Source organism: Arthrobacter gengyunqii (genome assembly GCF_023022985.1).
GTDB lineage: Bacteria > Actinomycetota > Actinomycetes > Actinomycetales > Micrococcaceae > Arthrobacter_B > Arthrobacter_B gengyunqii.
The window spans coordinates 1,253,451-1,368,451 of the sequence record NZ_CP095461.1; the positions used below are offsets into that span (position 1 = coordinate 1,253,451).

Sequence of the window (115,001 nt, forward strand, 5' to 3'; positions counted from 1 at the left end):
CTGCCGTGCCCGGGGAGCGCGGTGCTTGGCGGGAGCGTCCGGAGGAGATCTCCTCGGACAATCGGCGCGCCTGCCCGGCCAGTTCAACGGCGGCCGCACGTGCGTCGGTCTGTGCGATCTCGGAAAAACTGGCGGGACGGTCCTCTGCGGATCCGTTGCCGGCAACCAAGTTGAAACTGAGGACCACGCCTGCGAGCACCAGCAGCGAAGTGGTACGCCTCACGCCGCCCAGGACCGCCGTCGCCCGTCCGGCGCGGCCGGCCGCGGGCGCTGTGCGGGACGGGGGCTTCTTCACTACCTTCGATAATGCCATGAAACGGTCCCCCGTCTGCAGCGATGCCGTAGCGACTCAGGAAAGTCGGTACGCTAGTAGGTACAACATCATCTAGTGGGAGGCACCTATGGCGGTTCGGCCCAGCCCCAAAAAAGACACGTCATCGGATTACCGCAAGAAGGCCATGCACGCAGAAATTACCGCTGAAACCCAGCGACTCAAGAACTTCCTTGCCCCCACGGTTGAACAGCAGCAGCTTTTCCTCGAGGACATTGAGATTAAGATGGCCGGTGCCAGCCGCACCGTGCACGTCATCGTGGATCTTCCCGAAGGGGAAGCCGGTGGCGTCAGCCTCGACCGGATTTCCGACGTCGCGCACGCGGTCTCCGAGGCCATGGACGCGGATCCCAACGACGACGGGCGACCCTACAACCTGGAGGTTTCCTCTCCCGGTGTGTCGCGGCCGCTGACCGAGCCGCGCCACTGGCGCCGCAACGTCGGACGCATGGTCAGCGTCAACATCGTGGAAGGCGACGATGTCATGGGACGCCTGGTTTCCGTTGAAGACACCGGAATCACGCTGATCCCGGAACTGCCGGTCAAAAAAGGCATGAAGCCCAAGCAGGGCGCGCAGACCACTCTGCCGTTCAGCAACATCCGCAAAGGACGCGTAGAAGTTGAATTCGCGCATCTTGACGACGTACCGCTGGACGGCGAAGCCGGCAGCGACGAAGAAACCACAGCTGAGGAGGCCTAGATGGATATTGATATGAGTGCGCTGAGGCTGCTGGAACGCGAACGGGAGATCCCCCTGGATCTGCTGATTCCGACCATCGAGCAGGCGCTTTTGGTGGCTTACCACAAGACCGCCGGAGCCCAGGACACCGCCCGCGCGGAGTTGGACCGCAAGAACGGCCACGTCACCATCTGGGCCACGGAAGTGGACGACGACGGCCAGCCCGTGGGCGAGTTTGACGACACCCCCACCGGTTTCGGCCGCATCGCGGCAAGCACCGCCCGGCAGATCATCCTGCAGCGGCTGCGCGACGTCGAAGACGACGCCATTGTGGGCGAGTTCAAGGGCCGCGAAGGGGAAATTGTCTCCGGGCAGATCCAGCAGGGCAACAACCCGCATATGATTCAGGTCAACCTGGGCGCCGTCGAGGCGCTGCTGCCTCCCACCGAGCAGGTGCCCGGCGAGAAGTACACCCACGGTTCCCGGCTGCGCGCCTTCGTCGTCGATGTGCGCCGCGGTTTCAAAGGCCCGTCCATCACGCTCTCCCGCTCCCATCCGGGTCTGGTGCGCAAGCTCTTTGAGCTGGAGGTGCCCGAGATCGCCGACGGCAGCGTTGAGATTGTGGCGCTGGCCCGCGAAGCCGGCCATCGCACCAAAATCGCCGTCAAGGGACACGTCCCGGGCATCAATGCCAAGGGCGCGTGCATCGGCGAGATGGGTTCGCGCGTCCGCGCGGTCATGACCGAACTGCATGACGAGAAGATCGACATCGTGGACTTCGACGAGGATCCGGCGACGTTCATCGCCAACTCCCTCTCGCCGTCGCGCGTGAACTCCGTCACCATCACCGACGAGGACACCCGTTCGGCCCGCGTTGTGGTTCCCGACTACCAGCTTTCACTGGCGATCGGCAAGGAAGGTCAGAACGCCCGCCTGGCAGCAAAGCTGACCGGCTGGCGAATTGACATCGTTTCCGACGCCAAGAGCGCCTAAGTACGAGGCTGTTGCGCGTGGATGCGGCACCGGGAGAGAAACGCGTTAGAATGGACGAGGCCGGGTCACCGTCCGCTTTCTTTTTGTCCCCTGCAGCCTCAGGCGCTGCAGCGCACGTCCCGATAAGGACATGCATAGGGTGCAGGAAAACGGATGACCAGGCTGTATTGATGCGGCTGGCAGCAGTTGGCACGGACGGCAGGATTGCCATCCGGGTTGACGAACGCCGCCGTATGTCTGGCCGCGGGGCCTGGGTGCACCGCGGGACAGCATGCTTTGCAGCAGCGCTTCGGCGACATGCGTTTCACCGGGCCTTTCGGGGGCCGGTTGAGACCGCAGACGCGGAAGCTTGGTTCAAGGCTCTTGAGGACGCTCCGACCGGGAGCGGACTCGAAACCGTCCAACCTGAAAGCGGGTCAGAAATCTGATGGAAACCCGATGAGTACCCAGCGATGAGTGCTTTGTTGTGCTCTGCTATGGGCTTTGCTGTGACTGCAGTGGAAGCCCGCAGGAAATAGACGGTTCGTACCTGGCTCGGTGCGGACCGAGACAGGAGAAATGTGGCCAAGGTCCGCGTACACGAGCTCGCCAAAGAGCTCGGCATCACCTCGAAGGACGCAGTTGCAAAACTGCAGGAACTGGGCGAATTCGTCCGTTCCGCCTCATCAACGATTGAGGCACCCGTAGTCAAGAAGCTTCGCGGCGCCTTCCCGGCGTCCGCATCAAAGCCCGAATCCAAGCCGGCTGAGAAGGCCGGAACACCCGGCCCCCGCCCGTCGGCAGCACCCGCTGCCCCGGCGCAGGCAGCCCCCAGCCCGGCGTCGCCGGCTTCGGCACCTGCAGCACCCGCACCGGCAGAAGCAGCTGCTCCGGCAGCGCCGACGCCGGAGGCCGCAGCTCCCGCCGCCGCCCCGGAGGCTTCGGCCCCCGCAGCGGAAACCACTGCTGCTCCGTCGTCGGGCGTCAAGCCCGGTGCGCGTCCGGGCCCCAAGGCTCCGGAGGCTGACAAGCCTGCTGCTTCCGCCGAAAGCGGCAGCCGCAGCAGTGCACCCCGTCCGGGTGCTCCGCGTCCGGCGGCACGACCGGGCAACAACCCGTTTGCAACTTCCCAGGGTATGCCGCGCCCCCGTGGCCGCGGCGAGAACGACCGCGGAACGGGCGCACCGCGTCCGGGCAACAACCCGTTCGCTCCTTCACAGGGCATGCCCCGTCCGGGCCGCCGTGACGAGAACACCGAGCGTCCCGCAGCAGCGGGCGCCGGCGGTCCCCGTCCGGCAGCCGGCTCCGGAGGCCCGCGTCCGGGCGCACCGCGTCCGGGTGCACCCCGTCCGGGCGCCCCGCGTCCGGCTTCGGCACGTCCCGTCGGTCCCGGCGGAGCACGTCCGACTCCGGGCATGATGCCTAACCGCACTGAGCGTCCGGCAGCGCCGGCACGCGGCGGTGCCGGTGGCGGCCCCCGCAGGGGTCCGGGCGGCGCTCCGGGTGGAGCTCCCGGTGCAGGCGGCGGCGCACCCGTCGGCGGCGGCTTCGGCAAGGGCGGCCGCGGACGCGGCGGCACTGCCGGTGCTTTCGGCAAGGGCGGCGCAGGACGCGGCAAGCAGCGCAAGTCGAAGCGGGCAAAGCGGCAGGAACTGGAGCAGATGTCAGCTCCGTCGCTGGGTGGCGTTTCAGTACCCCGCGGCGACGGCAACACTGTTGTCCGTCTGCGCCGCGGCGCGTCCATCACGGACTTCGCTGACAAGATTGAGGCCAACCCGGCAGCACTCGTGACCGTTCTGTTCCACCTCGGTGAAATGGCAACGGCCACGCAGTCCCTGGACGAGGAGACCTTCGGTGTCCTGGGTTCGGAACTGGGTTACAAGATCCAGGTTGTCTCGCCGGAAGACGAAGAGCGCGAACTGCTGAGCACGTTCGACATCGACTTCGATGCCGAGCTGGAAGCGGAAGGCGACGACCAGCTGGAGGCACGTCCTCCGGTAGTCACCATCATGGGTCACGTTGACCACGGTAAGACGCGCCTGCTGGATGCCATCCGCAACACCAAGGTGGTTGAAGGCGAAGCCGGCGGCATCACCCAGCACATCGGTGCCTACCAGATCCAGTTCGATCACGAGGGCGCCACGCGTCCGATCACTTTCATTGACACCCCGGGCCACGAGGCGTTCACCGCCATGCGTGCACGTGGTGCCAAGGTGACCGACATCGCCGTCCTGGTTGTCGCAGCCGATGACGGCGTCATGCCGCAGACGATTGAAGCACTCAACCACGCCCAGGCAGCAAATGTGCCGATCGTGGTCGCAGTGAACAAGATCGACAAGGAAGGCGCCAACCCGGAGAAGGTCCGCGGTCAGCTCACCGAATACGGTCTGGTTCCCGAGGAATACGGTGGCGACACCATGTTCGTTGAGGTCTCTGCCCGCCAGAACCTCAACATTGACGCCCTGCTTGAGGCCGTGCTGCTCACCGCAGACGCAGCCTTGGACATGCGCGCCAACCCGAACAAGGACGCCCGCGGTATCGCGATCGAAGCCAACCTGGACAAGGGCCGCGGTGCAGTTGCCACCGTTCTGGTCCAGTCCGGAACGCTGAAGGTCGGCGACACGATCGTTGCCGGAACGGCCCACGGCCGCGTCCGCGCCATGTTCAACGAGAACGGCGAGACCGTCACCGAGGCTGGACCTTCCCGTCCGGTCCAGGTGCTGGGTCTGTCCAACGTTCCCCGCGCCGGCGACACGTTCTTCGTTACTGACGACGAGCGCACCGCCCGCCAGATCGCTGAGAAGCGTGAAGCCGCGGACCGCAACGCGGCCCTGGCCAAGCGCCGCAAGCGCATCAGCCTCGAGGACTTCGACCAGGCTGTCGCTGACGGCAAGGTGGACACCCTTAACCTCATCCTCAAGGGTGACGTTTCCGGTGCCGTGGAAGCCCTGGAAGACTCGCTGCTCAAGATCGACGTTGGCGAAGGCGTGCAGCTGCGCGTCATCCACCGCGGCGTCGGTGCCATCACGCAGAACGACGTCAACCTGGCGACGGTGGACAACGCCGTCATCATCGGCTTCAACGTCAAGCCGGCCGAGCGCGTTGCCGACCTGGCAGAGCGCGAAGGCGTGGACATGCGCTTCTACTCCGTCATCTACGCAGCAATCGATGACATTGAGCTTGCACTCAAGGGCATGCTCAAGCCCGAGTACGAAGAAGTCCAGCTCGGCACCGCCGAGGTCCGCGAAGTCTTCCGTTCCTCCAAGTTCGGAAACATCGCCGGCTCGATCGTCCGCTCCGGTGTTATCCGCCGCAACGCCAAGGCACGGGTCACCCGTGACGGCAAGGTCATCGGTGACAACCTCACCGTTGAGTCGCTCAAGCGGTTCAAGGACGACGCCACCGAGGTCCGCACGGACTTCGAATGTGGTATCGGTCTGGGCTCGTTCAACGACGTCAACGAAGGCGACATCATCGAAACCTTCGAGATGCGCGAGAAGCCGCGCGTCTAGCAGTAACCCGGTGGGGCCGTCGGTATACCGGCGGTCCCATCCCCGGCGGTTGGGCCAGCGCCATGCGGCGGCTGGCCCCCGCCGAGGTCGGCCCGGCTCCCGGATTACTTCGGGCCTGTCCGCGCACGACACCTGACGTACACGACTGCCCGGCCTGCGCCGTCGTCGTCGTACGACCCACAAATCTTAGTTAAGGAGAGGTAATGGCAGATCCAGCACGCGCTGCAAAGCTCGCTGACCGAATCAAGGTTGTAGTTGCCCAGGCGCTGGAACGGCGGATCAAGGATCCCCGGCTGGGGTTTGTGACCCTCACCGACGCCCGCGTCACCAATGACCTGCAGCATGCAACTTTGTACTACACCGTCTTCGGTGACGAAGCGCAGCAGGCAGACACCAAGGCAGCCCTGGAGTCCGCCCGCGGCGTCCTGCGCGCCGAGGTTGGCAAGAACATCACCGTGCGCCTGACGCCCACGCTGGAATTCGTCCCCGACGAGATTCCCGTGAATGCCAGCCACCTGGAAGAACTGATCCGGGCTGCCAAGGCACGCGACGCAGAGCTCGAAGCCCTCAAGAAGGGCGCCACCTACGCCGGTGACGCCGACCCGTACCGCAAGGACGAGGACTTCGATGAGGAAGACGACGACGCCGAAGATGAGGACACTCCTGCGGCAGGTTCCGACGCTAAATAGTTTTTTGCAGTGAAGTGAAGAGGGCGGTTCCCCTGCGGGGGAACCGCCCTCTTCCTTTGTTTCTTCGATACCATCCCAACACGGCATCGGGTGCGGGTTCTGCACCGTTTCTACTGGTCTTCCTGCTCCTCGCCCAGGAAGTCCGAGTCCGACCCATGGTGGCCGTGGTGGCCCCACCGGCCGCCGCTGCAGTCGTCGTCGTTGTCTTCGAACTCAATGCGGATAATGCGCCCGTCCGGCGGAGCCGGCTCAACCGGAGGCTCTGTTACCGGCGGCTCCTCAGCGTCTGGTTCCTGCACTCCGCCGGGAGGGAGCACATCAGTCGAGGCGTACAGCGCGCCGTCGTGAAGCTCCAGGGCGCCGGGCTCGTTCACTGCGTAGAAGAGTTCCGGAGTATCGGATCCGGCGGGCACCACCGAGATCCGGCCGCTGAACAGTTCGGCCACGAAGATATCGCCGTCGTCGTTCACTGCCAGACCTGTCGCTCCGGCGAATCCGGTGGCTACGAGTTCTGTCTCGCCGGTGCGTTCGTTCACCCTGAACACCGATCCGTTGTCCAGCCCGCCACCGCCCGGGAGCGACGTCACGTACAGGTAGCCGTCGGGACCTCGTTCGACGTCGGTCGGTACCGGTTCCAGGTTGTAGGTGAGTCCCACGGTGCACGACGGCAGGCCAAAGCCCCCCGCTATCTCAGCGGTGACTGCAAGGGGAATCGGGGGCAGCACGGCGACAGTGGAGATGCCGCCGTTACGGTCCACACGAATCAGGGCGTTCATTCCGGCGTCGGCAACGATCACTCCGCGGCGCGCCGGGAGAGAAGCGTAGGGGTTGGAATCCTTCAGCCCCGTGTAGGACACCGGCGGACCATCAGCGGGTATTTGGGCGGCGCACGCCGGATCGAGGTTGTCGAATCCGTACTGGTTGACGCTGTCCGGATTCTCCGAGAATTCATAGCCGGCGATGTCTCCGATGGTCCTAATGGTGCCGTTCCGGTCTATCGACTTCAGGACTGACATGTTCTGTGCAGGATCGTTCGTGGCGGCGCCGACGACCATGGTGTAAAACGTTGTGCCGAGCCTCGTTGATGACTTCGATACCGCCCCGACAGAGTAGCCGGAGCCGGGAGCCGCGCTGTCAAGGATTTCGGTGGCGCCGTCAGGCGTGATTCGGGTAAGCAGTCCGGCGAAGTCCTGGGCTACGTCCAGGGTTCCCCTGCGGCCAACGGCGAAGCTCAGGGGTGAGAGCAGTCCTTCGGCGAGGGTCGTGACTTCTCCGGCGACAGGAGTAGCCGAACCGGAATCCGGCGGATCGGGGTGCCATCCGCCGGCGGAAGCCGGCGAGGCGGCGAGTCCAAGGGCCGCTATTGCGGCCAGGGAAGCAAGGGCGGGTGATGATTTCTTCACGGTGAGCTCCTCAGCATTGGTCAGGTGCAATGCGAGACTTTCCCCGAGGCCTCCGCGGTTCCCAGCCACGCCCCCGGCCGAGGCACTCACAGCCTAAATCCGGCTTCCTGACAGGTAAACAATAGGAAGCCGGGATTTTTCCATTCCCTGCGGAGTCGAGTATTTCGTCCGTAACAGCGAAATCCTTCGTGCAGGGGTTGTGCCGGATCAGCGCATCGACTGACGCAATGATGCGGTGTTTTACTCCCGGGGACGGGCCGGAAGACGTTCCAGGCCCGTCACCAATTCCTCGGAGCCGCCGCACAGGGCTATCCGGATCCAGCCCTCGCCGATCGATCCGAAGGCCGTTCCCGGTGCCACGGCCACGCCCTGCTCCGCGAGGAACTTCTGCGTCCAGGCCCGCACATCGCCGTTGGAAGCATGGGAAACGTCCGCCCAGAGATAAAACGCACCCTGGGCCTTGAGATACGGAATGCCCTTGGCATCCAGCACCGCTGCGGCGGCGTCCCGGTTGGCCCGGTAGTGCGCCGCTGCCTCAGCGACATAGTCCTGCGGTCCGGCGAGCGCGGCAAGGGCTGCGTACTGCGACGGCGAAGCAACGCAGGACACGATGGACTCCATGACCGTGCTCATCTGCTTCTCCAACCCGGCGGGCGTGATGAGCGCACCGATCCGCAGCCCCGTCAGGCCATAGGTCTTCGAGAGTGTCACGGAGACGATCACCCGCTCTCCGCCGGCGGTGTCCTCGGAACCCGGCCCCCCGCCGTCGTACTTCAGCGGGCTGACATGCGGCACATCGTAGGTGAAGGCCTCGTAGCACTCATCGGATATGATCCACAGGTCCCGCCGCCGGGCCAGCTCCACCAGTTCTGCCACCAAGTCCTCGCTGAACACGGCGCCCAGCGGGTTGGACGGGGAATTCAGCAGCAGGACCCGGGTCCGCGGGGTAATCAGCGCCTCAATGTCCGCGATCCGCGGCTGGAAGTCATGCTCGGGATACAACGGATACTCCACCGGAACGGCGTGCAGGAGCCCTGCGGTCATGGCGAAGGTCGGATAGCCGGGGTTGGGGATGAGGATCTCGTCCCCGACGTCCAGGAGCATGCTCATGGCAAGGTGCAGTCCCTGCTGGGCTCCGGCTGTCACGAACGCCCGGCCCGGGGCCACCTCCACACCGCTGTGCAGGCCCGCCCGCTCAGCGAAGGCCGCACGCAGCGGCATGATCCCGGCGTTGGGCGTGTACCCGGTCTCATCCCGGCTCAGGGTGGCTGCCGCAGCCTCAAGGATGTGCGGGGGAGTGGGGAAGCCCGGCTCGCCGATGCTGAGCACAATCGAATGCGGCCGGGCCCAGGCCGCCTGCGTGATCTCACGGATCTGGTTGGCAGGAGCGTTGCGGACGTGCGGTGAGAGCTCAGGCATACCCGCATCGTAGTTCCCAACAACCCCGGGCAGCCACTCCCCGGCGCAGCGTCGTCAGGATCTGCGGGCCCGGGCCGCATATACTGAAAGGCGTGAATTCAGGGCAGGTCCGTTCAGGGCTGATTATTGTGGACAAGCCGCAGGGATGGACCAGCCACGATGTGGTTGGCCGCCTGCGGAAACTAGCGGGCACCCGAAAAGTGGGGCACGCGGGGACATTGGACCCGATGGCCACCGGAGTACTGGTGGTGGGCATTAACAAGGCCACCCGGCTCCTGACTTACATCGTTGGCACCTCCAAGACTTATGAAGCCACGATTCGCCTGGGCCAATCCACGGTGACGGACGATGCCGAGGGTGAGATCACCGCCGAGACCATCGCCGCGGCAGTCACCGACGAAGAGATTATGGCAGCCGTCGCAGGCTTGACCGGCGACATTTTGCAGGTGCCCAGCAGCGTCAGCGCCATCAAGGTCAACGGCGAGCGGTCCTACGCCAAGGTGCGTGCGGGCGGGGAAGTGAACCTGCCGGCCCGACCGGTGACCGTTTCCCGATTTGAGGTCCACGACATCCGGCGCGAAAACGGCGGCCGGCTGCGCGACGTCGACGTCACCGTTGACTGCTCCTCCGGCACCTACATACGCGCCCTGGCCCGCGACCTGGGCGGTGCGCTCGGCGTCGGCGGCCATCTGACCGCCCTGCGCCGCACCTGCGTGGGCCCGTACAGCCTGGAGCAGGCCGCCACGCTGGAGCAGCTCGCCTCGGACCTGCAGGTCCTGGAGCTCGACGACGCCGCCCGGGCACTGTTCCCGGTCCGCGAGCTGAGTGCCGCGGAAGCGGTCGATCTCTCCCACGGTCGCCGCATCCCGCCGTCGGAAATCGACGGCATCGGGGATGGCACCCCGGTGGCCGCCTTTGCACCGGGCGGCACGCTTGTGGGCCTGCTGGAAAACAGGGGACCTGCCGGCGCTGAATTCCCTGCCGCCTATGCCAAGGCGCTGCTGGTTTTCGCCCCGGGAAACGAGGCAGTCTAAGTGGTTGTCGATCCGCTCTTCATTGTCGGCACCATCGTGTGCCTGGTGTCCGTGGTGCTGTGCGTCGGAGCGGCCGTGCTCAAGCACGGACCCAATGACCTCACCATTCTTTCCGCAGCCGCCGTGGAGCTTTTCCTGCTCGTTTACGGCGTGGCCGCGATCATCCGCCAGGTGGGCGGGGAGGGGGTGGCCGGAGAGCCCTGGGAATTCTGGGGTTATCTGTTCACCGCGCTCCTCGTTCCCGTAGGCGCCGTCTGGTGGTCCCTCATGGACCGCAGCCGCTGGTCCAACCTGGTCCTGGGTGCCGTGGGCATCACCGTATTTGTCATGCTGTTCCGGATGGAGCAGATTTGGGATGGAGTAATACCCGCATGAATTCGAACAAGTCCCGGTCCGGCAGTATCCCCGAAGGGGCTGCCGCCGGACCCGCTGCCCGCAACACCGGGGCAGGCCGTCTGCTGGTAGCGGTCTACGCCGTCTTTGCGCTGTCCTCGACCGCACGCGCACTGTTCCAGATCGCCACCAAGTTCGACCAGGCTCCGCTGGCATACCTGCTGTCCGCCTTCGCTGCCGTGGTCTACATCGTGGCAACAGTGGGGCTGGCGAAGTCCGGCTCCGGCTCCTACAAGGTGTCAGTGGCTGCCGTGGGCATTGAAATGGTGGGTGTGCTGGCCGTGGGCATTTTCGGGCTCGTGGATCCCGCCGCACTGCCCGACGACACGGTCTGGTCAGGCTTCGGCGCGGGCTACGGCTACGTTCCGCTCATCCTTCCGGTGCTGGGTTTGTGGTGGCTCTACCGCCACCGCTCGGATGCCGCCGCCCGCGCCTGAACCACAGGCCGAAACCCGCAGGCTCGGGTGCCCGCCGCGACGGTGCCATGCGTGAGACGATGGCAGGAGAATGCATCCCTTCGCCTTTTCCATTCCTTCAGGGGGAAAAATGAGCAACTCGGCTTCGACACCAGGTGACCGCCACGACGGGTCCGGTCCCGCTCAACCTGCGCAGCCGCCCACGGCTCAGCCAACGGATCAGCAGGCTCCGCCGCCGTCCGCGGCCTCGGCCGGGAGGAAGCCCCACGTTCCCGCTGCAGGACAGGCAACGCGTCCCACCGAGCAGCTGCAGGTTCCCCCGACAGGCAAGCGGACGGCTGCTTCCCCCGCCAAGGGCGGAAAGGAAGCGGCGAAATCCAAGGGCAAGCCGTACAAGAGCAGCGACGACTGGGGTGTTTTCCGCGCCGTCGTCATCGGGGTGGGCATTCTCGTCGCCGGCGTCGGCGTGTACTACCTTGTCACCGGAACATCGGGCGTTGCGGACACCGGCGGCGGCGAAATCAATGCCTCGCTGGAGTCCCAGTTCCGCTTCTTCTCGGCCATGATGGTGGGTGTCGGCGCAGCCTTCATCGCCATTGCCGTGAAGTTCCAGTGGGCCAACATGCTCTGGCTGGTGTGCCTGATGGTGTTCCTGGGCGGCATTGGGCGCGTGCTGTCCTGGGCGTTCAGCGGCACCCCGCACTTCACCATGATCATCCTGATGATCCTGGAACTCGCTTTCCCGCCGGCGCTGCTCGTGTGGCACCGGTTCATCGCCAAGACCAGCGAACTCAAGCGTGAGTACAGCGAAGGCGGAGCCGCCCGCGGAAGCGGCCCATCCGCCGACGCGGCGCAGGGCTGATTCTTTTTCGGCAATAATGGAGAAGTCCGGTACGGCACCGCGCTGTTCCGGGCTTTTTCCTGCGGCTCCGCCGCACCCCGAACCATCCGTTTGAAGGAGCTTTTGTGTACTACTGGAATGGCCTGGCCGAGGTTCCCGCCGGGATCGGTCCGACAGTAGTGACGATCGGCAACTTCGACGGCGTCCATGTGGGACATCAGCATGTCCTGGACCGGCTGGTGAAGGTGGCCCGCGAGAAAGATGCCGCAGCCGTAGCCATCTCGTTCGATCCGCACCCGGCACAGGTGCACCGTCCCGAGACGGCCCCCGAACTGATCATGGGACCGCTGGACCGCCGTGAGGCGCTGGCAGCCACCGGTCTGGACGGCCTGCTGATGATGCACTACGACCTGCAGTTGGCATCGCTGTCTCCCGAGGAATTCGTCCGGCAGGTCTTCGTGGACGGACTGCACGTGTGTGCCGTCGTCATTGGCCACGACGTACGCTTTGGCCGCGGCAACTCCGGCGACCTTGAGACGATGCGCCGGCTGGGCGCTGAACTGGGCTTTGAAGTCCAGGCAGTGGAGGACTTCGGTGCCCTGCCGGACGGCCCCGCGGCGTCCGGGGGGCGGCGCTGCTCCTCCACCTGGATCCGGGAAGCACTGCGCAGCGGCGACGTCCGCACCGCGGCACGGCTGCTGGGCCGCACCCACCGCATGCGCGGCGAAGTCATCCACGGTGCCGCGCGGGGACGGGAACTTGGTTTTCCCACGGCAAACCTGGCCCCCGAGGCGAGCGGGCTCATTCCCGCGGACGGCATCTACGCCGGCTGGCTGGTTGACGAGGCAGGCACGCGCTGGCCCGCAGCCATCTCAGTGGGTTCCAATCCAACCTTCGACGGCGTCAGCCGGCAGGTGGAGGCCCATGTGATTGACCGGCCCGAGGAAAGAATCAGCGATTTCGATTTGTACGGCCAGCACGTGGTGGTGGAATTCGTGGAGCGGCTGCGCGGAATGGTCGCGTATACAGGCCCCGAGGCACTGATTGAGCAGATGCGCCTTGACGTGGCACGCACGCGGGACGTGCTTTCGACAGATAGCAGCGGGGACAGGTAAACTGTTATCAAATTCGGCTGCGGTCCGTGGCGGCTGAATTTCTTTGTGTCTTTCAGGATTAATCCTGGGCGGCGCCAAGATCCCCGGCAGCGCAGTGCTGACTCGGGCCTCACGGCACAACTCTAGGAGAGTTACATTGGCACTTGATCCCGTAGTCAAGCAGGAAATCATCAAGGAATACGCTCGGGCCGAAGGCGACACCGGTTCGCCCGAGGTTCAGGTTGCAGTGCTGTCGCGCCGCATCCTCGACTTGACTGAACACCTGAAGACGCACAAGCACGACCACCACACCCGCCGCGGCCTGATGGCCATGGTTGGTCGCCGTCGTCGTATGCTTTCGTACCTCAAGGATACGGACATCGCGCGTTACCGTGCGCTCATCGAGCGCCTCGGCCTGCGTAAGTAGTCTTTGGAGAGGGCGGCCCCTGCGTTTCGTGGGAGCCGCCCTTTTTCAGGCAGGCATGGACACCGGTTCGACCGGAAGCGCACCTGCCCTCGAATAATCCTGGCACTACAGCAGCAACAGCACCACAGCAGTAACAGCCACATCAACAGGAGTCAGCCAGCATCGCAGCATTCGCGGTCCTCGGTAGTGGTCTCCGGGAGTTTTCCGCCCGTGGACCTCGATCGAAGACCGGGTGTTGAACCGACCCGCTTCACAGCGGTGCACGCGTTTATTGGGACGATGCTGGATGCCTCCGCCAACGTAGAAACGGAGGTGGCTCTCTATGGAGGGTCCCGAAATTCAGTTCTCAGAAGCCGTCATTGACAACGGCAAATACGGCCAGCGCGTCATTCGCTTCGAAACCGGCCGTCTGGCCCAGCAGGCTGCAGGCGCAGCCACTGTCTACATCGACGATGACACCGTCCTGCTGTCGGCAACGTCCGCCGGCAAATCCCCGCGTGAAGGTTTCGACTTCTTCCCGCTGACCGTGGACGTCGAAGAGCGCATGTACGCCGCCGGCCGCATCCCGGGCTCGTTCTTCCGCCGCGAAGGCCGCCCGTCCACCGAAGCCATCCTGGCCTGCCGCCTGATGGACCGCCCGCTGCGCCCCGCCTTCGTCAAGGGCCTGCGCAACGAGGTCCAGATTGTGGTCACCGTCCTGGCGATCAACCCCGACGTGCTGTACGACGTCGTGGCAATCAACGCTTCCTCCATGTCCACCCAGCTGAGCGGCCTGCCGTTCTCCGGTCCGATCGGCGGCGTCCGCGTTGCCCTGATCGACGACCAGTGGGTTGCCTTCCCGAAGCACTCCGAACTGGAGCGCGCAGTGTTCTCCATGGTGGTTGCCGGCCGCATTGCAGGTGACGACGTCGCCATCATGATGGTGGAAGCCGAAGCCACCGACGCCGCCTGGAACCTCATCAAGGAAGAGGGCGCCACCGCCCCGACCGAAGAAGTTGTTGCAGAAGGCCTCGAAGCGGCCAAGCCGTTCATCAAGGCCCTGTGCGAGGCACAGGCCGACCTGGCGGCACGCGCCGCCAAGCCGACCGTCGAGTTCCCGATCTTCCTGGACTACCAGGACGACGTCTACGAAGCCGTGGAAGCCGCAGCCGCTGACAAGCTGGCCAAGGTCTTCTCGATCGCTGACAAGCAGGAGCGCGACATCGCCGCCGACGAGCTCAAGGACGAAGTTGTTGCTTCGCTCTCCGAGAAGTTCGAAGGCCGCGAGAAGGAAATCTCCGCAGCATTCCGCTCCGTCACCAAGCAGGTTGTGCGCCAGCGCATCCTGAAGGACCAGGTCCGCATCGACGGCCGCGGCCTGACGGACATCCGCCAGCTCACCGCCGAGGTTGAGGTTCTGCCCCGCGTCCACGGTTCGGCCATCTTCGAGCGCGGCGAAACCCAGATCCTGGGCGTCACCACGCTGAACATGCTCAAGATGGAACAGCAGATCGACTCGCTGTCGCCCGTAACGCGCAAGCGCTACATGCACAACTACAACTTCCCGCCGTACTCCACCGGTGAAACCGGCCGCGTGGGTTCGCCCAAGCGCCGCGAAATCGGCCACGGTGCCCTGGCAGAGCGCGCGCTCATGCCGGTGCTGCCGACCCGTGAAGAATTCCCGTACGCCATCCGCCAGGTCTCCGAAGCCCTGAGCTCCAACGGTTCCACCTCCATGGGTTCGGTCTGCGCCTCGACGCTGTCCATGCTCAATGCCGGTGTTCCGCTGCGCGCTCCGGTTGCCGGCATCGCCATGGGCCTGGTCTCCGACCAGGTTGACGGCGAAACCCGCTACGCCGCCCTGACCGATATCCTCGGCGCCGAAGATGCCTTCGGTGACATGGACTTCAAGGTTGCCGGCACCTCCGAGTTCGTCACGGCCATCCAGCTGGACACGAAGCTCGACGGTATCCCCGCTTCCGTGCTGGCAGCAGCACTGAAGCAGGCCCGCGAAGCCCGCCTGCACATTCTCGGCGTCATGGACGCTGCGATCGACACCCCGGACGAGCTCTCCGAGTACGCCCCGCGCATCATCTCGGTGAAGATCCCCGTGGATAAGATCGGCGAGGTCATTGGCCCGAAGGGCAAGATGATCAACCAGATCCAGGAAGACACCGGCGCTGACATCTCCATTGAAGATGACGGCACGGTCCTGATCGGTGCAACCGACGGCACCTCCGCCGAGGCTGCCCGTGCGGCGGTCAACGCGATCGCCAACCCGCAGGTCCCCGAGATCGGCGAGCGTTACCTGGGTACGGTTGTGAAGACCACCACGTTCGGTGCCTTCGTATCCCTGACCCCGGGCAAGGACGGCCTGCTGCACATCTCCGAGCTGCGCAAGCTCGCCGGTGGCAAGCGCGTTGACAACGTTGACGAGGTTGTCTCCGTCGGCCAGAAGATCCAGGTGGAAATCACCAAGATCGACGACCGCGGAAAGCTCTCCCTGTCTCCGGTGGTTGCTGACGACGCCGAAGGCGAAGAAGCAGCGGAAGCCGAGTCCGCAGAGTAAATGTCACACCTTGCTGATGGAAACCGTCCCGATGCCGGACATGCTCCGGCATCCGGGACGGTTGTCCGCCTTCCGCTGACCACCCTTCCCGGCGAACCGTCCCTTGTGATGGGAACTCCGGGAGGCGCCGTCGTGCACCGTTCCGTCCTTCCGGGCGGAGTGCGCGTGCTGACCGAGGCCATGCCCGGTCAGCGGAGCGCGACCATCGGTTTTTGGGTTGGTGTCGGCTCGCGGGATGAAGCCGCGGGCCGACACGGCTCAACCCACTTCCTTGAACACCTGCTGTTCAAGGGAACCACGCGCCGCTCCGCGCTGGACATCGCGCTGGCCTTTGACGAGGTGGGCGGGGAATCCAACGCGGCCACGGCCAAGGAAAGCACCTGCTACTACGCACGGGTGCTGGATACTGATCTGCCGATGGCCATCGACGTCATCACGGACATGATCACCTCCGCGGTCCTGGACCCGGAGGAACTGGAACAGGAACGCGACGTCATCCTGGAAGAAATCGCCATGGATGCCGACGATCCCGCGGACCTGTGCCACGAAAAGTTTGCCGAAGCCGTCCTGGGCGACCACGCCCTGGGCCGCCCCATCGGCGGCACGCCCGAAGCGATCAAGAGCGTTCCGCGCGAAGCTGTGCTGGAACACTACCGGCGCTACTACCGTCCCTCGGAGCTGGTGGTCACCGCTGCCGGCGGCCTGGAGCACGACGACGTTTGCGCCCTGGTGCTCGACGCCCTGAAGAAGGCGGGCTGGGATCTGTCCGAGGACGCCGTTCCGGCGCCCCGCCGGAACACCGAACCGGCGACAATCTCCGGCACCGCCGGAGTCCAGGTCATCAACCGGCCGGTGGAACAGGCCAACGTGGTCATGGGCTGCCCGTCGCTGACCGCCACCGACGACCGCCGCTTTGCCATGAGCGTCCTGAACACCATCCTGGGCGGCGGCATGTCCTCGCGCCTGTTCCAGGAGATCCGCGAAAAGCGGGGTCTGGTGTACTCCACCTACTCCTTCTCCGCGTCCTACGCCGATGCCGGATATTTCGGCATGTATGCGGGCTGCTCACCGGCCAAGACCCGCCAGGTTATCGACCTGATGGGTTCCGAACTGGAGCGGCTGGCAGCGGACGGCGTGGACGAAGCCGAGCTGAAGAAGGCCCGCGGCCAGATCGCCGGCGGCATGGTCATGGCGCTGGAAGATTCCAGCTCCCGCATGTCACGCCTGGGCCGGGCCGAGCTGGTCAGCGGAGAGTTCATCGACATCGACGAGTCCCTCGCCCGCATTGGTGCCGTCACCGCAGAGGAAGTGCAGGCACTGGCCGCCGAACTGGCCGCCGCCCCGCGCACCATCACCGTGGTGGGACCGTTCAGCTCGAAAGAGGAGCTGGGCTTCTAGCCTTTTCTCTTTCCCGGAAACAGCCAAAACAGCAGGAGCACGTCCCCGCCGAGGGGACGTGCTCCTGCTGTTTGCTGTGGGTTCCTCCTGCGGGATGCCCGGCTTATCCGCCCGCGAACGGCGGCAGGATGTCTACGGTGTCTCCGGCGGCCAGAGGCAGGGACCGGTCGCGCGCTGCAAATCCGTTGACCAGGAACGTGCTGCGGGAAATCACGCTCTTCAGCGGGGGAGTGCCCTCGGGTGCCGAGACATGCCGGGCGGAAAGGAAATCCAGCAGCTCGCTCAGCGGCGCGCCCTCGGACACTCCGTCCACTCCCGGTTCCGTCCCGGCCAGGATCTCTTCCTCCACACCGGATGCCGCTTTCGCTGCACCGAAATATCGAATCTGCACTTAGCCGCCTATCGCACTCATGGTCCGGTCCGGCTGCACATAGTCAGCGTCCCCCAGACCGGTATGGTCCATTCCGTGGGCTTTGGGTTTGCCCCACATGGCGTCCTGCCAGCGGGCCGCCACCTCGGCGTCTCCGCTGCCCGGAGTGCGGAGAAGTTCCAGCAGATCGGTTTCCTCGTGGGAAAACAGGCAGCTGCGCACCTTGCCCTCGGCCGTGATCCGGGTCCGCCGGCAGTCCGCACAGAACGGCTCCGTGACCGAGGCGATGATGCCCACGATGCCGGCGACGACGTCGGGGGCGCTGCGGCGCCGGACTTCCCAGCGTTCGGCGGGGGCGCCGTCGCGCTGCCGCGGGTCGGGCGTGAGGATGAAGTCCCGCTCCAGCCAGCCGCGGATCTCCGCCGCGGAGATCATTCCGTCCCGGGTCCAGCCGTGGTCCGCGTCCAGCGGCATCTGCTCAATGAAGCGCAGCTCAAAGCCGTGGCTGACGGCCCATTCGAGCAGATCCGGGGATTCGACGTCGTTGATCCCGCGCATCAGCACGGCGTTGATCTTGATCAGTCCCAGCCCCACCCGGGCGGCTTCCTCGACGCCGGCCAGCACGCGCGGCAGGAAAGGCCGGCGGGTCAGCTGAGCGAAGGTATCCGGATGCAGGGAATCGAGCGAGACGTTGATTCGGGTCAACCCGGCGTCCTTGAGCGCCTGGGCTTTTTTGTCCAGGCCCAGACCGTTGGTGGTCATTGAGATGGGAAGGTCCGGATGGTTGCTGCGGATCCCGGCGACAATGTCGACCAGATCGGCGCGCACCAGCGGTTCGCCTCCGGTCAGGCGCAGTTCCCGAACTCCCAGCTCGTCCACGCCGATCCGCACCAGCCGGACAATCTCCGCGCCGCTGAGAACCTTGTCCTTGGCGAGCCAATCCAAACCCTCGGCGGGCATGCAGTAGGTGCAGCGGAGGTTGCACTTGTCCGTCAGGGACAGCCGCATGTCGGTGGCGCGGCGCCCGTACCGGTCCAGGAGCCCGTCAGCGGCGCGGACACCCGCTGCCGCCGCCGAACCGTTGGCTTCTGAGGCACCGGCATGCGAGCCGGCGGCGTCATCCGCAGTCGAACCGGTGGCACACCCGGAGCCGGCCGCGCTTGGCGGCGAGCCGATGGACGGCATTCCCAGCTGGATACCCATGGGTCGAGGTTACGCCCTTTCACGGTTAGGCTCTATCAATGCGTTTTATCCGACGAAACCTGCCGTCTCTGGCTGCCTCCGCCGCCTTGATGGCGGTTGTCGCGGGCTGTTCCGCGCCGGCCGGCAGTGGCACCGGAACGCCGGGTCCCGACATTACGGTATTCGCCGCAGCTTCACTCACGGATGTGATCGAAGCCATGAATGAAGCCTACGACGGCGGCGGCCGGCTGCGCACCAACCTCGGCTCGAGCGCCCAGCTCGGCAGCCAGCTTTTGTCCGGAGCTGCGGCTGACGTCGTCATCACGGCTGATCTTGAGGCCCTGGACCCTGTCCGGGAGAAGGGGCTGATCGCCGCCGAACAGGTGGTGGCCGGGAATTCGACTGTTTTGGTGCTGGCACCAGGGAACCCGGGGGAGGTGGCGACGCTCGCCGATCTGTCCTCGGAGACAGTGCAGTCGGCGGTCTGCGCCGCGTCGGTGCCGTGCGGCCGGGCTGCCGCACGTGTCCTGGACAGCGCCGGAGTGGTCCTGAGCGGGGAAAGCCGGGAGGACAGCGTCCGGTCGGTCCTGACGAAAGTGGCAACGGGGCAGGCGGATGCCGGCCTGGTGTACCAAACCGATGCGCTCTCGGCTGCGAACCGAGGGGTGACGTATCTTGAACTGAATGATCCCGAACCCAACCAGTACCCCGCGGCCCTGACCGTGGAGGGAGCAGAGCATGAGGCAGCTGTCGGATTCTATGAGTGGCTCGCCGGGAACGACGCGGCCCGGATCTTCCGCGAGGCGGGCTTCCGCATTCCGGGACAGTGACAGAGACAGTGACCGGGAGAGTGGCAGCGACCGTGACCGGGACAGTGAGCCGGCGGGCCGGCAGGCGGACGCCGGCGGAAAGTGGCGTCTGTCCGGGAAACGGCGCCGCGGGCAGGTCTCGCCGGACCGGGGCGGGGCAATGAACCGCGAAGCGCGGGCCACCACGCCAACGTGGCTGTGGATCCCGGCGTCGCTGGCGCTGCTGTTTTGCGCAGGCCCGGTGGCGGCGCTCCTGCTGAACGTCCCGTGGACCTCGCTGGGTTCGCTGCTGACCGCCTCCGAAGCCCGTACCGCTCTGGGACTGTCCCTGGCCACCTCGGTGGGCTCCACCTTGATCTGCGTGGCATTGGGCCTGCCGTTGGCCGTCCTGTTCAGTAAGCTGTCAGGTCCCTGGATGCAGCTGCTGCGCGGCATTCTGCTCATTCCGCTCGTGCTGTCCCCGGTGGTTTCCGGCATTGCGCTGTTGTATTTCTGGGGGCGCCAGGGCATTGCCGGCCGGGTATTGGAATCCGCGGGCCTGGGCGTGGGCTATTCGCCGGCAGCGGTCCTGATAGTGCAGGTGTTTGTCTCGCTGCCGTTCTTTGTGGTGGCGTCGCTGAGCAGCCTGCGGGCGGTTGACCATGACCTGGAAATGGCAGCTGCCACATCCGGAGCCGGGCCCACGGCGATCCTGCGCTACATCACCGTGCCGCTGGCGCTGCCCGGCATCATAGTGGGTGCACTGCTCGCCTTCGCCCGTTCGCTGGGGGAATACGGCGCCACGATCACCTTCGCCGGCAGCATTGAGGGGCGCACCCGCACGCTGCCGCTGCAGATTGAGCTCAGCCTGAACTCCAACCAACCGGAAATCGCGCTGGGAATCTGCCTCATCCTGATCTCGCTCTACCTTGTGCTGCTGGCTCTGGCACGCTTCGGGGTGGCGCTGCTGCTGCCGCGCTGACCGGTGGAGCGCGCGGACAAAACCAGGTTTGGGCAGACTTCTCAGGATCCGCCCAGCCGGCACCGATAGAACAGACCAGAGCAGACCAGCGGGGGAGAACAGACCGGCGGCTGAAACACCCCGTCAGCGGCGGAACATCGACAGAAGCGAGCGGCATGACACGCACGGCCTCAAAATTCCCCCTGTGGGCTGCTGCGTCGGGTGTTGTGGCCGCGGGCCTTGGCGTGGTTGCCGGGGAACTGGCGGCAGCCCTGATGAGTCCGTCGCTCTCTCCGGTGAGCGCGGTGGGTTCCGTAGTCATCGACGGGATGCCCGGACCGGTGAAGGACTGGGCCATTGGCCTGTTCGGAACTGCCGACAAGGCAGCGTTCCTGGTGGCCATGTCCGCGGTCATCGCCCTGTGCGGCGCAGCAGCCGGGGTCCTTCAGCTGCGCCGCCCGCCGGCCGGCGCCGTCGTCATCGGTTTCCTGGGTGCGGCCGGCCTGGCTGCCGTGCTGACCCGGGCGCAAATGAGTGTGCTGTCCCTGGTGCCTCCGCTGCTGGCCGCCGCGGTGGGAATCCTGGTGCTGCGTGCCCTGATCGCCCGACTTGGACGGTGGCGCGATTCGCTTCCCGAAGAAGCCGGTGCCCGGCGGCGCGACGTGCTGATGACCCTGGGCGGGGGAGCAGCGGTGGGCGTGGTGGCGGGCGCGCTGGCCGGCGGATCCCGGGTGGGACAGGTGAACGCGGTGGCCCTGCGCGACGGCGTGGTCCTGCCCTCCGCGGTGACGCCGGCGGCGCAGATTCCCGTGGGCGCGGATTTGGAGATCCCGGGCCTGGCACCGGTGCTGACGCCCGCCGCGGACTTTTACCGCATTGACACCGCACTGAGCGTTCCGTTGGTTGATGCCAACGAGTGGACCCTCAAGGTCACGGGCATGGTGGACCGGGAGATGACCATCAGTTTTGCCGACCTGCTCGCCAAACCGCTGCAGGAAAGCTACGTCACCCTGGCCTGCGTTTCTAATGAGGTGGGCGGCAGCCTGATCGGCAACGCCAAATGGCTGGGCTGGCCGGTCCGCAACCTGCTGGCCGCCGCCGGCGTCCAGAACGGCGCCGATATGGTGCTGTCCACGAGCCGGGACGGCTGGACGGCATCCACCCCGCTCGAGGCCCTGACGGACAACCGCGACGCCCTGCTGGCGGTGGGCATGAACGGAGAATCGCTGCCGCTGGAACACGGCTTTCCGGTGCGCCTGGTGGTCCCGGGTTTGTACGGGTATGTGTCAGCCACCAAATGGGTCACCGAACTCAAGGTCACGCGGTTCAGCGACGAAGTTGCCTACTGGGCCCAGCGCGGCTGGACCGAACGCGGACCCATCAAGCTGTCCTCCCGGATCGACACACCGTCCCGGGGTGCTTCCACGGATGCCGGGAAAACCACTGTGGCCGGCATGGCCTGGGCCCAGCACACCGGCATCCGCGGGGTGCAGGTGCGGGTCGACGACGGCGGCTGGCAGGACGCGGACCTGGCCCCGGCAATCTCGGCTGACACCTGGGTGCAGTGGTCGGCCGGCGTTGACCTCAGCCCGGGCGAGCACACGGTTACCGTGCGCGCCATCGATGCCGACGGCACCGAACAGGATGAAACGCAGCGCCCGGTGGTACCCGACGGCGCCACCGGCCTGCATACAATTCGAGTGAACGCGAAGTAACTTTCGCCGTCCGCCGTTTCGTTCATTCCCTCCGCCACAAGGAGTCCGGTGCCTACACCCAGTACCACGCCAGCCGATGAGCCGCAGGTTCGCCCACCAGGCTTAGGCTCGCCGCGCAGCGTAGCCGAGCACCGGATGGCCGTGCTTGATTTGCTGGCGGCCGGATTCCGCGAGCGCCCGCAGGCAGCGGAAGACGAGTTCCTCATCAGCGCCCGGGGACGGGTGCTGGCGGCTGACGTCGCTGCGCCGGGAAGCCTGCCTCCCTTCGCCAACTCGCAGATGGACGGGTACGCCGTGCACTCCGCAGACCTCGCCACGTCCGGCCAGCCCGGCAAACGCGTCGAACTGGCGGTGGCGGCCACCATCCCCGCAGGTTTCGAGCCACCGGCCCTGGTCCGGGGCACAGCCGCGCCCATCATGACCGGAGCCATGCTCCCACCCGGAGCAGACGCCGTCGTGCCCATCGAGCAGGCGGTGCCGGACTCCTTTCCGTCCGCAGTCGGAAGCCCCGCCGTTGAAGCCCTGCCCCGGGCCACCGTCAGCTTGCCCGCCGGAGTTCCCGCCGGACAATATGTGCGCTCCGCCGGCAGCGACATCCGCGCCGGCGATCCGGCTCTGCCCGCCGGAACCGTCCTGGGGCCGGGGCAGCTGGGCCTGCTGGCCGCTCTGGGAGTGGACGCGGTTCGCGTTCGCGCCCGCCCGCGCGTCCTGCTGCTGACCACCGGCGATGAGGTGGTGGAACCCGGCCTGCCGCTGCAGCCCGGACAAATCCACGACGCCAACACCACCCTGCTGCGGTCCCTGCTGGAGGAGGCCGGAGCAACGGTGCTGCGCACCCGCGTGCTGGCGGACTCTCCGCAGGAATTCCAGCACCGGCTCCACGAGGACCTCGCCGCCGAAGCGCCCGACCTGATCATCACCTCCGGCGGCATCAGCAAGGGTGCCTTCGAGGTGGTCAAGCAGGGGTTGGGCAGGGAAGACGTGGAGTTCTTGTCCGTGGCCATGCAGCCCGGCGGCCCGCAGGGGATCGGCAGAGTTGCCGGCATCCCGTTCCTGGCCTTTCCCGGCAATCCGGTCAGCTGTGTGGTGTCCTTCGAGATGTTCCTGCGGCCGGCGCTGGGTTCGGTGACGGGGCTGCCGCGTCCGCGCCCGGAACTGACCGCACTGCTGACCGCCGACGTTCACAGTCCTGCAGGCAAGCACCAGGTCCGGCGCGGCCGGTACCTGCCGCCTGCCGAGCCCGGCAGCACAGGACAGGTGGAATTGGTGGGCGGACCAAGCTCTCATCTGGTCCATGCCCTGGCCACATCCAACGCACTGGTGCACCTGCCCGCGGGACGGGAGTCCTTCCCGGCCGGCGCCGAGGTGACAGTATGGCTGTTGGACCGGTAGCCCGCTTCGTGCCGCACCGTTTCAGACCGTCACCGCCCCAGACCAACACCTAGCGTGGAGCCAGCTCCACCAACCGAAGGGAAATACTCATGGCCGGCAGCGATGAGCAGCAGTTAGGGCTCACTCATGTCCGTGAAGACGGCTCCGCCCACATGGTGGATGTCTCCGCCAAGACCGAGACCACGCGCGAGGCCACGGCGCAGGCCCGCCTGCGCACCACGGCAGAGGTGGTAAAGCTGGTGTCCGAGGGCGGCCTGCCCAAAGGCGACGCGCTGGCCGTGTCCCGCATCGCCGGAATCATGGGCGCCAAGCAGACCTCCACACTGATTCCGCTCTGCCATCCGCTGCCCCTGACCAAGGTGACCGTGGATTTCGAAGCCGGGGACGCCGACGTCGTCATCCGCGCCACGGTAAAGACGAAAGCTCTCACCGGGGTGGAGATGGAAGCCTTGACCTCCGTGTCGGTGGCGGCGCTGACGCTGTACGACATGATTAAAGCCGTGGACAAGCATGCCTCCATCACCGACATCCAGGTGCTCGCCAAATCCGGCGGCAAGAGCGGAGACTGGACCCTGTGAACACCCTGCCCCAAGCCCCGGAGCAGCAGCCCCGCCGCACGGCGGCTGTCCTCATTGCCTCCACCCGCGCCGCCCGCGGCGTCTACCAGGATGAATGCGGCCCCCTGGCCGCGGACTGGCTTTACGCGCTCGGGTTCGACGTCGTGCTCGCAGAAGTGGTGCCCGACGGCGACGCGGTGGGAGAGGCGCTCGGCCGCATGCTCGAGCTGGAACCGGCCGTGATCCTCACCAGCGGAGGGACCGGCCTGAGCCCCGATGACCGTACGCCCGAACAGACGCTTCCGCTGCTGGACCGGGAGGTGCCCGGAATCATGGAGGCGCTGCGTGCGGACGGACGCACCAAAACCCCGATGGCCGCCATCAGCCGAGGCCACGCCGGCACCGCCGGACGAACGTTCATTGTGAACCTGCCCGGTTCGCCCGGGGCCGTGGCGGACGGGCTGGCCGTGCTGGAACCGGTCATCGGACATATTTGCGGACAGCTGGAAGGACGAAATGAGCACTGAACCCGAGGCTGCACCGGGGGCGGCTGATGCCGCGGCGGCGAAGAACACCTCCGAGGTCATCAATGCCACGGTTTCGGACCTGCCGCTGAATGCTGAACACGCCAACGGCGCGGCCTGGTCACCGGAGTGCGGCGCGGTGGTGGGCTTCAGCGGAATTGTCCGCAACCACGACGGCGGCCGCGGCGTGGCCAGCCTGTCCTACAGTGCGCATCCAAGCGCCGAAGAGGTCATTGCCGGAGTCGCCGCGGACATTGCTGCGAAGTATGACGGCGTCCGGATCTGGGTGGGACACCGCACCGGTCCGCTGGAGATTGGCGACGCCGCCCTGGTGGCCGCCGTCGCTGCCGCTCACCGGGGTGTCGCCTTTGCCGCCTGCTCCGATTTGGTGGACACCGTGAAGGAGCACGTGCCCATCTGGAAGGAACAGGGCTTCCAGGACGGAACCACCGAGTGGGTGGGTGTCAGCGACTGAGCGGGCTGATGACCCGGCCGGTGTCACCGGGTCTCCGCTGCGACCGGTAATCTGGAGCAATGACTGAGCAACTAGCCGTAGCCGTCCTCGGGGCCGCCGGCCGCATGGGATCCGAAGCCGTCAAGGCCGTCGAGGCCGCGCCCGATCTCAAGCTGGTGGCAGCTCTGGGCCGCGGGGACTCGCTGGACACCCTCGTCTCTTCGGGCGCGCAGTATGTCATTGACCTCACCGTCCCGGACAGCACCGAAGCCAATGTCCGCTTCGCCGTCGAGCACGGCATGCACGCCGTCGTCGGCACCACCGGCTGGGACGCGGACCGGCTGGCCCGGCTCTCCGACCTGCTGGAAGGGCATCCCGGCACGGCCGTCCTGATTGCCCCGAACTTTGCCCTGGGCTCCGTGCTGGCCACGGCGTTTGCCGCTCAGGCAGCCCGGTACTTCGAGTCGGTGGAGGTCATCGAGCTGCACCACCCGGACAAGATTGATGCGCCCTCCGGCACGGCCGTCCGCACCGCTTCCCTGATCGCTGCGGCCCGCGCCGACGCCGGCGCAGGACCGTCTCCGGACGCCACGACCAAGGAAGTTCCCGGTGCCCGCGGCGCCGACATTGACGGCGTCCGCGTCCACTCCGTCCGGCTGCGCGGACTGGTGGCGCATCAGGAAGTGCTGTTGGGCGGCGTGGGAGAACAGTTGACCATCCGCCACGATTCCTTCGACCGGGCGTCCTTCATGCCCGGCGTCCTGCTGGGCGTGCGTCAGGCGGCAGCCCACCCCGGCCTGACCGTCGGCCTTGACGGTTACCTTGATCTGAATTCCTCCGCCGCACACTGACCGGCCTCCACCGGTCGTTTTCCACTCATTGCTAAAGGAACACGTGTCTTTCTTCTCCGGGCTTTTCAAGTCCAAAGCCAAGATCGGCGTCCTGCTGATCACCGTCCTGCTGGTGTTTTACATGGTGGTTGTCGTCCAGCGCGGCTGGACCCTGCTGACCGCCGAAGAGTTCAGTGCCAAGGTACTCGGCGCAGCCTACCTGGTGCTCCCGATCGTGGGAGCGTGGGCACTGATCCGCGAACTCCAGTTCGGCGCCAAGACCGAAAAAATGGCACACGTCCTCGCTGACGAGGGTGGGCTGCCGGTGGACAACCTCCCGCGCACCCCCGGCGGCCGGATCATCCGGGAAGCCGCCGACGCCGAATTCCCGATGTACCAGGCTGAAGTGGAAGCTGAGCCCGGCTCCTGGCGCGCCTGGTTCCGGCTTTCCTGCGCGTACGACGCCGCCGGGGACCGCAAGCGCGCCCGCAGCGCCATGCGCCGCGCCGGCAAACTCTACGAATAGCGGCACAACCATACGTCGCCACAACGGCGGCTCCGGGCCGGCCGCCAGTCCGTGCCGGGCTTCAGTTCGCGCCGGGATAAGTCTATTTGCCGGTCAGGGAGCCCTGCCGGACCAGCTGTGAGGCGCCGTGTGTCACCATTTCCAGCGGCCCGCGGGAGCCGAGTTTGGAGAAGGCGATGCCGATGCCGGCAGCGGCGATGGCTGAAAGCCAGAACAGCAGCACCGGATCCGGCGGCGTCGGAGAGGCGTCCGTGACGGACATGACCCACACGTGCAGGGTGTACAGCGTCAGCGTCATGGCTCCGGCGGCGGACAGCGGCAGCAGCAGGTTGGGCCGGGCCCGCGTCAGCAGCAGGCATACGCCGACGACGGCGGCCGAGGTGCCTGCCGTGTGCAGCAGGTCCAGCGGAGTTCCCGAATGGGGTCCGCTGACCGCGAGCCACCACCAGGATCCGGTCTGTTCCACACCGGCCAGGTTGACCTCCATCATCTGCGCCACCGGCCAGATGCGTCCGGAATTGGTTTCCAGGATGGCGTCCATCCCGCCCTGCTCAAGCAATAGGTAATAACTGAGGAATTTTGCCCCTGCGGCGGCAACAATTCCGGCCGCGACCAGGCCCACCTGGACCGTCAGCTCCGCCAGCCTCAACCGGCCGATGAGCATCCCGATCAGCAGGTATGTCAACCACTGGAAAACCGGATAGAAACCCGTGAAGAAAACATCCGCGGCGAGCGTGCCCGGTTCCAGGAACGCCTCCCAACTGATGTTGCTGCCCAGTGTGGCCGGAGAAACCGCGGTGTAGATCCATGGCCGGACGAGGTAGCCCACCGCAGGGGAGAGCAGAAGCCAGCCGCCCGCCCAAAGAGCAAGCCTGGACGCCCTCATGCCCACAAACGGCAGGGCCAGCAGGAACAGGATGCCGTAGTGGAACAGGATAATCGCGATGGTGGTGTCCAGCCCGCCGAGCGTCAATCCGGCCAGGGCGATGATCAGCGCCCGCATGGCAATGCCGCGGCGGTCCGCTGACAAAGCCCGGCCGGAGCGCGGTTGGTTGCCTCCGGTGAGGAGCGCGAGGCCGATCCCGGCCACCACGGCAAACAGTGCCGAGGAACGGCCGGAGAACACCAGCCCGGTCCAGCTCGGCTCGCCGGTCTGCTCGTTGTACAGGGAAAAAATGTGGGTCGCCATCATGCCCAGAAGCGCAATGCCCCGGGCCGCGTCGATGCCCGTAAGTCGCCGTCCGATCATGATCCGATGGTCTCACAACGGCCGTGAACTTCCGCAGCTCCGCCCGGGACGCGTTCCGGGGCTCCGCGGTGTCCAAAGACCGGGCGCATTGTCCCAAGATTGCGTGCACCGGGTAACGTTTTACCCATGGCTGACTCTGACATTCGCGCACTTCCGTTTGGAACCCTCGTCACCGCAATGGTGACACCGTTCACCGAGGACGGAGCCGTGGACTTCGACGCCACTGCCCAGCTCGCCAACAAGTTGGTGGAGGACGGCTGTGACGGGCTCGTGGTTTCCGGCACCACCGGCGAAACCTCCACGTTGGAGGACAGCGAGAAGGAAGATCTGTTCCGGGTCGTTGCGGAAACCGTGGGCGGCCGCGCCGCGGTCATCGCCGGCACCGGCACCAACCACACGTCCCACTCAGTGGAAATGGCCCGACGGGCGCTCCGCGCAGGAGCCGACGGCCAGCTCGTCGTGACGCCGTATTACAACAAGCCCACCCAGGCCGGCGTCGTCGCGCACTTTGAAGCAGTGGCTGCTGCCACCGACCTGCCGATCATGGTCTACGACATTCCCGGCCGCGCCGGGATCGCACTTTCCACCGACACCCTGGTCCGCCTCGCCAACATACCCACGGTCCTGGCCCTGAAGGACGCCAAGGCGGACTTTGCCGCTGTTACCCGTGTCCTGGCCAACACCACCCTTGACGTCTACGCCGGCGACGACGGACTGACCCTGCCGTGGATGGCTGCCGGGGCGGTCGGCGTGGTCAGCGTGAGCGCCCACGTGGCCACGGCACAGTTCCGTGCCCTCGTGAATGCCGCAGCCGCCGGCGATTTCGCCGAGGCGCGGCGGATCCATTTTGAACTGGATCCCGTGGTCCGCGCCGTCATGACCCATATTCCCGGTGCCGTGTCCGCCAAGCAGATCCTGAAGATGCAGGGCGTCATTCCCAACGCGACCGTCCGGCTGCCGCTCGTGGGACCGGACGCCGTCGAAATGGAGACCATCCTGACGGACCTGGCCGAAGCCGGCTGGGACTTCTCCCGCGCCCGCTCCGGCAGCAAGGCGTAAGACACCATGATCGAAACAGCGGATTCCGCACTGAAAACCCCGCCCGTCCTGGAAGAGGACACCCTGCGGATCGTTCCGCTGGGCGGCCTTGGCGAGATCGGCCGCAACATGGCGGTCTTCGAGATCAACGGGAAGCTGCTGATCGTGGACTGCGGCGTGCTCTTTCCGGAGGAGAACCAGCCCGGCGTGGACCTCATCCTGCCGGACTTCTCCTACATCCAGGACCGGCTCGACGACGTCGTGGGCGTGGTGCTGACGCACGGCCACGAGGACCACATCGGCGCCGTCCCGTACCTGCTGCGCCTGAAGCAGGACATTCCCCTCATCGGTTCCCAGCTGACCCTGGCCTTGGTGGAAGCGAAGCTGCAGGAACACCGCATCAAGCCCTTCAGCTTCACCGTCACGGAGGGGCAGGTGGAACAGTTCGGCCCGTTCGAGTGTGAATTCGTGGCCGTGAACCACTCCATTCCGGACGCCCTGGCCGTGTTCATCCGCACCGCGGGCGGCACGGTCCTGCACACCGGAGACTTCAAGATGGACCAGCTGCCGCTGGACGGCCGGATCACCGACCTGCGTGCCTTCGCCCGGCTGGGACAGGAGGGCGTGGACCTGTACATGGCGGACTCCACCAATGCCGACGTTCCCGGCTTCACCACGGCTGAACGGGAAATCGGGCCGGTGCTGGAAGCCCTGTTCGGCAAGGTGAAGAAGCGCATCATCGTGGCGTCCTTCTCCTCGCACATCCACCGGGTGCAGCAGGTCCTCGATGCTGCTGCCGTGCACAACCGCAAGGTCTGCTTTGTGGGCCGGTCCATGGTGCGCAACATGGCCATTGCGGAGAAGCTCGGCTACCTCACGGTGCCCGAGGGCATCCTGGTGGACCTCAAGAATGTTGATGACATGCCGGATGACCAGCTGGTGCTGATGTCCACAGGCTCCCAGGGCGAACCCATGGCGGCGTTGTCCCGCATGGCCAACGGCGACCACCGGATCCGGGTCGGCCGGGGCGATACGGTGATCCTTGCCTCGTCGCTGATTCCCGGCAATGAAAACGCCGTCTTCCGGGTCATCAACGGCCTGATGAAGCTCGGCGCCGACGTGGTGCACAAGGGCAACGCCAAAATCCACGTTTCCGGCCATGCCTCCGCCGGCGAACTGCTGTACACCTACAACATCCTCAAGCCCAAGAACGCCATGCCCGTGCACGGCGAGACCCGGCACCTGATTGCCAACGGCAAGCTGGCCGAGGCCACGGGCGTGCCGGCGCAGAACGTCATCCTGGCCGACGACGGCACCGTGGTGGACCTGCGCAACGGCAAGGCCCTGGTGGTCGGTGCCGTTGAATGCGGCCTGGTCTACGTGGACGGCTCCAGCGTCGGAGAGATCACCGACACCGACATCAAGGACCGCGTCATCCTCGGAGAGGAAGGGTTCATCTCGGTGATCACCGTGGTCAACCGCAGCACCGGCACGATTGTCTCCGGCCCGGAGATCCATGCCCGGGGTTTCGCTGAGGATGACGCCGTCTTCGATGAAATCAAGCCCAAGATCAGCCAGGCGCTGGAGGAAGCGGTCACTTCCAACAAAGACCACACCACCTACCAGCTCCAGCAGGTGGTCCGCCGCGTGGTGGGCACCTGGGTCAACCGCCGTCTGCGCCGGCGCCCGATGATCGTTCCCGTGGTCCTGGAGGCCTAGGCAGGAACGGCCCGGAAGGCCGCCGGGACCCGGAAGGTAACGGGGTCGGGCAGACGCGCAAATCCGCGGTTTGCCCGGCCCCATCGGGTACGGTGGAGCCTATGGCCACTCGTACTTCCCCTGCCGCACGCGGCGGTGCTTCCGGCCGGACCACCAGCCGGAACACCGGGGGCACCTCAGGAAAAAGCTCCGGCAAAACCCAGCCCCGGGGCAAAGCGACCGGCCGTTCCGGTGCCGCCGGCAAGGCACAGGCCGACGTCGAACAGGTGCCGCTGCCGCTGCGCGCCGTCCAGGGCGCGTGGATGGGAATGGCCCGGTTGGCCGGTGCGGGCATCCGCAAACTCGGCGCCGACGTCAGCCCTGACCGCGACATCCGCCGCGACGGCACCGGCTTTTTCCTGATCCTCACCGCACTGGCCGTAGCCACCGTCGAGTGGTGGGCCCTGCGCGGTCCGGTGGCGGACATCATCCACGCAGGCGCGGCCGGCACCTTCGGCTGGATGGCCGTCGTCGTGCCCTTCCTGCTCCTGACCGGCGCCGTCCGGCTCTTCCGCTATCCGGAACGCCACCGCGCCAACAGCCGCATCAGCATTGGCCTGATCCTCGTTCTTTTCGCCGGTTCCGGCATCACCCACATTGTGGGCGGCTCTCCGTCCCTGTCGGACGGCTTTGACCGATTGTGGGTCTCCGGCGGCATCGTCGGTTTCCTGGTGGCCGGACCGCTCTCTGCGGTGCTGACCGTCTGGCCGGTCGCGATCCTGCTGGGTTTCCTGATTTTCGTGGGACTGCTCATCATCACCGCCACCCCGTTCCGGCACATTCCGTTGCGTCTGCGGGGCCTGTACGAGCACCTCATGGGTCAGGACCTCGCTCCGGATGATCCCGAGGCGCACGACCAGAGCTACCTCTACGAACGGGACCGCCGCCCGGCCAAGGCCCCGAAGAAGAAGACACGGATGTTCGGGCGGAGCACCGAAGCGGAAGAGGAAATCCCCGCAGAAGGCTTTGCCGGCGACGAGGCCTTTGAACGCGCCGTCCTGGCCGACGAAGACGAGGAAGCAGCGGCTGCGGCTGCCGCGGCGGGTCCCGCCGTCCCGCCGGGGGTCCGCCGCCCCACCCGGTCAGAGCTGGCAACGCAGAAGATTCGCCGCGCCCAGGGTCTTCCGGTCGACGACGTTTTCGACGGCGCCGAGCCGCCCACCGAAGCCTTCGCCGTGGTTCCGGGAGCCGCCGAGGCCCTGGCAGCTCCTGCCGGGCTTCCCCCGGCGCCCGCCGTGCCGCCGGTTCCGGCACGGACCGTCCGCAACCTCACGCCGGCCACCCCCATCCCGCAGCGCACCGAGCAGCTGCAGCTCTCCGGCGACGTGACCTACACGCTGCCGCCGTCGGAGTTCCTGCCTGCCGGCCCGCCGGCCAAGGAGCGCTCCGAAGCCAATGACCTGGTGGTCGATGCCCTGACCAACACCCTGGACCAGTTCAAGGTGGAGGCGCACGTCACCGGCTTCAGCCGCGGCCCCACGGTGACGCGCTACGAGATCGAGCTGTCTCCGGGCACCAAGGTGGAGCGGGTCACCGCTCTCTCCAAGAACATTTCCTACGCCGTCGCGTCATCGGACGTGCGCATCCTGTCTCCGATCCCAGGCAAATCAGCCATCGGCATCGAAATCCCGAACGCGGACAAGGAAGTGGTGGCCCTCGGCGACGTGCTGCGCTCCAACGCCGCCCGCAAGACCGAACACCCGATGGTGATGGGCGTGGGCAAGGATGTGGAGGGCGGCTTCGTGGTCGCCAACCTCGCGAAGATGCCGCACCTGCTGGTGGCCGGTGCCACCGGTGCCGGTAAGTCTTCCTTCGTGAACTCCATGATCACCTCCATCCTGATGCGCTCCACCCCGGATGAGGTGCGCATGGTGATGGTGGACCCCAAGCGGGTGGAACTGACCGCCTACGAAGGCGTGCCGCACCTGATCACCCCCATCATCACCAACCCCAAGAAGGCCGCCGAGGCCCTGCAGTGGGTGGTCCGGGAAATGGACACCCGGTATGACGACCTCGCCAACTTCGGCTTCAAGCACATTGATGACTTCAACAAGGCCGTCAAGCTCGGGAAGGTCATTCCGCCGGCCGGGTCCAAGCGCGTGGTCAAGGCCTACCCGTACCTGCTGGTGATCGTGGACGAGCTGGCCGACCTGATGATGGTTGCCCCGCGCGACGTCGAAGACTCCATTGTCCGCATCACCCAGCTCGCCCGTGCCGCCGGCATCCACCTGGTGCTCGCCACCCAGCGGCCGTCCGTGGACGTCGTCACCGGCCTGATCAAGGCGAACGTACCTTCACGCATGGCCTTTGCGACGTCGTCGGTTACCGACTCCCGGGTGGTCCTGGACCAGCCCGGCGCCGAAAAGCTGCTGGGGCAGGGTGACGCCCTGTTCCTTCCGATGGGCGCCAACAAGCCCATCCGTGTCCAGGGCGCCTGGGTCACCGAATCGGAAATCCACCGCGTCGTGGAGCACGTCAAGGGCCAGCTCGGTGCCGTCTACCGCGAAGACGTCACCGTCACCGCGCCCAAGAAGCAGATCGAAGACGACATTGGCGACGACATGGATGTGCTGCTCCAGGCCACGGAACTGGTGGTCACCACGCAGTTCGGTTCAACCTCCATGCTTCAGCGCAAGCTGCGGGTCGGTTTCGCCAAGGCCGGGCGCCTGATGGACCTGCTGGAGTCGCGCGGCGTCGTCGGGCCATCCGAGGGCTCCAAGGCCCGCGACGTGCTGGTCAAGCCCGACGACCTGGCAGCCACGCTGGCGGCCATCAGCGGGGGAGAGGCCGCCAACGGTCCCGGTGCCGCTGAAACCGCAGCGCTGGCCGAAAATGCCAACGTCAACCACGGCTTCGAACCCGGTTCTCCGGACGGCCCGGTTGACCTGGTGGCCCAGGATCTGGAGGGCAGGCAGCAGGCCACCGAGTATTACGACGGTGAAGGCGGCGACGAAGACGGCGGATCCGAGGACGCGTGGAGTCTGACCGGGCGCTGAATCCCCGCTAGGCTGGAAGCGTGAGCAACTCTTCTACCGGGAACGCCCCCCTTCTGAACATCGCCAACGTACTGACGGTCGTGCGGATCCTGATGGTTCCGCTTTTCATCTGGCTCCTGCTGGCCGATGACGGCAGCCATGGTCTGTACCGCTGGCTGGCGGTGGCCACATTCGCCGTCGCCATCTACACCGACAAGCTTGACGGCGACCTTGCCCGCAGCCGCGGGCTCATCACCGACTTTGGCAAGATCGCGGATCCAATCGCCGACAAGCTGCTGATCGGATCGGCCCTGGTCATGCTGTCCGCGCTGGGCGAACTCTGGTGGTGGGTGACCATCGTGATCCTGGTCCGTGAGATCGGCATTACGCTGCTCCGTTTTGTCGTCATCCGTTACGGCGTCATGGCGGCGTCGCGCGGAGGCAAGCTGAAAACTGTAATCCAGACTCTCGCGATCTTCCTCTACCTGCTGCCGCTGACAACGTGGCTTGGCAGCTGGGCCTGGTGGATCAGCGCCGTCGTGATGGCCGCCGCTCTGGTGGTCACGGTGGTCACGGGCATCGATTATGTCATCAAGGCAGTCCAGCTGCGCCGGAGTGCGCTGCAGAACCCGGGCGGCCGGTGACGCTGCCCGGCGGCACGGCCGGAACCGCCGATGCTGCAGCGGTGGTGTGCGCCGCCTCGGCGGCAGGCCTGACCCTGGCCACCGCCGAGTCACTGACTGCCGGCATGGTGGCCGCCGAACTCGGCACCGTCCCCGGGGTGTCCGCCGTTCTGGCCGGCGGAGTGGTGGCTTACTCGAACGCCGTGAAGCACAAAGCCCTGGGGGTCGACGCTGAGCTTTTGGCTGCCGCAGGTTCGGTCGACGCCGAGGTTGCCCGCCAAATGGCCGACGGCGTGCGCCGGGCCCTTGAGGCGGACGTGGCAGTGTCCACCACTGGAGTTGCGGGGCCCGAACCGCACGACGGGAAGCCTGTGGGCTGTGTCTTCATCGCCGTCGTCTCCGCTGAACGGACCCTGGTCGAAGAATATTTGTTTTTAGGCGACAGAGCAGCCATCCGACGGCAAACGCGTGACGAAGCACTGGTACTGCTTGCCCGGGTTCTGTCTGACCAGCCATGATGGGGATCTGACACTGGGCAATCGGTGCCGGGAACAAAACCCGGGGGAGCTGAGTTGTTAGTATCAGGAACCGCCAAGGTTTCCCAATTACGATCTTTAGATATCTGCGGCGCAGCCGCAGCCGGACCACACACAGGGAGCAGGACGATACAGATGGTTAAGCAACCCGTATCCGTGAACGGCGTTATTCGCTGGCGGGATGTAGGGTTGGCGGAAGATGCACACCGGGAACCAAAGGAGCGCAAAATGGTTGTTCTTCGTCATGAAATTGGCGACGTACTGCGCGATGTCCGCCAGCGTCAGGGCCGTACCCTGCGCGAGGTGTCACACAGCGCACGCGTTTCACTTGGTTACCTCAGCGAGGTGGAGCGGGGACAGAAGGAAGCATCATCGGAACTTCTGTCTTCAATTTGCACCGCGCTTGATGTGCCATTGTCCCTGATGCTTCGTGAGGTCAGTGACCGGGTGGCGAGTGCAGAAGGCATCGCCATACCTGACACCGTGCCGTCGGAATTCTCGCGCGAGTTTGCCCGTGAATTCCCGGAGGACATGGCTCGGGACCTGGCCCGCACACCGTAGACCTACATCCGCAGCGCTGCCGCCTCACCGGGCAGCCTGCCCAGCGTGATGAAAAGACCCCGCCATCAGCGGGGTCTTTTTTTGTTGATCATCTGTTTTGCGGATCAACGGTCGCGCGCGTACGAGTCGTTGAGCTTGGTCAGCAGCGAACCGAGTTGTTCCAATTCAGCAGCGTCCCAGCCCTCCAGCAGGGTCCGGAACAATTCCTTGCGGGCACACTGGGTCTTGGCCAACGCCTGCGCGCCGGCCGGGGTCAGGGAAATGGTCTGGGCGCGGCCGTCCAGGGGGTCAGCGTGCTTCTGCACCAGGCCCAGATTTTCCAGCATGACAATCTGGCGGCTCACCGACGGCTTGCCGATGCCGATGCTTGCGGCGATGTCGGTCAGGCGCATGTCCTGTTGTTTCTGCAGCAGGACCAACAGTCCGTAGGCCGCCGGTTCCATGTCCGGATGCACCTCACGTGCCACCTTGTAAGAATTGGACCGCGCCCGCCGCCACAGCACCGACAGTGCCTGCTCGAGGGTGTCGATGGCCGCTTCATGCTGCTGCGGTGTTGCGGAGGATGCCTGCTCGGTCATGGAGTCCATTCTAGGCGGTGGACCCCGGTGCAGGAGTTTTACAGCGGTGGCCGCAGGTACGGGAGCGGGTGGCGATCTCAGGGCAGCGCTTCCCGTGCCGCCGGGGAACGGCGCCGACATGAGAAGATTAAGCGATGCGACTCAGTGATTTCTGGCGGCTCATGGACGACGAGTTTGGCCCGGCCTACTCCCGGGTGCTCGCCGCGGACCTCGTGCTAGGCACCCTCGGCGGCCGCACGGCAACGGAGGCCCTCAGTGGGGGCGTCGAGCCCAAAGCCGTTTGGCTGGCCGTCTGTGATGTCCAGGATGTCCCGGCAGAACGGCGCCTGGGACGGGACATCCAGCCCAAAAAATGAGGGGTGTCCGGATTTCCTGAAGGACACGCCGCAGGTCCTATTCGAATACCTGTTCGGATCCGGATATGCTCCTACACAAGGGCGATACGACCGCAGAACTGCCCCTGATATCCCCACGGCAGTCCGCCCCGCTGTTTTGTCAGTGCCGCCGCATATGGTCGTAGGTGAGCAGGACAACCGGCCTCCGGGCCACGTAAAACCACAACAACCGAGGTGAAGAATGGCAGCAGCAGTCGACCGCGCAAAGGCACTTGAAGCAGCGCTGGCCCAAATCGATAAGCAGTACGGCAAGGGCTCGATCATGCGGCTCGGAGATGAGGTCCGCGCTCCGGCAGAGACCATTTCCACCAGTTCGATCGCCCTGGACCTGGCGCTCGGCATAGGCGGGCTTCCCCGCGGCCGCGTCGTGGAGATCTACGGCCCGGAATCTTCCGGTAAGACAACCCTCGCGCTGCACGTTGTTGCCAACGCGCAGAAGAACGGCGGCATCGCCGCGTTCATCGATGCCGAGCACGCGCTGGATCCCATCTATGCCGCCCGCCTCGGCGTGGATACGGACTCCCTTCTGGTGTCGCAGCCGGACACCGGTGAGCAGGCGCTGGAAATCATGGACATGCTGATCGGCTCGGGATCCGTTGACGTGGTGGTCATCGACTCCGTGGCTGCGCTGGTTCCGCGCGCTGAAATTGAGGGCGACATGGGTGACAGCCATGTTGGCCTCCAGGCACGCCTCATGAGCCAGGCGCTCCGGAAGATTGCCGGACGCCTGAGCCACACCAACACCACGGCAATCTTCATCAACCAGCTCCGTGAAAAAATCGGCGTCATGTTCGGCAGCCCGGAAACCACCACGGGCGGCAAGGCCCTGAAGTTCTATGCTTCCGTGCGCATCGATGTGCGCCGCATTGAGACGCTGAAGGAGGGGACGGTTCCCGTGGGTAACCGCACCCGCGCCAAGATTGTCAAGAACAAGATGGCTCCGCCCTTCAAGCAGGCCGAGTTCGACATCATTTACGGCACGGGAATTTCCCGCGAGGGCGGGCTGATCGACATGGGTGTGGAGCACGGCTTCGTCAAGAAGTCCGGTGCCTGGTTCACCTATGACGGCGACCAGCTGGGCCAGGGCAAGGAAAATGCCCGCAAGTTCCTGCGGGACAATCCTGAACTCACGGACGAGCTGGAGCGCCGGCTGCGCGAAAAGCTTGGCATTGACGGCCCCGGGGCCGACGAAGCTCCGGCTGAAGCGAAGCTCAAGGCCGTCCCGGAGAAGTCCTAGGCATCATGAAGCAGCAAGACAGCGGGTTTCCCGGTGCGGAGGGCTCGCCCGGAAAACCCGCTGACGCGCCGGCGGAGCGTGAACGTGATCCCTACAGCGCGGCGCGCAACATTGTGCTGCGGCAGCTCACCAGCTCTCCCAAGAGCCGACGGCAGTTGGCGGTGAAGCTGGCCGAGAAGGACATACCCGAGGATGTCGTAGAGGCGGTGCTGGATCGCTTCGAAGAAGTGCAGCTCGTGGATGATGCCGAGTTTGCCCGCATGTGGGTTGCCAGCCGGTCGCAGTCCAAATCCCTGGCCCGGGGGGCGTTGAAGCGTGAGCTCGCGGAAAAGGGCATCTCGGGGGAACTGGCGGCAGAGGCCCTGGAACAGGTCAGCGACGAGGATGAAATCCAGACGGCCCGGACCCTGGCGCGCCGAAAGCTCCAGCCGTCGGTGGATCTGACGGACCGGGCGGCCCGCGACAAGCAGGCACGGCGGCTGGTCTCCATGCTGGCCCGCAAGGGATATTCCCCGTCGGTGGGTTACCGCGTGGTCAATGAACTCATCGGTGACGTGCTTGAGCAGCAGCCGGACGACTGGCAGGACTGAACTCGGTACCTGGAGCCCGTGACGGCGCGAAGCTTGTGGTCGTCTGGCGCGTCCCGGGCAGCAATACGATCGGCATTCCTGCACCATGCTGCCACGCCATGGATGCCGGGCCGCCGGAACTCTAGGGCGTTTCGGCGGCCGTGCCGTATGCTGGGCCTCGATGTTGACTCTGTTGCTGCCGGGGAAGAAGTCGTCTCGTGTTTCCCTGGGTTCCCTCCTGCTGACCGGTGTGCTTGCCGCCTCGGTCTTTACCGCTGTGCCCGCTTCCGGCTCGGAGTTTCCCTCATGGGAACAGGTGGAGCAGGCCAAACAGGACGTTGAGTCCAAAGCGGCACAGGTTGCTGAAATTGAAGCGCTCCTTGGCAGTCTGTCCGCTCAGGCGGGAAGTCTGGGCACCGAAGCAGTGCAGGCTTCCGCTCTCCAGCAGCGTGCTGTGGAAGAGGCTGAGGCCAACAGTCGAACCGTGGATATCCTCGCAGCCCAGCGGATTGAGGCTTCCGGAACAGCGTCGGAACTGACCGGGCAGCTGGGCGCATTGGCGGCGCAGACGTACAAAACCGGCGGAATGGACTCCGGGCTGTTGATGCTGCTGGACGCCGATGCCGCGGTGGGCACCATGGACAGACTCACCACCCTTCAGGGTCTCAGCAGCCGCACGGACAGCCTCCAGGTCCAAGCTGCCTCGGCGGCCAAGGTCCTGAGCAGCCTCGAAGAACGGGAAGCTGCCGCGTTGGCCGTCCGGGAGGAATCGGCGGCGGAATCCCTGCGGCTTGCCGCCGAAGCCGAGACGGCAGCGGCCGCAGCGGACAGTGCAGTGCGCGAAGCGCAGGAGCGCAGCGGCGTGCTGCTGGAGCAGTTGGCCGAGCTGCGTGACAGCAGCGCGCAGGTGGAAGCGGAGCGGTTGAAGGGGCAACAGGCGGAAGAAACCTACCGCCTGCAGCAGGCAGCTCGGGAGGCTGAGGAAGCCGCCCGCAACGCTGAAGAGCAGCGGGGTGCGGACAACGACGGGGCCGGGAATCTCACCCCGCCGCCCGCAGCGGGCAGGCCGGATCCGGTGATTAATCCCACTCCGGCTCGTCCAAACCCGCCCTCAACTCCTGTCCCAAGTGCACCTCCTGCCCCACCTGCCCCACCGGCTCCCCAGCCCGCTCCGGCTCCCAAACCCGCTCCGGCGCCTTCTCCCGCGCCTGCGCCGGGACCCGTGGATGACCCGGCTGCGGCACAGGCCTATGCTTCAGGACGGTTGGGGGCCCACGGCTGGGGGCAGGACCAATTCCGGTGCCTGGTGAATCTTTGGCAGCGGGAGTCCGGCTGGCGGACCAGCGCAAACAATCCCTACAGCGGTGCCTACGGCATTCCGCAGTCGCTGCCCGGGGACAAGATGGCCAGCGTCGGAGCTGACTGGCGCACCAACTATCGGACCCAGATTGAGTGGGGGCTGGGATACATCGGTTCACGCTACGGCAGCCCCTGCGCAGCGTGGCAGCATTCCGAAGACAAAAACTGGTATTAAAGCCTAGTACCAACACGCCTGTCAATCGGATCGTTATCGGATTGAGATGCTGCTCCAGAGTGGGTCTGTACGGTCTCGGTTCTATGACTTCCCTCCACACAGATGCCCTCGGCAACGAAGACACCCACGGCGACAGCCCGGAATCCGAAGAGATCCCCGGAAGGCGCGAGCTCACCCAGGAACGCCGGCAGTCCCGGCGGACCCGCAAACTCCGCATCGGCGCTGTCGCTGTTGCCGGCGGACTGGCCTTTTTTGGCATTGCCGGAGCATCCGTGCAGAACGAGACGCTGCGCGCCAGCCTCGTCAGCCTGACCTCACCCACGGCTGAAGCGGACACCGCCGGCAGCTCTCCGGCCGACGACGACGACGCCTCGGCGGCCGGCGACGCTTCCGATCAGGAGGCGCAGGAGAAGGACGCCGCCGCCGATGAGGCGAAGAAGGCCGAGGAAGCCAATGCCGCGGAGGAAGCCAAGGCAGCTGAGGAAAAGTCAGCGGCGGATGCGCAAGCCGCAGCCGAAGCCAAGGCAGCTGAGGATGCCAAAGCTGCGGAGGCAGCAGCTGCGGAGGCGGCAGCTGCCGCGGAGCAGGCCCGCCTGGCCGCCGAGCAGGAAGCCGCTGCACAGGCAGCTGCTGCAGCCCAGGCAACCGAGGCCCGTGCCGCCGAAGAAGCTGCCGCCGCGGCAGCAGCGTCGGTTCCCATGGATGATCCCGCAGGGGCGAAGGCCTACGCCGCGTCAGCGCTTGCCGGCCACGGATGGGCCGCCTCGGAAATGACCTGCCTCAACACACTGTGGGAGAAGGAATCCAACTGGATGACCAGTGCCACCAATGCCAGCAGCGGAGCCTACGGCATTGTCCAGTCACTGCCCGCTGAGAAGATGGCATCATCGGGACCTGACTACCTCACCAGCTACAAGACCCAGATCAACTGGGGACTGGGATACATCGAATCCCGGTACGGCAGCCCCTGCTCGGCCCTGAACTTCCACTACGCCAACAACTGGTACTAAACCCGGCTAAGCCCCACCCTGGAATCCCTCCGCTTTGGGAATTCCCTCCGGTTCGCAATGACAGGAATTTCCCAGACCGGATAATTTTTCCCAAAGCGGAGGGATTCGGCAGCCAAACCGAGCGCTCGGCCTTGAACTTCCACTGCGCCAGCAACTGGTACCAAACCCGGCTGACTGCCGGCGCCTCCTTCTGCGGTCTGCGGCAGGTACCCTAGGACTGTGAGTTTGACAGTTTCTTCCCGCACATCTTCCCCGACAACTTCTCCCGCTCCGGCGGAGCATCAGGAGCAGCCCCGCACCTACCAGGTGCGGACCTTCGGCTGCCAGATGAATGTCCACGATTCCGAGCGCATCTCCGGGCTGTTGGAAAACGCCGGCTACGTTCCCGCAGCGGGCGAGGACGCCGACGTCGTCGTCTTTAACACCTGCGCGGTGCGTGAGAACGCGGACAACAAGCTGTACGGAAACCTGGGCATGCTGGCCCATGTGAAGGAAACCCGGCCGGGCATGCAGATTGCCGTGGGCGGGTGCCTGGCGCAGAAGGACCGCGACACCATCCAGCGCAAGGCGCCGTGGGTGGACGCCGTGTTCGGCACCCACAACATCGGCTCGCTCCCGGCCCTGCTGGAACGGGCCCGGCACAATGACGAAGCGCAGCTGGAAATCCTGGAATCCCTGGACGTTTTTCCGTCCACGCTGCCCACCAAACGCGACTCGGTCTACGCAGGCTGGGTCTCGATCTCCGTCGGCTGCAACAACACCTGCACGTTCTGCATTGTCCCCTCCCTGCGCGGCAAGGAGCGGGATCGCCGTCCCGGCGAGATTCTCGCCGAGATCCAGGCCCTGGTGGACGACGGCGCCATTGAGGTGACGCTGCTGGGCCAGAACGTCAATTCGTATGGCGTGGAATTCGGGGACCGCGGGGCGTTCGCCAAGCTGCTCCGGGCCTGCGGCTCCATCGAGGGGCTGGAACGGGTGCGCTTCACCAGCCCGCATCCGGCCGCCTTCACCCAGGACGTCATCGACGCCATGGCGGAAACGCCCAACGTCATGCCGCAGCTGCACATGCCGCTGCAGTCCGGCTCCGACAAGGTCCTCAAGGACATGCGCCGGTCCTACCGGTCCAAGAAGTTCCTCGGGATCCTGGACAGCGTCCGTGAGCGCATGCCGCATGCCGCCATCTCCACCGACATCATTGTGGGCTTCCCGGGCGAGACGGAAGAGGACTTCGCCGCAACGCTCGACGTCGTGGAACAGTCCCGCTTCGCCACGGCCTTTACTTTCCAGTACTCCAAGCGTCCCGGCACTCCTGCCGCAGACCTGCCGGACCAGCTGCCCAAGGCAGTGGTCCAGGAACGCTTTGAACGGCTGACCGCTCTCCAGGACCGCATCGCCGCCGAGGAGAACGCCAAGCAGGTGGGCACCACGGTGGAAGTGATGGTGACTGCCGGGTCCGGCCGCAAGTCCGAAGAAACAGGACGCCTCTCGGGCCGCTCCCGTGACCAGCGCCTGGTGCACTTCTCGGTCCCCGAAGGCTGCGAGGTGCCCCGCCCCGGAGACCTCGTCACCGTCCCGGTCACGTCTGCAGCCGCTTTCCACCTCGTGTCCGATCCCGCCACTGCTGCGGACTATTCCCTGCGCCGCTCGCGTGCCGGAGATGCCTGGGACCGTTCGCAGGCGGAATCCTGCGGTGTTCCCGCTGCGGGCACCGCCGGCGGCAAAGCCGGTGTCTCCCTGGGGATGCCCACGCTGCCCCCGCGCTCCTAACGCAGCGGTGCACCTGTGACAACAGCGCAGACCGCACATCCGCGTCCGGTGATTGCCGTCGTCGGCCCCACCGGATCCGGCAAGTCAGACCTGGGCGTTTCGCTGGCCCTAAAACTGGGCGGGGAAGTGATCAATGCTGACGCGATGCAGTTCTACCGCGGAATGGACATCGGCACCGCGAAGATCAGTGGAGAAGAGCGCCGAGGGGTGCCGCACCACCTCCTGGACATCATGGAGGTCACCGAAGAAGCCAGCGTGTCAGCGTTCCAAGCCTCCGCGCGTGCCCTGATCACGGAAATCCAGGACCGGGGCAGGTACCCGATCCTGGTGGGCGGCTCCGGCCTTTATGTCCGCGCGGCGCTCGATGTGCTGGAATTCCCCGGCACCGATCCGGTGGTGCGCGCCGGCCTGGAACGGGAACTGGAGGAGCTGGGCCTCGAGGCCCTGCGCGCCCGGCTGCGCGAGGTGGACCCGGTCTCCGCTGACCGTCTGGGCGACGGCCGCCGGGTGGTGCGCGCCCTGGAAGTCCAGCAGCTGACCGGCCGGCCGTTCAGTTCCTTCATGCCCTCCCGCGAGTACTTTCAGCCGGCCATCCAGCTGGGCCTGAGCGTCGAGCGCCCCGTCCTGCACAGGCGGCTGGCCGCCCGCGTGGACCGGATGGTGGAACAGGGACTGCTGGAGGAAGTGCAAGCCCTGGCGGCCCGCGGGCTGCGCGAGGGGCGTACCGCCGGAAGAGCCCTGGGCTATTCGCAGTTCCTGCGGGTGCTCGACGGCGAATCAAGCGTTGCCGAAGCCGCCGAACAAACGGTGGTGGCCACCCGTCAGTTTGCCCGCCGCCAGCTGACCTGGTTCCGCGCCGACCCGCGCATCACCTGGCTGGACTGGGATGATCCCGAACTGACCGCCAAGGCTGCCGCCGCTATCCTTGAACAGTGAACACAACACTCTCTGCTGCCCTGTCCGCTTCCGGCTTGCCCGCTTCCCTGGCCGGCCTTCCCTTCGCCAAAGGCCACGGCACCGGCAACGATTTTGTCCTGGTGGCCGACCCCGACGGCGGACGCGAGGTCAGCGCCGCTGAAGTGGCTGCAGTGTGCGACCGGCACCGGGGCATCGGAGCCGACGGGTTCATCCGGGCTGTGCGCTCGGAGCACCTGCCCGAAGGCCAGGCACTGTTGCAGAGCGATCCCGCGGCGGAATGGTTCATGGACTACCGCAACGCGGACGGCAGCATCTCCGAGATGTGCGGCAACGGGGTTCGGGTCTTCGTGCACTTCCTGCTGGCCGAAGGGCTGGTAAGCCTGGCCGAAGGGGAAACCCTGGTCATTGGCACCCGTGCCGGGCTCAAAACCGTTGCACGCGTGGACAAGGGGTACGCCGTGGACATGGGCCCCTGGGAGTTCATCCACCCCGACCATGCCGCTGCAAAGGCCATGGACGCCGTCGTCAACGCCGCCGGGCTGGAAGTGCCGCGGCCCGGCCTCTCCGTCAGCATGGGAAACCCGCACACCGTGGTGGCCCTGGCGGAACTGTCCGAGCTGGCGGCCACCAGCCTGGTTGCGGCACCCACCGTGCAGCCCGAGCCGGAGCACGGCACCAACGTGGAATTCGTTGTCCCCGCTGAACCCCTGGTGGAGAACGGCGTTGGACTGCTGACCATGCGCGTCCATGAGCGCGGCGTGGGGGAGACCCTCTCCTGCGGCACGGGAGCCTGCGCCGCCGCCGTCGCCACCCGTTTCTGGGCCGGCCGCGATGCTCCGAACGAGTGGGCTGTCACGGTGCCCGGCGGCGTCGTCGGCGTCCGATTCCTTACCGCTGAAGACGGCCGTGAACACGTGGAGCTCAGCGGCCCCGCGGTCCTGATCGCGCGCGGGACCCTGCTCTAGCCGGCCATAAACCGCCCGCAGGAAGCTGATCCTCAGTCCGGAATAAAGCGCCGCGGGCGGCGGTTCACCCTGTCATGGAATCAAGTACTGACAGATGAGCAGTTAGCTGTCTTCGGGATTTCGGGCAATCTTCAGAACCCGGAACGACTTGGCGGTGCTGTGGCGGGACACCGCGTAGCCGGAACCCAGCTGCTCGGCGATCCACTTCTGCAGCGAATCCGCCCCCAGGTTTTTCTGCACCACAAGCCACGCCGTCCCGTTCGGAGCAAGGCGGGGCAGCCAAAGGAGCAGCAGGGCATGCAGTTCGTCCTTGCCGATGCGGATGGGCGGATTGGACCAGATGGTCTCGAACCGCAGCTCCGGATCGACGTCCTCCGGACGGGAGGCGCTGACATTGTCCAGGCCCAGTGCGGCGGCATTGTCGCGGGTCAGGGCCAGGCACCGTTCGTTGACGTCCACGGCGTAGACGCGGGCTGCGGGGGACTTCAGGGCCATGGTCAGTGCCACCGGCCCCCAGCCGCAGCCAATGTCCAGCAGGTTGCCGGCGGGGGAGGGATCGGGAACTTCGTCCAGGAGGACCACGGTTCCCTTGTCGATGGCGTCGGGGCTGAAGATCCCGCCGGAGGTGGCAAGCGTACGCTCGCGGCCGTCCAGCGTGACATGAAGCGGCCTGCGGACCTCGGGGCCCGAGGGCTGTGAACTGAAGTAATGGTCTGAACCCATAACAAACCAGATTAGTGGGTCTGCGGCAGGCAGCGGAAACCGGATTCAGCGGCGGGAAGATTCCGCCCCCAAATGTCCGTGCACTGACTTACCATGGAGAACACGGCTTATAAGGAGAATATGACGATCAACAATTCCCGTCCTGACACGTCCGGATCCGCCCAGTCCAACACGGAGCTGAGCCCGGAAGACATTCAGGGGGTCATTGACAGAATCCTCGCCAAGGAGAGCGCTGCGGAGGCCAAGGCAGGCGCGCCGGCACCGCGCGGCAGGGCCCAGGCTCTGTCCCGTGAAGACGCGGGGCATTCTGAGCACGACGGCGATCAGGAGGATCTGCGCGAGCGGCACGCACTGCGCCGCGTGGCGGGTCTGTCCACCGAACTCGAGGATGTTACCGAGGTCGAGTACCGGCAGCTGCGCCTGGAACGGGTGGTGCTGGCGGGACTGTGGAGTGAAGGAACGGCGGCCGACGCCGAGAATTCACTGCAGGAACTGGCCGCACTCGCTGAAACGGCGGGGTCCGAGGTTCTGGACGGCGTGATCCAGCGCCGGCTGAAGCCCGATCCGGGCACCTTCCTGGGATCCGGCAAGGCCCAGGAACTCAAGGACATCGTGGCCGCCACCGGCGCTGACACGGTCATCGTGGACAGCGAACTGGCCCCGTCCCAGCGCCGCGGACTGGAAGACATCGTCAAGGTCAAGGTCATTGACCGGACGGCCCTCATCCTGGACATTTTTGCCCAGCACGCCAAGTCCCGCGAGGGCAAGGCCCAGGTGGAACTGGCCCAGCTTGAGTACCTGCTCCCGCGCCTGCGCGGCTGGGGCGAATCCATGTCCCGCCAGGCCGGCGGCCAGGTGGGCAGCGCAAGCGCCGGCATGGGTTCACGTGGTCCCGGTGAAACCAAGATTGAGCTGGACCGGCGGAAAATCCGCACCCGGATGGCGAAACTGCGGCGCGAAATCGCCGGCATGAAACCCGCACGCGAAACCAAGCGGGCCAACCGCCAGCGCAACCAGGTTCCGTCGGTGGCCATCGCCGGATACACCAACGCGGGCAAGTCATCGCTGCTTAACCGCCTCACGGACGCCGGAGTCCTCGTGGAGAACGCCCTGTTCGCCACTCTGGACCCCACCATCCGCAAGGCACAGACCGAAGACGGTATCGGGTACACCCTGGCGGACACCGTCGGGTTTGTCCGGTCCCTGCCGACGCAGCTGGTGGAGGCATTCCGGTCCACGCTGGAAGAAGTGGCAGACGCCGATCTGATCCTGCACGTCGTTGATGCTTCGCACCCGGACCCGGAGGGCCAGATCGCCGCAGTGCGAACCGTGCTGACGGACGTCGATGCCCGCAACATTCCGGAAATCGTTGTCCTGAACAAGGCCGATGCAGCGGATCCGTTTGTCCTGGAACGGCTGCGGCAGAAAGAACGCCGCCATGTTGTGGTCTCCGCCCGGACCGGTGAAGGCATCGAGGAACTCCTGCAAGCCATCTCAGAAGGGATTCCCCGCCCCGCGGTGGACCTGACGTTGATGGTTCCCTACGACCGTGGAGACGTGGTGTCACGGCTGCACAGTCCTGACACCGAGATCCTCTCCGTGGATCACTCTGAAACGGGAACCAAGCTGCACGTCATGGTCCGCGAAGGCCTGGCTGCTGAACTGGAGCCGTTCGTCACCCATGAGTAAAGACACCACCGGCGAAGTCCTGGAACTGCTGGACACCGCCGTTGCAGGCATGGGCGGACAAAACCGCCCCGGCCAGCATGAAATGGCCCGCCAGGTCACCCAGGCCATTGACGAGGGGCAGCACCTGCTGGTTCAGGCCGGCACCGGCACCGGCAAGTCGCTGGCCTATCTGGTGCCGCTGATTCACCATGCGCTGGAGAGCCCCAAGCCCACGCTGGTCTCCACGGCCACGCTGGCTTTGCAGTCCCAGATTGTGGGCCGGGACCTGCCCCGGCTGCTGAAAACCCTCAAGCCCAAGCTGCCGCGGGAAGTGGATGTTGCACTGCTCAAGGGGCGCAGCAACTATGTCTGCCTGCACAAGACCGGCGGGGGATTTCCTGAAGAGGAGGATCCCGCCGGTGCCCTGTTCACGCTCGGGGATGACCACGGCGTGGCCCATCCCTCGCCCGCTCCCACGTCGGCCATGGGCCGCGAAGTGGTGCGGCTGCGCGAGTGGGCGGAGGAAACCGAAACCGGTGACCGTGACGACCTCGTTCCCGGCGTCAGCGACCGGTCCTGGCGGCAGGTTTCAGTGACCTCCATGGAGTGCCTCGGCGCTCAGAAATGTCCGATGGCGGCCGAGTGCTTCAGCGAACGCGCACGCGCCCAGGCTGCGGTGGCCGACGTCGTGATCACCAACCACGCCATGTTGGCGATTGCCGCCTTCGAAGGACTGGCGGTGCTGCCGGACTATGACGTGGTGGTGATCGACGAAGCCCACGAGCTGCAGGACCGCGTCACCGGTGCCGTCACCGGGCAGCTGTCCGGCACGGTGGTGACAGCCGCCGTCGCGGCTGCGCGCAAGCACACCTCCGCCAGCGTGGAGGAGCTAGCCTCCGCGGCACGCGCCTTCGAGCAGTCCCTGGAGGGCGTTCCATCCGGGCTGCTGGCCAGCGGGCTGAACGAAGAGCAGGAACAGGCGGTGGGCCGCATTCGCGAGGCCTGCCGTGTGGCACTCTCGGACTCCAAGCCTGAACCCGGAGAAACGGCCGACGGCGGACGCCAGACAGCACGCTCCCGGCTCATGGCGGTCCTCACCATCTGCGAGCGGCTCATCTCCGCTCCGTCGGCCGGCGAAGTGATCTGGGCATCCCGCCCCAGCTCCTTCTCGCCGTCGGGCGGTTTTTCACCGCCCGACGAGACCGCACCGGCCACCTTGAATGTTGCCCCCCTGTCGGTGGCCGGACGCCTTCGCGAGGGATTGTTCGACGGGCACACCGTGGTCCTGACCTCGGCCACCCTGGCCATCGGCTCCGAATTTGGCCCGGTGGCCGGTGCCTTGGGCCTGCTCGGTCCCGGTGCTCCGTCCTGGACTGGAACCGACGTCGGAAGCCCCTTCGACTATCCGCGCCAGGGCGTCCTGTACGTGGCGAAGGACCTGCCCAAGCCGGAGCGCGGCACCTCCGAAGCCCAGCTGGATGAGATTGAAGCGCTGCTCAAGGCATCAAACGGCGGGGCACTGGGCTTGTTTTCCTCGCGCCGGGCCGCTGAAGACGCCGCCGATGCCATGCGGAGCCGGGTTGACTTCCCGATCCTGTGCCAGGGGGAGTCCTCCATGTCCTCCCTCGTGAAGCAGTTCTCCGAGGAACCGGACACCTGTCTCTTTGGCACAATGTCCCTCTGGCAGGGCGTGGACGTTCCCGGTGCCGCCTGCCGGCTTGTGCTGATCGACCGCATTCCGTTTCCACGCCCGGACGATCCGTTGATGACGGCACGCACCCGCGCAGTGGCCAAGGCCGGAGGCAACGGCTTCATGTCCGTTGCTGCGACCCATGCTGCCGTTCGGCTGGCCCAGGGTGCCGGGCGGCTCATCCGTGCCGCGGGGGACCGCGGGGTGGTTGCCGTTCTGGACTCCCGGCTGGCGACAGCCCGCTACGGCGGTTTCCTGCGGGCCGCGCTGCCGCCGTTCTGGTCCACCACTGACCGCACAGTGGTTCTCTCGGTGCTGGGTCGTCTCGCTGAACAGTCCGAGGAGGAAGAGCGTTCGAACGGTAAGCAGCGTTCGCGGAAGTAGGGGCGCAACCCTGCCCGTAGGCCTCGAATGGGTGGGCTGGAAAACGCAGAGGTCCAGTCGCCGTCGGTTCAGATTGCCGCGGCGGCCGGACCTGACGGCGCCAACGGGTACGGCTCCTGCTCGCCGCCGTTGACGACCACGCAGGGGGCTTCGGGTACTTCCTGCCACGCGCCGTGCAGGTCCCCCCAGGGCTCGGAGACCACCAGCCGGGAGTCGTTCGAGAGTTTATTGAGCAGCGCATTCGCCGGGTACAGGGCTTGGAGGGCGAAATGTCCCTGCTGGTGAAAAGGGACCGCGACTTGCCCTCGCTGGAGTAGCGGAACGCCGAGATCGTGTCTCCGTCGGTGCCTGCGACCGTCATCTGGAGGGGTAGGGAACGTCATCCAACCGGATGGGGGAACCTGAATAGGCTAGCCATCGACACATGTCGTCTCCTGGCGCCGGAGTTCCTCACCGCGACGCAGCCGGTCCACCCAACGGTCCCCGGAACCGTCCCAACGCCAGGCGACCGCACAACGAGGATAAGTTCTACGCGTACAGGCTGCCTTTTGCCACCCGGCCTGCGCCGCCGGGCGGACCTTCGCTACAGCGAACGCATGACTGAAACAACCTTGCCCATGATCACGGCGTGATCGCCAACGATCGGCTCGTACCGGGTGTTCTGGGGCAGCAGCCATGTGTGGCCGTTACGCTGGCGGAAGGTTTTGACCGTAGCCTCGTCGTCGAGCAGGGCAGCCACTATGTCGCCGTTCTCCGCCGTAGGCTGGCGGCGGACAACCACCCAGTCGCCGTCGCAGATGGCCGCATCCACCATGGAGTCGCCGGAGACCTTCAGCATGAAGAGGTCTCCGTGTCCCACCAGCTGGCGGGGCAGCGGCATGATGTCCTCGACAACCTGTTCCGCGAGGATGGGACCGCCGGCAGCGATGCGGCCAACCAGGGGCACCATGGCGGTGTCAACGGAAGTGGCAAGCTCGGTTACCGATGCCAGTGCCGGGGCAGGCTCTGCTCCCTCGTCCTGCCGGACAGTGCTGCCGCCCGCAGCCGCGGAGACGGCTGGACCGTTGCCGGCCGCGTGGTTGCGGGCGGTCCCGGAGCCGGGACGTCCCGAGTCGCCTTCTCCGGCACCGGAGGTTCCGTCGCGCAGCATCAGGGGAATGAGGATCTCCATGGCGCGCGGGCGCTTCGGATCACGCCGGATGTAGCCAAGCTTTTCCAGCTGCATGAGCTGGTGGGTCACGCTGGACAGGCTGGCCAATCCCACGGTGTCACCGATTTCGCGCATGGTGGGCGGGTAGCCGTTGGTGCTCACGGACCGCTGAATCATTTCCAGGACGGTCTTCTGCCTCGGAGTAAGCCCCTTGGCACGCGCACGGGTGCCTGCGGCAGCTGGTTTGTTGGTGCTGTCTTCGGAAGCAGTCCTGCGGGCCACGTCGGGTTCCCTTCGGGTCAGCTGGTCCCGGCGGTGCCGGGGCTGGGCGGTAAACATCTGATCAGGTGAATGCCGGGACGGTACTGGCTGCGAAAGCCGTTCCGGCGGTTATGTCAGAGGCAGCTGATTCAGTGGTCCTGTTGAACCGCTCCGATGCCTGGACTCCGGGGGTCGATCCGACAGAACCGTTTAGTGGCTCCCTCTTGTCCTCAACGTTAATCGAGCGGAGCAGGGTTTTCAAACATTTGTTCGAGCGAGTCTCGACTTTATTAGTAAATAGGTGCTAGAAATAGGTCAGCAGGAATCGAACATACTTTCGACCTCCGTCCTTCGTAAGGGTCGGGGTCGGTCGATTAGCTTCCAATCGTTCGAACATCGTTTCGGGTATTTGCCCGTGACATCGAACCGGAAAGGTGTTGCAATGACAACCCAAACAGTCCCGCCCGCCCAGAAAGCTTCATCGCTCGACTCAAGCACGCTCGACTCAAGCACGCTCCTCCAGGCGCGTGTTCCAGCGCAAAGCGCAGTCCACGGTGCAACCCAGGACACTGCTTCGGCCCCCAATGCCCCAGCTGCCCGGACGGGTTCTCCGCTGCAGGCAGAGTCTCCGGTGCCGGTGAAGCCGCAAGCACTGCGACTGACGCGCCGGGGTCGGCTGGTTTTCATAGGTGTGCCGCTGATGCTGGCCGCCGCCGCGGCGCTCACTGTGCTGGGCTTCTTTACCGCTCCCGCCATGGCTTCCAATGGGGGGCCGGAGGTGACCCAAACGGTGCAGGTCAGCGTTGCTGCGGGAGACTCCCTGTGGGGTCTGGCGCATGAGTTCGCCCCGGATCGTGACCCCCGGGACGTCATGGACGACATCATGGAACTCAACAACCTGACGGATCCCCGACTCGCTGTCGGCGCCCAGCTGTACATTCCCATCGAACGCTGACATCCCCGCGTTTGTCCGCTGAAACAGCGATGACCGCAGCAGGTCCAGCAGCTGCAACAAGCAACAACTGCAACAACAACAACACTGCGTAACAAGACGGACCAGCCAGTGCGGATTCTTCCCGCTCAGCGTTCGAGACTTAAGCTGTACAGGTGACTGAACAGCTGGCGAGACTGAACCGACTTCCCCTGCGCGATGACCTCCGCGGCCTGACGCCTTACGGCGCGCCGCAGCTGGACGTGCCCATCCTGCTCAACGTCAACGAGAACACGCATGGATTGCCCGTGTCGGTGCGCGAGGCGATCGCAGCATCCGTGGAGCAGGCCGTGGCTGGCCTGAACCGCTACCCGGACCGTGAATTCACCGAACTGCGGGAGCGCCTTGCTGCCTACCTCGGCCACGGCCTCACGGCCGAAAACATCTGGGCAGGCAACGGTTCCAATGAGGTCCTGCAGCAGATCCTCCAGGCCTTCGGTGGCCCGGGGCGCACAGCCATGAGCTTTCCTCCCACCTATTCCATGTATCCGCTGCTCGCCAGCGGAACCGGCACCCGCTACGTCACGGGAACCCGGGACTCCGACTTCGGGCTCACTGCGGAGGCGGCCGCGGAGCAGGTTCGCGCCCAGGCACCGAACATCGTCTTCCTTTGCACTCCGAACAATCCCACGGGCACGGCGCTCTCCCTTGATGTCATCGAGGCGGTCTATGACGCGGGAGCCGCCTCGCAGGCCATTGTGATCGTGGATGAGGCCTACGGCGAGTTCTTCCATGCCGGCACGCCCAGCGCGCTGCAACTGCTGCCCGGACGCGAACGCCTGATCGTTTCAAGGACCATGAGCAAAGCCTTCGCGCTCGCCGGAGCGCGGGTTGGCTATCTGGCCGCCGCCCCCGAGGTCACTGACGCCCTGCGTCTGGTCCGGCTGCCGTACCACCTTTCTGCCATCACGCAGGCTACGGCCAATGCAGCACTGGAACACGCGGACGCTCTGCTCGCCAACGTGGAAGCCATTAAGGTTCAACGCGACCGCATCGTCTCCGAACTGCTGGCCCTGGGCCTGAAGCCGGCCGCCTCTGATGCTAACTTCGTCTTCTTTGGCGGGCTGGAGAATCCCCGCGCTGTCTGGGAAGGCCTGCTCGAGGCAGGTGTGCTGGTGCGCGACGTCGGCATTCCCGGACATTTGCGTGTCACCGCAGGCACGGAACCCGAGACCGGAGCCTTCCTCGCGCGGCTGCGGGAGCTGCTGGCAGGCGGCGTCCGGTAATCGGGCGCCCGCCACCGCGTCGCCCCCGTCGCCCCTGCCTGCGCACACCGGGCCGGGCCGTCATTGGCAGCCACTAAACTGATAGCAGAGACCACCTTCTTTCAAAGGAAAACCATGACTGTGGAGACCACCACCGGCCGCACGGCCCGCCTCGAACGGGTCACCAGCGAATCGTCAGTGGTTGTGGAGCTGGACCTGGACGGAAGCGGCCAGTCCAATATCAGCACTTCGGTGCCGTTCTACGACCACATGCTGACGGCCCTGGCCAAGCACTCCCTGATGGATCTCACGGTCCAGGCAACCGGTGACACCCATATCGACGTCCACCACACCGTCGAGGACATTGCCATCAGCATCGGCGAGGCGCTGAAGACGGCGCTGGGTAACAAGGCAGGCATCCGGCGCTTCGGCGAGGCCACCGTTCCGCTTGATGAGGCGCTGGCCAACGCGGTCGTGGATATTTCCGGCAGGCCCTACCTCGTGCACACGGGTGAACCTGCAGGCCAGGAGTACCACCTGATCGGCGGGCACTTCACCGGCTCGCTTACCCGCCACGTCTTCGAAGCGATCACGTTGCACGCCCAGATCTGCCTGCACATGACCGTCCTCGGAGGACGGGACCCGCACCACATCGTGGAAGCCCAGTTCAAGGCTTTCGCCCGGGCACTGCGTGCTGCCGTGGAACCGGATCCCCGCGTCGACGGCATCCCGTCCACCAAGGGAGCCCTATGAGCCGCAACGTGACAGTCCTGGACTACGGCTCCGGGAACATCCGATCCGCCGTCCGCGCACTGGAACACGTCGGAGCCAACGTCACCCTGAGCTCCAAATCCACGGATGTCCTGAACGCCGACGGGCTGCTGGTGCCCGGCGTTGGCGCGTTCGCCGCGGTCATGCAGGGCCTGAAAGAGGTTGACGCGCTGCGCCTGATCGGCCGCCGCATTGCCGGCGGACGTCCCGTGATGGGGATCTGCGTGGGCCTCCAGGTCCTGTTCGACGAGGGCGTGGAGCACGGCGTGCGGACTCCGGGAATGGGGGAGTGGCCCGGAGTCGTGGAGCGTTTGGACGCCGAAGTGGTGCCGCACATGGGCTGGAACACCGTGCAGCCGCCTGAAGGCTCCAAGCTGTTCGCAGGCATTGAGGACGAACGGTTCTATTTTGTGCACAGCTACGGCGTGCAGAAATGGGACTTCGACGTTACCCAGCCCGCCATGCGCGCACCCGCTGTCACCTGGGCCGAGCACGGGAGCCGCTTCATCGCGGCCGTGGAGAACGGTCCGCTGACGGCTACGCAGTTCCATCCTGAAAAGTCCGGTGACGCCGGTGCGGCGCTGCTGGAAAACTGGCTGAAGACGCTGGGTTAGGGCTATGTGGAGCGTCATCTTGATGGGCCTGGCCGGAATTCTGAGCGGCGGCGCCATTTCCTTCCGCCGACAGGGCATGTCCAAAATCATCACCGTTAGTTTTTGGGTCCTTGCGGGAATGTCCCTGCTCGGCGCCTACCTCTTGATCGACAGCAGCGTCTGACCCTCCGCCGCTGCCGGAATTCCCACGGAAAGCAGAACCATGTCACTTGTTGAAACACCCGTCCTTGAGCTCCTGCCCGCCGTGGACGTAGCCGACGGCCAGGCCGTCCGCCTGGTCCAGGGTGAGGCCGGGAGCGAAACCAGCTACGGCGACCCGCTCGATGCAGCTATGGCCTGGCAGAACGACGGCGCCGCCTGGGTCCATCTGGTGGACCTGGACGCTGCCTTCGGCCGCGGTTCCAACCTGCCGCTGCTCAAGCGCGTGGTGGACCAGCTGGACATCAAGGTGGAGCTGTCCGGCGGCATCCGCGACGACGCCTCCCTGGACATGGCCCTGGAACTGGGAGCCAGCCGGGTCAACCTCGGCACGGCCGCCCTGGAAAACCCGGAATGGACGGCCAGCGCGATTGCCCGCTACGGCGAGGCGATCGCCGTCGGCCTCGATGTCCGCGGCACCACCCTGGCCGCCCGCGGCTGGACCAAGGAAGGCGGGGACCTCTGGGAGGTCCTGGCCCGCCTGGAAGACGCCGGCTGCCCGCGCTATGTGGTCACCGACGTCACCAAGGACGGAACCCTGCGCGGACCCAACCTCGAGCTGCTGCGCGAGGTGCTGCAGCGCACCGACCGTCCCGTGGTCGCCTCCGGCGGCATCTCGTCCCTGGATGACCTGGCCGCTCTGCGCGAACTTGTTCCGCTCGGCCTCGAGGGCACGATCGTGGGCAAGGCCCTTTACGCCGGGGCCTTCACCCTGCCGCAGGCCTTCGACGTCGCCGGCCACCCGGAGCGCTAGGATCCATGGCTGAACGCGCCCTTCCCGGCCACATTGCCGCCGCCCTTGCCGGGGCAGGCGGCCCGGCCGACTCCGCCGGCCAGTCCTGGGCCGGCCGGGACCTGTCCGGCGACGGCAACCCGCTGCACAATTTCGACGCCGACGATGGCAGTGCCGATGCCGGCTACCTGACCGCGCTGGCCGCCCTGGAAGAGGGCAGCGGGACTGAAGCGCAGGTGGTGGCCACGCTGGCCACCGCCCGCGTGTTCGTTCCCATCGTCGCCACCCTGGCCGAGGAGGCGGAATCAGACCACGGGCTGGTTGCGGACAAAGAAGCCGACATGGCGCTGGTCACGCTCACGGCCCCTGACGGACGCAAGGCCCTGCCGGTGTTTACGTCCGTGCCTGCGTTGCAGAAGTGGCATCCGAAGGCCCGTCCGGTCGCCGTGTATGCCGCACGTGCTGCGCTCTCGGCCGTGTCGGAGGAGGCCCAGCTGCTGGTGGTGGATCCCGGTGCGGACATCACGTTTGTGGTGCGCCGTCCGGCCATGTGGGCGCTCGCCCAGCAGCGGGACTGGACGCCGTCGTACGCTGATCCGGAAGTGGCCCGGGCAGTGTCCGCGGCAGTCGACGTCGAACCGTCCGTTACAGGTGTGGAGCTCGTCCAGGGGCCGGGGACGGCGACCCGTTCGGCGCGCGGGTCAGTCATCGCCGGAGGCGGTGCCGGTCCTGAGCTTAGAATGGTTCTTCACCTGGCACCGGGACTGGATGCACAGGCGGTGCAGGGCATCGCCGGATTGCTGCAGCAACGCCTCGCTGCCGATCCTTTATTTGTTGAGCGCGTGGATTCACTGGAACTGAAAATCACGCGCTGACCCGTTGGGCGGGGGACCGCCGGAAGAGAAGTGCCGTGAATTTTGCCTCCTACGGGGAGCTGCTCCGTGTTGCCCCGATCCGCCGGCTGCTGCTGGTGGGAATGATTGCCCGGTTCCCGCACTCAGCGGCCGGAGTGCTGCTGACCCTGCACGTGGTGATGACCATGGACATGGGGTATGCCAAGGCCGGCGCCGTTGCCGCCGTGGTCACGGTGGGCATCGCCTTCGGTGCCCCGTGGCGCGGCCGCCGGGTGGACAATGTGGGGCTGCGCCGGGCACTGATTCCTTCCGTCATCTCCGAGGCGGTCATCTGGTCCATTGCGCCGCACGCCAGCTATGAGTGGCTGCTGGTGCTGGCGCTGATCGGCGGCGTCTTTACGCTCCCCGTCTTCAGCGTGGTCCGGCAGTCCCTGGGCGTGATGGCAACGGGAGAGCAGCGCCGGACGGCCTTTGCCCTGGATTCCATCGCCACCGAGCTCGTCTTCATGGGCGGACCGGCACTTGGCGCCATCCTTGCCACCTCACTGTCCTCCGTGGTGGGACTGACCCTGGTGGGTATTTCGACATCGCTCGCCGGCCTGCTCCTGATCTGGTTCAACCCGCCCACGCGTTCCGAAAACCCCCGAGACGCAGCCACTGAAGCTCAGGAGCGGGAGGCCGCCAACGCCGCCGTGGTGGCCGCAGCTCCAGCCCACTTGGCGGAGGCATCCTCGGAGCTTCAGCCGCTGGCAGTGCTGAGCCGCCGGGACCGGCTGCGCTCCGGCTTCTCCTGGTTCACGCTCAGCGTGGCCGTGGTTTTTGCCGTTGCTGTTGGTGCAGGACTGCTGCTGGCCAGTTCCGACGTCGGCATGGTGGCCCTGGTGGAGTCCTCCGGGAACCCCCAGGAAGTGGGGATCGTCTTCGCTGTCTGGTGTGCCGCGTCAGTGGTGGGCGGGCTGATCTACGGGGCAATGCGCCGACGGATTTCGCCCTTGCTGCTCCTGCTGGCAATGGCCGTCCTCACCCTTCCCATGGCTTTGGCCACGGACACCATCAGCCTGGCGCTGCTGTCCATTCCGGCCGGGCTGCTGTGCGCTCCGGTGCTGTCCTCCGCTTCCGAACGTGTCGCCGATCTGGTGTCCGAAGAACGCCGGGGCGAAGCGATGGGCTGGTACGGGTCCGCGCTGACCTCCGGCACGGCACTCGGAGCTCCGCTGGCCGGTGCCGCGATCGACTTCGTGGGTCCCTGGGCAGGCTTTGCCTTCGCCGGGGTGTCCGCATCCCTGCTGGTGCTCGCCACGTTGACTGTGCGCTGGTTCAGCCGCCGGGGATCGCGTCTTCCAGCGGCCTGATCAGGGATCGGATTGGACGCGGGCGTAGAGAGCAACATCCAGGCGCGCCTTACCAACCGGCAGCGCTGAGCGCAGGACTCCTTCCAAGGCGAAACCGAGACGCTCGGGCACCGCTGCGCTCTTTCGGTTTTCGGCTGCTGTCCTAATCTCGACGCGCTTCACGCCGACTGAGTCTGCATGCTCCAGCAGCGCCCGGCAGGCACGGGACACGGCGCCTCTGCCTTCGAAGCCCGCGTCGACCCAATAGCCCAGCTCCGCGGTTTTCAGGTAGGAGTTGAGCCGCAGGGACACGGCGCCGATCAGCGAATCCCCACAAATGATTACGGCGGGAAGTACCGTTCCGGCAACGAAGTCCGCAAGCTGTGCGCGGGTGAAATCCACCGACCCCGACAGTGTCTGTGCCTCATGAGCCCAGGGTTCCCAGGCTTGGAGCCGGTCCAGGTTTCGAAGCGTCAACTGATGCATCTCCTCGGCCGTGTCCATGGTGCGCAGTCCTAGGGAAAAGCCGCCGCCGATGTCATGGATAAATTGCATGAGGTACATTCTGCCGCGTGGGCCGGTGGACGGAGCGGAGATTTCCCTAGCGTGTCCACCGCCGGCTTGAGCGAATCCAGCCGCGCCTGTGCCGGTGCGTTCAGAGGTCAGACATTGCCCTGCGGGCCGGGCAACCGGGCACGCAACCGTTCGCCCATACGGCGCACCCAGCTGCGGAGGCCGGACTGCTGCGCCTTGCCCGCGACTGCGCTTTCGTCGGCTTCTACAAATCGGACTACGGAGCCCTCCTCGGTCGTGCCTGCGCGCATTCCGCGCCGAGCCCGCCACCCGAGCACCTCTTCGTCAACGTTCCGGAGCTTGGTGATGACGGGAGGCCCGCCCTGCAACTGGCGCCGCGCATCGATGACCCGGAGGTTGAAATCCTCCACGGCATCGCGCACCTGCCGCTCCGACGGCAATTCGTCCAGCCGCCCTTCGAAGTTCTTGTCTTCCACCCGAAGCAGCAGGGCGGGAGGCCCCAAGCCGCTGATGTTTTCCCGTTTGATCAGCCGCTTGATCCACCAGTCCGGATCGGGATCATCGAGTCCGGGAATGGGTTTTCCGGCATATCGGAGGTTATCGAACTCGCCGCGGTTCATAGCGTCCCGGATGAGGTAGTCCGCCTTCTGTGCCTCGCTGATCCTGCGCTTTTTCTGCTGCGCTTCCTCGGATTCGGAGGCACCCAAACCCTCGGGCAGCTTGTAGCCAGCCGGTTCGGCGGTTCCGGCGGCCTTGAGCCGTGCCGCCCGTTCCAGCCTTTTCCGATAAGCCTCTGCACCGCGGCCAGCCATTGCGCCTTACCGCCTCCCGATCAACGTCCCCTCAAGGCTACGCAACCGGAACAGGCAGGGAAAGCGGACTCGTCCCGGCCGATGCGGACGCGGATGCCCATGCGGACGCGGATATGGAAAAGCCCGGTGGGCCCGCCGCGTACGGCGGGCCCACCGGGCTCAGGGGAAACGGAAGAACTAGTTGACGGGACCGGTGAACTTTTCGCCCGGACCCTTGCCCGGAGCGTCCTGGAGTTCGGAGGCCTCACGGAAAGCCAGCTGCAGCGAACGCAGTCCGTCGCGCAACGGACCGGCGTGCTGGCTGCCAATCTCGGGTGCCGCAGCGGTCACAAAACCGGCCAGGGCGGTGATCAGCTTGCGGGCCTCGTCGAGGTCCTTCAGCTCTTCGGCGTCGTCGCCGTCCGCCAAGCCGCACTTGACGGCGGCGGCGCTCATCAGGTGCACTGCGGCGGTGGTGATGACTTCAATAGCGGGAACCTCGGCGATGTCGCGCATCTGGGCCGCCACTTCCTGCTCTTCAGCGGACGGGGCGTGCACCTCTTCCGTGGTTCCGGGGAAGGAATGGCGGGTGTGCTCGCCCGCCGGGTTGCTCTGTGGGGTACTCATACTGGTAAGCTTGTCACAGACCGACTGGTTGTCGTTACTTTCAGCGCCTTTGCAGGCACCGCTCTTCACGGAGCGGATGTTGACTGTCTCGCATCAGCCAGTATGCAAGCGGAGACTCCTCCCACCCGCGTCAGCCTGAATCTTCAGTCCACGTGCCTTAGGGCGCCTGTGCAGAAGCAGAGTTGCCGGGTATGGTCGGCCCCCGGTGGTGGGTCCAGGCATTGCCTGGCCAGCCAATCCGGGAGGTTGCTGCTGATGCGGCACCCGCCGACCCCTCGAGGCCTCCGATTGCGCGTGCAATTGGGGGCCTTCTTCAGTTGCAGGCGGTAGCCGTTTTGAATTAAACAGGAGCTGCAACATTAGCGAGCCAAGAATCAATGATCGAATCCGCGTCCCTGAGGTGCGGCTGGTAGGACCGGCTGGAGAGCAAGTTGGGGTTGTCCGTATCGAAGACGCCCTGCGTCTGGCAGCCGAATCCGACCTGGATCTTGTTGAGGTGGCACCGCAGGCTAAGCCTCCGGTGTGCAAACTAATGGACTTCGGCAAGTACAAGTACGAAGCCGCTGTCAAGGCCCGTGAGGCACGCAAGAACCAGACGAACACCGTCCTGAAGGAAATCCGGTTCCGTCTGAAGATTGACACCCACGACTACGAAACCAAGCGCGGGCACGCCATGCGCTTCCTCGCAGCCGGTGACAAGGTCAAGGCCATGATCCAGTTCCGCGGCCGCGAACAGCAGCGTCCGGAAATGGGCATGAAGCTGCTGAACAAGTTCGCAGCCGACGTCGCCGAGGTGGGTGTGGTTGAGTCCACCCCGCGCATCGACGGCCGCAACATGGTTATGGTTATCGGCCCGCTGAAGAACAAGGCTGAGGCCAAGGCCGAAGCCCGCCGCGCTACGCAGCGTGCCGACGCCAAGGCAGCCAATGAAGCAGCCAAGAACGGCGAGGCTCCTGCTCGTGTGGACACTTCCGCTGAGAACAAGGCGCCGCTGACGCAGAGCCTGGCGGATCTTCTGCCGGATGGCCTGCGTCTTGGTTCCTCCGCTGCCGAAGCCGACAAGGCCCGCGCAGAGAAGGAAAAGGCTGACAAGGAAATGGCCGAAAAGCGGGCACAGGCTGCAGCTGAAAAAGCTGCTTCCGATGCACGCCGTGCGGCGCAGGCTGCCAAGGCTCCGGCTCCCCAGCCAGCCGCTGAAGCACCTGCAGCACCAGCAGCTCCGGCTGCCGCCCCGGCCGAGTCCAAGCCCGCACCGGCCCCCAAGCCGGCAGCAGTGCCCAAGCCCACGGCCATGAAGCCCGCACCGAGGCCTGCCGCCCGGCCCAAGCCTGCAACTGCTTCCAAACCTGCTGGCAAGGCTGCTCCTTCACGGGGCGCAGCAAGCCAGAACAAGCCCGGAACTGCGGAGTAAAGTCTCAGCTTTTCCCGCAGGACGTCCCGGCGTCCAGTAACCCCTGGCACCTGCAAAGGTGCCCAAAGCCCCGCGGGCCAGTCCCGCGGAAACCAAAGGAGATCGGTAGTCATGCCGAAGATGAAGACCCACAGTGGCGCCAAGAAGCGCTTCAAGCTGACCGGTACCGGCAAGCTCAAGCGCCAGCAGGCCAACCGCCGCCACTACCTCGAGCACAAGCCGTCCACGCTGACGCGCCGCCTCGCCAGTGACAAGCTTGTTGCCCCGGCAGACGCCAAGGTCATCAAGAAGATGCTGGGCATCTAGTTCTTCCCCCTCGACAGGCGGCCCGTTTGGGCTGCCGTCACCCCACCAAGCTTTCCCGGGCCTGAAGACCAGGCCGAGCACTCAGCCGTGCACGGGAGATTTATCTAAAGGAGTACGCACGTGGCACGTGTGAAGCGGGCGGTAAACGCCCACAAGAAGCGTCGGGTTATTCTCGAGCGCGCCAAGGGTTACCGCGGACAGCGTTCACGCCTGGTCCGCAAGGCCAAAGAGCAGCTGCTGCACTCGTTTGTGTACAGCTACGGCGACCGCCGCAAGCGCAAGGGTGACTTCCGTCGCCTGTGGATCCAGCGCATCAATGCTGCATCCCGCGCCAACGGCCTGACCTACAACCGTCTGATCCAGGGTCTGAAGGCCGCTGAGATCCAGGTTGACCGCCGCATGCTGGCTGAACTGGCCGTCAACGACGCAGCCGCTTTCGCCACGCTGGTGCAGATCGCCAAGAACGCCCTGCCCTCCGACACCTCCGCTCCGGCCGTTGCCGCTGCTCCGGCTGCAAAGGCCGCTCCGGTTGCCTCCAAGCCCGCTGCTGCTGTTGCCGACGCCAAGGGTGGCTTCAAGGCTTCCGAGGGCGATGCCCCCGAGGGCTTTGTCATCAAGGGCAACCTGGGCTCCGGCAAGTACCACGTTCCGGGTTCCACCTGGTACGAGCAGACTGTAGCCGAGTACTGGTTCAACTCCGTCGAAGCAGCCAAGGCTGCCGGCCTGGAGCCTGCTGGCGGAGAATCCCGCCAGAAGTTCCAGGGCTAGAAATCGGTTATTAGCCGATCATGAGTATCGATGGGCGCCCGCCGGCTCCGCTAATGTCCAACCCCCGAGCAGATCGGGTCAGGGATGTAGCGAAGCTGGCCGGGCGCCCAGCGCGTTTAAAGACCGGCCGCTTTGTGGCCGAAGGGCCGCAGTCCGTCCGTGAGGCGCTGCTGTCGCACCGGGCCGACGTCGAAAGCGGCGGCACCGGCGTCGTGCTGGAAGTGTTCGCTACGGATGCCTGCCTGGACCGGCTGCCCGAACTGGCTGAACTGGCCACTGATGTGCCCCTGCGCATGGCTACCGACGAAGTCATCGGCGCTATGGCCACCACCATTTCGCCGCAGGGCATCGTTGCGGTGTGCCGCATCGCTGAGTATGACCTTGATGATGTGCTCTCCTCCGGCGCTCGGCTGATCGCCGTCATGTGCGAAGTCCGCGATCCCGGTAACGCCGGAACGATCCTGCGCGCCGCTGATTCCGCCGGCGCTGATGCAGTGGTGCTGACGGCCTCCAGCGTGGACATCCACAACCCCAAAGCCGTGCGTTCCACCGCCGGCTCGCTGTTCCATCTGCCGGTGGTCACCGGCGTCGACTTTGATTTCCTCATGTCTGCCTTCCGCGCCCACGGCCTGACCGTTTTGGCTGCGGACGGTTACGGCAATGTGGACCTTGACCGGCTGCAGGACGAGAGCGCCTTCCGCCGCCTGGCTCCGCAGCAGGCCCAGGCCGACGACGACGAGGGCGCCGCTGCACCCGGATCTTCCCAGCCGCGCCTGGAAAACCCCACGGCCTGGCTTTTCGGCAACGAGGCGCAGGGTTTGTCCGACGGCCAGCTCGCTGACGCCGACTACCGCGTAGCGGTGCCCGTGTACGGCCGCGCCGAGAGCCTGAACGTGGGAACTGCCGCGACCGTGTGCCTGTACGCTTCGGCGCGTGCCCAAAACCGCTGAAGCCTTCCCGTATCTCGCTGAGTCCCGTCCAGTATCTCGCTGAGGCCTTCCCGTATTTGTTGTGTGCTCCGGACTCTCCTGGAGCTGGCGGCAACTGATCAGTACCCTGCGAACGGTAAAGTGAGCCCACGATGATTCCCCGCGACGGGGCCATCACACCTGCGAAACGGGTTCCATCATGTCTGCCAGCGGCGGTAACAAGGCGGTGGTTGCGGCTTTGTCCGCGAACCTCGCCATTGCAGTCCTTAAATTCGTGGCGTTCGCCTTGACGCGATCTTCCTCCATGCTTGCCGAAGCGATCCACTCCGTGGCGGACTCCGGCAACCAGGTGCTGCTGCTGGTGGGCGGCAAACGCGCCGCCCACCAGGCGAGCCCGGAGCATCCCTTCGGGTACGCCGCGAGCGGTACATCTACGCGTTCATCGTCTCCATAGTCCTGTTCAGCGTGGGCGGCCTCTTTGCCCTCTACGAGGCATACTCCAAATAGCAGCACCCCCACCCGATTGAAGGACAGTGGTGGTGGGTGCCGCTGGCCGTTCTGGTGGGTGCCATCCTTGCCGAGGGTTTCTCCTTCCGGACCGCCATGCGCGAATCCAACCGCACCCGGGGCAAGAAGTCCTGGACCGAGTTTGTCCGCACGGCCAAGGCCCCGGAGTTGCCCGTGGTACTGCTCGAGGACTTCGGCGCATTGCTGGGGCTTCTCTTTGCGCTCTTCGGCGTCGGCATGACCCTGATCACCGGGAACGGTGTCTGGGATGCAGCCGGGACGGCCATGATCGGCCTTTTGCTCGTGGCCATCGCGGCAGTGCTGGCCGTGGAAACCAAGTCGCTGCTGCTGGGTGAATCGGCGACTGCGGGCGACGTGCGCAGCATCGAGGAAGCGATCACCGCCGACGGCACGCGGATCATCCACCTGAAGACCCTGCACCTGGGTCCGGAGGAGTTGCTGGTGGCCGCGAAGCTTTCCGTGGACGAGTGCGAGACAGGAGAGCACATCGCTCAAGCCATCAACGCAGCCGAAGAACGGATCCGGGCGGCAGTGCCTATCGCACGGGTGATTTACCTGGAACCGGACGTGTATGCGCCGCGTCAGCCCCGGCAGGTTCCTTCTGACCCTTCCGGTCCAGCAGGCCACTGAACAGGGCGATGCCCAGTCCCATCAAGGCCAGGACGGCTCCGACGATGGCGGGGGAGCGGTAGCCCCAGCCCCAGGCGATGACGAGTCCGCCCAGGAGTGCACCGAGGGCGTTGGCCATGTTCAGGGCGGAGTGGGTCAGGGACGACGCCAGGGACTGTGCGTCGGGGGATACATCGAGCAGACGCGTCTGCAGCGGCGGAACCAGCATGGAACCGATGGTTCCGACCAGGAAAACCAGGGCGAGTGCACCGGCCTTGTACTGCACCAGCCACGCATATGACGCCAGAATGAGGACGGTGCCGGCCAAGATCCCGTAGATGCTGCCCATGACGTTGCGGTCCGCGAGCCGGCCGCCGGCAATGTTCCCCACCACGTTGCCCAGACCGTACAGCCCAACAATCAATGGCAGCAGACCGGTATCAAAGCCGGCAACATGGGTCATGGTCGGCGAGATGTAGGCGTAGACCGCGAAGAACCCGCCGAAGCCCACCGTGCCCACCAGCAGGGCCAGCCACACCTGGACCCGGCGCAGGGCGCCAAGTTCGCGGCGGATGCTGGCGCCCGGAAGCGTCGCCTGGTGCGGTACGAAGCGCACCATCAGGATGACCGTGAGCAGTCCTATCAATCCCACCAGGACGAACATCCAGCGCCATCCGGCCTGTTGTCCCAGCCAGGTGGCAAACGGAACGCCGACGACGTTGGCAATGCTCAGTCCGAGCATCACCATCGATATGGCGCGGGCACGGCGGGTGGGAGCGACCAGGGATGCGGCGATGACCGCGGCGACGCCGAAGAAGGCTCCGTGCGGCAGGCCGGAGACGAAACGGCTGACCAGGAGCCAGTGGTAATCCGGGGCAAAGAACGAGGACAGGTTTCCGACGGCGAAAACCATCATCAGCCCCACTGCCAGTTTCTTCCGGGGCATTCGGGCGCCCAGGGCCGCCAGGACCGGAGCGCCAATCACCACGCCCAGGGCGTAAGCGGAGATGACGTGGCCGCCGGCCGGCACGGAAATGCCCAGATCGGTGACCATCTCCTGGAGCAGGCCCATGATCGCGAATTCGGTGGTGCCGATGGCAAATCCACCCACGGCGAGGGCGAAGATGGCCAGGGACGCCCGCTTGGCATTGAGCGCGGGTGCTGAAGACATTGAACTCTTTCGGAAAGGATGCGGTTTAAGAGCATTGCCGCCGCCCGGAGGTGGAAAGCGGGCCACGAGAACGAAACAGTGAAGGTGGGGAAGGACGCGCAGTGCACCGGGCCGATGGCCTCCGGGTGCTGGGCGGGAGTCCCGCAACAGCGCTGTCAGGGCAAGCTTAGTCCAGGGCGGCCCGTAGACTCGATCCGTGGATATTTCGGAACTCAAACAAGTTGTCGGTGCCGCTGTGGTGGACAGTCTGGCCGCTCCCACGAAACTGCTGGCCGCCCGGCGCACCGCACCGGAGCAGTATGCCGGAATGTGGGAGTTTCCCGGCGGGAAAGTGGAGCCGGGGGAAACCTGCGAGGAAGGCCTGCACCGGGAGCTGGACGAGGAACTGGGGATCCGGGTTCGGCTCGGCGCGGAGGTGCGCGGACCCGGTCCACAGGGGTGGCCGTTGAATGCGAAGGCTGCGATGCGGGTGTGGCTCGCCGAGGTCACCGAAGGAACTCCGGCTCCGCTCGAGGATCACGATGAGCTGCGGTGGGTTGCGCTTGATCCTGAGAAGTTGGATGCCCTGGCCTGGATTCCGGCTGACCTGCCGATCGTTGGCGCCATGCTGGAGACCGTGCGTTCCTCATAGGCTGTGCAGACCCCCAGCAGATGTGCACCCCTCAGAAGAGGGGTAGTTCTGCCTGCCCCGGCATTCCCGCTGCGCCGACTTCGCCGCCCTCTCCGGCGGCACGGGTGGGCGGGCCGGCTTCAGATGCCGCGCTGCCCCGCACGGGGAGAAACTGAGCCTTGGCAGTGAAGCCGTGTTTTTTCCGAAAGAACTGCACCCGGCCGGCCAGCCACTGCCGGTATTCCTTGGAGGCATAGGTTCCGCCGCCGTAAAGCCTGGCGTACTTGCCGCTCAGATGGGGGTAGTCGCGGGCGATGAATCCGAGGAACCATTCACGGGCACCGGGCCGCAGATGCAGTGCTCCGGCAGTGACCCCGGTGGCGCCCGCTGCGGCCAGCGCACCGAACAGGGCGTCGAGGGATTCGTCGCCGTCGGTTAGCCAGGGCAGGATGGGCATGGCCATCACGGAGCATGGAAGTCCGGCGTCGCGCAGCCTGCTGATCAGGTCCAGCCGGCTTTGGGTGCTGGGGTGCCCGGCTCCACCCGGTGGGCCAAATCCGGATCCAGCAATGCCAGGGAAATGCCCATGCCAATCTCGGTGTCCCGGCCGGCGCTTTTCAGTAGGGGAATGTCCCGTGCCAGCAGGGTGCCCTTGGTCAGGATGGAGAACGGCGTTCCTGAAGCTGCCAGCGCCTTGATGATGTCCGGCATGAGCCGATAGCGGCCCTCGGCCCGCTGATAGGGATCGGTGTTGGTTCCCATCGCCACATGCTCCCGCTGCCAGGACGGCCGTGCCAGGTCCCGGCGCAGGACCTCGGCAATGTTGGTTTTGACCACCAATTGGCTGTCGAAATCAAGTCCGCTGTCCAGGTCCAGATAGGTGTGTGTCTTCCGTGCGAAGCAGTAGACGCAGGCGTGGCTGCAGCCCCGGTAGGGGTTGATGGTCCAGCCGAACGGCATGCCGGAGGTTTTACCGACCTTGTTGAGGGCGGATTTGGCGATGACCTCGTGGAAGGTGATGCCGGCAAATTCAGGGGTCTTCACGCTGCGCACCACGCCCTGGAGTGCGAGGAGTGCGTCCTCGGCACCCGCGGCCTTGGGTTCCTGCGCTTGCCATCTCATGACCACTATTAGAACACATGTTCTAATAGGAAGCGGTGGACAGGGACTATTGGTAGCCGCCGTCTTCCAGTCCGGCCAGACGTTCGAAGACGTTGCCCGAGGCCGGATCCCCGGTCCTCAGCTTGGAAAGGCCAGCGGCCAGGAAGTACAGCGGGAGGAAGGCCATCCCCAGGCCGGCGTACTGGCCGGCGTGCCGTGCCTCATGCCGGAGCAGGGCGCTGGGACCGTCCGGACCTGGCAAAAAGGACCGGGCAACCCGATCGCGGTACAGGATCACGTTGCCCACGGTGAAGGCTGCGGCCTTCGGCAGGGGAAAGGTCCAGCCGCCTGCCAGCAGGAGTCCGTCAGGTCCGTGCTCCACGGGGCATCCTCCCGCCCGGGCGAGCAGCAGGCCTGCCGGCGTCGTCAGGTTGAGGGTATTCAATAGTCGGCGCAGATCCACTTTCACAGTCTAGGAGCGGACCGGTGGCACGTCACGGGACGGTCACCCCGGGGAGCCGTGCCCCGGTTCGCAGGCTGGGTTGGTTAGACTGGAGGCTACGGGCATTTTCGCTTGCTTTCATACACCCAACGCCCATCAAAACGTCCATCAACAGGGCCGGAAATAGGTAAGAACTGTACATGTCGAACTCCATACCGGGGACGCACTCCCCAGACACCGTCCCCGAACCGCCCAACCCGCTGGATGAAGCGGCAGTTGCCGCCGCCGTCGAAGCGGCGCTCGCCGCGATTGCCGCCGCCGCTGATCTGGATGGCCTCAAGGACGTCCGCATCGCCGTCGCCGGCGACAAGTCGCCGCTGAGCCTGGCCAACCGCACCATCGGTTCCCTTCCCAAGGACCAGAAGTCCGCCGCCGGCAAGCTTGTGGGCCCCGCCCGCGGCCGCATCAACGCCGCGCTCGCCGCCCGCACAGTGGAGCTGGAAGCAGAGCGCGACGCGCGGATCCTGGTTGAGGAGGCGGTCGACGTCACCGCCGCTCCGCGCCGCCGCCGCATGGGCGGGCGCCACCCGCTGTCCACCCTGCAGGACCGCGTCATCGACGTGTTCGTGGGCATGGGCTGGGAAATCGCCGAAGGCCCCGAGGTCGAATCCGAGTGGTTCAACTTCGACGCACTGAACTTCAAGCCGGACCACCCGGCCCGTGAAATGCAGGACACCTTCTTTGTTGAGCCGCCCGAAGCCCACCTGGTGATGCGCACGCACACCTCGCCGGTGCAGGTCCGCTCCATGCTCGAACGCGAGCTGCCGATTTACGTCCTGTGCCCGGGCAAGGTGTTCCGCACCGATGAACTCGATGCCACGCACACCCCTGTCTTCCACCAGTTCGAGGGCCTGGCCATCGACAAGGGCCTGACCATGGCAGACCTCGTGGGCACGCTGGAGCACTTCACCCGCGTGTTGTTCGGCGATCAAGCCAAGGTGCGCCTGCGCCCGAACTACTTCCCCTTCACCGAGCCCAGCGCCGAGCTGGACATCTGGCACCCGGGAGCCAAGGGCGGCCCGCGCTGGATCGAGTGGGGCGGCTGCGGCATGGTCAATCCGAACGTGCTCCGCGCGGCCGGCATTGATCCCGAGGTCTATTCAGGTTTTGCCTTCGGCATGGGTATTGAGCGCGCACTGATGTTCCGCAACGAAGTGGGGGACATGCGCGACATGATCGAGGGCGATGTACGTTTCAGCGAACACTTCGGGATGGAGATCTAAGTGAGAATCCCACTTTCCTGGCTGCGCGAGTATGCCCAGGTTCCGGCGGACGCAACCGCCGAAGACGTCATGGCCGAACTGGTCAAGGTTGGCCTGGAGGAAGAGGACGTCCACCGTCCCACCGACGAACTCTCGGGCCCGATCGTTGTTGGCCAGGTGCTCTCCAAGGAGCCCGAGCCGCAGAAGAACGGCAAGACCATCAACTGGTGCTCCGTCCGCGTGGTGCCCGAGGGTACCGAGCAGACGCTCACCGGTGACGGCATTGACCCGTCCGGCGTTCAGGGCATCGTGTGCGGCGCGCACAATTTCGAGGTAGGGGACAAGGTTGTTGTCACCCTGCCCGGCGCCGTGCTGCCCGGAGACTTCCGGATCAGCCCGCGCAAGACCTACGGCCACGTGTCCGCCGGCATGATCGCCTCCGTGCGCGAACTGGGCATCGGCGAAGACCACGACGGCATCCTGGTGCTCTCCACCCTGGGACTCGATCCCGAGGTCGGCACCGACGCCATGGACCTGCTTGGCCTCTACGACCAGGCCGCGGAAATCAACGTCACTCCGGACCGCGGGTACGTCTTCTCCATCCGCGGCGCGGCCCGTGAGTACGCCCACGCAACAGGCACCAGGTTCACCGACCCCGCCGGCACGGTGGAGGTACCGGAAGCCGACGGCGCCGGGTACCCGGTGCGCCTGGCCGACGAATCCCCGATCTACGGCAAGGCCGGATGCGACCGCTTTGTGGCCCGCACCGTCCGCGGCGTGGACCCGACCCGTCCGACGCCGCCGTGGATGTCTTCGCGCCTGCGCCTGGCCGGAATGCGTTCGATCTCCCTGGTCGTGGACATCTCCAACTATGTGATGCTTGAGCTCGGCCAGCCGCTGCACTTCTACGACCTGGACAAGCTCACCGGCGAGATTGTGGTCCGCCGTGCCAACCCGGGCGAAACGCTGAAGACCCTGGATGACAAGGTCCGCACCCTGGACCCCGAGGACCTGCTGATCACTGACGGGTCCGGTGCCATTGGCATTGCCGGCGTCATGGGCGGAAACGCCACCGAGGTCTCCGACGCCACGCAGAACGTCCTGATCGAGGCCGCACACTTCGAGGAAGTGTCCATTGGACGCTCCCGCCGCCGCCACAAGCTCCCCTCGGAAGCGTCCAAGCGCTTCGAGCGCGGCGTTGACTGGTACATCGCGGACATCGCAGCGCAGCGCGCCGTCGACCTGCTGGTGGAACTGGCCGGCGGCACCGCCGACGCGTCCATCACCGACGCCGGCACCAGGCCCGAGGCCAAGGCCATCGACCTGCCCGCAGACTTCGCCTCCAAGCTGATCGGTTACGACTTCAGCAAGGACCAGATCACCGGAACACTGCGTGACCTGGGTGCCGAGGTGGCGGAAACGGCTGCCGGCTACTCCGTGACCCCGCCGAGCTGGCGCACGGACCTGGAAACCCGCGAGGACCTTACCGAGGAAATCATCCGCCTGGTGGGCTACGAGCACATTCCCTCCACCCTGCCCACGGCCCCTCCCGGCCGCGGCCTGACCCGGATCCAGCAGCAGCGCCGCCGCCTGCAGCAGGCCCTCGCCGCTTCCGGCCTGACCGAGGTGCTGTCCTACCCGTTCGTGACGGAGGAGGACAACAACACCTTCGGAACGCCCGACGCCGGCACCTCGCCTGCCGCGGTCAAGCTGGCCAACCCGCTCAGCGCGGAGTTCGGCTACCTGCGCACCTCGGTGCTGCCGGGGCTGTTCGAGGTGGCCAAGCGCAACCTCTCCCGCGGCTTCCGGGATTTGGCCCTGTTCGAATCCGGATCGGTCTTCCTGCCCGGTGAGCAGCTGGGGACGACAACAATTCCGCCGCTGGGCGTGAAGCCCTCCGAGGAAGTCCTGGACTCGCTGTACGAGGGTGTTCCGGACCAGCCGCTGCACATCGGCGTGCTGTTCACCGGCCACGAGTCGCAGCCCGGAGCCGGTTACGCACCGCGCGCCTGGGACTGGGCCGATGCCGTGGACACCGCGCGCCTGATGGGCGACGTGCTCGGTGTGGAACTGGTGGTGAGCCAGGGCGAACACCAGGCCTTCCATCCGGGCCGCACCGCCAAGCTCTCGCTGCGCAGCGGCGAGACGGTGGGCTACGCCGGCGAGCTGCACCCCAAGCTGCTTGCAGCAAGGGACCTGCCGGCCCGCACCGTGGCGCTGGAGCTCGACGCCGACGCACTGTTCGACGCCGCACCCGAAGTCATCGTGGCCCGCGCGATTTCCTCGTTCCCCGCCACCACCCAGGACGTTGCTCTGGTGGTGGAGGCGTCCATCCCCGCCGAGACGGTGCTTGAAACCCTGCGCGAAGGCGCCGGGGAACTTCTTGAGGACATCGCGCTGTTCGATGTCTACTCCGGAAAGGGCATTGAAGAGGGGCACAAGTCCCTGGCCTTCGCCCTGCGCTTCCGCGCCGGGGACCGGACCCTGACCGCCGATGAGGCGTCAGAGTCCCGGGCGGCCGCAGTAGCCCTGGCAGCCGAACGGTTTGGCGCCGTCCAGCGCTGACAGCTGTGGTGCGCTGAAGGGTCCTGCCGGGTTTCGGCGGGGCCCTTCGCCGTTCCGATGCCCTCAGCGGCCGCCCTTGGCGAGGTAGTCCGCGCCGTCATAGTGGACGTGGAGGGTATCGATGCGCCCAGCCCCGTCGAAGGTGAAAAACTCCGCGAACCGCACGTTTCCGCCAGGCATGGCGGCATCGTAGAGTACTGCCGACGATGACTCGTCGTGAACCTCCCGGAGAATGTCGAGGCCTTCCACAGTTGCGATGAAGCCGCTGACTCCCTGCAAGAAGCCCTCAGTGGCATCCGGACGGTGGCCGGCCATGGCGCCGGTGAAGTCAAGCCGCTCGGACAGGAGAGGGCGCAGGGTGCTTCCGTCGCCAAAGGCCTCCGGCCCCTCGGACATGATGCGGTAATACTCGTGCAGTGCCGGCGGTGCCGAGGGGGCGAGATTTCCGTCCATGATTGCTTCCTTGTCTGGGCGCAGGCGGTCCGTCCGGTCCGCCACCCACGTTTTCCGGGGTCAGCATAAGTGTGGCAGCGGAGGGCGGGTCACGAACAGTGATCCGGAAGTATCTCCTTGAGGGAAATGCCGCTCAGCAGGAGGACCTGGCCGGCCCAAGATCCAGCGGTTTCAGCATGGAGGACAGGCCGATCCGCCGGGACTCGGCGCAAAAGTCCAGCGACCCTTGGTATTCGACGTGCAGAACGGCCTTCCCCTCGTCGGCAAAGGGCTTGTATGCCTCACATTCCCCGTACCGAAAACACTCCTCATTGACGGCAAAATCAAAGTCATCCACCAGTTCGGGAATCTGGTCGATGTCGTTCTTCAAGCCCACCGACAATCCGCGGGCATGGGCCAGTTCTGCAACGGCCCGGTTGTAGGCCAACTGGTCATCCGCCTTCAGCGGGAAGCCCGTCTCATTGACATAGCCGTCAACATTGTCCGGTTCCACGGCATCGAATCCCTTCGCCGCGCAGGTATCCATGCGTGCTGCCATGATCGGCAGGAGAACGTCCATCCGGCGGATGTCCAGCCACCGCTCATCCGGCCAGCCATCCAGGGTGTTCCCCAGGACCGCTTCCGGAAACAGGCCCGCGTCCCCCCGGAAGTCCTCCCAGGAACCAACCGACAAATAGCAGATCGAGCGCCTGCCTTCAGTGTTCAACGCGAGTATGTCCGCTGGCGTTGTTGTCTCGTAGTCCACGTCGTAGATGTCAGCGTCCACCGACAGATCAAGGGCACCACTGAGCTGCCACTGCCAGGTGAGGGCCGGAGCAGGTATCCACCGTGCGGAATCCGCCTTCGTCCGCGCTTCCGGGATGGCCCCTGCTGCGCCGTCAGGGGCCGGTGCGCACGCGCCCAGGGAGAAGAGGAGGAACACTGCGGTCACCACAGCGACAAGGCGGTCCCTGGCACCGGGGCGTCCTTTCACCGGCGGACCGCATCACGCCGGGCAGCGAGACGCCGGGCACCTCGATGACCGGCAACCAAGTGCTCCGAAACAGCGGTGGGGGTCCCGCGCCAGGGATTGGGCAGGGAGCGGTCGGTGGCAAAGACATGCCCTGCGCCGTGGCTTCCTGCGGCAAGGCGGACGACGGCGATCTCTCCGGGGCTGCAGTCGTACACCAGATGCCACATCCGCGCCGGCGGCACGTCGCGCGCCCATGCAGGCTGCGCAAACTCCGCGTACGACCCGGCCGTGCCCTCAAAAACTGCCGTGACGTCGAACAGATCCATGTGCGCCAGCGTGGGAAAGCGGCCGGGGTTGGCTGCCAGAAACTTGATTCCTGCGTTTCGTGCCGCTGCGGCGTACTGAGCGCAGCGGGCCAGGCTTTGCGGAACGGAGGGAAGCTCATCGAGCATGATTCCGTCGAGCCCGTACAACCTTTGCCAGGAATGAATATCCCGGGCTACGTCCGCCACGGGCCGGTTTCCGTAGTCGACCCGTACGTAGCCAAGGAGCTGTATGCGCGGCCGCAGTTCCGCCACGGCGGCGGGATAGTACTCATCGTCGTCGCTTCCCGGCCCGTCGTGGACGTTGAGAACGGCAAAGGATATCTTTCGGCGCTGAGCGGCCAACCAGGACCATTCCTGCGGAGCCTCGGCAGGATGGACATACCAGGGAACAGCGGTCTGTGCTTTTCTCACGCGTACGTCCTCGGATCGGAAACGCGCATCAGCAGCACGCCGATGCCGGCGACCAGGAAGGCCATGGCTACGAGTATGCCAGCTGCGTTTCCCCCTGTTATCCAGGCTTCCGAAGAAAGAAACGCGGCACCGGCAAAAACGACTCCGCTGCCAGGCAGCCCGAACGCCGCCAGTGTGGTGGACGTCGTGGCCAGGGAGCTGAAGGCGGCAGCCACCAGCACAGTGGCGGCAACCCGGGTGTCCCCGACCAGGAAAATGACCACAAGGGCGGAAACGGAAGCCGATATGACAACTATCGCCGCGGACATTGCCATGGTGAGCGAGCGTGCATTCCGGGCTGCGTGCCGCAGCAGCGGTGTTCGGTTGGAGGACCAGACAAGCCGCTGGCGCATGAGCACCAGGGCCGGATCCGTGGCAGCCGCGGCGATGACTGTCGCGACCACGAGCGCTTTTCCTTCCCAAGCCGGCATCCGGGTCAGAGCCACCGATAGGGCGGCGGCAAGGAAGGATGCCTGGGCTGCCGGTGCGACGGCAGCCAGCCAGTTTCCGCGTCCGAACAAGCGGCGGTCGCTGCTCGTCCGGAGGTGCGTCACCAAGGCCAGCGTGACTGCGGCCAGCACCAGAACGGCAACGGACACAACGATGGGCAGGGCAGCGGAGTGACCGAGGACCAGCGTCAAGGCGGCAATCGTGACAGCAACGGACAGGATGGTCAGCAGGTACCATGAACGGCCGAGGATCACGAGCATGGAGACGACGCAGGAATACCAGCACCAGGCCATCAGGAGGCCCGCCCAGCTTCCGTCCTGACCGGGAATGACCAGTGACACCGCCATGTAACAAGCCAGAACGAGCATGACGACGATGGTTGCGCCGGTTCCGCGGGCGATTCCGCGGTTCACCTGGCCTGCGCCGGCGTGTGCCCAGACAATTCCCGATATCGATTGTCCGATGATCCAGGCACCAATGCCGGCAACCAGGACTTCCCGGGTGTTGGCTGCCATTACCGTGGCGGTGAGGCCGCCCAGAAAAGCACCTAAAACCAGGACAATGCCGCGCCTGACGGCCTCCAGCAGCGCATCCCGGGAAATCCAGGACTCCGAGGGGCCGGAAACCTGGGCTGCGGAACGTACTTGAACAAGGGATTGTGCGTAGTCAAAAACATCCTTGGCCCCGTGGCGTTTCCGTGCAGTGCGGTCGCTGATCCCGGATGCCTCCAGGCGGGCGGTAATCTCGTACACATCAACGGCATCGAACCCTGCGTGCTCGTTCTCAAAAACCGCCACAGGCTTTCCCTTTCCATGCACCGCAACGCTGTCCGCGCTCATGCCGACAACCTCAGTTCAGCTGCGCCGGCACCCATCGGAACCGACGGTGCCAGCAACGGCACGGGAGGCACCAGGATGGCAGGGCTTTGTCGCCGCCGGAGCAATCTGCCGTCACGGGCCGCAGCATAGGCCTCCCGATAGCTCGTTAGGCATTTTTCGAGTGTGAACTCGGAGAGCGCACGCTTCCGTGCCGCCGTCCCCATGGACGCCCTGAGCTCCGGGTTGGTGAGAAGGGCCACACAGGCATCCGCAAAAGCAACGTGATCCCGGGCGGCAACCAGCATGCCCGTTGTCTGCTGTTCGTCCAGGCATTCGGCCACACCTCCGACATCAGTATTGACCGTGGCGCGGCCGCACATCATCGCTTCGATCAGCGTGAACGGCAGGCCTTCTGAAACGCTGGACAGCGCTACTACGTGGCCGGCCTCGATGGCAGGCCGGCTGCCTTTGCTGGGCCCCTCCCAATGGACTGCCTCGGCTACCCCGAGGGCGTTGGCCATCGCAACCAGCAGATCTTTGTAAGCTGCGTTCTCTTTGGGGGTCGGCCCGAAGACGCGCAGTTGGGCATTGGGCACCTGCTCACGAACCAGCGCGAAAGCGGATATCAGCGTTTCCAGGTCCTTGAGGGGATCGATGCGTCCCACGAAGCTGATGGTTGGCAGATCCGGTTCACTGGTAACGGGCAGAAAGGTCAACGGATCGACGCCGTTGGGAATGGTGTGGATACGGTCCGGAAGGGCGCCCAGCCTGCGCTCCCAGCGGGCATTGAACTGGTTCAAGGGAAGGACCATGTGTGACTGCACATTGACCACTTGGCACAGCCGCCGCAGGAATGCGGTCACTGCGCGCCGCACCGGCCAGGACAAATGGGCCCCATAGAGCGCAAGGTAGCGTTCGCGCAGATAAACGCCGTGCTCCGTCAAGAGAATCGGAGTGCCGTGCCGCCAGGACTGGGCCAGGGCCAGCAGTGACGAGGGGCCGTTGCTTGAGGCATGGACTACGTCGACGTTGCCAAGCCGGTGGTCGACGAGCGCGAGAGCCCGGTCCACGATGCTGGCAGCCATGACCGCGTCTGCGACCGAGATGGGAGGTTCGCCGGTGCTGACCACATGCTGTGTCCAAGCTGCGATGATGGGTGCCACGGATCCACGGGTCGCGAGTGAGTGGGCCAATCCCACACGGTCACTAATGCCAACGAGGTGCTGCAGGGCGTTTGCGGTTCGCCCCACCGGGTCATGCTGCTCCGATCCCAGGGCCGCGTCCCACAGCCGGGTCAGTTCATACTGAGTTGAGTCGATCCACCTCCGGCGCCGGGGGTGGGGGCGAAGCGGAGAGGCAGCGGGTCCCCAGACCGGAATCAGTCGAACTGCCTGGACATTCGGGGGTACCTTCCAGACGGGTTTGTCGGCCCCGCTGCCGGTCAAGGCGACGATATCGAAGTCGTGCTCCGGAATGCCGGTCAGGAGCTGATCGCACCACGTGCTGACTCCGCCTGTAACGGCCGGGTAGGTTCCCTCAGTGATAAGCGATATTTTCATGCGGACGCCCCTTCGGCTCGGCGCGGGAGACGGGCGCCCGTCGGGCTTTCCTGATGGGACGGGACGGATACATACGACATTTGAGACTCTCTTACGGGATCGGGATACCGGCTCCAACAGCCAGCACCCTTGCAGATATCGATCTCAGTAAATGTCATTGGCAGGTTTCAATCACGAGTAACGCCTACGTGCCTGCTACGTGCGTGCCGCGGAATTGAGGCTCAGGAAGAAGTGTGCTCTCCGAAATCGATGACTTCGCGCAGGAAGGCGACATGGCCCTCGAAGGCATCTCGCCCCTTGTCGGTAAGTTCAGCCCAGGTGCGGGTTCGTCCGGCCAAGCCCGGTCCCTTGAGCAATTGCACGTAACCTGCCTGTTCCAGGTGTTTCAGGTGTTTGCTCAGCGTCGGGTCGCTCACCTGGAGGGTGTCCCGCAGCAGGGCAAATTCCGTGCTTCCCAAACGTGCAAGCATCCCGCAGATCCGCAGCCTGACCGCACCGTGAATAACGTCATCAAAGCGGGCGCTGGCCGGCATCAGGCGCCCTCGGTAATGGAGCGGACCAGTGCCCGTTCCATCCGAAGACCAAGCACCAGGCTGCCCATGAAGGTCACCAGAACGGCGGCGCCCAGCAGCACGGGCGAATCGGCCGGCTTTACGGCAAACATGCCCAACACCACCCCGACCGCTACGATTGCGGCCTGTCTGATGCCCACCAACAGTGAGGCGCGGTAGGCCCATGGGTCAGCGCGGGTGCCGGTAATGATCGGCCGCAGCATTCCCAGCAGCACCAGAAGAACGGCAGAAATTGAAAATCCCGTTGCTTCCCAACGGCCAAGCCCGAAGGACGTCACGAAACCGGCAATGCAAAGGGACTGGGCAAAGACATACCAGAACGGAGCTCCGGAGCGGGCGCCGGCAACGGCACCGTCGGCCTGCAGCGTGTCGAGGTGCAGTTTCGCGGTCCGTGGGTCGAGGCCGTGGCTTTCCATGTCGGCAACTCTAGAGTTGCCGACATGGAAAGTCCAGCATGGCCGCGCGCCTTACGGGACCAGCAGCACCTTGCCCGTGGTCTTCCGGCCTTCCAGGTCCTCCTGGGCCCGCGCTGCCTCGGACAGCGGATAAGTAGCGCCAATGCGTACGTCCAGGGTTCCCTCGCGGACCATTTCGAACAGGTCATGGGCGCGCCACTGCCGCTCCTCCGGGGTGAGCAGGTAATCGCCCAGCGTGGGGCGGGTGAGGTACAGCGACCCCGAGGAGTTCAGCCGCTGGATGTCGAACGGCGGCACCTGGCCGGAGGCCCCGCCGAACAGCACCAGCATCCCGCGCTTGCGCAGGCTGACCAGGGAGCCGTCAAAGGTTGCCTTGCCCACGCCGTCGTACACCACGTCCACACCCGCGCCGTCCGTCAGATGCCGGACTTCCTCGGCAAAGCCGTCATAGGGGAGGGCGTGGTCGGCACCGGCGGAGCGGGCCAGCTCCCGTTTCTCATCGGTGGATGCCGTGGTGATGACCGTGGCCCCCTTGGCCTTGAGCAGCTGGATCAGCAGCAGGCCCACGCCGCCGGCACCGGCGTGGGTAAGGACCGTCTGCCCTTCTTCGACGGGGAAAGCGGAATTGCACAGGTAATGCGCGGTCATGCCCTGCATGGGCAGCGCCGCCGCAATCTCATCACTGACGCCGTCGGGGATCGGCAGCGCCTTGTCCGCCTCCATGATGGTGTACTCCGAATAAGTGCCCCCGCCCTCGGCGGTGGCAACCCGGGCGCCTTCGCGGAACGCCGTAACATCACGGCCGGCCGCAACCACTGTTCCGGCAGCCTCGGCACCCGGAATGAACGGGTACTCCATCGGGTACACGCCGCTGCGCTTGTAGGTATCGATGAAATTGACTCCGGCCGCGGCCACCCGCACCAATAGTTCCTTGGGGCCGGGCTGGGGGAGGTCCACGTCTTCGAAACGCAGGATTTCCGGGCCGCCGGGCGCGGGGACCACAATAGCTTTATGCATGGAATGTCTCTTCTGTAAGGGCATGGGCGTTTGCTGCCATGGTAGGGCAGCCAGGGAGTCCGCGCACGGGCTCCGCCCGCGAAGCTGCGGCATGGAGCCGGAATCAGGCTCGCGTCATCTATGCATAAATATGAAGGTACCTGTATAAATCTGCTGTAGGGTGAAGCCATGACGATTTCAGTTGCTGTCTCAGGAGCCTCCGGGTACGCCGGCGGCGAGGTGCTGCGCTTGCTGGCCGGACATCCTTCCGTCACCATCGGAGCGATCACCGCCCACAGCAACGCCGGATCCCGTCTGGGTGAACTCCAGCCCCACCTCCACGCGCTCGCGGACCGCATCCTTGAGGACACCACGGTGGAGAACCTGGCCGGACACGACGTCGTTTTCCTCGCACTGCCGCACGGGGCCAGCGCCGCCATCGCCGCAGAGCTGGATCCTTCAGTCCTGGTGATCGACGCCGGAGCTGACCACCGTCTGGAAGACCCGCTGGCCTGGGAAAAGTTTTACGGTTCCCCGCATGCAGGTTCCTGGCCATACGGGCTGCCGGAACTGCCGGGGCACCGTGACCGGCTCAAGGGAGCCACGCGCATTGCGGTTCCCGGTTGCTATCCCACTTCCTCGCTGCTGGCGCTGGCCCCGGGCTTCACCGCCGGTCTGCTGGAGCCCGACGACGTCGTCATCGTTGCTGCTTCCGGAACCTCCGGAGCAGGTAAGGCGGCGAAACCCCATCTGCTGGGCTCCGAAGTCATGGGCGGCATGAGCCCCTACGGAGTGGGCGGGGGGCATCGCCACACACCGGAAATCGAACAGGGGCTCTCCGCTGCGGCGGGCGAATCCGTGGCCGTGTCCTTCACTCCCACGCTGGCGCCGATGGCCCGGGGCATCCTCACCACCGCCACCGCGAAGGTCCGGCCCGGCGTTGCCCCGGAACAGTTGCGGGCCGCCTGGCAGGATGCCTACGGCGGCGAGCACTTTGTCCGGCTGCTTCCCGAGGGGCAGTGGCCCGCCACCAAAATGGTGGTGGGGTCAAACTACGCGGCCTTGCAGCTGACCTACGACGCGCATGCCAACCGCGTGATTGTCACCTGCGTGATCGACAACTTGAACAAGGGCACCGCCGGCGGCGCGGTGCAGTCCATGAACATTGCACTCGGCCTCGAAGAAACCGCCGGCCTGATGACGCAGGGAGTAGCCCCGTAATGAGCACCACCGACAACAGCATTGAGGCAACCGGCAGCACGCCCGCGCCTACTGCAGCCACCGTTCCTGCTGCCGGCACGGGCGTCACGGCCCCCGCCGGCTTCCGTGCCGCCGGCATCACCGCCGGGTTGAAGCTGTCCGGCGGGCGGGACATGGCTCTGGTGGTTAACGACGGCCCGTCCAAGGCTGCCGCCGGCGTTTTCACCCGCAACCGGGTTGCCGCCGCTCCGGTGCACTGGTCCCGTCAGGTCCTCACGGACGGCCGGGCCGACGCCGTCGTCCTCAACTCCGGCGGCGCCAATGCCTGCACCGGCCCGCAGGGTTTCCAGAACACCCACGCCACCGCTGAGAAGACGGCTGACGTCCTGGGCATCTCCGCCTCCGATGTGGTGGTGTGCTCCACCGGACTCATCGGCGAACAGCTGCCGATGGAAAAAATCCTTCCCGGTGTCGAGGCCGCCGCTCAGGCATTGGCGGCCGACGGCGGTGCTTCCGCCGCCGAAGCGATCATGACGACGGACACCGTTTCCAAGCAGGCAGTGTTCACCGGCAGCGGCTACACTGTCGGCGGCATGGCCAAGGGCGCCGGCATGCTGGCCCCCGGGCTGGCGACCATGCTCGTGGTGCTGACCACTGACGCCGAGCTGCCCGCTGCCGCCCTGGACGCGGCGCTGCGCTCCGCCACCGCCGTCACGTTTGACCGCACCGACTCCGACGGCTGCATGTCCACCAATGACACAGTGGTGCTGATGGCTTCCGGTGCTTCCGGCACCACCCCGGACCCGGCGGAGTTCACCGCCGGCCTGACCGAAGTCTGCCATTCCCTGGCCCAGCAGCTGATCACCGATGCCGAAGGTGCCAGCCACGACATCGCCGTCACCACAGTCAACGCTGCCAGCGTGTCCGACGCCGAGACCGCCTCCCGCGCCGTCACCCGCTCCAACCTTTTCAAGACCGCGATCTTCGGCAACGATCCGAACTGGGGGCGCGTTCTGTCCGCGGTGGGCACCACCGATGCAGCGTTTGAACCGGACCGGATCAATGTCAGCATCAACGGAGTGCAGGTATGCCGCAACGGCGGCATCGGAGATTCCCGCGACCTGGTGGACCTGACCGGCCGCAGGGTGACGGTGGAAATCGATCTCCAGGCAGGTACGGAGAGCGCCACCATCTGGACCAATGACCTGACCACGGACTACGTCCACGAAAACTCGGCCTACAGCAGTTAATCGGGGACTGACATGAGCACATCAGCAGAAGTTCGGGAACAACTGGCCGCCCAGGACAAGGCCGCGACCCTCATCGAAGCGCTGCCCTGGATCCAGCGGTTTGCCGGCAGCATCATGGTGATCAAGTACGGCGGCAACGCCATGGTCAATGATGACCTGCGCCGTGCCTTCGCGGAGGACATTGTTTTTCTGCACCACGTCGGAGTGCATCCGGTGGTGGTGCACGGCGGCGGGCCGCAGATCAGTTCGCTGCTGGAACGCCTGGGCATCAAGTCCGAGTTCAAGGGCGGACTGCGCGTGACCACTCCGGAAGCCATGGATGCCGTCCGCATGGTGCTCACCGGCCAGGTGGGCCGCGAGCTGGTGGGCATGATCAACGCCCACGGTCCGTACGCCGTCGGGCTCTCCGGGGAAGACGGCGGGCTGCTGCAGGCAACGCGCATCGGAACCATGGTCGACGGCGAAGAAGTGGACCTCGGCCAGGTCGGCGAGGTGACCGGGGTGAATCCGGGAGCCATTGTTGACCTGCTCGATGCCGGCCGCATCCCCGTCATTTCCACGGTTGCGCCGGAGATCGACGCCGACGGCGGCCTCACCAGTGCCGTGCTGAACGTGAACGCGGATACTGCAGCCGCCGCACTGGCCGTGGCGCTGGGTGCTTCGCGCCTGGTGGTACTGACCGATGTCGAAGGTCTGTACTCCAACTGGCCGGACAAGACGTCCCTGATTTCCGCGCTGACGGCGGGAGAGCTGCGCGACATGCTGCCCTCACTGGAAGCGGGCATGATTCCCAAGATGCAGGCCTGCCTCACGGCGGTCGACGGCGGGGTGGACCGCGCAGCAGTGGTGGACGGACGGATGGCCCATTCCATGCTGCTGGAAGTCTTCACCACCGCCGGCATCGGCACCCAGGTTGTTCCGGAGGAGCAGGCATGAGCAACGGTTCCCAGATCCAGACAGAGATCCACACGAACCCCACCCCCGCGGACGCCGTCCTCGCCGAACTTACCGGTACGTCGGAGGACTGGCTGCGGCGCTACGGCTCCTCGCTGATGGGTGTCTTCGGCACCCCGCAGCGCGTCCTCGTCCGCGGCAGCGGCTGCACCGTCTGGGATGCGGACGGCAAGCCGTATCTGGACCTGCTCGGCGGCATCGCCGTCAACGCGCTCGGCCATGCCCATCCGTTCCTGACCTCGGTCATCAGCAGCCAGCTCGCCACGCTGGGTCATGTTTCCAACTTCTTCACCAGCCCCACACAGGTGGCACTGGCGGAAAAGCTGCTGGAACTCTCCGGCGCCCCCGAAGGTTCCAAGGTCTTCTTCGCCAACTCCGGCACAGAAGCCAATGAGGCAGCGTTCAAGCTTGCGCGCCGCAATAGCGGAACTGCAGCGGGCGGCGGCGTTTCATCGGACGGCGGCGCTTCCACAGGCAGGGGCGTGCAGCGCACCCGGATCATCGCGCTCGAGGGCGCGTTCCACGGCCGGACCCTCGGCGCTCTGGCCCTGACCGCCAAGAAGGCCTACCGGGCGCCGTTTGAGCCGCTGCCCGGGGGAGTGGAACACGTTCCCTTCGGCGACGTCGAGGCCCTGCGCGCTGCAGTGGATGACACCGTGGCCGCAGTATTTGTGGAGCCCATCCAGGGGGAAGCCGGCGTGGTTCCGCTGCCCGCCGGATATCTGCAGGCAGCCCGCGAGATCACTGCTGCCGCCGGCGCCCTGCTGATCGTGGACGAAGTCCAGACCGGCATCGGCCGCACCGGTCAGTGGTTTGCCTCTGAAGGTGTTCTGCCGGACGCCATGACCCTGGCCAAGGGTCTGGGTGGGGGCTTCCCGGTCGGCGCACTGATCACCTTCGGGGAGAAGACATCGTCGCTGCTGTCCGCCGGCCAGCACGGCACCACGTTTGGCGGCAACCCCGTGGCCACCGCAGCCTCGCTGGCCACGCTGCACGTGATTGAATCCACCGGGGTGCTGGAGAACGTCCAGCAGACCGGAAAGCACCTGCGCTCGGAGCTGGCAGCCGTTCCCGGCGTCACCGAAGTCCGGGGTGCCGGCCTGCTCATCGGCTTCGATCTTGTCGAGGAGATTGCGCCGGCTGCCGTGACTGCCGCTCTGGAGGCCGGGTTCATTATTAATGCCACCGGGCCGCGAACCCTGCGCCTGGCACCGCCGCTGATCCTGACCCGCGATCAGGCAGACTCCTTTATCGCTGCGCTGCCGGGAATCCTCGCGGCCGCCAAGGCTGTCGAACGGGCCGCAACCACCGGACAAGCTCCTGCCACCGCACCAACCGAAGGAAAACCATGACCCGCCATTTCCTGGTCGACACCGACCTCACCCAGGCCGAGCAGACCGAAGTGCTGGACCTGGCGGACCTGCTGAAGAAGGACCGCTACAAATACCAGCCGTACGCCGGCGAGTCCACGGGCCGCCAGACGGTGGCCGTGATCTTCGACAAGACCTCCACCCGGACCCGGGTGTCCTTTGCCGCCGGGATCTCCGATCTTGGCGGTGTTCCGCTCATCATTGGTGCAGGGGAGTCACAGCTCGGGCACAAGGAAAGCGTCACGGACACCACCAAGGTCCTGGAGCGCATGGTGTCCACCATCGTCTGGCGCACCTACGCACAGTCCGGCCTCGAGGAAATGGCAGCCGCATCCCGGGTTCCCGTGATCAATGCGCTGTCCGATGACTATCATCCGTGCCAGCTGCTGGCGGACCTGATGACGATCCGTGAGCACAAGGGCACCCTCGCCGGCCTCACCCTGGCCTATCTGGGTGACTGCGCCAACAATATGGCCAACTCCTACCTGCTGGCGTGCGTCACTGCGGGCATGCATGTGCGGGTCGCCGGTCCGATCGGTTACCTGCCGGATCCGCTGATTGTCGACGCCGCGGCAGCCCGCGCAGAGGAAACCGGCGGTTCGGTGATGATCACCACCGATTCCGCCGAAGCCTTGGCCGGAGCCGATGTCGTTGCCACGGACACCTGGGTTTCCATGGGCCAGGAGGACGAGAAGGCAGCGCGTTCCGAGTTGTTCCGCAGCTATGCCGTGGATGCCGCAGCGATGGCGCGGGCGGCGGATGACGCCGTCGTCCTGCATTGCCTGCCCGCCTACCGGGGCTATGAAATTTCGGCCGACGTCATCGACGGACCGCAGTCCGTGGTCTGGGATGAAGCGGAGAACCGCCTGCACGCGCAAAAGGCGCTGATGGTGTGGCTGATGGCGCGCTCGGGACTGACCGGCGTGCCGGAGGGACGAGCCGTTTCAGGGGGCGCCGCATGAGCATGCCGGCCACGAAAACCGCGCGTCAGGCCCGCATCCGCACGCTGCTGACCAGCCGGTCGATCCGGTCCCAGGCGGAGCTCGCTGCGCTGCTCGCCGACGACGGCGTCCAGGTCACCCAGGCCACGCTGTCCCGGGACCTGGTGGAGCTGGGCGCGGTGCGCATGCGCGGCAAGGAAGGCGTGCTGGTGTACGCGGTGCCCTCCGAAGGGGGTCAGCGTGCGCCGCAGTCGGGCGTTTCAGCGGAGGTCCTCGACGCCCGCCTGGCCCGGCTGTGCGGGGAGCTGCTGGTCACTGCCGAGGCCTCGGGCAACATTGTGGTGCTGCGGACTCCGCCGGGTGCCGCGAACTTCCTGGCCCTGGCCATCGACCATTCAGTGATGCCGTCCATTCTGGGCACCATTGCCGGTGACGATACGGTGGTGATGGTCACCCGCGAGCCCGACGGCGGGGCCGACGTGGCGGCGCGCTTCCTGCGGATCGCGGATGAAGCCACCGCCAACGGGCAGGCTCCGGACAGCCGCATCCTGTGACGCCGGTTTCCGCAGCCGCACCGCATCCATCAACTTTCCCTTTACTTTCATCGACAGGCAGCCTTTCACGGCTGCGCACAACGCAAGAGGAGCATATTTCGTGAGCGAACGCATTGTATTGGCCTACTCCGGTGGCCTTGATACTTCGGTGGCCATCGGCTGGATCGCCGAAGCAACCGGTGCTGAGGTTATCGCCGTGGCCGTGGACGTCGGACAGGGCGGCGAATCCCTGGAAACCATCCGCCAGCGCGCCCTGGCCTGCGGCGCCGTCGAAGCCTACGTTGCAGATGCCCGGGACGAATTCGCGTCCGAGTACTGCATGCCGGCGCTGAAGGCCAACGGCCTGTACATGGATTCCTACCCGCTGGTCTCCGCCCTGTCGCGCCCGGTGATCGTCAAGCACCTCGTTGCTGCCGCCCGCGAGTTCGGCGCCACCACCGTGTCCCACGGCTGCACCGGCAAGGGCAACGACCAGGTCCGCTTTGAGGTCGGAATCCAGACCCTCGGCCCGGACCTGAAGTGCATCGCCCCGGTCCGCGACCTGGCCCTGACCCGCGACAAGGCCATCGCCTTTGCCGAGGAAAAGAACCTGCCGATCGTCACCACCAAGAAGAACCCGTTCTCCATCGACGCCAACGTCTGGGGACGCGCCGTGGAAACCGGTTTCCTGGAAGACATCTGGAACGGCCCCACCCCGGACGTGTACGAGTACACCTCTGATCCCGCTGCCGGCCTTCCCGCCGACGAAGTGGTCATCACCTTCAAGGAAGGCGTTCCGGTAGCGATCGACGGCAAGCCCGTCACTCCGCTGCAGGCCATCGAAGAGATGAACCGCCGCGCCGGCGCCCAGGGCATCGGCCGCATCGACATTGTCGAAGACCGCCTTGTCGGCATCAAGAGCCGCGAAATCTACGAAGCCCCCGGTGCCATGGCGCTCATGCAGGCACACCGCGAACTGGAAAACGTCACGGTGGAACGCGAGCAGGCCCGCTTCAAGAAGACCGTCGGCCAGCGCTGGACCGAACTGGTCTACGACGGCCAGTGGTTCTCACCGCTGAAGAAGTCCCTTGACGCCTTCATCGAGGACACCCAGAAGTACGTCTCCGGCGACATCCGCATGAACATGCAGGGCGGTCGTGCAGTGGTGACCGGACGCCGCTCCGACTCCTCGCTGTATGACTTCAACCTGGCCACCTACGACACCGGTGACAGCTTCGACCAGTCCATGGCCCGCGGCTTCATCGAGCTGTTCGGCATGTCCTCCAAGGTGGCCTCCGGCCGCGACCAGCGTTTGGCAGAAGGTAAGTAAGAAATGAATCACGGCAAGCCGCCGGTTGAACCGGCCGGAACCGCAGCTGCGGGTTCCACCGTCCAGGGCGCTTTGTGGGGCGGCCGCTTTGCAGGCGGTCCCGCTGACGCCCTTGCGGCGCTGAGCAAGTCCACCCACTTCGACTGGCGGCTTGCCGGCTATGACATTGCCGGCTCCCGTGCGCACGCCCGTGTGCTGCACACCGCTGGCCTGCTGGACGACGAGGAGCTGGCGGGCATGCTCGCCGCCTTGGACGCGCTCGACGCTGATGTCCGCTCGGGCGCGTATGCGCCCGCAGAATCTGATGAAGATGTCCACGGGTCCCTGGAACGCGGGCTCATTGAACGTGCCGGTCCGGCGCTGGGCGGCAAGCTGCGCGCCGGCCGGTCCCGCAACGACCAGATCGCCACGCTGGGACGGATGTACCTGCGCGACCACGCCCGCATTATCGCCACCGGTGTCCTGGCCACGGCCGATGCCCTCGTGGAGCAGGCCGAGAAGCACCTCGGTGTGGCCATGCCCGGCCGCACCCACCTGCAGCACGCGCAGCCGGTGCTGCTCAGCCACCACCTGCTGGCCCATGCCTGGGCGCTGCTGCGCGATGTGCAGCGCCTGATGGACTGGGATAAGCGGGCCGCGGTTTCGCCCTACGGCTCCGGTGCGCTGGCCGGCTCGTCGCTGGGGCTGGATCCCAATGCGGTGGCCGCCGAGCTGGGCTTTGATTCCGCGGTCTGGAACTCCATCGACGGCACCGCCTCCCGTGACGTCTACGCCGAGTTCTCCTGGGTCGCCGCCATGATCGGCGTGGACCTGTCCCGGATCAGCGAAGAAATCATCATCTGGGCCACCAAGGAATTCTCCTTTGTGACCCTTGATGATGCCTTTTCCACCGGATCGTCGATCATGCCGCAGAAAAAGAACCCCGACGTGGCCGAGCTGGCCCGAGGCAAAGCCGGCCGCCTGATCGGTGACCTCACCGGCCTTTTGGCCACGCTCAAGGGCCTGCCCCTGGCCTACAACCGCGACCTGCAGGAGGACAAGGAACCGGTCTTTGACGCAGCCGATACGCTGGAGGTCCTGCTTCCCGCCGTCTCCGGCATGATCGCCACGCTGACGTTCAACACCGAGCGCATGCAGGCGCTGGCACCGCAGGGATTCGCTCTCGCCACGGACATCGCTGAGTGGCTGGTCCGCCAGGGCGTTCCCTTCCGCGAAGCCCACGAGCTCTCCGGTGCCGCCGTACAGCTTGCCGAAAGCCGCGGCGTCGAGCTGTGGGATCTCACCGACGAGGACTATGCCGGCATTTCCGGGCATCTGACTCCCGAGGTCCGCAGCGTGCTCAGTACCGAAGGTTCGCTGGACAGCCGCAGCGCCCAGGGCGGAACGGCCCGGTCTGCCGTGGAAGCGCAGCTGGTCGCGCTGAAGTCCGAGCTGGACACGGCGCGCAGCTACACGGCCTGACAGGTTTACTGACCGGATATCCCGCCAGACCGGACGCGACCAGCGAAAGGACCCCGGAGAGCTGCCCGCTTTCCGGGGTCCTTTCCCGGTTTTCCCGTCGCTGCCAGGCATGTCACCGGGGCCCGGCGGCTACCCTTGGTCCATGGATGACTCCTTCCGGCTGATGCTGCGTGCGCTTCCCGACTTTCCGGAGGACCTGCCGAAATTCGATCCCGCCGGCGCACCGGCCGATCCTGCTGAGCTGTTCCGCTCCTGGCTGGAGGAGGCCCTGGCCGCCGGCGTCCGCCAGCCTCATGCCTTTTCGCTGGCCACGGCCGACGCAGGAGGGAACCTGTCCTCACGGATGCTCATCCTGAAAGATCTTGACGACGACGGCTGGCACTTCGCCACCTCCCGCACCTCACGAAAGGGCCGGGAGCTCGAGGCGAATCCCCGTGCTGCCATGAACTTCTACTGGTCCGAGCTGGGACGGCAAATCCGGGTGGCCGGCGCCGTTGTCCAGCTGTCGGAGGCGGCCTCGGCCCGTGACTGGGATGAAAGGCCGGCCGCCGATGGCTCGGCCAATCCCGAATGGCAGCTGTATTCGCTGCAGCCCATGGAAGTGGAATTTTGGCAGGCGGATCCGGGCCGGCGCCACATCCGCCACCGCTACCAGCTCTGACACGCGCTTTCACTGCCGGCAAAACTTTGTCCGACCCTTAAGGTGGGTCAATGACTGGTATTTATCAAGCTCCGGGTTCGTCTGCGTCCAAACCCTCGGACCGCGCTGCATCCTCCCAGCTGCTGTCCAATATGGAAGCTGCTGCATCGGATTTTCGGGGACGCATCGCCTCCCTGACGGACACCGATGTCCGTGCTCCCTCACGACTCCCGGGCTGGTCCCGCGGACATGTACTGGCGCACGTGGCCGGTGTTGCCGGGGCGATGGCACGCCAGCTTGAATATGCCGCCCGGGGCGAAACGACCGACCTTTACGAAGGCGGCTCTGATGGCCGGAACCGTGCGATTGAAGAGGGGGCCGTTCGCTCCGCCGACCGGCTTCGCGGCGAGCTGGACGACGCACTGGACCGCGCACTTTCGGCGTTCCGCAATCTGGGCGACGCGGACTGGACCGCACCCATTTCCTATCGCGGGGGAGTGGTGAGGGACGGCGGGCTGGCTCTGTGGCGGGAACTCGTTATCCACGGCACCGATCTGGGCACCGGGGGCGAAGCCGACGCCTGGTCCCCGCAGTTCTGCGAGCACCTCTTTGGGTTCTTGTCCGCTCGGGTTCCTGCCGGGATGCGTTTGAGGGTGCAGCCTTTTGGCATGGCTCCCCGCGTACTGAGTGCAAATCCGGAATCTGCCCTTTCACCGGCCTCTCCCTCGGAGAACGGTCCCTCGGTGAACAGCGCGTGGATAAAGACCGCCTCGGTAAACACCATTTCGGTAAACGGCATGGCAACGGACATCGCCGCTTGGCTCGCCGGAAGGACCCCGAACCTGGGGAGCCTGCGAGCCGAAGCAGCCGCTGACGGTGTCGACCTTCCCAAACTGCTGCCCTGGCCGTCCGGCATTCCTGCCAAATAACCGCCAATATCTCGAACCGACCAGGACACGGGTTTGTGAGGAGGACCGGGCAGAACGGCCGGTCTCAGCGTCCTGAAAAAGGTCCCATCAGGCGGAGCGCAGGACCAGGGAACCGCTGAGTCCGTTGGGATATCCGGCTGCGGACCAGCTGGGGGAGCATTGCCCCTCGATAGATCCGCATTAAACACGGAGTTGGTTTCAGCCCTTCAGCCCTTCAGCCTTTCAGCCGCCACCGACCTTTCGGCAGCCGAAGCCCCGTGAAAAACCAGGTAAGCCCGACGTAAAAGCGAGTACCGGTTTCCGGCGGGTGAACCGTGCGCGGAACCTTACGGATCCGCCTGGCCGCGGGCTAGGCTGAACAAAACCCCAATCCGGCCGTACCCGGACAGGAGGAAACTGCCGTGCCTGGACAGATCACTTCCGCCCCCGTTCCCGAAGGCCGAATCGAGAAGCTTTCCGACGGATACGCGGTGGCCTTCGACCGCCAACTCGACTACCCCACAGCCCATATTTGGGACATCCTGACGAATCCGGAAAAGGTCCCGCTCTGGCTCGGCCAGCTGAGCCCCGCATGGCAATTGGGTAAGGAATACACGCTGGAGATGGACGGTGGATCCAGTAGTGGAACCGTGCTCCAGCTCGAACCTCGTTCAAGCCTGCAGATCACTTGGGAAGACCAGCTGGGATCGGAATCAGTGCTGGAATGGCAGGTCCTGGCAAGCAGCGGGGGAGCGTTGCTGCTGTTCCGTTCCCGCACTGACACACCGGATTTCCTCGCTGAGGGCAGTGCCGGGTGGCAAGGCATTTTGGCCGCTTTCGCCAGCGTTGCGGCAGGACAGGAACCCGCCCGGGACAGCATGGAGACGTGGGTGGCCCTGAGGAATGCTTATGCCGAGGATTTCGATGTCTCGCCCACCATGGGGCTGGTCACTGGATCGGGAGCTGACGCAGCGCTGGTCTTCGATCGCTGGTACCGGGCTCCCGCCGAGGACGTGGAGGCTGCCGTGGACGCCGCCGGCCGCAGGCTCGGCGTTGGCCGTGAAGCGGGGTTGGAGATGACGGACGACGGCGAGGAAACCAGGGCCACCATCCGCCAGCCGGTGACCGGAAGCCAGGACCAGACCGCTGCCCTGCTGGCAACCTGGCACATGGCTTTGGACTCAGCGCGTGACCAGCTCGACGGCAGCATGCCCCATCCCAATTCGCACCGTCTGGCCGCTTTGGAGCGTTTGTACCGGCCCATGGTGTAGTTCGGCGAGCCGACCGATTCCACGGGACTGCATCGCAATTGCTACGGTCGGAAGATGGAAGACAAAAGCGAGAGGTCACGGCTTGCGGTGCCGGCGACAGAGGCCGCACGGCTCCTGCTGGGTTCGGTGCTGACGCACGACGACGGCAGGGAACCGGTGAGCGTGCGCGTCACCGAGGTGGAGGCGTACATGGGAGACGTTGACCCCGGCTCCCACGCCTTCCGGGGCCGCACCGCCCGCAACAACACCATGTTCGGTCCCGCCGGCCATCTGTACGTCTACTTCACATATGGGATGCATTACTGCGCCAACGTGGTGTGCGGCGAGGACGGCCATGCCACCGGGCTGCTGCTGCGGGCGGGGGAAATCGTGGGCGGAGTCGAAACAGCAAGGGAGCGCCGCAACAACCCGCGGACCGATCTGGACCTGGCCCGCGGCCCTGCCCGGCTGGCCCAAGCGCTGGGCATTAACCGCGATCTCGACGGCGCCGACGTCTTTGCTGCCCCGCTGCGTCTGGAACTGCCGGCTGAGCCCGTCCCGGCGGGCGAGGTGTCCAGCGGACCGCGGGTTGGCGTTAGCGGACCCGGAGGCACGGTTGAGTACCCTTGGCGGTACTGGCTGACGGGGGAGCCCACCGTTTCGAAGTACCGTCCCGCGCAGCCCAAACGCAGGCCAGCCGCCGGAGCGACCGCCCGGTAACGTGAAAGCAGTCAGGCGGAAAAGCGTGAGCGGCGCCCGGGATCATCCCGAACGCCGCCTGACCACGAAACCCCGCTGACAATCGAAGCCTTACCGGCAGCCGTGTCTTTCTATACGGCGTCTTTCTATACGGCGCCCGGCAGGGGTGCCTGTGGTGAGATCAGCTTGTTCTCCAGCAGTTCATCCCAGAAAGCGCCGGGGATCTGTGCCTTCATTGCCGCGATATCCTCCGCCACGCGCTCGGGCCGGCTGGAACCCGGGATGACCGCGGCCACAGCGGGGTGGGCGGTGGAGAACTGCAGCGCAGCGGCTTTCAGGCTCACATCGTACCGCCGGGCGATTGCCGTCAGCTGATCGATCCGCTCCTTGACCTGCGGCGGGATCGGCGCATAGTCGAAGTACTCCCCGCCCAGCAGAGCGCCGGAGTTGAAGGGACCGCCGACGACGATACCCACTCCCTTCTCTTGTGCAGCGGGCATCATGCGCTGCAGGGCACGCTCGTGCTGCAGCAACGTGTACTGGGTAGCGGAGAGGCTCATGGTCGGAGCCGCCACGTCCATGTCCATGGCCAGTTCGATGGGCTCGGTGGTGTTTACCCCGAGGCCCCAGCCATTGATCACCCCTTCGTCCTGCAACCGGGCCAGTACGCGGAAGGCACCGGTCCGGGCCTCATCGAACTTGGCCACCCACTCATCTCCCAGGAAGTCCCGGGACGTGTCATGGATGAAGACAAAGTCCAGCCGGTCGGTCTTCAGCCTCGTCAGACTTTCCTCGATGGACCGCAGCGTGGCATCAGCCGTGTAATCCGTGGCGATCTTATTCGCCCGCCCGTGGTTGAAGAGGCCGTCGCTCTTCTCCTCTTCCTCGTCCAGGATCAGCCGTCCCACCTTGGTGCTCAGGGCAAACTCGTCGCGATTGTGCTGCGAAAGCACTTCGCCCAAGCGGGATTCAGCCAAACCGGCTCCATAAAACGGAGCGGTATCAAAATAACGGATGCCTTCGTTCCAAGCGGCCTCGACAGTGGCCAGCGCTTCGTCCTGGGGAATGTCCCGGAACATATTTCCCAGCGGAGCTGTCCCGAATCCGAGTTTGTTCTTCAGCACTTCGCGCATGTTAGCCATGTGTTTCAAATCCTCACTGTAAATTCCGGGTCCTCTCCGAAGGACCCGCGCAAACGTGGAAACCACCTCACTGCGGACTTTTATTCCACCCGACTATTCCGTCCGGCTCCGGCACCGCGGCCGTCGAGACAAGTGCCACAGCGGCCCGTCCAACCACGAGGTCCTGCAGCCGAGCGGGTAAGGTGGACGGGTGAAAGAAACGCCCGCGGACACCGCACAGAGTATTGAACCCATTGCCGAAACCATCGAACGTCTGGGCGCAGTTGTGCCGGATTATCCCAAGCCGGGCGTCGTCTTTCGTGACCTGACACCAGTCTTCGCCGACGGCCCCGCCTTCCGAGGCGTCGTGGACGCATTGCTGGCCGAGTATGAGGGCCGCTTCGATTACGTGGCCGGTGTGGAAGCCCGCGGCTTCCTCCTCGCAGCAGCCGCTGCCTATGCGGCTGACAAGGGCGTCATCACCATCCGCAAGCCCGGCAAGCTGCCGCGCCGCGTGTTCTCTGAGAGTTACTCGATGGAATACAGCGAGAACACGCTGGAAGTCCACCAGGACGACATCCCCGCCGGCTCCCGGGTGCTGATCATGGATGATGTGCTTGCCACCGGCGGCACCCTCAGCGCCACGGCCCGGCTCATCGAAAAGGCCGGCGGCACAGTGGCCGGATTCGGCGTCGTACTGGAACTGAAGGATCTCGGCGGCCGCGCCGCACTCGAGGGTTACCCCGTCCACGCTCTCCTGGGCTACTAGCCCTTTTTACGCTCTTCCATCCGGCGGAGCACCACCGCGGCTCCGGACGGAGGCGCACCTAGACCCATCCGGCAAGGGCCGGCGTCACTTAAATAGCTCAGTGCATGGAAAAAGTCCAAATGCACGCTAAACTTGTGGGTCTGCCTTTGCGAGAGGGAACGCGAACATGCCTGAAACGTCTTCTGCCCACCACGAGCTGGAACACGAGCGACACTACGTCGCCGGTTTGTACCAGCGACTCGACGAACTGCGTGAAGAAAAGCGCGAGCAGCTGGCACAGGTGCGACGCAGCACCTCGGCCGGTTCACACCAAAACCGCTCCGAGCGTGATGCCTTCGCGACCATGTATGAGGACCGCCTGGCGCAGCTTAACGCCGTAGACGACCGGCTGGTTTTCGGCCGCCTGGACCTCGACGACGGCGAGGAACGGTACATCGGCCGGATCGGCCTGTCCACTGCTGATCTGCAGCGCCTGATGGTGGACTGGCGTGCCCCTGAGGCCGGAACCTTTTACCAGGCGACGGCTTTTGAGCGTCAGGGCGTCCGGCGTCGGCGTCACCTGATCCTTAAAGGCAGGAACGTCCAGGCCATCGAAGACGACGTGCTGGACTACAGCCTGCTCGAGGAGGAAGAAGCGCTCCAGGGTGAAGGTGCCCTGCTGGCCGCACTGAACTCCAAGCGCACCGGGCAGATGTCGGACATTGTCGGCACCATCCAGGCCGAGCAGGACCGCATTATCCGGGCACCCCTCGCCGGCACCCTCGTAGTGCAGGGCGGGCCGGGAACGGGAAAGACCGCCGTCGCGCTCCACCGTGCTGCGTACCTGCTGTACACGCACCGTGAACGGCTCAAGTCCGCCGGCGTGCTGCTGGTCGGCCCTTCCAACGCCTTCATCCGGTACATCGAACGCGTCCTCCCGTCGCTGGGTGAGACCGGCGTCGTCATGTCCAGCCTTGGACAGCTGATGCCCGGCATCGCCGCTGTCCCGGAAGAGGACGCGCAGGTCGCCGAGATCAAGGGCCGCATTTCGATGGCCGACGTGGTGGCCCGCGCCGTCGCGAACCGTCAGCGCATGCCGCTGGAACCGCGGAAACTGAACGTGGAGGGAACCATCCTCCTGCTGACGCCGAAGATGGTCCAGCGCGCCCGCGACCGGGCACGCGCGACCGGCAAGCCGCACAACGAGGCCCGCGTGACCTTCGTGAAGATCCTCCTGCGCGAACTCACCGAGCAGTTGACCGAACAGCTGGAAGAGTCCTCCGGTGCTGGCAACAGCACCGACCGGGCCTATCTGGCCGAGGATGTCCGCAGCTCCCGTGACGTGCGCGTGGCGCTGAACCTGTGCTGGATGCCGCTGACGCCGGAGAAGCTGCTGTCTGAACTCTTCAGCAAGCCCGGTCACCTTGAAGGTGCGGCCCCCGATCTGAGTGCCGAAGAAATCGCACTGCTGCGCCGCAGCCCTGACGCGCCTTGGACGGAAGCGGATGTTCCGCTGCTGGACGAGGCCGCCGAACTGCTGGGGGAGCTGGATGCTTCTGCAGGACGCGACCACGCCCTGCGGGAAGAGCAGCGGAAGCGGGACCTGGCCAACGCCGAGCGCGCCATCGAGAACACCGAAGGGTTCCTGGAGGACTCCGGTGCCCACGGCATCCTGTCCGCCGAGGACCTTGCCGACCACAACACCGTGGGGGAAGCCCGCTTGACCGCGGCCGACCGCGCCGCCGTCGACCGCACCTGGGCCTTTGGGCACATCGTGGTGGACGAGGCGCAGGAGCTTTCCGCCATGCAGTGGCGTCTGCTGATGCGCCGGTGCCCGCTGAAGTCCTTCACCGTTGTGGGTGACATTGCCCAGACCAGCTCCGCCGCCGGGGCCACTTCCTGGCAGCAGGCGCTGACGCCGTTCGTGGGGGATCGCTGGACCCTCGAAGAGCTCACGGTGAACTACCGCACGCCCGCGCAGATTGCCGAAGCCGCCGTGCGCATGGCCAATGCCGCGGGCCTTGTGGTGTCCGCCCCCAAGGCGGTGCGCGAGGGACGCTGGGCGCCCTTCATTGACTCGGTTCCCGATGGCGGGCTGGTTGGCCGCCTGATGGAGACTCTGCCGGAGGACCTGGAAGCGCTCGAGGGCGGACTCCTTGCGATTATCGCCGAGGAGCACCACCTCGAGGCCGTCCGCCGCGAAGTCGGAGCAGTTTACGGAAAGCGGCTGGGCACAGGTGCCGGCGGTTTGGAGCAGGACATCGTGGTCACCTCGCCACGGGAGGCGAAGGGACTGGAGTTCGACGGCGTCGTCATCCTGGAGCCCGAAGAGCTGCTGACCGCTGCGGCCGGGAAAGTCGGAGATCTGTATGTGGCGATGACCCGCCCCACGCAGCGCCTGCGTCTTATTGCGGCCCGTCCGGTTCCCGCTGGAATTATCGACGAAGAAGACTGATATTTTGGAAGACGTGACTACCGAAACCCCAGCGGGCCTGAGCGCCCAAAAGAATGATCCGACTTTCGAGAATGTTTGGCAGGAACTGAAGTGGCGTGGACTGGTCCATGTCTCCACGGATGAGGCCGAACTTGAGAAACTGCTCGCCGGGGAATCGATCACCTATTATTGCGGCTTCGATCCGACGGCGCCGAGCCTGCACCTGGGAAACCTGGTGCAGCTGCTGACCATGCGCCGCCTGCAGCTGGCCGGTCACCGGCCGCTCGCCCTCGTGGGCGGATCCACCGGACTGGTGGGGGATCCGCGCCCGACGGCGGAACGCACCATGAACACCAAGGAAACCGTCTCGGAATGGGTCGGCTACCTGCAGGGACAGGTGCAGCGCTTCCTCAGCTTTGAGGGGGACAACGCCGCGCAGATGGTCAATAACCTTGACTGGACCGCGCCCATGAGTGCCATCGACTTCCTGCGGGACATCGGCAAGCACTTCCGGGTGGGCACCATGATCAAGAAGGAGATCGTGTCCTCGCGCCTGAACTCTGACGAGGGCATCTCCTACGCGGAGTTCAGCTACCAGGTGCTGCAGGGCATGGACTACCTCCAGCTCTTCCGCGACTACAACTGCGTGCTGGAAACCGGCGGATCGGACCAGTGGGGCAACCTCACCTCCGGCACCGAACTGGTGCGCAAGGTGGAAGGCAAGAGCGTCCACGCCCTGGGCACCCCGCTGATCACCAACTCGGACGGCACCAAGTTCGGCAAGAGCGAGGGCAACGCCATCTGGCTGGACGGCACCATGACCAGCCCGTACGCGATGTACCAGTTCTGGCTCAACACCTCGGACGCCGACGTCGTTGACCGGCTTAAGGTCTTCACCTTCCTCTCGAAGGCGGAGATCGAAGAACTGGCCCGTGCAGTGGCAGAAGAGCCGCACAAGCGTGCGGCCCAGCGCCGGCTCGCGTATGACGTGACCTCCCTGATTCACGGGGTGGACGCAACGGAGAAGGTTATTGCCGCGTCCGCCGCATTGTTCGGGCAGGGCGAGATCAGCGAACTGGATGAAGCTACGCTGACCGCCGCCACGGCGGAGCTCCCGCGGGTAGTAGTGGACCGCAGCGGCCTGGGCATCATCGACCTGATGGTCGCCTCGGGGTTGTCGGGCACCAATTCTGCCGCTCGCCGGACCATCGCCGAAGGCGGCGCGTATGTGAATAACCGCAAGGTCACGGACGCCGAGACAGTGATCCCTGCCGCCGAGCTGCTGCACGGAAAGTACTTGCTGCTGCGCCGCGGCAAGCGCACGTTGGCAACGGTCGAGGTTAGCGAAGCGTAGGGCGAGTTAGCCCACTGATTGGACTGTGCTGATCGTCCCCGCGCAATCGGAGGGTTAGCCAGCACAGGAGAAGGCCGGTTTTCGGCTCCGCAGGTCCAGGTATATCCAGGAGTGCGGGGGCCGGAAGCCGGCCTTCCGTGCATCCCGGGACCGGGCATTCACTGCGTGCAGCAGATCACGTGCTCCCGGGTTGCACGGACCGGCCAGGCTGTGTAAAGTTTAGTGAGTTGCCCCGGTGAGTGTCTGGCGGACAAGGTTCGCAGGCAAGACTCCCGATCCGGCAACAGCCCACAACAAAGCAACGGACGAAAATCCGGACACTTCGTGACGGGCTCATCCGGTTGTTTCAGCCCGGTTCCGCGAATACCGCGGAATTGCTAAAACAATCCGAATGGAATAGAATAAAGAAACACTGCAGCGAAGAGAAAAGAAAAACAATTATTGTTTTTCCGAGTATTTCGGATGCATCTGTTGTTTGAGAACTCAATAGTGTGCCAAGTTTATTGATACCAATTATTTTAATTGGTTGAACTGGTTGTTACCGCCCACCCCGTGGGTATGGGACAGCTTTTTTAGCTGGTTTCGAATTTAGTGCAGGACTGTGCCGCCAATTTTCCTTGGCTCCGGTTCTGTGTCTGTAACACATTTACGGAGAGTTTGATCCTGGCTCAGGATGAACGCTGGCGGCGTGCTTAACACATGCAAGTCGAACGATGACTTTTGTGCTTGCACAAAATGATTAGTGGCGAACGGGTGAGTAACACGTGAGTAACCTGCCCTTAACTTCGGGATAAGCCTGGGAAACCGGGTCTAATACCGGATACGACGGATCCCCGCATGGGGGTTCGTGGAAAGCTTGATGCGGTTTTGGATGGACTCGCGGCCTATCAGCTAGTTGGTTGGGGTAATGGCCCACCAAGGCGACGACGGGTAGCCGGCCTGAGAGGGTGACCGGCCACACTGGGACTGAGACACGGCCCAGACTCCTACGGGAGGCAGCAGTGGGGAATATTGCACAATGGGCGAAAGCCTGATGCAGCGACGCCGCGTGAGGGACGAAGGCCTTCGGGTTGTAAACCTCTTTCAGCAGGGAAGAAGCGAAAGTGACGGTACCTGCAGAAGAAGCGCCGGCTAACTACGTGCCAGCAGCCGCGGTAATACGTAGGGCGCAAGCGTTATCCGGAATTATTGGGCGTAAAGAGCTCGTAGGCGGTTTGTCGCGTCTGCTGTGAAAGCCCGGGGCTCAACCCCGGGTCTGCAGTGGGTACGGGCAGACTAGAGTGCAGTAGGGGAGACTGGAATTCCTGGTGTAGCGGTGAAATGCGCAGATATCAGGAGGAACACCGATGGCGAAGGCAGGTCTCTGGGCTGTAACTGACGCTGAGGAGCGAAAGCATGGGGAGCGAACAGGATTAGATACCCTGGTAGTCCATGCCGTAAACGTTGGGCACTAGGTGTGGGGGACATTCCACGTTTTCCGCGCCGTAGCTAACGCATTAAGTGCCCCGCCTGGGGAGTACGGCCGCAAGGCTAAAACTCAAAGGAATTGACGGGGGCCCGCACAAGCGGCGGAGCATGCGGATTAATTCGATGCAACGCGAAGAACCTTACCAAGGCTTGACATGAACCGGAAAGACCTGGAAACAGGTCCCCCACTTGTGGCCGGTTTACAGGTGGTGCATGGTTGTCGTCAGCTCGTGTCGTGAGATGTTGGGTTAAGTCCCGCAACGAGCGCAACCCTCGTTCTATGTTGCCAGCGGGTTATGCCGGGGACTCATAGGAGACTGCCGGGGTCAACTCGGAGGAAGGTGGGGACGACGTCAAATCATCATGCCCCTTATGTCTTGGGCTTCACGCATGCTACAATGGCCGGTACAAAGGGTTGCGATACTGTGAGGTGGAGCTAATCCCAAAAAGCCGGTCTCAGTTCGGATTGAGGTCTGCAACTCGACCTCATGAAGTTGGAGTCGCTAGTAATCGCAGATCAGCAACGCTGCGGTGAATACGTTCCCGGGCCTTGTACACACCGCCCGTCAAGTCACGAAAGTTGGTAACACCCGAAGCCGGTGGCCTAACCCCTTGTGGGAGGGAGCCGTCGAAGGTGGGACCGGCGATTGGGACTAAGTCGTAACAAGGTAGCCGTACCGGAAGGTGCGGCTGGATCACCTCCTTTCTAAGGAGCACCTCAAAGTGGCCCGTCCTTCCACAGTGTTGGATGTGTGCTTTGCAGGAGATGCCCATGTCGGAAACGTTTGTTTTCCGGTGGGTGCTCAAGGGTGGAATATCAATAGGCAGGTGCCCGGCGTTGAGCCCGGCAGCAGAGTACGCCGTACTCCTGGTCTTCTTTTTCTTCGGAAAGGGCGGTCCACGGGGGATGGTTGGAAATGGTGTCCGGTGTCTTCAAGTACCGGGTTTTTCCGTTTGGCACACTGTTGGGTCCTGAAATAACAGGACCGAAGAATTTTCAAGCCTTTTTTGGAAGGGTTGGGAAGGGCACGGGTTCCGTGTTGTTTCTGATTGTTCCTGCGCAGGCCTGAAGCTGTCCACGGTGAATACGTGGTGGTGGAGGGGTGTGACGGGGTTGTTGTTTGAGAACTACATAGTGGACGCGAGCATCTTAAATTATTAAGTGCAATTTCAGATAAACCTGGTGACCGGATTTGTTTCCGGCCTCCATGGTTTTCTCGATAGCGATAATATATTGATCTTTGTGGTCAAGTTTTTAAGGGCACACGGTGGATGCCTTGGCATCAGGAGCCGAAGAAGGACGTAGGAATCTGCGATAAGCCTGGGGGAGTTGATAACCGAGCGTTGATCCCAGGATGTCCGAATGGGGAAACCCCGCCCGGCGCGCGAGTGACCGGGTGACCCGCATCTGAACACATAGGGTGCGTGGAGGGAACGTGGGGAAGTGAAACATCTCAGTACCCACAGGAAGAGAAAACAACAGTGATTCCGTTAGTAGTGGCGAGCGAACGCGGAAGAGGCTAAACCAGTGGTGTGTGATAGCCGGCGGGCGTTGCATCACTGGGGTTGCGGGACTTTCCGTATCGATTCTGCCGGATCGGTGAAGTGAGTGCAGGTGCATAGGTGAACGGGTTTGAAAGCCCGGCCGTAGAGGGTGTTAGCCCCGTAACCGGAATGTATGCTGCCGCTTGGAGAGGATCCCAAGTAGCACGGGGCCCGAGAAATCCCGTGCGAATCTGCCAGGACCACCTGGTAAGCCTAAATACTCCCTGATGACCGATAGCGGACAAGTACCGTGAGGGAAAGGTGAAAAGTACCCCGGGAGGGGAGTGAAACAGTACCTGAAACCGTGTGCCTACAATCCGTTGGAGCAGGGCGATGCCACTTGTGGTGTTGTGCTTGTGACAGCGTGCCTTTTGAAGAATGAGCCTGCGAGTTAGTGTTACGTCGCGAGGTTAACCCGTGAGGGGAAGCCGTAGCGAAAGCGAGTCTGAACAGGGCGATGCAGTGGCGTGATCTAGACCCGAAGCGGAGTGATCTACCCATGGCCAGGTTGAAGCGCGTGTAAGAGCGCGTGGAGGACCGAACCCACTTCAGTTGAAAATGGAGGGGATGAGCTGTGGGTAGGGGTGAAAGGCCAATCAAACTCCGTGATAGCTGGTTCTCCCCGAAATGCATTTAGGTGCAGCGTTGCGTGTTTCTTACCGGAGGTAGAGCTACTGGATGGCTAATGGGCCCTACAAGGTTACTGACGTCAGCCAAACTCCGAATGCCGGTAAGTGAGAGCGCAGCAGTGAGACTGTGGGGGATAAGCTTCATAGTCGAGAGGGAAACAGCCCAGACCACCAACTAAGGCCCCTAAGCGTGTGCTAAGTGGGAAAGGATGTGGAGTTGCTCAGACAACCAGGAGGTTGGCTTAGAAGCAGCCATCCTTGAAAGAGTGCGTAATAGCTCACTGGTCAAGTGATTCCGCGCCGACAATGTAGCGGGGCTCAAGTACACCGCCGAAGTTGTGGCATTCAAATATTAGCCAAGCGGATGGTTTATCCATTTTCGTTCAAGCGTTTGGATGGGTAGGGGAGCGTCGTGTGGGCAGTGAAGTCGCGGTGTAAACCAGCGGTGGAGCCTACACGAGTGAGAATGCAGGCATGAGTAGCGAAAGACGGGTGAGAAACCCGTCCGCCGAATGATCAAGGGTTCCAGGGTCAAGCTAATCTGCCCTGGGTAAGTCGGGACCTAAGGCGAGGCCGACAGGCGTAGTCGATGGACAACGGGTTGATATTCCCGTACCGGCGAAAAACCGCCAATACCAAGCGGGGGATACTAACCGCCCAATACCTGACCGGCCGCCCTTGTGGCGACCCGGTTTTTGGTGGAGCGCGGGACCGTAACCTGGGAGGTAAGCGTATTAACAGGTGTGACGCAGGAAGGTAGCCGGGCCGGGCGATGGTTGTCCTGGTCTAAGGATGTAGGGTCAGCGATAGGTAAATCCGTTGCTGTGTCTTTGATGACGATCCTGAGATCTGATGGGACCCCTTTAGGGGGGAATCCGGTGATCCTATGCTGCCTAGAAAAGCATCGGCGCGAGGTTTTAGCCGCCCGTACCCCAAACCGACACAGGTGATCAGGTAGAGAATACTAAGGCGATCGAGAGAATTATGGTTAAGGAACTCGGCAAAATGCCCCCGTAACTTCGGGAGAAGGGGGGCCCCAACCTTGATGGACACTTGCTGTCCGGAGGGGATCGGGGCCGCAGAGACCAGGGGGAAGCGACTGTTTACTAAAAACACAGGTCCGTGCGAAGTCGCAAGACGATGTATACGGACTGACTCCTGCCCGGTGCTGGAAGGTTAAGAGGACCGGTTAGCCCTTACGGGCGAAGCTGGGAATTTAAGCCCCAGTAAACGGCGGTGGTAACTATAACCATCCTAAGGTAGCGAAATTCCTTGTCGGGTAAGTTCCGACCTGCACGAATGGAGTAACGACTTCCCCGCTGTCTCAACCATAAACTCGGCGAAATTGCAGTACGAGTAAAGATGCTCGTTACGCGCAGCAGGACGGAAAGACCCCGAGACCTTTACTATAGTTTGGTATTGGTGTTCGGTGTGGCTTGTGTAGGATAGGTGGGAGACTGTGAGACCCGGACGCCAGTTCGGGTGGAGTCATCGTTGAAATACCACTCTGGTCATACTGGATATCTAACTTCGGCCCGTAATCCGGGTCAGGGACAGTGCCTGATGGGTAGTTTAACTGGGGCGGTTGCCTCCTAAAGAGTAACGGAGGCGCCCAAAGGTTCCCTCAGCCTGGTTGGCAATCAGGTGGCGAGTGTAAGTGCACAAGGGAGCTTGACTGTGAGAGAGACATCTCGAGCAGGGACGAAAGTCGGGACTAGTGATCCGGCGGTACATTGTGGAATGGCCGTCGCTCAACGGATAAAAGGTACCTCGGGGATAACAGGCTGATCTTGCCCAAGAGTCCATATCGACGGCATGGTTTGGCACCTCGATGTCGGCTCGTCGCATCCTGGGGCTGGAGTAGGTCCCAAGGGTTGGGCTGTTCGCCCATTAAAGCGGTACGCGAGCTGGGTTTAGAACGTCGTGAGACAGTTCGGTCCCTATCCGCTGCGCGCGCAGGAAATTTGAGAAGGGCTGTCCTTAGTACGAGAGGACCGGGACGGACGAACCTCTGGTGTGTCAGTTGTACTGCCAAGTGCACCGCTGATTAGCTACGTTCGGATGGGATAACCGCTGAAAGCATCTAAGCGGGAAGCCCGCTTCGAGATGAGATTTCCATACACCTTGTGTGTGAGAGGCCCCCAGCCAGACCACTGGGTTGATAGGCCGGATGTGGAAGCGGGGACTAAAGACCCGTGAAGCTGACCGGTACTAATAGGCCGATAACTTACACCACACCATGATCTGGGCAGGAAACGACTTCAAACGTTCCCGCCAAAGAAGGATCATGTTGATCATGCTGCTTGCGTCCACTATGTGGTTCCCGGATAACAAACCCGTGTGTGGTTTGTCACCGAAGGAACTGGTACTGAATCATCTGTTATGGGTGGTTTGGTGCCGTAGAATAAAGGAAGTGTTCATTCTTACGCGTGAACATCTTTTTCATGACAGGCACCCCGTGAAGGGTGTGTTTGGTTGTGACCCATGTTTTCCCCTCCACCGGGTGCAGTTTTGGCTGGTGGTGCGGGTGGTAGGGTTACGGCGGTCATAGCGTGGGGGAAACGCCCGGTCCCATTCCGAACCCGGAAGCTAAGACCCACAGCGCCGATGGTACTGCATCCGGGAGGATGTGGGAGAGTAGGTCACCGCCGGACAATATTTTGGTTGAGAGGTTGAGGCCCGTACCTTTTTGGTACGGGCCTCAACTGTTTAACCAGTCGCAGCTGCACAGAGGACTTCTGCCCAGCTGCTGCTGGGCCCGGAGGTGGGAAGACTCACCTATTCCCAGGCGTCCCGCACGCCCAGGGGTGACCATCCCGGAACGTACCTGGACTAGAATCAGACTGTGCCTGTTTAGGCCCCCAAACTTTAGTACCGACTTTTATATATCCATAGTGACGAGCGACTGCAGTAAATTCCGTTGGTCGGCTCACGACGAGAGGAACTCACCAGCATGTCAGAGCAAAATAACAGGGATCAGCGCGGCGACGGAAACAATGCCGCCCGCAGCAGCAGCTCGTCGGATAAGCGGGACGACCGCGGACGCCCCGCCACGAACGACCGAAATGCCCCCAAGCGGTTCGAAGACCGCAAGCCGTCCTTTGGCGGTCGCCCGGCGCGTGATGGTGAGCGGAAGTCCTTCGGTGACCGTGGCGCGTCCTCGGAGCGCAAGCCGTACTCCAAGGACCGCAAGCCGTCCTTCGGTGACCGGCCTGCCCGCAGTGACGACGACCGCCGGCCCCCGCGTGATGGTGAGCGCAAGCCGTTCTCGGAGCGCAGCGGTGAGCGGAAGTCCTTCGGTGACCGGGGTGACCGGAAGCCTGCCTTCGGCGACCGTGGCGATCGTAAGCCGTCGTTCGGTGGCGATGACCGTCGTCCGCCTCGTGATGGTGAGCGGAAATCCTTCAGTGACCGTGGCGAGCGCAAGCCTGCCTTCGGCGACCGTGGCGATCGTAAGCCGTCCTTCGGCGACCGTCCTGCCCGTGGTGGCGACGACCGCCGTCCGGCTCGCGACAATGACCGTAAGCCGTCTTTCGGTGACCGTAAGCCTTCGTTTGGCGGCGACGACCGTCGTCCTCCCCGTGATGGTGAGCGGAAGTCCTTCGGTGACCGTGGCGATCGTAAGCCGTCCTTCGGCGACCGTAAGCCGTCGTTCGGTGGCGATGACCGTCGTCCTCCCCGTGATGGTGAGCGGAAATCCTTCGGCGACCGCAGTGACCGCAAGCCGTCGTTCGGCGACCGCGGCGATCGCAAGCCCTCCTTCGGCGACCGCGGTGACCGTAAGCCGTCGTTCGGCGGCGACGACCGTCGTCCTCCCCGTGATGGTGAGCGGAAGTCCTTCGGCGACCGTGGCGATCGTAAGCCGTCCTTCGGTGACCGCAAGCCTTCGTTCGGCGGCGACGACCGTCGTCCTCCCCGTGATGGTGAGCGGAAGTCCTTCGGCGACCGCGGTGACCGTAAGCCGTCGTTCGGCGACCGTGGCGATCGCAAGCCCTCGTTTGGTGACCGTCCTGCCCGTGGTGGAGATGACCGCCGTCCGGCACGTGACTCCGCGCCGCGCTCATTCTCCAAGGGCCGTCCGGCCCGCGGCGAGGACGCACCGGTTGTTGAGCACAAGCACAACGCCCGCGACCTCCGCAGTGCCAACCGTCCGGACCGCGAGCGTTCCCCTGAGATCGACGACGACGTCACAGGACAGGAGCTCGACAAGGTCACCCGCGCTCAGCTGCGTATCCTGGAAGAAGTCAACGGTGAGTGGGTCTCCAAGCACCTGGTGATGGCTGGACGCCTGATCGACATTGATCCGGAACTGGCCTTCCAGCACGCGCTGGCAGCGAGCCGCCGCGGCGGACGCATGGCAGCGGTTCGTGAGGCTGTTGCTCTGACGGCGTACGCCTCGGAGAACTTTGCCGAAGCGCTGCGCGAATTCCGTACCTACCGCCGGATCAGCGGCTCCAACGCCTACCTGGCCATGATGGCCGACTGCGAACGCGGGCTCGGCCGTCCGGACCGTGCCCTGGACATCTCGCGCTCGGATGAGGCGAAGGAACTGGACACTGCCGGCCAGGTGGACATGGCCATCGTCGCTTCCGGTGCCCGGATGGACATGGAGCAGTACGACGCCGCCGTAACCGCACTGGAAATCCCGCAGCTGGACAAGAACCGTGCGTTCTCCTTCAGCCCCCGCCTGTTCCGCGCCTACGCCGACGCCCTCGAGCTGGCCGACCGCAACGATGAAGCCGAGCAGTGGCGCAACCGTGCGCTGCTCGCCGAGAAGGCCCTCGGCATCGGCGAGTTCGCTGAGCCCGATATCTACGACCTCGACGACGAAGAGGACAAGCCGGAAAAGCCGCGCCGCGGCCGTGAGGACCGCGACCGTGAAGGTCGCGACGATCACCGCGGTGCCGAGCGTTCGGAGACTCCGTTCGCTGCTCCGGTTGAAACCGAGACGGTGGATGCCAACGGCGAGCTGGACCTGACCGACGACGTCGACAACCTGCCCTCCGATGAGCAGGAAGGCGTCATCGGCGTCCTGGAAGCCGAAGAAGACGATGATGACAACGCCGTCGAACTGCAGGAAGACGGCAACGACAACGACGAGTTTTCCGCTGACGCACCTGCCGGTGACGCCGACGAGGACCGCGCGTAGCACTATGGCGGACACTTCGCTGATTGCCGGTTACGACGCCGTCCTTTCGGACTTGGACGGCGTGGTCTACGCTGGCCCGCACGCCATTGAAGGGGCCGTCGAGGCGTTGCAGCGCCTCGACGGCGCCGGCGTGCAGCTGGCCTACGTCACCAACAACGCTTCGCGTTCCTCCGAAACGGTGGCCGCGCACCTGCGTGAGCTGGGGGCGCCGGCAACAGCTGAAACCGTGTTTGGCTCGGCGCAGGCCGGTGCGGAGTTGTTGGCAGCTTCGGTGCCGGCAGGCGCCACGGTCCTGGTGACCGGCAGTGCGTGGCTCACCGAGCAGGTCCTTGAACAGGGACTGGTCCCGGTGCTCTCGGCCGATGACCACCCTGACGCCGTCATCCAGGGTTTTGATCCCGGCCTCGGCTGGACGGATCTGGCAGAGGCTGCCTTTGCCGTGGAACGGGGCGCCGTGTGGGTTGCAACCAACACTGACATGTCCATTCCGCAGGCACGGGGGATCGCTCCCGGCAACGGAACGCTGGTGGCAGCCGTTGCTGCGGCCACCGGAAGGACGCCCCTTGTAGCCGGAAAACCCGAGGCTCCGCTGTTCCTGACGGCGGCACGCCATTTGGGGGCCGAAACACCGCTCGTGGTCGGTGACCGGCTGGACACCGACATCCTCGGCGGCAACAACGCCGGGTTCGCGACGGCAATGGTGCTGACCGGCGTCGACACCCCGCAAACAGCGCTGGCAGCCCGCACATCTGAGCGGCCGACGTACCTGATCCCAAACCTCGATGCGCTCTACCGGCCGTACCCTCGGGTCGAAACCGTCGACGGCGTCAGCCGCTGCGGTGCCGCGGTGGCCAGGGTGAGCGGGGACACCGTGGAAATCACGGGCGACAGCACCGATCTGGACAGCTGGCGGGCGGCCTGCGCGGCCTGGTGGAATGCCCGTCCGGATGAGGAAATTGCCACCGAGCCGGTGCTCAGCTGGACTGTCACCGCCGGCGGATAAGCTGGGCTCGAAACGTTCGAAAAGGGATAGGCAGACGCCGGATGGATAACAGCCAGATGGATAATACAAGCGAAGACCTACCGGCCGCCCGCCCCTGGCCGTCTCTTCGGGTGCAGACCCAGGATCCCGCGGTTGATGCTGCCCTGTCCGGACTCGAAGAAATCCCCGGACTGCCCACATCCGGGCACCATGCCGTGTACACCGCGCTCTACGGCAGTCTGCTGGCTGAACTGAACGCCGACCTGTCAGAGGAGCACTAGAAAGTGGCAAGGCTTGACCAGGAATTGGTGACGAGGGGGCTGGCCCGCTCCCGGACCCACGCGGCCAAACTCATCGCTGCGGGCCGGGTTTCCCGCGCCGGTACGGTGCTGGGCAAGGCATCGGCGTCCGTCACCGGCGAGGACGCCCTTTCAGTGCTCGACGACGGTGTTCCCGACTATGTCAGCCGCGCCGGCCATAAGCTCGCAGGCGCCCTCGAGGCATTCCCGCAGGTTCAGCCCGCGGGGCTGCGCTGCCTGGACGCCGGCGCCTCCACCGGGGGGTTTACCGATGTCCTGCTGCGGCGCGGTGCCGAGCGTGTGGTGGCCGTCGACGTCGGGCACGATCAGCTGGTCGAGGTGCTGCGGCAGGACCAGCGTGTTGACGTTCATGAAGGCATGAACGTGCGGTATCTGAAGCCGGAGGACATCGGGGGACCGGTGGACCTGACCGTGGCCGACCTCTCCTTCATCTCCCTGACCATGGTGGTGGCTTCGCTGGCAAAGGCGACGCGCCCGGGGGGAAGCCTGCTGCTCATGGTCAAGCCGCAGTTTGAAGTCGGCCGTGAGAAGCTGGAGAAGGCCGGGGTCGTTCTCGACCCGCAGAAGCACCGGATGGCAGTGGCACGCGTGGTGGAATCTGCGCTGATGGAAAACCTCCGCGTTGCGGGCCTGGCGCCCAGTCCGCTGCCGGGCCAGAACGGCAACGTTGAGTTTTTCCTGTGGCTGCAGGTGCCAACACCGGCAACGTCCGTTCCGGAAGCGCCCGTTGATGCACAGGCAACCGCCCGGCGTTTGGTGGATGACGCCTTTGACAGGTTTGATGGAGCCGGAACAAAGCCTGCTGATCGGTTTGCAGACGAGGAACGCCCCGCAGAAGACTGACGGAATTCCAATCAGCTCCCTCGGGGGCGGAACAGGACGATACAGACATGAGCAGACGGATACTCGTGCTGGCCCACACCGGCCGGCAGGCTGCCATGGCTGCCGCCCAGGAGGCGTGTACCCAGCTTCACACCTCCGGCCTGATCCCGGTCATGCGGCGCAAGGACCTGGAGGACATCCAGTCCGTTTACGGCGTCCTGACCGCACCCACCGAAATCCTGGATGAAGACGTAGACCTCCACGGCGTGGACCTGGGCATGGTTCTCGGCGGCGACGGCACCATCCTGCGCGCGGCGGAACTGGTCCGCGACACCAACGTTCCCCTGCTGGGCGTCAACCTTGGCCACGTGGGATTCCTGGCCGAAAGCGAACGCGCTGACCTGACGCAGACCGTGCACTGGGTGGTGGAGCGGGCCTATACCGTTGAAGAACGCATGACCATTGACGTCAAGGTCTGGTTCGAGAACCGGCTGATAGCGCACACCTGGGCTTTGAACGAAGCAGCCATTGAAAAGGCCGACCGGCAGCGGATGCTCGAGGTGGTGGTGGAAGTCGATGCCCGGCCCATCAGTTCCTTCGGCTGCGACGGCGTTGTCCTGGCCACCCCCACCGGCTCCACTGCGTATTCCTTCTCCGCCGGCGGCCCCGTGGTGTGGCCCGAGGTGGAAGCTCTCCTGATTGCGCCAATCAGCGCCCACGCACTGTTCTCCCGGCCGCTCGTCGTCGCCCCCACCTCCATTCTTGCCGTGGAAGTCCTGACCCGCACCGACGCTGCCGGAGTGCTCTGGTGCGACGGCCGGCGCAGCGTGGAGCTGCCGCCGGGCGCGCGCGTAGAAGTCACGCGCTCCTCAATCCCGGTGCGGCTGGCCCGCACCCACTCAACACCGTTCTCCGAACGCCTCGTGCGCAAATTCCAGCTGCCCACCCAAGGTTGGCGCGGGCCGGCCGGCAGCCCCGGAGAACTGTCGGACAGTGTTGAACTATCCCGGCACACGGCAGACAGCGGAGGTACGGCATGATCGAAGAAATCCGCATCCGCGACCTCGGTGTCATCACCGACGCCACGCTGGAGCTTGGCCCCGGTTTCACCGTGGTTACCGGTGAAACCGGTGCCGGTAAAACCATGGTCATCACGGCTCTGGGCATGCTGCTGGGTGCCCGGACCGACGCCGGAGCTGTCCGTACCGGAGCGAAGGCAGCCCTGGCGGAAGCTGTGGTTCGGCTTCCGCCGGAAAACGCCGCCGTCGTCCGTGCGGAAGACGCCGGTGCGGAACTGGAAACGTACGACGGCGTCACCGAGCTGATGCTCGCCCGCACCGTCAGTGCGGCAGGCCGCAGCCGGGCCCACGTGGGGGGACGGTCCGCGCCGGTGGGTGTCCTGGCCGAGGTGGGCCAGCACCTGGTGGCGGTGCACGGACAGTCCGACCAGCTCCGGCTCAAGAGCACAGCGGCGCAGCGCGAAGCTCTCGACAAGTACGCCGGCCCGGTGCTGGCCACCCTGCTGTCGTCCTACCAGACGGACTACGCGCGCTGGCGGGCGGCCGTCACCGAGCTGGCCGATCTGCGGACCCAGGCCCGTGAACGCCTGCGCGAAGCAGACTACCTCTCGGCTTCGCTGGAGGAAATCGACGCCCTGGAGCTGCTGCCCGGCGAGGACGACACCCTTAAGGCCGAAGCTACCCGGCTCAACAACTTCGAAGAGCTGCGCACCGCCGCGGTGGGCGCACACCAGGCGCTGATCGCCGGAGACTTCTCCGACGGGTCCGACGCCACCTCTCTCGTGGAAGCAGCCAAACGGCAGCTGGAACTGGCGGGCGAGCACGACCCGGCGCTGGCTGACTCCGCCAAACGACTGGCCGAAGTGGGGTACATCCTTACCGACATAGCCGCCGAGCTGGCCAGCTACAGTGCCTCCCTGGACGGGGAGGGCCCCGAACGGCTGGCCGAGGTGGAATCCCGCAGGGCCGACATCACGGCACTGGTCCGCAAATTCGCCCCCTCCGTGGACGAAGTCCTGGAATGGGCCGAGACCAGCCGCGCCCGGCTGGCCGAACTGAGCGATGACGGCAGCCGGATAGAGGCGCTTGAAACGGAAATCACCGAGCTTCAGGCCGGACTCACATCGGCGGCAGCTGACCTGACGAAGCTTCGGACCGAAGCCGCAGCTGACCTCGCCCGGCGGGTCAGCGACGAACTGTCCGCCCTGGCCATGGCCAACGCCAATCTGGTCATCGAGGTCACCGCCGTCGAAGAACTCAGCATGCACGGGGCGGACAGCATCTCCTTCCTCCTGCAGCCGCATCCCGGTGCCCCGGCACGGCCGCTGGGCAAGGGCGCCTCCGGCGGTGAGCTCTCACGCGTCATGCTGGCCATCGAAGTGGTGCTGGCCGAAGTGGACCCCGTTCCCACCTTCATTTTCGATGAAGTGGACTCGGGGGTCGGCGGAAAGGCGGCTGTCGAAATCGGGCGCCGGCTAGCCATGCTCGCGAAGCACGTGCAGGTGATTGTGGTCACCCACCTTCCGCAGGTGGCCGCGTTTGCCGACCATCACATCCGGGTGATTAAGATGTCCGCAATGGGGGAAGATGGAACAGGCGTAACCGCCAGCGACGTTACCGTTCTGGACGATGCAGAGCGGATCAAGGAACTTGCCAGGATGCTTGCAGGCCAGGAGGACTCCGAGTCCGCCCGGGCACACGCCGTCGAACTCCTGGCAGCGGCGGGACATCCGCCGCGTCAGTAGTCCAGTGCCGCAGGAAGAATTCCATGACGACAAACTCAGAACTACAAAAGGTGATAGGCTCGAACTCCGTGGTGCAGCGATCAAATTCCAGGTTTCCCAAGTCGTCTTCTACGACCAAACACATCTTCGTCACCGGTGGCGTGGCGTCCTCACTCGGTAAGGGACTGACAGCGTCAAGTCTCGGCCATCTGTTGAGGTCGCGCGGCATAGCGGTGACCATGCAGAAGCTCGATCCCTATCTCAATGTGGATCCGGGCACAATGAACCCCTTCCAGCACGGCGAAGTCTTCGTGACCGACGACGGTGCCGAGACTGACCTCGACATCGGACACTACGAGCGTTTCCTTGACGAGAGCCTTGACGGCTCCGCCAACGTAACCACCGGTCAGGTCTACTCCACCGTTATTGCCAAGGAACGCCGCGGCGAATACCTCGGCGACACGGTGCAGGTCATTCCGCACATCACCGACGAGATCAAGCGCCGGATGCGCCTGCCCTCCGAGGCGAAGAAGACCCCCGACGTCATCATCACCGAAATCGGCGGCACGGTTGGCGACATCGAGTCCCAGCCCTTCCTGGAGGCCGCACGCCAGGTGCGCCAGGACATCGGCCGCAACAACGTCTTCTTCCTGCACGTCTCCCTGGTGCCGTACATCGGCCCGTCGCAGGAACTGAAGACCAAGCCGACGCAGCACTCAGTGGCAGCGCTCCGCTCCATCGGCATCCAGCCGGACGCCATTGTCATCCGCTCGGACCGCCCGGTGCCGGATGCCATGCGCGCCAAGATCGGCCGCATGTGCGACGTCGACATTGACGCCGTCGTGGGCTGCCCGGATGCTCCCAGCATCTACGACATCCCCAAGACCCTTCACTCCCAGGGCCTGGACGCGTACATCGTCCAGCACCTGGACCTGAAGTTCAAGGACGTCAACTGGACCAAGTGGGACAAGCTCCTTGAGGTTGTCCACAACCCCAAGCACCACGTGAACATTGCCCTGGTGGGCAAGTACGTGGACCTGCCGGATGCCTACCTCTCCGTTACCGAAGCACTGCGTGCCGGCGGCTTCGCCAACAAGACCAAGGTCAACATCCGCTGGGTGCCCTCGGACGACTGCGCGACGCCCGAAGGCGCCGCACAGGCACTGGCCGACGTTGACGCCATCTGTGTTCCCGGCGGCTTCGGCATCCGCGGCCTGGAGGGCAAGCTCGGCGCCCTGACCTATGCCCGGGAAAACAAGCTCCCCACGCTGGGCCTGTGCCTTGGCCTGCAGTGCATGGTCATCGAATACGCCCGCAACGTGGTTGGTCTGGAAGGCGCGTCCTCCTCGGAGTTCGACCCGGACACCGACTTCCCGGTCATCGCCACCATGGCGGAGCAGAAGCACATTGTCTCCGGCGAGGGCGACATGGGCGGCACCATGCGCCTGGGCCTGTGGGATGCGAAGCTCGAAGAGGGCTCCGTGGTTGCCAAGACCTACGGGAAGACGGCAGTCGCTGAACGCCACCGCCACCGCTACGAGGTCAACAACGAGTACCGCGACCAGATCGCCGAGGCAGGCCTGTCCTTCTCCGGCACCACGGTTGACGGCGGACTCGTGGAGTTCGTTGAACTTCCGGCCGAGGTGCACCCGTACTACGTCTCCACGCAGGCGCACCCGGAGCTCAGCTCCCGCCCCACGCGCCCGCACCCGCTCTTTGCCGGTCTGGTGAAGGCCGCCCTGGCACGCCAGAACGGCAAGGGCTAGCAATCCCGTGAGCGAGACCAGAGGGTTCGCCGACGAACAGAGTCCCCGCCGCCTGCTGAGTTCCTCCGTGGAATACACCGGGCGCGTCTGGGACGTGGTCAGCGAGAAGTTCCAGCTGACCGACGACGGCGAACCCCTGGTCCGCGACTACATCCGCCACCCCGGCGCCGTGGCCATCCTGGCCATGAACGACGCCGGCCAGGTGCTGCTCATCAACCAGTACCGCCATCCGGTGCGGATGACGCTCTGGGAAATCCCCGCGGGTTTGCTGGACATTGACGGCGAAGACTTTCAGGTGGGGGCTGCCCGGGAACTGGCCGAAGAAGCCGATATCGAAGCCAGCGAATGGAATGTCCTCACGGACCTGTTCCTCTCGCCCGGTTCCTCCCGCGAGGCCCTGCGTATTTACCTCGCCCGCGGCATTACCGAGGTTCCCGCAGCGGACCGCCATGCGCGGACCGACGAGGAAGCGGAAATCCGCTTCCTGTGGGTGGACCTCGATGACGCCGTCCAGGCAGCATTGGACGGGCGGCTCCACAGCCCCTCGGCAGTGGCCGGCGTTTTGGCCGCAGCGGCAGCCCGTCCCTCGGGTTTTGCGAACCTGCGCCCCGGGGATGCCCCCTGGCCCGAACACCACTCCCAGCACTCCACCTGGCCGCAGGGCCCCGTTTCTTCTTAGGACACTGACTGCCATGGCCGCCTCCGATCTCCCTGCAGGCGGACACGCGCCGGCGCCGGCCGGCCTATCCGTGCCGATTGACTATCCGGCCGCGCAGGCCAACGACACCGTGGTGTTCGATTTCTCCGCGATCAACGCCACTCTGCGGCTGGACTCGCCCGCCGAACTCCTGCGCGCCGCGCTTGCCCAGGACAAGGCCAACGGCGAATCCGCGGCGAAGGCAGCTGGAACCGCAACGGTGGCGGTGCCTGCCGGCGACACGGCTACGGCTGCGGAAACCGCGTCCGCATCCGGTAAGGCTTCCGCCGCGACTAAGAAAACCCCGGCACCGAAGGGCCCGTCCGCCGCGGACGAGCTGCGCGCCACCGCCGTCGGCCGCGAAATCGGCGGCTATCTGCAGCACATGGCCGTGGAACGTGGACTGGCCGTCAACACCCTGGACGCCTACCGCCGCGACCTGCTCCGCTACGCCCGTTTCCTGGCCTCCCGCGGGGTGGAGGACGTTGCCCGGATTTCCCGCCACGACGTCACGGCCTTCGCCCAGTCGATCGTTGAGGGCTCCGACGGTGCCTCCGCTCTGAGCGTCCGCTCCGCAGCCCGCACCGTCGTTGCGGTTCGCGGACTGCACAAATTCTGGGCTCTGGAAGGGCTGACCACCGCCGATCCCGCTGCGGATGTGCATCCGCCGCTGCCCGGCAAGCGCCTGCCCAAAGCCATCAGCGTCAATGAAGTCACCCGGATCCTGGAAGCGGTCTCCACCGAGACCCCCACCGGGCTGCGGGACCGGGCGCTGCTCGAATTCCTGTACTCCACCGGCGCCCGCATCAGCGAGGCCGTTGGTTTGGACATTGACGACCTGTCGCTGGAGCGCATTCCGGCCAACGGTCCGGACGTCGTGCGGCTGTTCGGCAAGGGCTCCAAGGAGCGCCTGGTGCCGCTGGGCTCCTATGCCGCCCGCGCACTCGACGAGTATCTGGTCCGCGGCCGGCCGGCCGCATCCGTGAAGGGCAAGGGCACTCCGGCGCTGTTCCTGAATGCCCGCGGCGGCCGCCTGAGCCGGCAGAGCGCCTGGACCATTCTCAAGAACGCCGCGGAGAAGGCCCAGATTGGCCGCGACGTGTCTCCGCATACGCTGCGGCACTCCTTCGCGACCCACCTGCTGGAGGGCGGGGCCGACGTCCGAGTGGTCCAGGAGCTGCTCGGGCACGCCTCGGTGACCACCACCCAGGTGTACACGCTGGTGACCGCCGAAACCCTGCGCGAGGTTTACGCCGCCGCGCACCCCCGGGCGCTGTGAACGAGGCAGTGAACAACTCCCAGCCAGGCAGCGGACCTTCGGTGCCGCCGCCCCGGGCTGTGCCGGTGGTCCTGTGCTTCCTGATGCGCGACACCCCGGAGCAGGGCGCCGAAGTGCTGATGGGTTTGAAGCAGACCGGGTTTGGCATCGGCCGGATTGTCACGCTCGGCGGCCATGTGGAACCGGGGGAGACCCCGGTCCAGGCTGCTGTGCGGGAAGTCTTTGAAGAATCCGGCGTCACGGTGGAGGAAAAAGACTTGGAGCACGCCGGGACGGTGGAGTTCGTTTTCCCGGCCCGTCCGGAGTGGGACATGTCCACCGTTGTCTACCGGTCCCGGACCTGGAACGGCGAGCCAACGCCGTCGTCGGAAATCATTCCCGCCTGGTATCCCGTGGGAGAAGTCCCGTATGCACAGATGTGGCCGGACTCGGCCCACTGGATGCCGGAGGTGCTCGCCGGACGGTATTTCGACGCCGTCGTCACCCTGGCGCAGGACAACGAGAGTGTTGCCAGCGTGGTTTTTTCCTGACCGCTTTGCCCGCCTGTCCCGTCAGGCAGGCCATGCCCGTATTGCGCCTGAACTCCACCGCCCAGCGAAAAAGTGTATACGGACAGGAGAGCCTCACTACACAAGCGCCCGTTGCAGGAATCCCTGCAACGGGCGCTTGGCGTGCTGGCTGGTTGGCTGCTTAGCCCACGTGCCGTTCCTCAGGGCCGTCGTAGACGCTGAGCGGACGGATCAGGGAGTTGGCTTCCAGCTGCTCCATGATGTGCGCCGTCCACCCGGTGATTCGGGCGGCCACGAACAGCGGCGTGAAGGTGGGCGTGTCAAAACCCATCATGTGGTAAACCGGACCGGCCGGGTAATCCAGGTTCGGCAGGATGTTCTTGCGCTCACCCATAGCCGACTCCAGCGCCGTGTACAGCTCGCCCAGGTCCGCCCGGTCGTAGTGCTTGACCATCTTGTCCATGGAGGCCTTCATGGTGGGCACGCGCGAGTCGCCGTTCTTGTACACGCGGTGGCCGAAGCCCATGATCTTCTTCTTGTCCGCCAAAGCGGTGTCCAGCCAGCCGGCGGCATGGGCGGCAACGTCGCCTTCGCCGGCGCTGGCGGTGATCTCCTCGAACGTGTGCATCACGGCCTCGTTGGCGCCGCCGTGAAGCGGGCCCTTGAGCGCCCCGATGGCACCGGTCACTGCCGAGTGCAGGTCCGACAGCGTGGACGTGATCACGCGGCCGGTGAACGTGGAGGCATTGAAGGAGTGCTCCGCGTACAGGATCATCGACACGTTGAACGCTTCCACCACCTCGGGGGCGGCTTCCTCGCCGAACGTCATCCAAAGGAAGTTCGCCGAATAGTCCAGGTCGTCGCGGGGATCCACGACGTCCTGGCCACGGCGGCGGCGCTGGTCATAGGCCACCACTGCCGGCATGGCGGCGAAGAGGCTTACGGACTTCTCCATGTTGGCCTGCACCGAGGAATCCTCGGCCAGCTCATGCGATGCCCCCAGCACGGATGCCGCGGTGCGGCACACGTCCATGGGATGGCACGTGGTCGGCAGGGCATCGATGACGGCCTTCAGCTCCGGGGTGAGGGCCCGCTGGGCCCGCTCGCCCGACGTGAACTCGGCAAGCTGATCCGCGGTGGGCAGCTCGCCGTTCCACAGCAGGTAGGCAACCTCTTCGAAACTGCAGTGAGCGGCCAGTTCCTGGACCGGATAGCCGCGGTACAGCAGCGAGTTGGTTTCCGGGTTGACCTTGGAGATTTTGGTCGTGTCAACGAGGACACCCGCCAGTCCCTTGTGGATCTGATCATCTGTCATAGTGAAAGACTCCTTTGTCGCGGTGGTTTGCTGCGGGGATTCCGGCGGAAATGCTAGTGCTTGCCCGGAACCTGGAAGTTGAAGACCGACGTGTCGAAGCGGTTGTAGGCTTCATAATCCACCAGATCGTACAAACGTGCACGCGTGAGCATGTTGGGGACATCGTCCTGCTGGGTGCCCTTGGCCTTGATGGTCTCC

104 protein-coding genes, 3 rRNA genes and 2 pseudogenes (2 of these 109 cut by a window edge) are annotated in these 115,001 nt (G+C 65.1%); 82 read left to right on the forward strand and 27 right to left on the reverse strand.

Annotated elements, in window-relative coordinates:
• A protein-coding gene (locus MUG94_RS05680; RefSeq protein WP_227908154.1) for a DUF4439 domain-containing protein crosses the window boundary here: on the reverse strand, positions 1 to 313 show its start. Its footprint begins 923 nt before the window's first position; only the first 313 of its 1,236 coding nucleotides appear in the window; it begins with the start codon at positions 311 to 313; its stop codon lies beyond the left edge, outside the window.
• 88 nt (positions 314 to 401) lie between these two features.
• Between MUG94_RS05680 and rimP the strand changes: the two genes are divergently transcribed.
• The 5 genes from rimP (at position 402) to rbfA (ending at position 6,183) form a co-directional block, all read left to right on the forward strand.
• Positions 402 to 1,031, forward strand: coding sequence for a ribosome maturation factor RimP (gene rimP, locus MUG94_RS05685; protein WP_341481645.1), 630 nt, complete (start codon positions 402 to 404; stop codon positions 1,029 to 1,031).
• Positions 1,032 to 2,003 (forward strand): transcription termination factor NusA, encoded by a 972-nt coding sequence (gene nusA / locus MUG94_RS05690; protein ID WP_227891223.1) that lies wholly within the window; start codon positions 1,032 to 1,034, stop codon positions 2,001 to 2,003.
• Between the two features lie 50 nt (positions 2,004 to 2,053).
• On the forward strand, positions 2,054 to 2,431 hold the full coding sequence (locus MUG94_RS05695) for a YlxR family protein (RefSeq protein WP_227891794.1): 378 nt from the start codon (positions 2,054 to 2,056) through the stop codon (positions 2,429 to 2,431).
• Positions 2,432 to 2,563: 132 nt separating this feature from the next.
• On the forward strand, positions 2,564 to 5,494 hold the full coding sequence (infB, locus tag MUG94_RS05700) for a translation initiation factor IF-2 (RefSeq protein ID WP_227908155.1): 2,931 nt from the start codon (positions 2,564 to 2,566) through the stop codon (positions 5,492 to 5,494).
• Between the two features lie 203 nt (positions 5,495 to 5,697).
• On the forward strand, positions 5,698 to 6,183 hold the full coding sequence (gene rbfA / locus MUG94_RS05705; protein ID WP_227908156.1) for a 30S ribosome-binding factor RbfA: 486 nt from the start codon (positions 5,698 to 5,700) through the stop codon (positions 6,181 to 6,183).
• 110 nt (positions 6,184 to 6,293) lie between these two features.
• Here rbfA and MUG94_RS05710 read toward each other — a convergent pair whose 3' ends face one another.
• Complete coding sequence (locus MUG94_RS05710; RefSeq protein ID WP_227908157.1) at positions 6,294 to 7,586, reverse strand: ScyD/ScyE family protein; 1,293 nt, start codon at positions 7,584 to 7,586, stop codon at positions 6,294 to 6,296.
• A 240-nt stretch (positions 7,587 to 7,826) separates the two neighbouring features.
• A complete protein-coding gene (locus tag MUG94_RS05715) occupies positions 7,827 to 9,005 on the reverse strand; it encodes a pyridoxal phosphate-dependent aminotransferase (RefSeq protein WP_227908158.1) in 1,179 nt (392 codons plus the stop codon).
• Positions 9,006 to 9,097: 92 nt separating this feature from the next.
• Between MUG94_RS05715 and truB the strand changes: the two genes are divergently transcribed.
• The 8 genes from truB (at position 9,098) to MUG94_RS05755 (ending at position 17,156) form a co-directional block, all read left to right on the forward strand.
• The gene (truB, locus tag MUG94_RS05720) at positions 9,098 to 10,039 is read left to right on the forward strand and encodes a tRNA pseudouridine(55) synthase TruB (RefSeq protein ID WP_227908159.1); all 942 of its coding nucleotides are present in this window, start codon (positions 9,098 to 9,100) and stop codon (positions 10,037 to 10,039) included.
• Complete coding sequence (locus tag MUG94_RS05725; RefSeq protein ID WP_227891217.1) at positions 10,040 to 10,414, forward strand: hypothetical protein; 375 nt, start codon at positions 10,040 to 10,042, stop codon at positions 10,412 to 10,414. It abuts the gene before it with no gap.
• Complete coding sequence (locus MUG94_RS05730; protein ID WP_227908160.1) at positions 10,411 to 10,869, forward strand: hypothetical protein; 459 nt, start codon at positions 10,411 to 10,413, stop codon at positions 10,867 to 10,869. The genes MUG94_RS05725 and MUG94_RS05730 overlap by 4 nt, the downstream gene beginning before the upstream one ends.
• Positions 10,870 to 10,978: 109 nt before the next feature.
• Complete coding sequence (locus MUG94_RS05735) at positions 10,979 to 11,710, forward strand: DUF4345 domain-containing protein (protein WP_227908161.1); 732 nt, start codon at positions 10,979 to 10,981, stop codon at positions 11,708 to 11,710.
• A gap of 104 nt (positions 11,711 to 11,814) precedes the next feature.
• Entirely contained in the window at positions 11,815 to 12,804 is a 990-nt protein-coding gene (locus MUG94_RS05740; protein WP_227891213.1) for a bifunctional riboflavin kinase/FAD synthetase, read from the forward strand.
• A gap of 136 nt (positions 12,805 to 12,940) precedes the next feature.
• Positions 12,941 to 13,210 carry a 30S ribosomal protein S15 gene (gene rpsO, locus MUG94_RS05745; RefSeq protein ID WP_227891212.1) on the forward strand — a complete coding sequence of 90 codons (270 nt, stop codon included), beginning with the start codon at positions 12,941 to 12,943 and terminating at the stop codon, positions 13,208 to 13,210.
• A gap of 322 nt (positions 13,211 to 13,532) precedes the next feature.
• Positions 13,533 to 15,758 (forward strand): polyribonucleotide nucleotidyltransferase, encoded by a 2,226-nt coding sequence (locus tag MUG94_RS05750; RefSeq protein ID WP_227908162.1) that lies wholly within the window; start codon positions 13,533 to 13,535, stop codon positions 15,756 to 15,758.
• Entirely contained in the window at positions 15,759 to 17,156 is a 1,398-nt protein-coding gene (locus tag MUG94_RS05755) for a M16 family metallopeptidase (RefSeq protein WP_423724188.1), read from the forward strand. It abuts the gene before it with no gap.
• A 103-nt stretch (positions 17,157 to 17,259) separates the two neighbouring features.
• Here MUG94_RS05755 and MUG94_RS05760 read toward each other — a convergent pair whose 3' ends face one another.
• Both MUG94_RS05760 and moaA read right to left on the reverse strand, forming a co-directional pair.
• The gene (locus tag MUG94_RS05760; RefSeq protein WP_227908163.1) at positions 17,260 to 17,547 is read right to left on the reverse strand and encodes a MoaD/ThiS family protein; all 288 of its coding nucleotides are present in this window, start codon (positions 17,545 to 17,547) and stop codon (positions 17,260 to 17,262) included.
• Entirely contained in the window at positions 17,548 to 18,729 is a 1,182-nt protein-coding gene (moaA, locus tag MUG94_RS05765) for a GTP 3',8-cyclase MoaA (protein WP_227908164.1), read from the reverse strand. It abuts the gene before it with no gap.
• 38 nt (positions 18,730 to 18,767) lie between these two features.
• Here moaA and modA point away from each other — a divergent pair, with 38 nt between their 5' ends.
• The 9 genes from modA (at position 18,768) to MUG94_RS05810 (ending at position 26,455) form a co-directional block, all read left to right on the forward strand.
• Positions 18,768 to 19,538 (forward strand): molybdate ABC transporter substrate-binding protein, encoded by a 771-nt coding sequence (gene modA, locus MUG94_RS05770; protein WP_227908165.1) that lies wholly within the window; start codon positions 18,768 to 18,770, stop codon positions 19,536 to 19,538.
• Between the two features lie 139 nt (positions 19,539 to 19,677).
• A complete protein-coding gene (locus tag MUG94_RS05775) occupies positions 19,678 to 20,478 on the forward strand; it encodes a molybdate ABC transporter permease subunit (RefSeq protein WP_227891207.1) in 801 nt (266 codons plus the stop codon).
• 155 nt (positions 20,479 to 20,633) lie between these two features.
• Complete coding sequence (locus MUG94_RS05780) at positions 20,634 to 22,172, forward strand: molybdopterin-dependent oxidoreductase (RefSeq protein WP_227908166.1); 1,539 nt, start codon at positions 20,634 to 20,636, stop codon at positions 22,170 to 22,172.
• A 48-nt stretch (positions 22,173 to 22,220) separates the two neighbouring features.
• On the forward strand, positions 22,221 to 23,564 hold the full coding sequence (locus tag MUG94_RS05785) for a molybdopterin molybdotransferase MoeA (RefSeq protein ID WP_227908167.1): 1,344 nt from the start codon (positions 22,221 to 22,223) through the stop codon (positions 23,562 to 23,564).
• A gap of 89 nt (positions 23,565 to 23,653) precedes the next feature.
• Positions 23,654 to 24,142, forward strand: a complete 489-nt coding sequence (gene moaC / locus MUG94_RS05790) for a cyclic pyranopterin monophosphate synthase MoaC (RefSeq protein WP_227891205.1) — start codon at positions 23,654 to 23,656, stop codon at positions 24,140 to 24,142.
• Positions 24,139 to 24,648, forward strand: coding sequence for a MogA/MoaB family molybdenum cofactor biosynthesis protein (locus MUG94_RS05795; RefSeq protein ID WP_227891204.1), 510 nt, complete (start codon positions 24,139 to 24,141; stop codon positions 24,646 to 24,648). Before moaC ends, MUG94_RS05795 begins: the two co-directional genes overlap by 4 nt.
• Positions 24,638 to 25,120, forward strand: coding sequence for a molybdenum cofactor biosynthesis protein MoaE (locus MUG94_RS05800; RefSeq protein ID WP_227908168.1), 483 nt, complete (start codon positions 24,638 to 24,640; stop codon positions 25,118 to 25,120). The genes MUG94_RS05795 and MUG94_RS05800 overlap by 11 nt, the downstream gene beginning before the upstream one ends.
• Positions 25,121 to 25,179: 59 nt before the next feature.
• The gene (dapB, locus tag MUG94_RS05805; protein ID WP_227891202.1) at positions 25,180 to 25,950 is read left to right on the forward strand and encodes a 4-hydroxy-tetrahydrodipicolinate reductase; all 771 of its coding nucleotides are present in this window, start codon (positions 25,180 to 25,182) and stop codon (positions 25,948 to 25,950) included.
• Between the two features lie 121 nt (positions 25,951 to 26,071).
• Positions 26,072 to 26,455, forward strand: coding sequence for a hypothetical protein (locus tag MUG94_RS05810; protein WP_227891791.1), 384 nt, complete (start codon positions 26,072 to 26,074; stop codon positions 26,453 to 26,455).
• An 82-nt stretch (positions 26,456 to 26,537) separates the two neighbouring features.
• Here MUG94_RS05810 and MUG94_RS05815 read toward each other — a convergent pair whose 3' ends face one another.
• Entirely contained in the window at positions 26,538 to 27,704 is a 1,167-nt protein-coding gene (locus MUG94_RS05815) for a heparan-alpha-glucosaminide N-acetyltransferase domain-containing protein (protein WP_227908169.1), read from the reverse strand.
• A gap of 126 nt (positions 27,705 to 27,830) precedes the next feature.
• On the opposite strand from MUG94_RS05815, the gene dapA reads away from it, so the two are divergent.
• The 6 genes from dapA to MUG94_RS05845 all read left to right on the forward strand — a co-directional run bounded on the left by dapA (position 27,831) and on the right by MUG94_RS05845 (position 35,195).
• Positions 27,831 to 28,763 carry a 4-hydroxy-tetrahydrodipicolinate synthase gene (gene dapA / locus MUG94_RS05820; protein ID WP_227908170.1) on the forward strand — a complete coding sequence of 311 codons (933 nt, stop codon included), beginning with the start codon at positions 27,831 to 27,833 and terminating at the stop codon, positions 28,761 to 28,763.
• A gap of 6 nt (positions 28,764 to 28,769) precedes the next feature.
• The gene (locus MUG94_RS05825) at positions 28,770 to 30,461 is read left to right on the forward strand and encodes a ribonuclease J (protein WP_227908171.1); all 1,692 of its coding nucleotides are present in this window, start codon (positions 28,770 to 28,772) and stop codon (positions 30,459 to 30,461) included.
• A 101-nt stretch (positions 30,462 to 30,562) separates the two neighbouring features.
• Positions 30,563 to 33,496, forward strand: coding sequence for an FtsK/SpoIIIE family DNA translocase (locus MUG94_RS05830; protein ID WP_227891198.1), 2,934 nt, complete (start codon positions 30,563 to 30,565; stop codon positions 33,494 to 33,496).
• A 20-nt stretch (positions 33,497 to 33,516) separates the two neighbouring features.
• The gene (gene pgsA, locus MUG94_RS05835; RefSeq protein WP_227891197.1) at positions 33,517 to 34,119 is read left to right on the forward strand and encodes a CDP-diacylglycerol--glycerol-3-phosphate 3-phosphatidyltransferase; all 603 of its coding nucleotides are present in this window, start codon (positions 33,517 to 33,519) and stop codon (positions 34,117 to 34,119) included.
• A complete protein-coding gene (locus MUG94_RS05840) occupies positions 34,116 to 34,616 on the forward strand; it encodes a CinA family protein (protein WP_423724384.1) in 501 nt (166 codons plus the stop codon). Before pgsA ends, MUG94_RS05840 begins: the two co-directional genes overlap by 4 nt.
• A gap of 153 nt (positions 34,617 to 34,769) precedes the next feature.
• Entirely contained in the window at positions 34,770 to 35,195 is a 426-nt protein-coding gene (locus MUG94_RS05845; protein WP_269436918.1) for a helix-turn-helix domain-containing protein, read from the forward strand.
• Positions 35,196 to 35,299: 104 nt separating this feature from the next.
• On the opposite strand, the gene MUG94_RS05850 is transcribed toward MUG94_RS05845, so the two are convergent.
• Positions 35,300 to 35,773: a MarR family winged helix-turn-helix transcriptional regulator gene (locus MUG94_RS05850; RefSeq protein WP_227908172.1), complete on the reverse strand. Its 474-nt coding sequence runs from the start codon at positions 35,771 to 35,773 to the stop codon at positions 35,300 to 35,302.
• Between the two features lie 134 nt (positions 35,774 to 35,907).
• Here MUG94_RS05850 and MUG94_RS05855 point away from each other — a divergent pair, with 134 nt between their 5' ends.
• The 8 genes from MUG94_RS05855 (at position 35,908) to dapF (ending at position 44,168) form a co-directional block, all read left to right on the forward strand.
• Positions 35,908 to 36,129, forward strand: coding sequence for a DUF3046 domain-containing protein (locus MUG94_RS05855; RefSeq protein WP_227891193.1), 222 nt, complete (start codon positions 35,908 to 35,910; stop codon positions 36,127 to 36,129).
• A gap of 220 nt (positions 36,130 to 36,349) precedes the next feature.
• Positions 36,350 to 37,405, forward strand: coding sequence for a recombinase RecA (gene recA, locus MUG94_RS05860; RefSeq protein WP_227891192.1), 1,056 nt, complete (start codon positions 36,350 to 36,352; stop codon positions 37,403 to 37,405).
• A gap of 5 nt (positions 37,406 to 37,410) precedes the next feature.
• Positions 37,411 to 37,995, forward strand: coding sequence for a regulatory protein RecX (locus tag MUG94_RS05865; RefSeq protein WP_227908173.1), 585 nt, complete (start codon positions 37,411 to 37,413; stop codon positions 37,993 to 37,995).
• Between the two features lie 160 nt (positions 37,996 to 38,155).
• Positions 38,156 to 39,508, forward strand: coding sequence for a coiled-coil domain-containing protein (locus MUG94_RS05870; RefSeq protein ID WP_227908174.1), 1,353 nt, complete (start codon positions 38,156 to 38,158; stop codon positions 39,506 to 39,508).
• An 83-nt stretch (positions 39,509 to 39,591) separates the two neighbouring features.
• Positions 39,592 to 40,518, forward strand: a complete 927-nt coding sequence (locus tag MUG94_RS05875) for an aggregation-promoting factor C-terminal-like domain-containing protein (RefSeq protein WP_227908175.1) — start codon at positions 39,592 to 39,594, stop codon at positions 40,516 to 40,518.
• A 219-nt stretch (positions 40,519 to 40,737) separates the two neighbouring features.
• Positions 40,738 to 42,285 (forward strand): tRNA (N6-isopentenyl adenosine(37)-C2)-methylthiotransferase MiaB, encoded by a 1,548-nt coding sequence (gene miaB, locus MUG94_RS05880; RefSeq protein WP_227908176.1) that lies wholly within the window; start codon positions 40,738 to 40,740, stop codon positions 42,283 to 42,285.
• A 15-nt stretch (positions 42,286 to 42,300) separates the two neighbouring features.
• Positions 42,301 to 43,221: a tRNA (adenosine(37)-N6)-dimethylallyltransferase MiaA gene (gene miaA, locus MUG94_RS05885; protein ID WP_227908177.1), complete on the forward strand. Its 921-nt coding sequence runs from the start codon at positions 42,301 to 42,303 to the stop codon at positions 43,219 to 43,221.
• On the forward strand, positions 43,218 to 44,168 hold the full coding sequence (gene dapF / locus MUG94_RS05890) for a diaminopimelate epimerase (RefSeq protein WP_227908178.1): 951 nt from the start codon (positions 43,218 to 43,220) through the stop codon (positions 44,166 to 44,168). Before miaA ends, dapF begins: the two co-directional genes overlap by 4 nt.
• A 102-nt stretch (positions 44,169 to 44,270) precedes the next feature.
• On the opposite strand, the gene MUG94_RS05895 is transcribed toward dapF, so the two are convergent.
• Positions 44,271 to 44,891 carry a class I SAM-dependent methyltransferase gene (locus tag MUG94_RS05895; protein ID WP_227891186.1) on the reverse strand — a complete coding sequence of 207 codons (621 nt, stop codon included), beginning with the start codon at positions 44,889 to 44,891 and terminating at the stop codon, positions 44,271 to 44,273.
• 120 nt (positions 44,892 to 45,011) lie between these two features.
• On the opposite strand from MUG94_RS05895, the gene hflX reads away from it, so the two are divergent.
• Both hflX and MUG94_RS05905 read left to right on the forward strand, forming a co-directional pair.
• A complete protein-coding gene (gene hflX, locus MUG94_RS05900) occupies positions 45,012 to 46,580 on the forward strand; it encodes a GTPase HflX (RefSeq protein ID WP_227891185.1) in 1,569 nt (522 codons plus the stop codon).
• Positions 46,573 to 48,633, forward strand: a complete 2,061-nt coding sequence (locus MUG94_RS05905) for an ATP-dependent DNA helicase (RefSeq protein ID WP_227908179.1) — start codon at positions 46,573 to 46,575, stop codon at positions 48,631 to 48,633. Before hflX ends, MUG94_RS05905 begins: the two co-directional genes overlap by 8 nt.
• Positions 48,634 to 48,701: 68 nt before the next feature.
• Here the strand turns inward: MUG94_RS05905 and MUG94_RS17200 are convergent, their stop codons facing one another.
• Positions 48,702 to 48,836 carry a hypothetical protein gene (locus MUG94_RS17200; RefSeq protein ID WP_269438469.1) on the reverse strand — a complete coding sequence of 45 codons (135 nt, stop codon included), beginning with the start codon at positions 48,834 to 48,836 and terminating at the stop codon, positions 48,702 to 48,704.
• A gap of 380 nt (positions 48,837 to 49,216) precedes the next feature.
• Positions 49,217 to 49,960, reverse strand: coding sequence for a transcriptional repressor LexA (gene lexA, locus MUG94_RS05910; RefSeq protein WP_423724388.1), 744 nt, complete (start codon positions 49,958 to 49,960; stop codon positions 49,217 to 49,219).
• Positions 49,961 to 50,486: 526 nt separating this feature from the next.
• Here lexA and MUG94_RS05915 point away from each other — a divergent pair.
• From MUG94_RS05915 to MUG94_RS05950, 8 genes are all read left to right on the forward strand, one after another.
• Complete coding sequence (locus MUG94_RS05915; RefSeq protein ID WP_227908181.1) at positions 50,487 to 50,999, forward strand: LysM peptidoglycan-binding domain-containing protein; 513 nt, start codon at positions 50,487 to 50,489, stop codon at positions 50,997 to 50,999.
• A gap of 152 nt (positions 51,000 to 51,151) precedes the next feature.
• Positions 51,152 to 52,261 carry a histidinol-phosphate transaminase gene (locus tag MUG94_RS05920; protein WP_227891181.1) on the forward strand — a complete coding sequence of 370 codons (1,110 nt, stop codon included), beginning with the start codon at positions 51,152 to 51,154 and terminating at the stop codon, positions 52,259 to 52,261.
• Positions 52,262 to 52,375: 114 nt separating this feature from the next.
• Positions 52,376 to 52,993, forward strand: a complete 618-nt coding sequence (hisB, locus tag MUG94_RS05925; RefSeq protein ID WP_227891180.1) for an imidazoleglycerol-phosphate dehydratase HisB — start codon at positions 52,376 to 52,378, stop codon at positions 52,991 to 52,993.
• Positions 52,990 to 53,625 carry an imidazole glycerol phosphate synthase subunit HisH gene (gene hisH / locus MUG94_RS05930; protein ID WP_227891179.1) on the forward strand — a complete coding sequence of 212 codons (636 nt, stop codon included), beginning with the start codon at positions 52,990 to 52,992 and terminating at the stop codon, positions 53,623 to 53,625. Before hisB ends, hisH begins: the two co-directional genes overlap by 4 nt.
• A 4-nt stretch (positions 53,626 to 53,629) precedes the next feature.
• Complete coding sequence (locus tag MUG94_RS05935) at positions 53,630 to 53,788, forward strand: hypothetical protein (protein ID WP_227891178.1); 159 nt, start codon at positions 53,630 to 53,632, stop codon at positions 53,786 to 53,788.
• Between the two features lie 39 nt (positions 53,789 to 53,827).
• The gene (priA, locus tag MUG94_RS05940; protein WP_227891177.1) at positions 53,828 to 54,577 is read left to right on the forward strand and encodes a bifunctional 1-(5-phosphoribosyl)-5-((5-phosphoribosylamino)methylideneamino)imidazole-4-carboxamide isomerase/phosphoribosylanthranilate isomerase PriA; all 750 of its coding nucleotides are present in this window, start codon (positions 53,828 to 53,830) and stop codon (positions 54,575 to 54,577) included.
• A gap of 5 nt (positions 54,578 to 54,582) precedes the next feature.
• Entirely contained in the window at positions 54,583 to 55,431 is an 849-nt protein-coding gene (locus tag MUG94_RS05945; RefSeq protein ID WP_227908182.1) for an SseB family protein, read from the forward strand.
• A gap of 35 nt (positions 55,432 to 55,466) precedes the next feature.
• Positions 55,467 to 56,762, forward strand: coding sequence for an MFS transporter (locus MUG94_RS05950; protein WP_227891175.1), 1,296 nt, complete (start codon positions 55,467 to 55,469; stop codon positions 56,760 to 56,762).
• On the opposite strand, the gene MUG94_RS05955 is transcribed toward MUG94_RS05950, so the two are convergent.
• From MUG94_RS05955 to MUG94_RS05965, 3 genes are all read right to left on the reverse strand, one after another.
• A complete protein-coding gene (locus tag MUG94_RS05955) occupies positions 56,763 to 57,296 on the reverse strand; it encodes a GNAT family N-acetyltransferase (protein WP_227908183.1) in 534 nt (177 codons plus the stop codon).
• Between the two features lie 107 nt (positions 57,297 to 57,403).
• Entirely contained in the window at positions 57,404 to 58,087 is a 684-nt protein-coding gene (locus tag MUG94_RS05960) for a DnaJ family domain-containing protein (RefSeq protein ID WP_227908184.1), read from the reverse strand.
• Between the two features lie 177 nt (positions 58,088 to 58,264).
• On the reverse strand, positions 58,265 to 58,693 hold the full coding sequence (locus tag MUG94_RS05965; RefSeq protein WP_227891172.1) for a DUF1844 domain-containing protein: 429 nt from the start codon (positions 58,691 to 58,693) through the stop codon (positions 58,265 to 58,267).
• A gap of 400 nt (positions 58,694 to 59,093) precedes the next feature.
• Between MUG94_RS05965 and infC the strand changes: the two genes are divergently transcribed.
• The 5 genes and pseudogenes from infC (at position 59,094) to MUG94_RS05990 (ending at position 63,265) form a co-directional block, all read left to right on the forward strand.
• Entirely contained in the window at positions 59,094 to 60,104 is a 1,011-nt protein-coding gene (gene infC, locus MUG94_RS05970) for a translation initiation factor IF-3 (RefSeq protein WP_247098840.1), read from the forward strand.
• 111 nt (positions 60,105 to 60,215) lie between these two features.
• Positions 60,216 to 60,410: a 50S ribosomal protein L35 gene (gene rpmI / locus MUG94_RS05975; protein ID WP_104055427.1), complete on the forward strand. Its 195-nt coding sequence runs from the start codon at positions 60,216 to 60,218 to the stop codon at positions 60,408 to 60,410.
• A gap of 120 nt (positions 60,411 to 60,530) precedes the next feature.
• Complete coding sequence (gene rplT, locus MUG94_RS05980) at positions 60,531 to 61,178, forward strand: 50S ribosomal protein L20, sunset domain variant (RefSeq protein WP_227891171.1); 648 nt, start codon at positions 60,531 to 60,533, stop codon at positions 61,176 to 61,178.
• A gap of 20 nt (positions 61,179 to 61,198) precedes the next feature.
• Entirely contained in the window at positions 61,199 to 62,128 is a 930-nt protein-coding gene (locus MUG94_RS05985; protein WP_423724385.1) for a TrmH family RNA methyltransferase, read from the forward strand.
• A 178-nt stretch (positions 62,129 to 62,306) separates the two neighbouring features.
• Positions 62,307 to 63,265 (forward strand): annotated as a pseudogene (locus MUG94_RS05990) (cation diffusion facilitator family transporter).
• On the opposite strand, the gene MUG94_RS05995 reads toward MUG94_RS05990, so the two are convergent.
• Positions 63,171 to 64,415: an MFS transporter gene (locus MUG94_RS05995; RefSeq protein ID WP_227908186.1), complete on the reverse strand. Its 1,245-nt coding sequence runs from the start codon at positions 64,413 to 64,415 to the stop codon at positions 63,171 to 63,173. The pseudogene MUG94_RS05990 and the gene MUG94_RS05995 overlap by 95 nt on opposite strands.
• 202 nt (positions 64,416 to 64,617) lie before the next feature.
• On the opposite strand from MUG94_RS05995, the gene MUG94_RS06000 reads away from it, so the two are divergent.
• On the forward strand, positions 64,618 to 65,046 hold the full coding sequence (locus tag MUG94_RS06000; protein ID WP_227908212.1) for a (deoxy)nucleoside triphosphate pyrophosphohydrolase: 429 nt from the start codon (positions 64,618 to 64,620) through the stop codon (positions 65,044 to 65,046).
• A 31-nt stretch (positions 65,047 to 65,077) separates the two neighbouring features.
• On the opposite strand, the pseudogene MUG94_RS06005 reads toward MUG94_RS06000, so the two are convergent.
• Positions 65,078 to 66,147: pseudogene (locus MUG94_RS06005) on the reverse strand (Rv2578c family radical SAM protein).
• A 46-nt stretch (positions 66,148 to 66,193) separates the two neighbouring features.
• The gene (locus MUG94_RS06010; protein ID WP_341482161.1) at positions 66,194 to 66,589 is read right to left on the reverse strand and encodes a hypothetical protein; all 396 of its coding nucleotides are present in this window, start codon (positions 66,587 to 66,589) and stop codon (positions 66,194 to 66,196) included.
• A 179-nt stretch (positions 66,590 to 66,768) separates the two neighbouring features.
• Here MUG94_RS06010 and pheS point away from each other — a divergent pair, with 179 nt between their 5' ends.
• The gene (gene pheS, locus MUG94_RS06015) at positions 66,769 to 67,851 is read left to right on the forward strand and encodes a phenylalanine--tRNA ligase subunit alpha (protein ID WP_227908188.1); all 1,083 of its coding nucleotides are present in this window, start codon (positions 66,769 to 66,771) and stop codon (positions 67,849 to 67,851) included.
• Positions 67,852 to 70,395 carry a phenylalanine--tRNA ligase subunit beta gene (gene pheT / locus MUG94_RS06020; RefSeq protein WP_227908189.1) on the forward strand — a complete coding sequence of 848 codons (2,544 nt, stop codon included), beginning with the start codon at positions 67,852 to 67,854 and terminating at the stop codon, positions 70,393 to 70,395.
• Between the two features lie 63 nt (positions 70,396 to 70,458).
• On the opposite strand, the gene MUG94_RS06025 is transcribed toward pheT, so the two are convergent.
• The 8 genes from MUG94_RS06025 to MUG94_RS06060 form a co-directional block, all read right to left on the reverse strand.
• Positions 70,459 to 70,848, reverse strand: coding sequence for a hypothetical protein (locus tag MUG94_RS06025; protein WP_227908190.1), 390 nt, complete (start codon positions 70,846 to 70,848; stop codon positions 70,459 to 70,461).
• A 133-nt stretch (positions 70,849 to 70,981) separates the two neighbouring features.
• A complete protein-coding gene (locus MUG94_RS06030) occupies positions 70,982 to 71,821 on the reverse strand; it encodes an endo alpha-1,4 polygalactosaminidase (protein WP_227908191.1) in 840 nt (279 codons plus the stop codon).
• Positions 71,818 to 72,537 (reverse strand): spherulation-specific family 4 protein, encoded by a 720-nt coding sequence (locus MUG94_RS06035; protein ID WP_227891162.1) that lies wholly within the window; start codon positions 72,535 to 72,537, stop codon positions 71,818 to 71,820. The genes MUG94_RS06030 and MUG94_RS06035 overlap by 4 nt, the downstream gene beginning before the upstream one ends.
• Positions 72,534 to 73,865 carry a hypothetical protein gene (locus MUG94_RS06040; protein ID WP_227908192.1) on the reverse strand — a complete coding sequence of 444 codons (1,332 nt, stop codon included), beginning with the start codon at positions 73,863 to 73,865 and terminating at the stop codon, positions 72,534 to 72,536. The genes MUG94_RS06035 and MUG94_RS06040 overlap by 4 nt, the downstream gene beginning before the upstream one ends.
• Positions 73,862 to 75,403: a GT4 family glycosyltransferase PelF gene (gene pelF / locus MUG94_RS06045; RefSeq protein ID WP_227908193.1), complete on the reverse strand. Its 1,542-nt coding sequence runs from the start codon at positions 75,401 to 75,403 to the stop codon at positions 73,862 to 73,864. Before pelF ends, MUG94_RS06040 begins: the two co-directional genes overlap by 4 nt.
• Positions 75,404 to 75,624: 221 nt before the next feature.
• Positions 75,625 to 75,936 (reverse strand): transcriptional regulator, encoded by a 312-nt coding sequence (locus MUG94_RS06050; protein WP_227891159.1) that lies wholly within the window; start codon positions 75,934 to 75,936, stop codon positions 75,625 to 75,627.
• On the reverse strand, positions 75,936 to 76,391 hold the full coding sequence (locus MUG94_RS06055) for a hypothetical protein (protein ID WP_227908194.1): 456 nt from the start codon (positions 76,389 to 76,391) through the stop codon (positions 75,936 to 75,938). Before MUG94_RS06055 ends, MUG94_RS06050 begins: the two co-directional genes overlap by 1 nt.
• 51 nt (positions 76,392 to 76,442) lie before the next feature.
• A complete protein-coding gene (locus MUG94_RS06060) occupies positions 76,443 to 77,408 on the reverse strand; it encodes a quinone oxidoreductase family protein (RefSeq protein WP_227908195.1) in 966 nt (321 codons plus the stop codon).
• 168 nt (positions 77,409 to 77,576) lie between these two features.
• Between MUG94_RS06060 and argC the strand changes: the two genes are divergently transcribed.
• The 12 genes from argC (at position 77,577) to MUG94_RS06120 (ending at position 89,944) form a co-directional block, all read left to right on the forward strand.
• Positions 77,577 to 78,608 carry an N-acetyl-gamma-glutamyl-phosphate reductase gene (gene argC, locus MUG94_RS06065; protein ID WP_227908196.1) on the forward strand — a complete coding sequence of 344 codons (1,032 nt, stop codon included), beginning with the start codon at positions 77,577 to 77,579 and terminating at the stop codon, positions 78,606 to 78,608.
• The gene (argJ, locus tag MUG94_RS06070) at positions 78,608 to 79,837 is read left to right on the forward strand and encodes a bifunctional glutamate N-acetyltransferase/amino-acid acetyltransferase ArgJ (protein ID WP_227908197.1); all 1,230 of its coding nucleotides are present in this window, start codon (positions 78,608 to 78,610) and stop codon (positions 79,835 to 79,837) included. Before argC ends, argJ begins: the two co-directional genes overlap by 1 nt.
• 12 nt (positions 79,838 to 79,849) lie before the next feature.
• Positions 79,850 to 80,773 (forward strand): acetylglutamate kinase, encoded by a 924-nt coding sequence (gene argB, locus MUG94_RS06075; protein ID WP_227891154.1) that lies wholly within the window; start codon positions 79,850 to 79,852, stop codon positions 80,771 to 80,773.
• Positions 80,770 to 82,143, forward strand: a complete 1,374-nt coding sequence (locus tag MUG94_RS06080) for an acetylornithine transaminase (RefSeq protein WP_227908198.1) — start codon at positions 80,770 to 80,772, stop codon at positions 82,141 to 82,143. The genes argB and MUG94_RS06080 overlap by 4 nt, the downstream gene beginning before the upstream one ends.
• Complete coding sequence (gene argF, locus MUG94_RS06085) at positions 82,140 to 83,123, forward strand: ornithine carbamoyltransferase (RefSeq protein WP_227891152.1); 984 nt, start codon at positions 82,140 to 82,142, stop codon at positions 83,121 to 83,123. The genes MUG94_RS06080 and argF overlap by 4 nt, the downstream gene beginning before the upstream one ends.
• Entirely contained in the window at positions 83,120 to 83,656 is a 537-nt protein-coding gene (locus MUG94_RS06090; protein WP_227891151.1) for an arginine repressor, read from the forward strand. The genes argF and MUG94_RS06090 overlap by 4 nt, the downstream gene beginning before the upstream one ends.
• A gap of 100 nt (positions 83,657 to 83,756) precedes the next feature.
• Positions 83,757 to 84,965 carry an argininosuccinate synthase gene (locus tag MUG94_RS06095; protein ID WP_227908199.1) on the forward strand — a complete coding sequence of 403 codons (1,209 nt, stop codon included), beginning with the start codon at positions 83,757 to 83,759 and terminating at the stop codon, positions 84,963 to 84,965.
• 3 nt (positions 84,966 to 84,968) lie between these two features.
• Positions 84,969 to 86,426: an argininosuccinate lyase gene (argH, locus tag MUG94_RS06100; RefSeq protein WP_227908200.1), complete on the forward strand. Its 1,458-nt coding sequence runs from the start codon at positions 84,969 to 84,971 to the stop codon at positions 86,424 to 86,426.
• 142 nt (positions 86,427 to 86,568) lie between these two features.
• The gene (locus MUG94_RS06105) at positions 86,569 to 87,087 is read left to right on the forward strand and encodes a pyridoxine/pyridoxamine 5'-phosphate oxidase (protein ID WP_227908201.1); all 519 of its coding nucleotides are present in this window, start codon (positions 86,569 to 86,571) and stop codon (positions 87,085 to 87,087) included.
• 50 nt (positions 87,088 to 87,137) lie between these two features.
• On the forward strand, positions 87,138 to 87,995 hold the full coding sequence (locus MUG94_RS06110; RefSeq protein ID WP_269438470.1) for a maleylpyruvate isomerase family mycothiol-dependent enzyme: 858 nt from the start codon (positions 87,138 to 87,140) through the stop codon (positions 87,993 to 87,995).
• A gap of 401 nt (positions 87,996 to 88,396) precedes the next feature.
• Positions 88,397 to 89,245, forward strand: a complete 849-nt coding sequence (locus MUG94_RS06115) for an SRPBCC domain-containing protein (protein ID WP_227891147.1) — start codon at positions 88,397 to 88,399, stop codon at positions 89,243 to 89,245.
• A gap of 54 nt (positions 89,246 to 89,299) precedes the next feature.
• Entirely contained in the window at positions 89,300 to 89,944 is a 645-nt protein-coding gene (locus tag MUG94_RS06120; protein WP_227908202.1) for a DNA-3-methyladenine glycosylase, read from the forward strand.
• Between the two features lie 125 nt (positions 89,945 to 90,069).
• On the opposite strand, the gene MUG94_RS06125 is transcribed toward MUG94_RS06120, so the two are convergent.
• Positions 90,070 to 91,065 (reverse strand): aldo/keto reductase, encoded by a 996-nt coding sequence (locus tag MUG94_RS06125; protein ID WP_227908203.1) that lies wholly within the window; start codon positions 91,063 to 91,065, stop codon positions 90,070 to 90,072.
• Between the two features lie 190 nt (positions 91,066 to 91,255).
• Between MUG94_RS06125 and MUG94_RS06130 the strand changes: the two genes are divergently transcribed.
• From MUG94_RS06130 to MUG94_RS06205, 16 genes are all read left to right on the forward strand, one after another.
• The gene (locus MUG94_RS06130; protein WP_227891144.1) at positions 91,256 to 91,813 is read left to right on the forward strand and encodes an adenine phosphoribosyltransferase; all 558 of its coding nucleotides are present in this window, start codon (positions 91,256 to 91,258) and stop codon (positions 91,811 to 91,813) included.
• A 166-nt stretch (positions 91,814 to 91,979) separates the two neighbouring features.
• Positions 91,980 to 94,247 carry a HelD family protein gene (locus MUG94_RS06135; RefSeq protein ID WP_227891143.1) on the forward strand — a complete coding sequence of 756 codons (2,268 nt, stop codon included), beginning with the start codon at positions 91,980 to 91,982 and terminating at the stop codon, positions 94,245 to 94,247.
• Positions 94,248 to 94,260: 13 nt separating this feature from the next.
• Positions 94,261 to 95,580, forward strand: coding sequence for a tyrosine--tRNA ligase (tyrS, locus tag MUG94_RS06140; RefSeq protein ID WP_227891142.1), 1,320 nt, complete (start codon positions 94,261 to 94,263; stop codon positions 95,578 to 95,580).
• A 645-nt stretch (positions 95,581 to 96,225) separates the two neighbouring features.
• A 16S ribosomal RNA gene (locus tag MUG94_RS06145) occupies positions 96,226 to 97,753 on the forward strand.
• A 539-nt stretch (positions 97,754 to 98,292) separates the two neighbouring features.
• Positions 98,293 to 101,457: ribosomal RNA gene (locus MUG94_RS06150) — 23S ribosomal RNA — on the forward strand.
• Between the two features lie 301 nt (positions 101,458 to 101,758).
• A 5S ribosomal RNA gene (gene rrf / locus MUG94_RS06155) occupies positions 101,759 to 101,875 on the forward strand.
• The 16S, 23S and 5S rRNA genes sit together here, the layout of an rRNA operon.
• Before the next feature lie 299 nt (positions 101,876 to 102,174).
• On the forward strand, positions 102,175 to 104,370 hold the full coding sequence (locus MUG94_RS06160; RefSeq protein WP_227908966.1) for a hypothetical protein: 2,196 nt from the start codon (positions 102,175 to 102,177) through the stop codon (positions 104,368 to 104,370).
• Between the two features lie 4 nt (positions 104,371 to 104,374).
• Positions 104,375 to 105,373 (forward strand): HAD-IIA family hydrolase, encoded by a 999-nt coding sequence (locus MUG94_RS06165; protein WP_227908965.1) that lies wholly within the window; start codon positions 104,375 to 104,377, stop codon positions 105,371 to 105,373.
• Positions 105,374 to 105,429: 56 nt separating this feature from the next.
• Positions 105,430 to 105,633 carry a hypothetical protein gene (locus MUG94_RS06170; RefSeq protein WP_227908964.1) on the forward strand — a complete coding sequence of 68 codons (204 nt, stop codon included), beginning with the start codon at positions 105,430 to 105,432 and terminating at the stop codon, positions 105,631 to 105,633.
• Between the two features lie 3 nt (positions 105,634 to 105,636).
• Positions 105,637 to 106,515, forward strand: a complete 879-nt coding sequence (locus MUG94_RS06175; RefSeq protein ID WP_227908963.1) for a TlyA family RNA methyltransferase — start codon at positions 105,637 to 105,639, stop codon at positions 106,513 to 106,515.
• Positions 106,516 to 106,562: 47 nt separating this feature from the next.
• Complete coding sequence (locus MUG94_RS06180; protein ID WP_227908962.1) at positions 106,563 to 107,534, forward strand: NAD kinase; 972 nt, start codon at positions 106,563 to 106,565, stop codon at positions 107,532 to 107,534.
• The gene (gene recN / locus MUG94_RS06185; protein WP_227908961.1) at positions 107,531 to 109,258 is read left to right on the forward strand and encodes a DNA repair protein RecN; all 1,728 of its coding nucleotides are present in this window, start codon (positions 107,531 to 107,533) and stop codon (positions 109,256 to 109,258) included. The genes MUG94_RS06180 and recN overlap by 4 nt, the downstream gene beginning before the upstream one ends.
• Before the next feature lie 50 nt (positions 109,259 to 109,308).
• On the forward strand, positions 109,309 to 111,003 hold the full coding sequence (pyrG, locus tag MUG94_RS06190) for a CTP synthase (RefSeq protein WP_227908974.1): 1,695 nt from the start codon (positions 109,309 to 109,311) through the stop codon (positions 111,001 to 111,003).
• 7 nt (positions 111,004 to 111,010) lie between these two features.
• Positions 111,011 to 111,682, forward strand: coding sequence for an NUDIX domain-containing protein (locus MUG94_RS06195; RefSeq protein ID WP_227889309.1), 672 nt, complete (start codon positions 111,011 to 111,013; stop codon positions 111,680 to 111,682).
• A 403-nt stretch (positions 111,683 to 112,085) separates the two neighbouring features.
• Entirely contained in the window at positions 112,086 to 112,979 is an 894-nt protein-coding gene (gene xerD / locus MUG94_RS06200; protein WP_231705316.1) for a site-specific tyrosine recombinase XerD, read from the forward strand.
• A gap of 8 nt (positions 112,980 to 112,987) precedes the next feature.
• On the forward strand, positions 112,988 to 113,509 hold the full coding sequence (locus tag MUG94_RS06205) for an 8-oxo-dGTP diphosphatase (protein ID WP_279324700.1): 522 nt from the start codon (positions 112,988 to 112,990) through the stop codon (positions 113,507 to 113,509).
• Between the two features lie 160 nt (positions 113,510 to 113,669).
• On the opposite strand, the gene MUG94_RS06210 is transcribed toward MUG94_RS06205, so the two are convergent.
• Positions 113,670 to 114,803: a bifunctional 2-methylcitrate synthase/citrate synthase gene (locus MUG94_RS06210; protein WP_227908960.1), complete on the reverse strand. Its 1,134-nt coding sequence runs from the start codon at positions 114,801 to 114,803 to the stop codon at positions 113,670 to 113,672.
• Positions 114,804 to 114,856: 53 nt separating this feature from the next.
• Positions 114,857 to 115,001: the 3' portion of a methylisocitrate lyase gene (prpB, locus tag MUG94_RS06215; protein ID WP_227889312.1), read on the reverse strand. Its footprint extends 761 nt past the window's final position; 145 of the gene's 906 nt are visible here — the last part of the coding sequence; its start codon lies off the right edge, out of view; the stop codon is at positions 114,857 to 114,859.

Excerpts from the sequence above, each read along its gene's own strand:
- MUG94_RS05895 (WP_227891186.1), bottom strand. The coding sequence starts at position 44,891 with ATGGGTTCAGACCATTACTTCAGTTCACAGCCCTCGGGCCCCGAGGTC.
- lexA (WP_423724388.1), bottom strand. The coding sequence starts at position 49,960 with ATGATTCAGCGGTCCGTGAGCACCAACGGCTACCCGCCCACCATGCGC.
- MUG94_RS06110 (WP_269438470.1), top strand. The coding sequence starts at position 87,138 with ATGACTGGTATTTATCAAGCTCCGGGTTCGTCTGCGTCCAAACCCTCG.
- MUG94_RS05695 (WP_227891794.1), top strand. The coding sequence starts at position 2,054 with ATGGACGAGGCCGGGTCACCGTCCGCTTTCTTTTTGTCCCCTGCAGCC.
- MUG94_RS06125 (WP_227908203.1), bottom strand. The coding sequence starts at position 91,065 with ATGGCTAACATGCGCGAAGTGCTGAAGAACAAACTCGGATTCGGGACA.
- hisH (WP_227891179.1), top strand. The coding sequence starts at position 52,990 with ATGAGCCGCAACGTGACAGTCCTGGACTACGGCTCCGGGAACATCCGA.
- moaC (WP_227891205.1), top strand. The coding sequence starts at position 23,654 with ATGGCCGGCAGCGATGAGCAGCAGTTAGGGCTCACTCATGTCCGTGAA.
- MUG94_RS05730 (WP_227908160.1), top strand. The coding sequence starts at position 10,411 with ATGAATTCGAACAAGTCCCGGTCCGGCAGTATCCCCGAAGGGGCTGCC.
- MUG94_RS05715 (WP_227908158.1), bottom strand. The coding sequence starts at position 9,005 with ATGCCTGAGCTCTCACCGCACGTCCGCAACGCTCCTGCCAACCAGATC.
- dapA (WP_227908170.1), top strand. The coding sequence starts at position 27,831 with ATGGCTGACTCTGACATTCGCGCACTTCCGTTTGGAACCCTCGTCACC.
- MUG94_RS06170 (WP_227908964.1), top strand. The coding sequence starts at position 105,430 with ATGGATAATACAAGCGAAGACCTACCGGCCGCCCGCCCCTGGCCGTCT.
- recA (WP_227891192.1), top strand. The coding sequence starts at position 36,350 with ATGGCAGCAGCAGTCGACCGCGCAAAGGCACTTGAAGCAGCGCTGGCC.
- MUG94_RS05875 (WP_227908175.1), top strand. The coding sequence starts at position 39,592 with ATGACTTCCCTCCACACAGATGCCCTCGGCAACGAAGACACCCACGGC.
- argB (WP_227891154.1), top strand. The coding sequence starts at position 79,850 with ATGAGCACATCAGCAGAAGTTCGGGAACAACTGGCCGCCCAGGACAAG.
- MUG94_RS05855 (WP_227891193.1), top strand. The coding sequence starts at position 35,908 with ATGCGACTCAGTGATTTCTGGCGGCTCATGGACGACGAGTTTGGCCCG.
- MUG94_RS05825 (WP_227908171.1), top strand. The coding sequence starts at position 28,770 with ATGATCGAAACAGCGGATTCCGCACTGAAAACCCCGCCCGTCCTGGAA.
- MUG94_RS05750 (WP_227908162.1), top strand. The coding sequence starts at position 13,533 with ATGGAGGGTCCCGAAATTCAGTTCTCAGAAGCCGTCATTGACAACGGC.
- MUG94_RS06120 (WP_227908202.1), top strand. The coding sequence starts at position 89,300 with ATGGAAGACAAAAGCGAGAGGTCACGGCTTGCGGTGCCGGCGACAGAG.
- MUG94_RS06080 (WP_227908198.1), top strand. The coding sequence starts at position 80,770 with ATGAGCAACGGTTCCCAGATCCAGACAGAGATCCACACGAACCCCACC.
- MUG94_RS06160 (WP_227908966.1), top strand. The coding sequence starts at position 102,175 with ATGTCAGAGCAAAATAACAGGGATCAGCGCGGCGACGGAAACAATGCC.
- nusA (WP_227891223.1), top strand. The coding sequence starts at position 1,032 with ATGGATATTGATATGAGTGCGCTGAGGCTGCTGGAACGCGAACGGGAG.
- MUG94_RS05985 (WP_423724385.1), top strand. The coding sequence starts at position 61,199 with ATGAGTATCGATGGGCGCCCGCCGGCTCCGCTAATGTCCAACCCCCGA.
- MUG94_RS06180 (WP_227908962.1), top strand. The coding sequence starts at position 106,563 with ATGAGCAGACGGATACTCGTGCTGGCCCACACCGGCCGGCAGGCTGCC.
- MUG94_RS05935 (WP_227891178.1), top strand. The coding sequence starts at position 53,630 with ATGTGGAGCGTCATCTTGATGGGCCTGGCCGGAATTCTGAGCGGCGGC.
- argH (WP_227908200.1), top strand. The coding sequence starts at position 84,969 with ATGAATCACGGCAAGCCGCCGGTTGAACCGGCCGGAACCGCAGCTGCG.
- rpmI (WP_104055427.1), top strand. The coding sequence starts at position 60,216 with ATGCCGAAGATGAAGACCCACAGTGGCGCCAAGAAGCGCTTCAAGCTG.
- MUG94_RS05865 (WP_227908173.1), top strand. The coding sequence starts at position 37,411 with ATGAAGCAGCAAGACAGCGGGTTTCCCGGTGCGGAGGGCTCGCCCGGA.
- MUG94_RS06090 (WP_227891151.1), top strand. The coding sequence starts at position 83,120 with ATGAGCATGCCGGCCACGAAAACCGCGCGTCAGGCCCGCATCCGCACG.
- rimP (WP_341481645.1), top strand. The coding sequence starts at position 402 with ATGGCGGTTCGGCCCAGCCCCAAAAAAGACACGTCATCGGATTACCGC.
- moaA (WP_227908164.1), bottom strand. The coding sequence starts at position 18,729 with ATGGGTATCCAGCTGGGAATGCCGTCCATCGGCTCGCCGCCAAGCGCG.
- MUG94_RS05735 (WP_227908161.1), top strand. The coding sequence starts at position 10,979 with ATGAGCAACTCGGCTTCGACACCAGGTGACCGCCACGACGGGTCCGGT.
- MUG94_RS06210 (WP_227908960.1), bottom strand. The coding sequence starts at position 114,803 with ATGACAGATGATCAGATCCACAAGGGACTGGCGGGTGTCCTCGTTGAC.
- pelF (WP_227908193.1), bottom strand. The coding sequence starts at position 75,403 with ATGAAAATATCGCTTATCACTGAGGGAACCTACCCGGCCGTTACAGGC.
- pheS (WP_227908188.1), top strand. The coding sequence starts at position 66,769 with ATGTCGAACTCCATACCGGGGACGCACTCCCCAGACACCGTCCCCGAA.
- MUG94_RS06050 (WP_227891159.1), bottom strand. The coding sequence starts at position 75,936 with ATGCCGGCCAGCGCCCGCTTTGATGACGTTATTCACGGTGCGGTCAGG.
- modA (WP_227908165.1), top strand. The coding sequence starts at position 18,768 with ATGCGTTTTATCCGACGAAACCTGCCGTCTCTGGCTGCCTCCGCCGCC.
- MUG94_RS05870 (WP_227908174.1), top strand. The coding sequence starts at position 38,156 with ATGTTGACTCTGTTGCTGCCGGGGAAGAAGTCGTCTCGTGTTTCCCTG.
- MUG94_RS06040 (WP_227908192.1), bottom strand. The coding sequence starts at position 73,865 with ATGAGCGCGGACAGCGTTGCGGTGCATGGAAAGGGAAAGCCTGTGGCG.
- MUG94_RS06135 (WP_227891143.1), top strand. The coding sequence starts at position 91,980 with ATGCCTGAAACGTCTTCTGCCCACCACGAGCTGGAACACGAGCGACAC.
- MUG94_RS05800 (WP_227908168.1), top strand. The coding sequence starts at position 24,638 with ATGAGCACTGAACCCGAGGCTGCACCGGGGGCGGCTGATGCCGCGGCG.
- argJ (WP_227908197.1), top strand. The coding sequence starts at position 78,608 with ATGAGCACCACCGACAACAGCATTGAGGCAACCGGCAGCACGCCCGCG.
- priA (WP_227891177.1), top strand. The coding sequence starts at position 53,828 with ATGTCACTTGTTGAAACACCCGTCCTTGAGCTCCTGCCCGCCGTGGAC.
- MUG94_RS05755 (WP_423724188.1), top strand. The coding sequence starts at position 15,759 with ATGTCACACCTTGCTGATGGAAACCGTCCCGATGCCGGACATGCTCCG.
- MUG94_RS05830 (WP_227891198.1), top strand. The coding sequence starts at position 30,563 with ATGGCCACTCGTACTTCCCCTGCCGCACGCGGCGGTGCTTCCGGCCGG.
- MUG94_RS05965 (WP_227891172.1), bottom strand. The coding sequence starts at position 58,693 with ATGAGTACCCCACAGAGCAACCCGGCGGGCGAGCACACCCGCCATTCC.
- MUG94_RS05945 (WP_227908182.1), top strand. The coding sequence starts at position 54,583 with ATGGCTGAACGCGCCCTTCCCGGCCACATTGCCGCCGCCCTTGCCGGG.
- MUG94_RS06105 (WP_227908201.1), top strand. The coding sequence starts at position 86,569 with ATGGATGACTCCTTCCGGCTGATGCTGCGTGCGCTTCCCGACTTTCCG.
- MUG94_RS06165 (WP_227908965.1), top strand. The coding sequence starts at position 104,375 with ATGGCGGACACTTCGCTGATTGCCGGTTACGACGCCGTCCTTTCGGAC.
- MUG94_RS05915 (WP_227908181.1), top strand. The coding sequence starts at position 50,487 with ATGACAACCCAAACAGTCCCGCCCGCCCAGAAAGCTTCATCGCTCGAC.
- recN (WP_227908961.1), top strand. The coding sequence starts at position 107,531 with ATGATCGAAGAAATCCGCATCCGCGACCTCGGTGTCATCACCGACGCC.
- dapB (WP_227891202.1), top strand. The coding sequence starts at position 25,180 with ATGACTGAGCAACTAGCCGTAGCCGTCCTCGGGGCCGCCGGCCGCATG.
- argC (WP_227908196.1), top strand. The coding sequence starts at position 77,577 with ATGACGATTTCAGTTGCTGTCTCAGGAGCCTCCGGGTACGCCGGCGGC.
- MUG94_RS05780 (WP_227908166.1), top strand. The coding sequence starts at position 20,634 with ATGACACGCACGGCCTCAAAATTCCCCCTGTGGGCTGCTGCGTCGGGT.
- MUG94_RS05955 (WP_227908183.1), bottom strand. The coding sequence starts at position 57,296 with ATGCAATTTATCCATGACATCGGCGGCGGCTTTTCCCTAGGACTGCGC.
- MUG94_RS06025 (WP_227908190.1), bottom strand. The coding sequence starts at position 70,848 with ATGGACGGAAATCTCGCCCCCTCGGCACCGCCGGCACTGCACGAGTAT.
- MUG94_RS05815 (WP_227908169.1), bottom strand. The coding sequence starts at position 27,704 with ATGATCGGACGGCGACTTACGGGCATCGACGCGGCCCGGGGCATTGCG.
- MUG94_RS05810 (WP_227891791.1), top strand. The coding sequence starts at position 26,072 with ATGGTGGTTGTCGTCCAGCGCGGCTGGACCCTGCTGACCGCCGAAGAG.
- MUG94_RS06055 (WP_227908194.1), bottom strand. The coding sequence starts at position 76,391 with ATGGAAAGCCACGGCCTCGACCCACGGACCGCGAAACTGCACCTCGAC.
- MUG94_RS05960 (WP_227908184.1), bottom strand. The coding sequence starts at position 58,087 with ATGGCTGGCCGCGGTGCAGAGGCTTATCGGAAAAGGCTGGAACGGGCG.
- MUG94_RS05995 (WP_227908186.1), bottom strand. The coding sequence starts at position 64,415 with ATGTCTTCAGCACCCGCGCTCAATGCCAAGCGGGCGTCCCTGGCCATC.
- argF (WP_227891152.1), top strand. The coding sequence starts at position 82,140 with ATGACCCGCCATTTCCTGGTCGACACCGACCTCACCCAGGCCGAGCAG.
- MUG94_RS05850 (WP_227908172.1), bottom strand. The coding sequence starts at position 35,773 with ATGACCGAGCAGGCATCCTCCGCAACACCGCAGCAGCATGAAGCGGCC.
- MUG94_RS05775 (WP_227891207.1), top strand. The coding sequence starts at position 19,678 with ATGAACCGCGAAGCGCGGGCCACCACGCCAACGTGGCTGTGGATCCCG.
- hflX (WP_227891185.1), top strand. The coding sequence starts at position 45,012 with ATGACGATCAACAATTCCCGTCCTGACACGTCCGGATCCGCCCAGTCC.
- xerD (WP_231705316.1), top strand. The coding sequence starts at position 112,086 with ATGGCCGTGGAACGTGGACTGGCCGTCAACACCCTGGACGCCTACCGC.
- rbfA (WP_227908156.1), top strand. The coding sequence starts at position 5,698 with ATGGCAGATCCAGCACGCGCTGCAAAGCTCGCTGACCGAATCAAGGTT.
- MUG94_RS05905 (WP_227908179.1), top strand. The coding sequence starts at position 46,573 with ATGAGTAAAGACACCACCGGCGAAGTCCTGGAACTGCTGGACACCGCC.
- hisB (WP_227891180.1), top strand. The coding sequence starts at position 52,376 with ATGACTGTGGAGACCACCACCGGCCGCACGGCCCGCCTCGAACGGGTC.
- MUG94_RS06060 (WP_227908195.1), bottom strand. The coding sequence starts at position 77,408 with ATGCATAAAGCTATTGTGGTCCCCGCGCCCGGCGGCCCGGAAATCCTG.
- MUG94_RS05845 (WP_269436918.1), top strand. The coding sequence starts at position 34,770 with ATGGTTAAGCAACCCGTATCCGTGAACGGCGTTATTCGCTGGCGGGAT.